We start from the raw sequence: 115,343 nt of genomic DNA on the forward strand, positions 1-115,343 counted from the left end.
AGCGGAAGCTTCGAACTTTCTCCAGATCAGCGCTATACCGTCAGTGTCAGAGCGATTGAAAGCTATGGTCAATCTGTCCATCACAGGGTTCTGCTGGAAGCGGTGCCCGTCGTTAAAAGTGAATCCAAGGGACAATTGGCCTACAAATTTGAAGACATTCTTTATAAGAGTAGTGACATGAAGCGGATTGTGGAGCTCGCCAGGCATTTCTCAGCAACGGATACAACTATTCTCATAGAAGGTCCTTCCGGTGTTGGAAAAGAACTGCTGGCCCATTCCGTTCACGCGGCGTCTGCAAGACGGCAGCGGCCTTTCCACGCGGTCAACTGCGGCGCTTTTTCGGAATCACTACTGGAATCAGAGCTCTTTGGTTATGCCAGCGGCGCATTCACCGGCGCACTTCGAAGCGGGAAAAAAGGTCTTTTGGAAAGTGCGCACGGCGGCACCGTTTTTCTGGATGAAATTGGAGAGGCAAGTTTGAAGCTTCAAGTCAAGCTGCTCCGCTTTCTTCAGGAAAAAGAAGTTCAGCCTATTGGGTCCAGCATCGCGAGAAAAGTGGATGTCAGAGTCATCTGCGCGACAAACCGAAATCTGGAAGAAGCCATGGAGATGGGTGACTTCAGAGAAGACCTCTATTACCGCATCAGTACGGTGACACTGTCTGTACCGCCGCTAAGCGAACGCAGAGAGGATATTGAACCCATCCTGATGGACGCGCTTGGAAAATATACGTATCATTTGAGCGAACCGCTGAGAGCATTTATCAGTCAGTACCCATGGCCGGGCAACGCCAGAGAGCTGAAAGGCTGCGCCGAGTACATGCTGAGCTTTGACACAAGGATGCTTGAAGTCAAACACTTGCCGGATAAATATCAAAAGTGGTTTCTCAAACATTTGGGACCTGAGTCATTTGGATCCGATGATGAAAGACCAATTTCAGAACTTTATATTGAGAAATCAGTTTCAATTGAAAAGACCAAGTCTTCAATGACTTTGGAAGACCTGATGCTCCTGGAAATTGACCATGGTTATTGCGGACGCAGAAAACTTGTGAAGCGGTTGGAGGATCAGGGTTATAGAATGACAGAATACAGAATCAATGACCTTCTGGATACGCTTAAAAAACAGGGGTTCATTCAGGTTGAAAAGGGCAGGGGCGGCACTAGTCTCACAAAAGCGGGAAGAGAAAAACTACTTTCAGATAATCGTGGTGTGAAGTAATCCGTTTTCGAAAGCTCGCGTGGGAACTCACGGGGACATGCCATGAACATGGTGCTGCATACCAAAACAAACCAAAACAAACCAATGCTTCAAACCAAAAGACACAAAAAAGAAATTCATACCATTTTGTTGATCCATGATGATCAAGACGACGCGCCTCAGGCGCGTCTTTTTTATTTGAGAATATAGCATTTTCAACCTCTTTAAAAAAAACAAATCAGTTACTTTAAAATTACAGAATTGGCCCAATATTTGCGTAATTAAATACCAATGACAGAGTTCTTCACAAGTGTCAGAGATAAACAGGGGAGGTCATATCCGTGGAGTTGAGCAGCGCGCAAAAGACTTTAAAACTATCAGACAACATCGAAATGAAAGAAAATGGGAGCTTCAGCATTTCCGGAAATGGAGAAATTAAACTTGATGAAGCGGCACTTAATGCGCTTGGTTTTGTGATCCAGTGGTCAGAAGACGGCACCGTTGGGACGCTGACAAAAGTCAAAGATGGCCATGTCGTCCTGAGTGAGGAAGAAGTGGCTTTCGCCGCAACGTCAGCGGACTTTACTGAGCTGATTTCAGAGGTCGCGCGGAAGATTTACGATCACCCGCAGATGGCCTTCACCGAAACCCACGCGTGTGAGCTGCTTTGCGAGGTGTTGACATTAGAAGGCTTTGAAGTTGAACGCAATTTAAGAGGCGTCAATCCGAACACTAAGGAAACTTGGACCATGGACACTGCGTTTACGGCAACGCTGAAGGGCGCAGCGGAGGGCCCTACGATTGCCATCCTGTTGGAATACGACGCGCTGCCGGATGGCCATGCCTGCGGTCACAATCTGATCGCCTCCGCCGGACTGACTGCGGCGCTGATGCTGGCAAAGCAGATGAAAGTGCTGCCGGGGAAGCTGGTCGTCTATGGAACGCCTGGCGAAGAGGGTCAAGCGGGAAAAGCCCATATGGTTGAAGCAGGACTTTTCAATGACGTGGACGTCGCTTTAACCACTCACCCGGGAGACCGCTGGGCAACCGGGTCTGATTTTCTGGCGACCAAAACTGCGACGATTGTCTATAAAGGTATACCGTCCCATGCGTCTGCCGCGCCTGAAAAAGGCATCAGCGCCCTGGACGCCGCGGTGATCGCCTACAACGCCATAGAGCTTCAGCGGGAGCATCTCAGAAGCGATGCCAGGGTTCACGGATTTATCAGAGACGGCGGAAAAGTCACCAATGTAGTACCTGCCAGGGCAGAGATGGACTGGGGCGTTCGGGCACTGGACAATATTTACATGGAGAAGCTGGCAGACATGGTTGAGCGCTGCGCGAGGGCAGGCGCGCTGGCGACAGGTGCTGACGTGGAGATTTCCTGGAGTGTGACTTACGGCGCGCCGGTCAAAGTCGAAGCTCTCGATACCATGGTGATTCGGCTGGCTGAGGCTCTGAACCCGGGGCTGATCAAACCCTTTGACGTTCTTGGATCTTCAGATGTCGGCAATGTGTCCTTTGAGCTTCCAACCTGTAATCTCTGGTTTGGCATCACCCCAGAAGGCATAATGCCCCATACCAAAGAATTCCTTGCCGCCTCCGGCGCGTCCGAATCCATTCCGTCGGTTCTCACCGCTGGCACCGTCATTGCTCTGACGGCCAGACGGCTGTTCATGGACCAGAATCTGGTCGACGACTATAAGAAAGCTTTTGCATTATCCAAACAGAAGTTGATTGCAAAGGGTTAACCTGCGCAGTGAACCAAATAATTTATGAGGAGGCTATTCAATGAAGTACGGATTTGAAATCGCTTTTGTTCTCGTTCTCGCCATCATTTTTATTTCTGAAACCATCTCTGCAAAACTGAAAGGCAAAGTTCCAGCGCTCTTTCTCATGACCGTCATCACCCTCATTGGTTACTGGACCGTGATCCCGATGGATATCGTCGAAGTCTCGGGACTGTCTGCCGTCAAAAACATCATGATGATGATCATCCTGATCCACATGGGGACCTTGCTCGAGCTCGAGCAGCTCAAGCGGGAATGGAAGACTGTCGCCACAGCACTTGCAGCTGTCGCGGGCATCGCGGCGATTTTCCTGAGCATTGGCGGGATGCTTCTGGGCGATAAACTCCTTTCGCTGACCGCGATCGCGCCGCTGGCCGGCGGCGGCATGGCCGGCATCCTGACCAGTCAAGCCCTGACAAACGGCGGATTTACCGACTTGGCTGTTTGGCCGATCCTCCTCATCACCCTTCAGGGCTTCGTAGGCATGCCAATTGTCGCTTTCCTCGTCCGCGGCGAAATGAGAGATCTCCTTGGCAAAGTGCGCGCTGGCGAATTGAAGCACCCAAAAGAAGTTCAGGCAGCGTCAGACGCTTCACAAAAAACGAAATTGATCGACAAGCTCCCCTCACTTTACAAAACGCCAGTCTTTTATTTCCTCATCCTCGCGATCCTGGGCACTTTAAACCTCGCCCTCTATGTCAACGTGACCTCAAAAATTCCGTACATATCTTTAATGATGGACAAATCCATCATGGCACTCGTCATTGGGGTTGTGCTGGGCAACCTCGGTCTGCTGGATAAAGGCGTCATGAGCAAGACCATGTCCAGCGGCATTCTGGATATCAGTTTTTACGCCTACATCATGACTTTCTTGACCGGCGCAAGCGTGGCGACTATCAAAGCGATGCTGATGCCTTTAGTCCTGACATTTGTAATGGCGACCATCGGCATAGGGGTTTTCAGTTGGATTGTTGGTCGAGGCGTAGGTTATACAAGCAGACTTTCAATGGCGGTGGGCTTTAACTGTTACTTAGGATTTCCGTTCAACTACATGATCACGAAAGAGGCGGCACGGGCAGTCGCTGGGAATGCTGAAGAGGAAGAGATTCTGTTCGACACCATGCTCCCGACTATGCTGATTGCGGGCTTCATCTGCGTTACGATTGTGTCGGTTCTGATGGCAGGTGTGCTGAGTGCGATGATTTAGTCTTGTGGAAGTACATGTCAGAAACCACTCTTGACATAGGTGTTAGCTCTTAACCGCTAACCGCTAAAAAAATTGAACCATCGGCATGATGTCTTAAAGCTTTTAAAGCCTTGAGAGTTCTGCCGATGGTTTTTTGTTTGCTGCATATATTGCAATGGACGCACAATTATAACGCACTATTGCTTTTGACATTCAGACTAAGAAACGATTCTTTGTAAGCCTTTGGTGTCATTCCGGTTGCGTCTTTAAATTGTTTATAGAAATAGTTCATGTTCACAAAGCCCACTTCCTGGCATATTTCTTTAATGGATTTATCCGTTTCATCGAATAACCGGATGGCAAAGTCGATCCGGAGTTTGTTTTTATATTCTGTAAAACTCAGCCCAAGAAACTTTTTATACAGACAAGTGATATGGTTGGGGCTCATGTGGAATTCCACTGCGTCTATGGGCTTCAAAAGAAAATCGAAAATCAAAAAGAACCGTCCCTACTGATTCACGCGACGTGACCAACGGGAACGCGGGGCTTTTCGCGGTAGAGTTCGCTGAAGGCAGCACCACTCAGGATCAGGACTGCGCCAACAATTTGGAGACCGGACAGATGCTCGTGAAGGAAGACCGCTGAGAAGACCAGCGCGGACAAAGGCTCCAGATAGCCTATAATGGACACCGTACCGGCGGAGAGCTGGTCGATGGCAGCGAAGTATAAATAACACCCAAGGGCTGTGTTGACCACGCCAAAGAGGAGAATGGGCACGATGTAGTCTCCGGCAGCGAGGCTGGGCGTCCCCTGTCTGAACAAGGTATAGGCCGCGACGGTCACAAAGCTCATGAGGAGCTGATATAACGCATTTTCAAGCCCGGTCACCTTGGAGGCTTTTTTGTTGAAGACAATCATGACCGCGTACATGACCGCTGAAGCCAGCCCGCAAAACAGTCCCCAGGAGAGCCCGCTCGTCAGGAGGCCCAGACCGTTGACAAAGAGCATGCCCAGCATGACAGAACCAAGTCCGGCGAGCTTGGCAGGGGTCAGTCGCTCGTTGAACAGCAAGGGTGAGACGGCTATGACCAGGACGGGGCCACAGTAATAGGCAAGCGTGGCGACACTGACGCCTATTTCCTTATAGGCCTCAAAGAGAAAAATCCAGCTGATGCCCAGGGCGGCACCGGAAATCAAGGCATAGAAAAAGTGCTTTTTATGGTGGATGGCGGTGAATTTACCACCGCTTATCATAAACAGAATCACCAGGAAGAGGCTGCCGACTAAGGTGCGCCAAAAGACGACTTCAACACTGCTGAGGAGAATGAAACTGGCTAGAATGCCGTTGGAACCGAACAGGAGCAGCGACAGTACATATTTGAAATAAGGATTGTTCATTTGATCCCCCTCCTTGACGACTTTTCGATTATAATGTACCATTTTAAGATAAATTACAATAACGAATAATTATCATCTAAAACATGATGAAATGTCATGTAAAGGACGGGTTGTTGAATGGATATGAATCTGAACTTACAAAAGCTCATGGCCTTCATAAAGACCGTGGAGTGCGGCAGTTTCACAAAGGCCGCGGAAGCCCTGAATTACACTCAGTCCGGGATCAGTCGAATGATTCAGGATCTGGAAAAGGAGTGGAATACATCGCTGCTCGAACGCAGCAGGGCGGGGGTGCGGCTTACCTCAGACGGCGTCCTGCTCCTGCCCTACGCGAAAACGCTCTGTCTGGAATACCAAAAACTTCAGACCCAGGTCGATGAGCTCAGCGGACTCCAGGCGGGACTCATCCGTATTGGCACCATCTCCAGCGTCGCGACCCACTGGCTCCCGAGGATTATCAAAGCCTTTCAAAAGGACTTCCCGGGCATTGACTACGAACTGCTCTTGGGGGATTACACCGAAATTGAAGAGTGGATCATAGAGGGCCGTGTCGATTGTGGCTTTCTGCTGGAGCCTGCCCATCCGAGCCTTGAAACGATCCATCTCGGGGAGGACAAGTTGCTGGCTGTTTTGCCGCTGCATCATCCTCTGCTTTCTGAGGATCGCGTGCCCCTTGAGGCGCTCTGCGAGCAGCCCTTTATGCTTCTGGACCGCGGCGGACGGTCAGAGGTGAAGGAAATTTTTGAGCGTTATGGCATCGCGCCAAAGGTGAAATTTACGACCTGGGATGACTACGCCATCATGTCCATGGTCGAAAGCGGGCTGGGCGTTAGCATTCTGCCACAGCTGATCCTGCAGCGCGTCCCTTACCTCATTGTCACGAAAGAGCTGAACGTGCCGGCTTACAGAGAGATCTGCCTTGCGCTGCGAAGCAAACAGACCGCGTCTCACGCGGTGAAGCGGTTTTTGGAGTATTTGCCGTTTAGGTATAAAGGCGCGAGCGTGTAAAAATGTTGGAGGACAATAAGAAACCATCGGCTAAGCCCTTAAAGCTTTTGCCGATGTTTTTTTGCGCCCCCAACAAGTTTATCTAACGGTATCATGTCACCGACAGCATATTGTAATGCTTGAGCAGCCGAATGTCCTCTTTAGAAACCTTGAGCTGCTTGATCAGTCCTTCATCAATGGGGAGTGGCTTTTTTGAGAAGAGCATTTTGACGGCAATGGGCATCAGCGGTCGTGATGACAATCCGAAAAAAAGGCCCCATTTGATGTCGGAGTCCAGATAGGAGGCAAGTATGCTGGCGGTAACCTGTTCCATGGGTGTATCCTGGTTTTTCATGAAGATATTGGTCAACGCGTCGTAATGCTCTATGATGCCTACGTAGGTATTTTCACAGTTCTGATAGTGGTCGTAATCCTTATAATTCATATACATCATGATTTTATATTTTGAATCGCCGACCTCGGACAAAACGTCAAAGACACACCTTAAAACTTGATTGGAGCGTCCATCGTAAACATAGGCGTAGAACTGTGAAACATCACTGAAAAATGCGGGATTATTCAACCTGATGGCTTTTTCATGCTGTGCAGGCCGGTAATACAACAGCTGGTCAACATGGACGTGCAGGGCTTCCGCGATGTCATAGAGTGTTTCAATATCAATCACAATTTCACCAGTTTCATATTTTGAGACCGTGGCTCTGCTTTTGTGAATCATAGCGGCCAGTGCTTCGATGGTCATTTTTCTTTTTTTTCTGAAATTTCTCACGCGTTTGCCTATTTCGAGACTGACCTCAGACATAAGACCTCCAAAAGTTTCGTTAAAATAGAATAATTGATGGATTTGCAGGTTGATTCTTTGTTCGAAGAGATTTTACCACACACCGAGTGGATTTTCTATTGAGAATAGAATTTTTGAGAATAAATTCTATTTTGGCGAAACAAGTGCAGCTTCGACAGTTCCTGAATTTCTCAGTAGAATGGGTTCATAAACCATGAATTTTCATAAGAAAGGACAGGATGGATAATGTATAACTTCGATGAAGTGATTGACAGAAGAGGCACTAATTCACTCAATACGGATGGTTTCCGCGATTACATTTTTCATGCGGATGAAACGATGGCGTTTCCCTATAAGGATGATGAATTTATCCGTATGTGGGTTGCGGATATGGAGTTTGCCACACCTCAAGTCATTATTGATGCGATGAAGGCGCGACTTGACAGAAAAATATTTGGTTACACGCGAATCTTTTCTGATCACTATTACAAAGCGTTTTCCAGCTGGTGTGAAAGGCGGTATGGATGGCGTTTCAACAGGAAGGACCTTGTCATGTCCAATGGTGTGATCCCGGCGCTCTTTGAATTGACGGGCCACATTTGCGAACCGGATGAGAAAGTGCTCTTTTTGACACCGTCATACGCTTACTTCAAGTATGCGGCGGATTATAACCATCGGCAGATTATCTGTACAGATCTTGTCTCCAAGGACGGCGTTTACGAAGTCGACTTTGAAGATTTAGAGAAGAAAGCGGCGGATGAGAAGACAACGTTGTTTATTTTATGTAATCCCCACAATCCGACGGGACGCGTATGGACTGAAGCGGAGTTGAAGCGTATCGGTGAAATCTGCGTCCGAAACGGATTATGGATTATTTCTGATGAGATCCACTGTGACCTTCTAAGAGCTGGCAAGCAGCATATACCGCTGGCGAAATTGTTCCCAGAGTACAAAAAGATCATCACTTGCATGGCGCCTAGCAAAACTTTCAATTTGGCGGGGCTCATGATCTCGAACATCATCATTCCTGAAGATGGGTTGAGAGAAAAATGGTATTCAAGACATTACAACTTTGATCATCCGTTGAGTGTAGCGGGGGCTCAAGCGGCTTATGAACACGGTGAGCCTTGGCTGAACGCGCTGCAGGCTTACTTGGATGAGAACTTTGAGCTTACCAGGACTTATCTTGCCGAGCGTTTGCCAGAAGCGAAATTTTCGGTTCCGGAAGCGACGTATCTGGCTTGGGTGGATCTGGGAGCGTATTTCTCAAAAGAAGAGGATTTGTCAATGTTTTTCGCCAATAACGCGGGTGTGCTTCTGGAGGGCGGCAACATGTTTGTTCAGAATTCAGACGGGTTCATCCGGTTGAATCTGGCTTGTCCGAAAGCGACGCTTGAGGAGGGGTTAAAACGGATCTGTAGTGCGGTGTCGCACAAAGCGTCGGCTTGAGATTGATTAGAGCGAATTATGCCGATGGTCATGGATGTAGAAATCATGACCATCGACATAGTTTTTTGAATGTCTTTTTTACAGCCCCACCCTCAAAATCCTGCTCGGCCGCCCAGCTTTCCCAATGATCTTGCTGCCCACAACGTCGATATACCCCGCCTGTTCCAAACGCTCAATCATTCGGTTCATACTGCGGAGGGAATTGCCGAACTCCTGGGCAAGCTCCAGGCTGGTGAAAGTGTCGGTTTTATAGAGGTCCATAATGGATTTCAGCTTATAAATATTGTTGATGCTGACGCCGCTCTTTTCGGAGATCTCCTTGAACGGAAGTTCGAGGCCGCCCGCAGGCTCGCTTTCCACCACTTTATCCAGCGCTGTGATGCGTTCCAGCCGCTTGCGGTCATAGACTACAAAGCACTGGTTGCCGCCCATTTTAAAGGCTTTGTTCTTTCCAATAACTGCGTTGGACTTGGCCTCCCTGGCGGTGATTCCAAAGCCTATGCCCACGCTGAGGGTGTGGGCGGTCTTCTGGTTGATCGACCTGAGGATGGGCAGCTCCCTGAGGTTGTTGGTTTCAAACTCCAGGATCTGCTTTGTAGTAAACAGCATGTAGTTTTTCTCAGTTTCGACAACCGCCGCCTGGATGCGCTGGGCGAATTTGTAGACTTCCTCCGTGATGCGGGTTTTCTCCAGCATCACGCTGTATTCGTTCTCCGAGGTCAGGTCGTATTCGTTGTCAAGGTCAATTTCCATGGACATGACTACAATTTGGCTGACCGACATGTCCTTGAATTTGATCTTTCGAAGCAGGTCGTAGAGTTTGTTTTTGATGTAGTTTTCGTTGGAGGTGAGGAGCATGGAGGGGAGACCATCGGCTAAAAGCAGTTTGTGGACCGTGGAAATCCCGGTGATGGCAATGGCACCGGGGTGGGTGACGTGATAGCTTTTGTGAAACGCTGCCAGGTCCTCAATCAGAGTGTCGTGAAAAATGTCAATATTTGACACGGCGGCGTGATACTCGCCGCGCTCGAAGCCAAAACCGCTGTAAATGGCCTGCACCATCTCCTCGGTGTAGGAGTCAATGCTGATACGCCGGATATCCAGACCATCCTTGAGGGTCGCCTCCAGGAAAATCCGCTGCAGCTGGCTCTCATCGTTATCCAGATGGACCCAGGGATTCTGGGAGTGCATCCGGTGATTCATGATATCATAGAGGATTTTGCCGGTAAAAATGATGCCATCGAAGTCGTTGATGTGCTCCTTAAGGTAGTTCACCGTGGTCTCAACCTGGCGCATGTCGTGAATTTCAATGGGCTCGCCCCGCAGGTTCGAGAAGCTGTTGTCGATGACCCGCTGGATCCGCTTGATATTGTCAATATGTCCCACTATGCCGATGGTTTTCACCGCCATACCCCCTGTATATTTCGTGATGATTTAGTTCATTTTACGTCGCAGTGGGATTAAAGTCAAATTAAAGACACTATAAGGCGACCATCGGAAATGGTATGCTTTAATTACTAAATCTCAGGGGGTATTGTAATGGTCAAGTACGTCGCGGAACCATTTAAAATCAAAATGGTGGAACCTCTTAAAATGACAACGAGAGAATACCGGGAAGAAAAGTTGAAAGCAGCCAACTACAACGTTTTCGGATTGGATTCTGATGATGTTTATATCGATTTGTTGACAGACAGCGGTACCGGCGCCATGAGCGACACCCAGTGGGCGGGCATCATGACTGGTGACGAATCTTACGCCGGCGCGCGCAGCTATAGAAGGCTGCAAAGGGCCGTTCAGGACATCTTTAATTACAAATTCGCCCAGCCGGTGCACCAGGGCAGAGCCGCTGAAAAAGTGCTGCTGCCATGCTATTTGACAAAAGGACAGAAGTGTATTTCCAATATGCACTTTGATACGACCCGTGGCCACGTTGGCCTGATTGGCGCGCGTCCGGTGGACATAGTTGTGCCGGAAGCCAAAGATACCCAGACCTACATGCCTTTTAAGGGCAATATGGACGTGCCGCGGCTTGAGGCGTATATCAACGAGGTTGGGGCGGAGAATGTCGGCCTGATTATTATGACGATCACCAACAACTCTGCAGGCGGTCAGCCGGTTTCTATGGCCAACATGAAGGCCACCAAGGCCGTTGCGGACAAGTACGGCATCCCTATGATCATCGACGCGGCTCGCTATGCGGAGAACGCTTACTTCATCAAGCAAAGGGAAGAGGGCTATGCCGATGTTGAGATCATCGACATCGTTCGCGAAATGTTCAGCTATGCGGACGCTTTCACTATGAGCGCGAAGAAGGACGCCATTGTCAATATGGGCGGCTTGATTGGCATTAGGGACTCTGAAGAGCTTTACACAAAAGTCAAAGGCTGGACGATTCCTTACGAGGGCTTCGTCACTTACGGCGGCTTGGCGGGCAGAGATCTTGAAGCTTTATCGATTGGTCTCTACGAAGGTCTCGATAAGGATTATCTGCGTTACAGAATAGGCCAGGTCGAATATATTGGCGGGCGACTCATGGAAGAGGGCATCGCGTTCCAGTATCCGGTGGGCGGTCACGCGGTTTTCCTGGATGCTAAAGCGCTCCTGCCGAACATCCCGTATTATCAGTTCCCGGGCCATGCTCTGGCTTGCGAGCTCTATCTGGAGGCAGGCATCCGCTCTTGCGATATTGGCTCATACCTGTTGGATCTGGATCCAGAAACCGGAAAGCAGCAGCAGGCGGAGATGGAATTTACACGTCTCGCCATTCCAAGACGCGTTTATACTCAAGCGCATTTTGATGTCGTTGTTGAGGCACTCATCAACATCAAGAAGCGTGCCCATGAGATCCCGGGCTACGAAATTCTGTGGCAGCCGCCGGTGCTGCGCCACTTTACGGCGAAGCTGCAGCCTATTAAGAAGTAAGTTGGGTTGGGTAGGAATTGGATTCATTGATTAAAAAGGAAAGCTCTGTGAGACGCGGCCGAGGCCTTGTCTTACAGAGCTTTTTTGTCGTGAAGTCAATGGTCTTCACACATTTGTTTCAGTATTTCCAGTGCTTTTAGCCAAGATGTCGTCATCATGTCCTCGTATTCCAGCGGCACGTCCACGGTGACTCGAAGCTCAGTGCTGCCATCTGCAGCTTTGAAATAGTAATTTTCATAGGAGGGTGCCCATGTTTTTGCTTGCTCACTTTCCGTATCCTCTATGCCTTGATCGACGAATCCGAGGATTTGGATGGAAACGACCTCATGCAATTTGATTTGAGCCACTTTTCCCAACATGCCGGAGCCGGTGGGATTCAGAAAATAGATCTTCGAGCCCTCTTCCCAGGCGCCTTCATAACGTGAGCCTTCCTGAAAAGCGGCAGTCCACTGCTTATAAGTTTCAGGTCCGAGCATAACTTTCCAAACCACGCTGACAGGTGCAATGATTGTTGTCTTGAATTCGAGGTGTTTCATAGTTTTTAGGCCTCCTCGGGCTTGGTTTCCTCCGGCTGAACATCCTCCATATAAACGACTTCCCACAAGTGTTGATCCGGATCCTGGAAGCTGCGGCTGTACATGAAGTCGTAGATTTGAGGTTCATTGTAGAAGCTGGCGCCTGCCGCGAAGGCTTTGTCTACGAGGAGGTCCACTTCTTCACGACTATCGGCGGAGAGGGCCATGATGACCTCAGAATAGGCATTGGTATCCGGAATTTCCTTATGGGTAAAGGATTTGTAGAATGCTTCTGTCAGAAGCATGATATAAATGGTATCCGAGATCACCAGGCAGGCCGCGTCATCGTTTGTGTAGACCGGGTTGATGGTCCAGCCCAGAGCCTGAAAGAAAGACTTGGAGACATTTAAATCCTTGACCGGTAAATTGACAAAGATCATTCTGTTCATGGGAAACTTCCTCCTCATATCATAGTGGAATTCTTAGTGATTCAAACAATTCAAATAGTCTATGGGTGAGAATTTGAGATTCTTCTATGTAAAATATGAGGTTTAATTCACAGGATTTATACCCCGTGGTGGGTGATCTAGTCGTGATTAAATGAAAATAATTATCAGTGGCAAGTGGTCTTTGTGAAATGTTACAGAAATGTTGCGGTGCCTGACCCCAAGTTGAACCCAGTACCTGACCCCAAGTTGAACTCAGTGCCTGTCCCCGAATGCCCCTAGTCAGTATCTTCATTGATCTGCTGGTCTTTCAGCATCATCATGCGATACTCATGGTTGATGCTGAAGCCATTCACCATGATGATCAGGATATACAATAAGTTCAGAAAATGAGGAAACAGGACTGGAATCTCACCCAGATAAATCCGCGACCTGAAAATCCCAACAAGCATGACCATTAATACGGTGATGCCTGCTACAATTTGAAGAAAGTTTTTTTCGAAAATGACATCAAGTTTTTTCATGAAAATTTTACTTAATACAAAAGTCAAGAACACAAAGACCAAGCCAGACAGTAATAGGTCTTTCACCAAGCCCGTGTCGGTTTCATCAATATACAACCTTGGGATTGTAGTCGTAATGAACATAACCGTAATCAGAGCTGTTTCGTAATAAATTATTTTACCAAGACTGATGACCAGCTTTGACAACAGGTAGAGAATAAAAATAAACACGAGACTTACAAACATTTGTATAACCGCGATGCAAAAAATGATGCTTGCAATGACAACACTAAATGACAGCTCTTTCATCAAGTCCGGATTTCCCGGATCATAGGCAATTCTGCTGATATTTGAAAACAAAAACGCCGCCAAAATCAGTCCGAAAAATCCAGCGAAAAGAATACCAACGACTTCAGATGAATCCCTCTTTTCGTACTCAATCAATAAGTATATACCGCTGAAAGAAAAGCCTGCGAGAATGCCTGCGAGGTTTGCGTAATTGCTGCTCATGGTCGTGATGTCGTACATGGTTGAGCACCTCTCTTTAACTCAATAGGTTAAGTCACAGAATCAGAAAAAAGAATCAGGGATAATAAAAATACTTCTTCAATAATTATTATTCTCACTTGTCGCCGGCTAAAACATTTTTGCGAAAAATAAAAGCGCTTCTTCGGGATTATTCAGTGACCATTTTTAAAAATAATCAGGTTGAACATAATACTAATTAGTGATAAAATCATTTTAAACAAATGCTGATTAACAGCATAAAAGATCAAAATCGAATCTGATCATTAAATTGACTTTTTTTAAACGCATACTACTAACTAGTAATATTGAAAGGAGCATTTCAAATGAATAATAAACTTGTCAAAATTCTTTACTTCACCGATCCCTACTGTTCCTGGTGCTGGGCTACAGAACCTGTGCTTTTCGCGCTGAAGGAATTTTATCAAAACCAAATCGAGATTCAAACCGTCATGGGCGGGCTGGTCAGAGACATGAACAATTTTGCGGACAAACACAATGGCATCAGTTCTGCCCGTGCGGTCATGCCGCATTGGAAGGAAGTCTCAGAGCGCACCGGACAACCAGTAGATGAAAATCTGTGGCTGGACATTGAGGCCGAACCCCACTTTTCAACCTGGCCAGCGAATATTGCGGTTAAAGCCGCGGCGCTTCAGGGCTCGGATGTGGGGGAGAAGTTCCTTAGAAGGATCAGGCGGGCAGCACTCACAGAAAGACAAAATGTGTCTGATAGGGCAGTGCTGACGCAGCTCGCAGGAGACATTCCTAATCTTGATGCTGGAAAATTCAGCGCGGACTTGGATAATCCGGAGGCCGAGCGGGCATTCAAAGAAGATCTCGCGCTTGGCCAAACCTATGGCGCGACAGGCTTTCCCACCATGCTGTTCTATGTGGAAAGCGACGACCCTTCAAACAAACCGCAGGCTTACATGCTTAACGGTTACAGACCACTTGGCGCGTATGAGAAAGTACTCAGACAACTCGCGCCTCATCTCGAGAAAAAGAAGCCACGCCCGGTAGAAAATCTGCTTCACGACTACGGTCCGCTGACCACCCGAGAACTCAGCGAGATCTATGGACTCAGTATGGAAGAAATGGAGAACAGACTCCAGTCATTAAGCGACACCACTCCTTTGATCGCCGAATCCCTTCGTGGCGGCACAGTTTGGCGGATGAAATAGCCCGCCTTTAAGAAGCGGTTTCCCAATAATGGTTCTACAATCCAATTTCGGGTAAAAAGCAAAAGAACGCGACTTCTGCGACTCTATCAGAGAAGGGAGTATTTCAAATGTCTTTTACCAGACCCATCGAATTAATCTTCACCGGTCCTCGCCCGCACTGGGTCGGAAACGGATTCTACGTCAACAATTACTTCCCATCAGGGCAAAACCTGCTTGAGCGGTTTACGCCATTCATATTGCTGGATTACAACGCGCCTCGGGAAATTAAGCCAAGTCTCACACCCAAAGGCGTTGGCCAGCACCCTCACAGGGGCTTCGAAACCGTCACCTTTGCCTTTGAAGGCGCCGTGGAGCATCATGACAACCAAGGCAATCACGGCATCATCTACCCGGGCGATGTCCAGTGGATGACCGCCGGCGCCGGGATCATGCACAAGGAATACCATGAAAAGGAATTCAGTAAAAAAGGTGGCGTCTTCCACATGATCCAGCTGTGGGTGAATCTGCCAAAGAAAGATAAGTTTGCGCCGCCGGCTTATCAAGCCATCACCAAGGAACAGATGGGGAAGGTCATCCTGCCGGATGAACAGGGCAGTATCACTGTTGTGGCGGGTGCGTTTGATGAGGCAACAGGCCCGGCAAAAACCTTCACACCTATGAACATCTACATCCTGGATTTGAAGCAGGGCGGGAATGTCGTAATAAACGAGCCTGCCAACTTTAACTTTGGTATGCTGATCCTCAGCGGCGAAGTCAAAGTCAACGGCGAGGTTGGCAAGGAAAAAGATTTCGTGCTCTTCAAAAACGAAGAGGGCAAGGTTGCGATCGAAGCCGCCAGCGATAACGTAAAGATCTTCGTTCTCAGCGGTGAGCCTATAGACGAGCCCATTGCCGCCGGTGGGCCGTTTGTCATGAACACTCGGGAAGAACTCAGACAGGCGAATGAGGATTTCAATAACGGGAAGTTTGGGACGTTTGATTTTTAATTTAATGCGGATCAATGATTAGGTTCAATGTACGAAAGGTGACCATCGGCAAAGCCTTAAAGCCTTAAAAGCTTTAAACAATTTGCTGATGGTTTTTTCTCGTCATCTATTAAGAATCATTTTCGCATGCTCTGGCACCGAATTGAGTACGGGGTCAGTCCCCAAACTTAAATGAGGGTCAGTCCCCAAGTCAAACCTGTCCGCGTCCCCAAGTTAGAATGTGTGTCAGGCACCGACTTAAATCTGTCCTCATCAACAATTTGAATATTATAATAAAAGGCGCTCGACGACTTTAGTCATCAAGCGCCATTTCAGTTTTATTTGCCTGAGAGTTCTTTTTCCTTCAAAATGTACCCCATAAAACCCAGCATGATCATTGCTGCGACGCGTGGTGTTACGCCAGCTGGATCATACTGAGGCGCGACCTCCACCATATCGAAGCAGACAATGTTGCCGCGCATTGCCAGTAACTCAAGAATCGGCATGAGTTCGTGGTAGAGCATACCACCTGGAGATGGGGAACCGACACCAGGCGCTTGAGAAATATCAAGGCCATCAATATCGATCGAGACATAGTAATGTTTTCCTTCCGGAATTTTGGCAACAATTTCTTCCGGTGTACTTTTTCGGACTTCGCTTGCAGGGATTATGACACTTCCATAAGCTTTAGCTGTGTCAAAGTCGACTTTTCTACTGCTTCCAAGTCCGCGAAGACCAATCTGAGCCATTTTGCCAATATGATCCATTTCGGCCATTCGACGCATTGGACTGCCATTAGTGAACCTTTGTCCACCGGGAGCGTCTGACCAGTCGAGGTGGGCATCGAACTGGACGACAGTAACCTCTTCATACATATCAAGAGCTCTGCCTATCGGAATCGAAATGGAGTGGTCCCCTCCTATGACAGCTGGGATCGCGCCTTTCTCAATTATACTTCTCACTGCCCATTCGATGTTGTCGAAGGAGGCTTGGATGTCACCAGTGACAACATCGGCATCACCACAGTCGACAATTCGCCATGGCGCACCGAGGTAAACGGTATCCTTTTCAGGATCGTAAAAACCGGCATCGCCTCTGGCATAGTGTGTTGAAACTTCGCGAATTCTACGAGGCCCAAACTTAGCGCCACTTAAAAACCCTACGCCAGTGTCATAAGGAACACCCAATACGGCAATGTCTGCTTCCAAATGTTCAACTTCATTACATATTGGATATTTCGCAAATGAACAAATTCCAGTTATAGGTAAATTGATTTTATTATTCATAGGTCACCTCAACTTCGTGATATTATATCAATGTGCAAACAGGTTAGTGAAAAGAACTATTGTTGGAACGCCAACAATATCAATCAACATGGAGCCTGCTACAGGTACGATGAGAAACGCTTTTTTCGAAAAAACACCATATTTTGTTGCAACGGCATCCATAACAGCTAATCCATTTGCTGTGGCTCCCAGACCATGTCCAATGAAACCCGCTGCAAGAAGCGCCGCGTCGTAGTTTGAACCTAATACTTTAAACATAATGAATGCCGCGATCAAGACAACAACGATCGTTTGAATCACGAGCATAATAATCAGCGGAAGCGCCAGATCATAAAGTTCCCAAATTTTGAGTCCCATCATTGCCATGGTCAGGAAGAGTATGAGTGAAACATGTGAAATGGCATCTATGGTTCGGTAATTAAGTGTAACAATTGACTTTTTATCATTCAGATATCTAATCATCAAACCGACAAAGAGACTGAATACATGACCAGGAACAGTAAAACCAGTTGTATCGGTGATCCATTTCGCAATATTCGTACCAAATAATAGAATAACAAAGATGACAGCCATCATCATTATGAGGCTCTGTCCAGAAATTTGATCCATACTGCCATTGTCAATGTCTTTAACCTCAAGTTTCTCCCAGTCACCCTGATCCGTTTCAATTTTTACTTTATTTTTCTTAATCAACCAGTTGCCTACAGGACCACCAAGGAGGCTGCCCGAGATAAGGCCATATGTAGCGGCTGCCAAACCAACAGTTAAAGCACCGGTACCGCCTGCGGCTTCTATTGCGGGGGTCATGGCCGCAGCCATACCGTGTCCGCCCTCGAGTGCAGGGGCACCTGCAGCGATGCCAAGCAACGGATCGATTCCGAGGAGAAGAGCAAGGCCAGCTCCGAGACCATTCTGAACAAAGGCAAGGCCCCAGCAGACAATCAAATATAAGAATAAAGTGCGGCCGCCCTTTTTCAACAGACCAAGGCTTGTGCCGAGACCAATTGTCACAAAGAACGAATACATGAACAAGTTTTGAAGTGTCATATCCAATTTAAAACTCAATAAACCACTTTGCTTAAGAAAGAGTGCCAGCAAAGCAAACGCGAAGCCACCAATGACTGGATCAGGGATACAATAAGTTCTAAAAAACTTTACATTTTTGCGAACAAAGCTGCCAAAAAGCAGCATAATCATAACGAGTGCCATAGTAGAGAAGATATCAACGTTTAGCGTATTAATACCGTCAATCAGTTCGAATTTCATGGAAAACCTCCTTAAGTAATTTGATTTTTAGCGCCTGTTAATCTGGCCAAGACAACTGACGCCAATGACTGCATTTACTTCTGTTAGTGCATTGCCCGGACAACCTTTTACCTTTAATGCGTGTTTGAAAGCGCAGTTAAATGCGAATTTTTTCGAATATTAAGTTAAATTAATTGTAGCGAGTCGCATGATTAACGTATATGATGAATTTAAAAAGTTAATAGAGCATTACTTTAAAATTTAAAGTAATTGGCATCAAAATAATTAAATTTATTTTCAGCCCAAGAGAAGGTGAGAATATGGATCAAACAGACAGAAAAATATTGCATTTTATGCAGCAAAATTCTCGAATAACCATTACAGAGCTGGGTCGTTTGGTCTCACTAACACCACCGGCGGTTACTGAGCGATTACGCCGCCTAGAAGAATCAGGTGTCATTGAAGGATATCATGCCATACTAAATCCAGAAAAAATGGGTAAGAACTTAACTGCTTTTGTTCATGTTCAAATTATGCCAGAGAAGTTCAATGCCTTTATGACTTTTGCTGACAATAATCCATTTATTTTCGAGTGTCACCATATTGTTGGACGAAATTGTATACTTATTAAAGTAATGATGAGCAACACAACCGAACTTGGCGAGTTATTAGATCAGATTAAAAAATTTGGCACTACGGAAACCTCTGTTGTGCTGTCCACTAGATTTAGGAATAAACCATTTTTTTAGTATCAGGATTGAGTATAGTTAAATAAACCAACATAAAAAATCAATGGATGTGATCCCATGGCCATCGCGGATTTGATGATCCAGTACGGTGATGACGACAGAATCTTAAATATCGAGTACTGTGGCGATGATCCCGAGTGGTTCAAAGCGCTGGGCAGTGACCGCTACCTGAATGAAAGGGTCTCAAGCGCCTTCGGAGACATAAAAAATAACGACATCCTCGAGCTGGGCACCAAACTCTTCAAAGCCCAGTTTTCCCATCTCGGCGTTCGAAAAATTCTCCTCCTGAGCCAGGACAGCCTGTTGCTCAGCCTTTTTAAGGAGACTCTGGACAAGGTGTCCGAAGGCATCCAAATCTTTGACCGAAGCGGCTACTTAATTCACGGCAACCCCGCCAGTGAAGCCCTGGAAGGCTACGACATCAACGAATTCAAAGGCCGGCACCTGCTTGACCTCTACGAGCTCACTGAGGAAATGAGCACAACCCTCAGCGTTCTCAGGACCAAGAAGCCCGTCGTCAACCGGTGTGACAGATTCCAGGCAAAGAACAATAAAGAGCTGGTGACCATAAACTCCGGCTACCCCTTGATGATCCGGGACGAACTCTACGGCGCCTGTGTCTTCGAGAGCGATCTCTCCGTCATCAACAAAATCAAAAACCAGTCCTTCGACCTGGAAGCCTTCATCCGAAACGAGCAGCCCCTTTTAAACCCCAACATGTACACCTTTAAGAAAATCATCCATCAATCTGAAAAAATGGCGGAGTGCATCCGCTTCGCCAAAAAGATCGCGCTGACCCACGTCAACGTCATGATTACAGGGGAAACCGGAACCGGCAAGGAAATGTTCGCCCAGAGCATCCACAATTTCAGCCCCCGGGCGGACAAGCCCTTCGTGGACGTCAACTGCAGCGCCGTGCCCTCCAACCTGGTAGAAAGTCTGTTCTTTGGCACCGAAAAAGGCGCCTTCACGGGCAGCATGACCAAAAAAGGCTTTTTCGAGCTAGCCGAAGGGGGCACCCTGTTCCTCGACGAGATCAACGCCATGAGCATGGAGATGCAGGCCAAGCTCCTGCGGGTCCTTCAGGAAAAGCGCTATCAGCGGATCGGCGGCAGCCAGTATCAACAGTGCAACGTCCGGGTGATTACGGCGTGCAACGAGGATCCCCAAGCGCTCATCGAGCAGCAGCTCATGCGAAAGGACTTCTATTACCGCATCTCCGCCCTGTCCGTTCACATTCCGCCGCTAAAGGACCGCAAGGAAGACATAGCCCTACTCGCGGCGCATTTCGCCCAGCTGCTGTGCGCGGAGTACGGCAAGCCGCCCCTGACCCTGACCCCGGACATGCTCGACATCCTCAACCATCACGACTGGCCTGGCAACGTCAGGGAGCTGCGCCACGTCATTGAGCATGCCGTCCACCAGGCAAACGTCGAGGAGCAGGTCTTTAATCTGTCCCACTTTCCCGCTTATCTAACCAAGGATCTGTCCGTGATCCACAGTACCTTCAAAACCCCTGCCGATGGTCACCCATCCCACCCCATCCCCCCAAGCACCAAGACCCTCAACGACTTACTGGATGCCTACGAGCAAACCGTTGTGCAAGAAGCCTTGGACCGCGCGAACGGCAACATTTCGAAGGCTGCCAAAGCCCTCGGCCTCAGCCGCCAGAACTTGCAGTACCGAATTCGGAAGTTTGAAGTCTTAAAACGAGACTAAGCGCAAAATTTATTTGCATTCAAGTGCCAAAATATTTGGCACTTTTTTTGTTCGGTAGAAACCGGGTGTCAGACACCGAGTTTCACTTGAAAGCAAAGCCCAAATGACACCGGAGCTCCAATTTCATGCAATTTTAATCTAAACAGTAATGCAAAAATATTTTGCGCCTTGGGTCACCATCGGCAGAAGGTCTTTGAAAGACGCACAGATTCAGACACCTCCGAAAGCCGCCTATTTCAAGCCTTGCGTCAACAATAATTAAAATTTCAGTCAATTACGGGCATTTGGCACGAGGCTTGCAATCTGGAGGGGTACCAAATAAATTTTAGGAGGTTTCAAATGTCTGTTGAATCCGTCATTGAACAAAAGGTTAAGAAGCAGGGGATCCGAAAGGGCGTTTTCTGGCCGTCCATCCTGGTCGTCGGCGGTGCCGCTGTTCTGGGGACCGTAAACAACGCGCTGCTGACTGAAGTCGCACTGAACAACTTCCTGTTTTCCCTCAGAACCTTTGGGTGGCTCTACCAAATTATTTCTATCGTCGCACTCATCCTGGTTTCAATTATTACATTTTCAAAGCTCGGCAAGATCAGATTTGGCGGCGATGACGCCAAGCCAAAGTACTCTTTCATGACCTGGTTCGCCATGGCGCTGACCGGCGGGATCGCCACCGGCGTCGTCACCTATGGCGCCAACGAGCCAATCATTTACTTTGGCAACATTTACGGCGAGCTTGCCCAAACCGGCATTGAGCCGGGCACGGCAACAGCGGCGATTTTCTCCATTGCCCGCAGTTTCTACAACTGGACTTTCATCCCTTACGCCATGTACTCCCTTTGCGGTCTGGTCATAGCCTATGTCTACTTCAACCGCAAACAGGCGTTATCTGTTACTGCGTCCCTGGTGCCGCTGTTTGGCGAAAAAGTCACCAAAGGTATTTGGGCGAATGTCATTGACACATTGTCTTTGCTCGCGATCGCCCTCGGTCTCGCGTCTTCGCTTGGCGCCGGTCTCGCGCTGGTCGGCTCCGGTGTGGAATCCGCCTTTGGCATAGAGCAGGGGCCGATGGTCTGGCTGGTCCTCACCATCATCATCACAGCGACGTTTACCCTATCCTCACTCCTGGGTCTCGACAAAGGCATCAAGCATCTGTCTGACATCAACGCGAAGGTATTTTACATCCTGCTTGGCATACTCATTGTCGTTGGGCCAACCCTCTACATGCTTAAAATGTCGACTGCAGGCCTGTCCATGTGGCTTCAAAACTTCTGGGGCTGGGGACTGGACGCCGGCGAGGTCGGCGGCGAAGCCCTCGTCATGTGGTGGACGCTTTACGACTGGGCCATTTGGATTGCTTACGCACCACTCATGGGAATCTTCCTTGCCATAATTTCATATGGGCGCACCATTCGCGAGTTCATGGTCATCAACTGGATTATGCCATCCGTGTTCAGCGTCATCTGGTTTGGCGTTTGGGGATCGACGGCACTGTTCTGGCAGCAGGAAGGCCAGCTTGACTTGATTGGCACCATCCAGGGAAGCGGCGCGGTTTCAGGACTGTGGGCATTCCTCGCACATATGCCCCTTGGAATGATTTTTATTCCGATTGTCATGATTACTCTGGTCTTATCCTTCTCAACAGCGGCGGATTCTATGACACGCACGATTGCCTCTCTCTGTACGGAGAACATGAAGCACGACGAAGAGCCGCCGACCTGGCAGAAGCTGGTGTGGGGTCTTTCAATTGGCGCGATAGCCTTCTTTATGGTCGCCTATGCCGGTGGTGCTCAGGGCGTCGACGGCGTCAAATATCTGGCTGCAGCTGGCGGGACTTTGGTGTTGTTTGTCTTTGTGCTTCAAGTCATCTCAGCCATCAAGATGTTCTTTTTCGATGAGATCGTCAAATAATAAGGCTTGAGTGCCGGACAGAGTGAAACGTCAGACATTGGAGGAACGACATTGTTAAACTATATGGAAACTGAACTGAAACAAAACGGTAACCTGGCGAAAGATGCTGATGCGCAAAATGAAACTCCAGCTTGTGTCGTGCTTGGAGGCACTGCAACTTTGGAGGATCTGGCAGCGGTCGCAAGAGTTAAGGCTGAGGTGATCTTTTCAGACGATTACTGCCAGAGGGTCAATCGTTCAAGAACTCTCGTTGAAAAATGGATTCGCGAAGGCAGAGTCATGTACGGCATCACCACGGGTTTTGGCGCGCTGTGCGACCGCGTGATCACAGAGGAAGAAACCGCGCAGCTTCAGAAAAATATTATACTCTCCCACTCGACTTCAGTGGGAGAGCCCCTCAGCATTGAGCAGACCCGCGCGGTCATGTTCATGATGCTGCAGAATATGGGCCAGGGATTCAGCGGCGTCAGTCTGGCGCTTCTGGAAAGAATCCGCCTCATGCTCAATCTGGATCTGATTCCGTTTGCCCCACGGGAAGGGTCAGTCGGTTATCTCAGTGTCGAGGCACATATTGGGATGGCCATCATTGGACTTGGAAAGATCTTCGAAAACGGGGTACCCGTGGAGTCCAGGCTGGTCCTGCATAAGCATGGACTGGAGCCCTTTGTACTTGGCGCCAAGGAAGGTCTGGCCCTGATCTCCGGCACTACCAGTCCTACAGCTATGGCTGCGCTGGCGATTTTCGACATGAAGACGTCGACCCTCAGCGCGGACATCATAGGAGCCCTCTCCCTGGAAGCCAACCAAGGCAACATCAAAGCCTTTGATGAACGGCTGATGCAGGCAAGGCCTTATGCAGAGCAGGGCAACACAGCTTCCAATGTCAGGGCGCTGCTTCAGGACAGCGAGATTATCAAAGCCAGTGAAGGCCACCGCCTCCAGGATGCCCTGTCCCTGCGGGCTATGCCGCAGCTCCATGGCGCGGTGAAACGCATAATCCAGGATGCAGTCCGAACTGTCGAGGAAGAGATGAACACCTGCAGCGACAACCCTATCATTTGGCCTGAAGGTGAGGATGGTCACGCCATGTCCGGTTGCCACTGCGATTCCTCCTATGTTGGTCTCGCGATGGATTCCGCCGCAATTGCCGCCACCACTCTGGCCAAGATGTCAGAGCGACGCAATTACAGACTGATCACAGAACATCTCTCCGGCATGCCGTGGTTCCTGATTCAGAATCCGGGTCTCAATTCCGGACTTATGATTCCCCAGTACACACAGGCAGGGCTTCTCAACGACATGAAAATCCTGTCCCACCCAGCCTCTGTGGACAGCATTCCAACCTGCGGCGGCCAGGAAGATTATGTGGCTATGGGTTATAATGCCGCCAAAAAAGCTTTATCCGTCGCGGAGAAACTGGAATACATTCTGGCGATTGAGCTGCTCTCGGTCTATCAAGCCCACCAGTTCCTGGTACCCGGTATTAAGCCATCTTCAGTGACTGCGGCAATACTGAAAGAAATTGGGAAGCACATTCCAGTGTCCTCTCAGGATCAGTTCCTCTATCCGCATATGGAGTACCTGAAGTCCCTGATTCATTCAGGACGTCTGGTTGAGATTGCGGAAAGTTATGTGGGGTCCATGCTTTAAGGCTAAGGAAGGAAGGCTCCGCCTTCCAAAGAGAAAGGAAGCGTGTTTGTTATGGCAGCGACAGCGGAACATAAAGGCAAGAAACACAAGAAAACACCTGAAAAACAAGTGGCAGTGGATGTTCAGAAGATCTTCCTGACCCCGCCTCGGAGGCTCGGAGAACGCGCGATCCTGCTCGGTATGCTGGTGGTGACCTTCATGATTTTCTTCGGTCCCTTGAAGTTCTCCCAGGTGCCGCCCCTTGAAGCCGCGCTGACCGCCATGCTTCCTGCCGCGAGTTTGTCCTGGGGATGGATTGTCTTTTTAAGGTATAAGTTTAGAAAAGCTGAGTACTTAAAAGAGAATTAGAGAGTTTAAAGACAACAGCCGCAGAGGTTTAAAGACCTGACTGCGGCTGTTTTTTGTTTAGTTGAAAATCATTCTCGCATGCTCTGGCACCAAATCAAAACCTGTCCGCGTCCCCAAGTTGAAACTTGTCCGCGTCCACAACCCCAAATTCCTGCCCCTGCTCCATAACTTCACCACAAATGAATGCTACGATTCCTTTAGATAGAAAGGAGGCTTCATTAACTTATGAAGAGAGAGAACGAAAATTCAAAGGGTTCAAAATCAAATCACCAAAGAAAGTCCAGCATATGGCTGATGGCCATGGCAGCAGTACTAGTTGCAGCCATTGTTCTGAGCGGCCCGGTTTTATCCGGTTTCCTGAAGCAGGCAGAAGAAAGCAAACCACAAAACGCGACAGCCACACTGGGCGAAGCCATCCTCGAGGACGGCGATCTGAAGTTCGTCGTCGCGGATGTCACAGAACAAGTAACGCTCTATCCCTACGAAGCAGGCGAGATCTACATGGAGGTCATGGCAGTCAAGGACAGCAGCGGGACAGTAAAAACCGCCCTGAACACTTGCCAGGTCTGCTACAATTCAGGACGAGGTTATTATGAACAAGAGGGCAGCACAGTAGTGTGCCAAAACTGCGGCAATGTGTTCAACATTGATGACATCGAAGTCATTAAGGGCGGCTGTAATCCAATCCCGGTCATGCCGGATGTCAAAACCGAAGATGGCGAGTTCATCACCATTTCAGGCGAATTCTTAACAGCGAACGCAGAGTACTTTAAAGACTGGAAGAGATAATCTCCAAAAGGACCATAGCCAAAAACCACTATTAAACAGCCATATTGGAGGAAACAAAAATGTCAAACATTGAACACGATTCAGAAGGGAAGGGCCCTGAAAGAAAGCATGGCCATCACCGACACGGCCTGATGATGCTGGTCGGCTGCCTCATTCCCATTGCACTGATCCTTTTACTTCCCGCCCTTGGTTTCAACACAGCAAAATACAGCAGCTTAGCCTTTTTACTATGCCCGCTGCTCCACTTAGGTATGATGTTCATGATGAGAAAGTCTGATCACGGGAAATCCTGCTGTAAAGACACTCCCAAGACAGAAGTGGAATAAAGCCGCCCCCAAAAAAATTACTGTGCTAAACATATTTGTTGTTAAACCTAGATAAATCATTTTCGAATTCGAAAAAGTATAATAGAATTGGCAGAGTGATATGATCTAATTCAAGAGTTAAACCTATTTCTGATGTTAAGGAGTGAATCATTTGCCAAGAGATGAGAAAAACGACATTTACAAGGTTGATATTGACGAATGCGTCAGCGATCTCAATCAACTCGAATCTATCGAAGAATCTGAACTCATAAAAGCAATTGCCAACTCAGAGGCACAATTTCAAATAGATTGAAAATTACATGATGCAAGAGAAACACTTTCCACCCTAAGAAAGAAGCACTTCGGGTAACCTGACGAAAAATAATGTTCTTCAAACTCAAACCATCCGCTAAGCCCTCGAAGCCCCAAAAGCTTAAAGTGCCCATGCCAATGGTTTTTTTCATTATTATGTCACTCTATCTCACAAAAATGGTAATATTAACACAATGGAGTGTGTCATTACCATAGCAACACACCCACAACCCAATCTTTGCGTCACTCAAATCCCATCACAAGCCTTCGAAGAAAGGGGCATCACAATGCACAAAATTACTTACAAATCTATACTGTCCACCATGATCCTACTCCTTTCCATCACACTCCTTATCCCTGCGAATACCTTCGCCGCAGCGCCATCCACCTGGGCTGCCCCCTACGTCACGGCAGTGTCTTCAGAACCTGAACTTGAAGTCAACCGACTGTTAACCAACTATCAAAACCGGATCACCCGAGGAGAATTTGCCTATCTGGCAGTTGCGTTATACGACTACTACACCGGTATCACACCGGAAGCCGGTCAGGCACGCTTCACCGACACCTCGGACCCTGTCGTGCTGGCGGCGAAAAATGCCGGCATCGTCAGCGGCTATGAGGATGGAAGTTACCGCCCGAACAATGAGATCCGCAGGGACGAACTGGCCACCCTGTTCGTGAATCTGTTTAAAGCGTCAAATATTAAATACCAACCCGCCGACGCCAGCCGCTTTGCGGATGATGCCATCATCCAGTCCTGGGCTAAATCTTCCGTCTACATAGCCAAAACCAATGGCGTGGTCAGCGGCGTCGGGTCTGGGAACTTCAACCCGGCAGGCACCGCCACAAGGGAAGAAGCCCTGATCATGCTCTACAAAGCTACGCGGCTCAGAGGTGACAACCCCATCCTGGAAGTCCACTTTATAGATGTAGGACAGGGGGACGCCGCGCTGATTAAAAAAGGCGACCGCGCCATGTTGATTGACGGTGGTGATTACCTGAGCGACACGTTCCTCGTCAATTACCTGAAAGCCAAAGGCATCACTAAGCTAGATTACTTAATCGCCACCCATCCGCATATGGATCACATTGGGGGGCTGGACAGCGTTGTCAAAACCTTTGAGGTCGACAAAGTCATCATGCCGGACGCGACCCAGGAGACACCTACTTATATGAGCTTTGCCAGTGCCCTCGCCTTGAGAGAGCTTATGCAGGAGAAACCAACGGCAGGGGAAAGCTTTGGTCTTGGGAATTCGACCTTTACTCTGCTCGCGCCAAACAGCAGTGACTACGACGATCTGAACGACCATTCCATAGTCCTGAAGCTGACGGATGGCGCAAACGACTTCCTATTCGCCGGCGACGCAACGGCACTATCCGAAAGTGAGATGCTCCTGAGATTCAGAGGCCAGCTGGCCGCGGAGGTTCTCAAAATCTCCCATCATGGCAGCGACGACGCCTCCAGCCAAAACTTCCTCAACGCCGTGTCGCCAAAGTACGCCGTCATCAGCGTGGGCGCGGGCAATGATTATGGCCTCCCGTCCCAAGTCGTCCTGAACCGCCTGGCCTCCATGAACGTGAAGCTCTACAGGACCGACCTGCTCGACACCATAGTCGCGAAAAGCGATGGCATCAGCATCACCTTCGACAAAGTCCCGACGGCCGCGGCCTGGCTGCCGGGTACCAGCACGTCTTCCACGCCAGTGCCGGTGCCAGTACCTGTCCCAACACCGGTCCCAGCCCCAGTTCCGGTTCCTATTGTCAGCCCTGTGCCAACCGCTCCAGGAACCATAGTTCCAAATGGTATCATCATAAGCTTACTGGAAAAGGGCGCCGAACTGGTCACCATCAAAAATACGACCACAGCCGACGTCAATCTGCAAGGCTACAGACTGGTCTCTGAGAAAGGGAATCAGATTTATGACTTTCCGAACTATCTCCTGAAAGCCGGCGCCTCCATCAAAGTCGCCAGCGGAGATGCCACAGGCGACCTCAAGTGGACAGCCAAAAATATGTGGAACAACTCTGACCCTGACCCGGCAGCGCTGTATGACAGCAGGGGCGTGCTGGTATCGCGGGTAGTGAAATAGAGAAGGTATTCATTCCAACAAATGCAGCTTTCAACTGACAAGAAAAGACAGTTCTTTTGACGATGGTCGCCCACACCCCCCACAGCGGAAGTCACACCTTAAGGAGCCCACACCCATGAAGCACCTGACTGTCACAGCCGCCATCCTCATTCAAAATGGCGAGATCCTTTGCATGCAGCGTAAAGAGAGTGAGCGCGACTACATCTCACTAAAATACGAATTCCCTGGCGGTAAGGCAGAAGCGGGGGAGACCATGGAAGATGCTTTGTCCCGCGAACTGAAAGAAGAGCTGAATCTGGGTCTCAGAGTACTGCCAAATCACTTTTACATGATGGTAGACCACAACTATCCGGACTTTTCGATCACCATGCATTGTTATAAATGTGAGATCACACATAGAACCATTGAGTGCAATGACCATCACCATTATGTCTGGCTGCCCCCAAATCAACTCGATACCTTGGACTGGGCGCCAGCGGATTTGCCGGTGGTGAAGCGGTTGATGGGGGAAATGCGAATATAGAAGTTTGAACAAGACACGACTAAATTTCATTGTACGAGGATGGTAAAATTGAAGCGATCGGAAGAAAATAAATCTATTAAAGTAAATTGGCGAGGCACTATTAAATCCATTCAGCCCAGAACCCGCGTCTGGAGATACTTAGTAGACAATCGAACCCATTACCATCTTGGATACAACCTTTTTCTAATGGAACATGGTGACGACTGCACAACAGAAGTCTGTGTGGCCATCTCAGAGTCCCAGCAGGAAAAATATCAGTTCAAAAATGGAGATTATATCAGCGGTACCGGTTGGACCCTCAAATATCCGGACCGTGAAATCGCCGATTATTATCGAGCAGGCGCTTTAAAAGTTTGGGAAGAAGCGGGCGGCATCAGGATGATCAAAGGCCCTTGGACTGGTGTGCCCCCGGCACTGTCCGTTTACGAAGCCAGAGGCGCAAGAATGCTCAGCCAGAAGCTATGGCAAGGTAAATGTTTTAGGTGCTACTGGGCAGCCGTTGCCAATGTTGAAATACAATGGGATTTTGAAAGAGACATCAAGAAATACAGGTTTGAGACTTTTTGCTATGGTCCAAAGTCTTGCGAACACTATAAAATGGGTCGGGCAAGGTCTGTCCCATATAAGAATCGTCCATCAGTCCTTGATAATGGATTTTTGGATGAGCTCTGCACAGAGGGAAGAGATCAGGACGAATAGGTAAGATTAATTGCCAGTGGTGGCGAAATTTAAAGCCACTGGCTTTTTTTTCCTACGTATTAAAGTGTAAAATTACACTGATCTCTGGCACCAAACAAAAACCTGTCCGCGTCCCCAATTTCATTTTAGGGTCAGACACTCGGTTAATCCTACATCAAACAAAAGAAAGGTGAGGATTAGCGGCTAAAAGCCACTAATCCCCACCTTTCTTCCATTTTGTGCAAATTCGACAAAATTAGACACTACAATTTCCAATTTTGTTGCAGGATTCCTGGAAATTATCGCGAAAGATGTTAGGATGGTAATAGGTGGAGGTGAGACAAGTCCTTGGAACCTAGAACTGGCTTATATGAAGAAGTGATTTCTGAAGCGCTTAAAGCTCAACTGGACACACTTCAGGGATACGATACAGAAAAGAAAAGTATTGATCCGGAAGAGGCTTATCTTATCCTTTCCAAATATACGGGACAGGTGATTCGCCGCGCCCTTCGTTTAGTTAGAGAAGACAAACGCTTTGACAAAAGCGACAGCGAAGACCACGAAGCCCTGGCGCAGCAAGTGTCCCTCTGCAATCAGGTCATCGAGCTTCTCTCCAAAGTGACCCAACAAGATGATCTTCTAACCTATAAAATCAGTGAGCAGCACGAGATGCTGCTTTCACTCTATCTAAAAATAAACACAATGCGGGCATTTAAGAAACAAAAAGCACCTCAAAGACCGTTTAGCCCAATCTCAGAAAGCTCGTTATTCACGGGAGCCACTATTGAGCCCAACATGGTCAGTGAAATCAAAAAAGAGATCCTAACCTCTGACAGAATAGATATTCTCATGTCCTTCATCAAACTGAGTGGCCTGCTTCTAATCATTGAAGAGCTCAAAGAATTCGTTTCCCAAAGCCCAGACCGCAAAGTCCGCTTCATCACTACGTCCTACATGGGGGCGACAGACTACAAAGCCCTTAAGCTCCTAAGCGAAATACCACAAATAGAAGTCAAAATGTCTTTCAACAGCGACCAGTCCAGACTCCACGCTAAAGCTTATTTATTCGAACGCCAAACCGGTTTCTCTACCGCTTACATAGGCTCCTCAAATCTCTCAAAAGCCGCCATCACCAACGGCCTGGAGTGGAACGTCAAACTGTCAGAACGTGATTCCTTCGACATCATCCGAAAGTTCCAGGCGACCTTCGAAAGTTACTGGAACGACCCGGAGTTTGAAACCATCAATATGGAAGCCCCACTCACAGCTAAGCGCATAAAAACAGCGCTGCAGCAATACCAGCAGACGCCTCAACATAAAGAGCTCCTATTCGACATAACACCCCATCCGTTCCAGCGAGAAATGCTCGACCATCTTCAAGCGGAGCGCGAGGTCCATGGCCGCTACAAAAACCTCCTGATCGCCGCCACTGGCACTGGAAAAACTGTAGTATCTGCTTTCGATTATGCCCGATTCGCAAGACACATCGAAACCGCAGCGTCTAAAACTATCAAGCGTCCGCGCCTCCTGTTCATTGCCCACCGAAAAGAAATTCTGGATCAATGCCTCAGAACTTTTAGAGTCATTCTCAGAGACCAGAATTTCGGCGAGACCTTTTATGGCGGCAGCGAACCGACACAGCTGGACCATCTGTTCATGTCCATCCAGACCTTCAACGCCAAGGCGTTTCACAAGCACACGACCCCGGACTTCTACGACTTCATCATCGTCGACGAGTTTCACCACGCCGCGGCGAATTCCTACCAGAAGCTCCTCACCCACTATACTCCTAAAATCCTGCTGGGCCTCACCGCGACACCGGAGCGCATGGATGGCAAGAATGTCTTCCAATATTTTGACCACTATATCGCCTCCGAGCTGCGCCTGCCTGAAGCTATCGACCGTCAGCTGCTGGCGCCCTTTCTCTACTTCGGCGTCTCGGACAATGTCGATTACTCCCAGATGCATTGGAATGGCCGCTACGACGAGCACGAGCTCACCAAAGTCTACACCGCCAACGACCACCGCGCCAGCCTCGTCTGTCAGAAGGTCGAGCAGTATCTGAACGACCTGAGCGAGGTCAAGGCCATAGGCTTCTGCGCTTCACAGGCCCACGCCCGCCACATGAATGCCTACTTCCAGAAGCGGGGCCTAAAGTCGGAAGTCGTCCTCGCGGATACAGACTCAGCCACTCGTGACAATGCTCAAAAGCGTTTATCCCGTGGCAATCTCAACTTCCTCTTCACCGTAGATCTTTACAACGAGGGTGTTGACATCCCAGATCTCAACACCGTTCTCTTTCTGCGCCCCACTGAAAGCCTGACCGTCTTCCTTCAGCAGCTCGGCCGTGGCCTGCGCCTCAGTCCTGGAAAAGAGCACCTCACCGTCCTGGACTTCATAGGTCAAGCCCACAAGAACTACCAATCCCGCTTCGAGGAAAAATACCGGGCTGTCTTCGAAAAGAGCCGTCACTCCCTGGTCCATCAGATTGAACAGAATGTCTTCAAACTGCCCCGAGGGTGCTACCTTCAGTTTGAGAAAATGGCCAAAGAGTACGTTCTGCGCGGTCTCAAGCAGGTCACCTTCAACGCGCACTTCCTGAGCGAAAAAGTCCGGACCTTCGAGGCCGACACTGGTCAGCCTTTGACGATATCCACTTTTCTGGAGCATCATAAGCTCTCCCTTTATGACTTCTACGGCACTGGCAGCACACCGCGCAGTCTCTATACGCTCCTGAGCCCTGAGGGCTTTGAGGCGACGGACGATTACCTCAGTGTCGTCAAGCGCTTCAAGAACCTCTTTCACCTCAATTCCAGGCGCTTTCTCCGGTTCATCCTGCAGTACCTTGAGGAGACGGGGTGGGAAAGGGAACCATCGGCTAAAGTACTTGAGAAAAGGCTGGAGGGCATGCTGTACTACACTTTCTTCCAGAAACACCCGGGTCAAAATGGGCATTGGGGCTATAAGGACGCCTTAAAAACCATTTTCGCTGCCGATGGTCACCTCACCCAAGAAATCGCCCAAATTTGCGATCACCTGCTCGAAAAAATTGATTTTGTAGACGAGCCCGTAGATCTGGGCTTCGAGTGTCCTTTGGATCTGCACTGCGCCTATACGCGGGACCAGCTCATGGCGGGACTCGGGGCTTTTGACGAAAGGTCAAGCCAGGAATTCAGGGAGGGCGTCAAATACCTGAAGGATCAGAAGCTGGACCTGTTCCTGATCAATCTGAACAAGTCGGAGAAGGACTTCTCGCCGTCGACCATGTATGAGGATTATGCTATAAACAGCACGCTGTTCCACTGGCAGAGCCAGAGCACAACGAGCGAGGAGAGCCCAACGGGACAGCGTTACATTCACCATAGAGAAAACGGACATAAGATCCTGCTCTTCGTGAGGGAATACAAGAAAGAGCATGGATTGACGGCGCCGTTCATATACCTGGGGAAGGCGAACTACATCAAACATGAGGGCTCGAAGCCGATCAGCTTTGTGTGGGAATTGGAACGGGATATGCCGGCAAGTCTCGTGGTTCGGGCGAATAAGAGTGTGATGTAGGGGGAAATGATGAGAAGATTGAGTGTGACGGAAATTTTCAAGGAAGTTTTATTGAAAAATGGGTTGAGTTAATTGGAGTTATCAATGAGCATCACAGAGGATAAGAAAGTCAAAATGCAGTGATTATAGGATTCTTGATTATTTAATATTGTCAGGAGGTAGGCTATGCAACTTAACATTGAACAAAAGAAATTGATACAGATGGAACCTTCCGGGCATATGCTGATTAAAGGTGTAGCTGGAAGTGGAAAAACAACTGTTGCGGTTCATAGAATACCTTTTTTAATGAATCACTATTGTCATGAGCCGGATGACAAGATTTTACTAATTACATTCAATAAAACACTTCTAAATTATATTAAATATCTGTATGACAAAGTTGAGAATACAGATTTTCAAATTGGGATGTCTGAACTAATGTCAGATGAAGTGAATGTCGATATTAAGACCATAGATAGTATCGTTTATTCTTATTTCTATAGAATGCACCCTGGCAGTGATTTACAACTTGCAAGTCAAAGTCAAAAATATAAAGTTATGAACAAAGCAATCTATTCCTTGTCAAAAGAAACCAGCTTACATAAAATCGTGAATCCCCAAAACATCAATTTCCTTATGGATGAAATAGAATGGATTGATGCATGTTTGATTGAAACTGTTGAGGATTATCAACAAGTAGATCGAATTGGAAGAACTTCGAATGTGATGGATAAAACGCCACAAAAGTTACTGAAGAATTCCGATTTGAGAGCCTCAATATATAAATTGAAAGAGGTATATCAGAATCATCTTCTTCATGAAAATCTGATCGACTTTAGAATAATGAATAAAATAGCTTTATCTGCACCAGTCAAAGCAGTCGATACTTATACGCATATTCTTATAGATGAGAGTCAGGATTTAACTAGAGCTCAAATTGAAATGGTGAAGAAAATTTACAAAAATAAAAATTATTCGAGTTTAACATTCATTGCGGATAATGCCCAAAGCATCTATTCACATTCATGGCTTGGGAAGGGAAGGAGTTATACTACAATAGGATATGATATGAGCGGAAAAAGCCGTTCGCTTTCAAAAAACTATCGAACAACGACTCAAATTTCTGAAGCTGCCTTTTCATTACAAGAAAAGGATGAGTACTTGAAGCAGGATTCTGATTTTGTCAAACCATCATTGGTCGACAGAAAAGGCCATTATCCAATATATCGTCACTTTCAAAATTCAACTGAAGAACTAGAGTACTTGAAGGATTCAATTTATAAATTAGAGGATGAATATGATTTCTCTGATATTTGTGTTATATCAAAAGGAAAAAGAATTTCAGAAGGGGCATTCCAATATTTAATTGATCAAGGTCTGCCTTGTGAATTATTAGATAGGGATAACAAGAATTTTGACAGTGATAAGGTTAAAATAAGTACCATGCACTCTACTAAAGGCCTTGAGTTCAAGGTTGTATTTATCATATCAATCAATGATGGCGTAATTCCCTATCAAAATGAATCATCAGACGATGAGGACAAGGCAATTGAATCAGATGAACGAAAATTGCTCTATGTAGGTATGACCCGTGCCAATGAATTACTCTATCTAAGCAGCAGCGTCAAACCTTCTAAGTTCATAAAAGAGATCGATAATTCATTTTTGAGATTTAGAAGGTTTACTAATTTGAAGCCCGTTTACCATGTCAGTACTAATGATTACATCAAAAGAGCTCAAATTTTGGATATTTATTCAAAAGAAGAAGTCATAAGACAGTGGATATTGAAAGAGTTAATTGAATCCTATGGCTATAAAGAAGAAATGTTGCATATCGAGTATCCGATTCAAAATTTTTCGAAAAGAGGATATGCAGATATAGTTATTTGCATATCTCACCAAGGAAAAAATGTACCATTTATATTAGTTGAGACCAAAAAATATAGATCAGGCATTTCTGATGCGATCGATCAAGCGATTTCTTATATGCAAGCATTGGAAACGGTTAGATATTGTATTGTCACAGATGGTCAGAATCTGAAGATCTTTGATAGAGAACAGGATGAAATTGATGATATTCCTAAATTTAATTCGTCAATGCTCCCTGATTCAATAGAAAAATATATTTTCAAAAGTTATAGAAATCAACAAGACATGGTCTATGAAAGAGATGTGAATGAGAAAAGTAACTACTCAATCAAATACCGAGATACTGATTTATGCATTCAGATTGATGACTCAGTACAGGTTCCAGTTTTTGGAGATGTAATAGCAGGAGCTCCGATGGAAGTCTTTTTAGAAAATAAGGATAGTTTTTCTTTGCCTAAATCTTGGTGTGTCCAATCCGATAATACATTCATTTTAGAAGTTGTAGGTGATAGTATGAGGGATGCTGGGATCGATATTGGAGACTATGTTTTAGTAAATCAACAATCTACGGCAGAAAACAATCAAATTGTTATCGCATTAATTGATAATGAGGCTACTTTGAAGAAATACATGCAAATGGGCGGCAGCATTTTGCTTATACCTGAAAACTCAAAGTATGAACCAATACATGTGAAACCTGAGCAAATTTCAATAAGCGGTGTTGTTATTGGTCTGCTGAAAAAAGTGTCTAAATATCAATAGAACCTGAAATGAGTGATTTATCATTGAATGATTACTTTGGACAACTTCATCAATCTGTTCATTTTGACCAATTGCAATATAATGAGGTAGTTCTTTCGCGTGCCCTCCATCTTCATTCAAAAAACTGCATCCTTATCATCGACCAAGATTCCATCTTCTCCACCGCCTTCCCCTACAAACGCTACTGCCAGAAGCAAAACGAATGGATGTGCCAGCACAAAAAAGTTTATCGATTTATCGAGGGAGACGTTGAACTGGAAAGGTTTCTAAATGATTATTTTGTCGAAGAAGAAGCCGAATATCAGCTTGGCAGAACCTTTAATCGAGAAAGTGTCATGGCAGATCCAACACCACTTGAGTACCGATTTGAAGAGTGTTTCGTCGAAGCTTTCGGAGAAGAAGCCTTAAAATACATAAAGCGCGAATATTCCTTTATTACAGAAGAAGGCAAAACCGCTTATGTAGATTATGCCTTATTCAAAAAAGACGGCACATGGATCGCGATTGAAGAGAATGGTGTCAGCTATCATCATCCCAATATCATAGGGAAAGCGAAGTATCGTCAGATCTTGAAGAAGCAAAATTCCGTTATTGCTGCGAATGGCATCGTTTTCAGGTGGGATACGGAAAGTCTCGAGAACCGCGAGAAAATTGTGGATGAACTTAAGGAGTTCATCGGCAGTATTGATGATTATTTGATTCAATATTCTATGGTTTCTCATAGGGGATTTGTTTTACATGAACATCAGACGGATTACTTAAATGACTTGTCTGGGGATAGAGGCGAAGGAAAAAGGTCTGCGCTGGTTGTCCTGCCAACAGGGACAGGGAAAACTACTATAGCATTGGAAGATATGAAGAGAATGGCAGCGGGAAGAGGCAAACTCAACGCCTTGGTACTTGTGCCCTCTTTGGATCTCACCAGGCAATGGGAAAAGGAATCCATTCAATATCAGAAAAAAGTCGGAAGCATCGAGGTCATGACCTATGCCAGTGCAGCGAGACAATACTACAAGGATTCGCCTGGAAAATATCACTATGTGGTCGTAGATGAGGCGCACCATGGTGTCGCGCCCGTCCTTAAAAAAGCTATACAGCATTATCAGCCAGAATTTATGCTCGGGTTAACTGCTACCGATAAGCGGTTGGATGCCCAAAGACTGGAGAACGTCTTTGGAAGCTATGAGGAGAAACTGGATCTGAAGCAGTCGATTGAAAAAGGCCTGCTGTGTCAGATTCGGGCGTTTCGTCTTGAAAGTAATATTGATCTTTCTGAAGTGCGTTTTAATGGAAAAGATTATGTGGCGGCGGATCTTGAGCGTCGCATCCGAGTCAGTTCAAGAAATGAGCTCATTGTAGATGTTCTGCATAAATATTTCTATACAAAATTGCCAGGAAAGTCGGGGCTGATTTTCTGTGTCAGTGTCGCTCACGCGAAAGAAATGGCTAGATTGCTGATGGCAAAAGGGTTTAAGGCGGCTTCGGTGGATGGGAAGGATAACCATCGGCAGAGAAAAATTGAACAGTACATGAATAGGGAAATTCAGTTCCTGTGCACCTGCAGTTTGCTCAACGAAGGCTGGGATGCACCACATACGTCGGTCGTTGTCATGGCGAGGCCAACGCTTTCCAGGGTTTTATATACACAGCAGCTGGGAAGGGGGACGCGTCTGGCGGAGGGCAAAGAAGCGCTCTATGTCATAGATGTCGTTGATCAGTATGGTTCTTTTGGACAGATTAGCAACAGGCCATGGTCCATTCATGGGTTATTTGGGCTGGACTATTACCAGGCCTTTGGGAATCTTTTTGAACGTTCTGGGGATACTTCAGAGGAACTGGTTATATTGGATACGACGCACGAAAGCTTGATCAAGCTGCAGCCGTTTGAGCTATTCACAATGCAAAAAGTTTATGAGGACTATCTTTCGGTAGAAATGTTGGCCAGGGAACTGTTTGTATCAACAGGGACAGTGAACAGCTGGCTGCTCAAAGGTGAGATTCAAGCTGATGTCAGGATTCCAATGGGCAGGAGTACAATAAAATTATTCCGACCGGAGCAGGTTGCTGAGATCCGAAAGCTTAAAGGGCTCAGGGAGCACACTGAGGAAACGCTGGTGGAGGATTTTTGGGCGTTTATGGATGAACGGGCTTATACCTTTAGTTACAAAATGTACTTCATTCTATCGTTGCTCGAAAACGTGGACAGCACAGGCGACGCGGATATTCAAGGGTTAATGGAGCGCTATAGGGCTTATTATCTTGAACGCCATGAAAAAGGTTTGGCTGTGGATAGGGAGAATTGTCCTTATACTTATAGAGACTACATTATGGACAACAAGATATTGACTCAAAGTATTCTATCCAATCCATTTGAAAAATTTGAGCGTAAGCGTTTCATGTACTACGCCAAAGATTTGAAAAAGATTTCGATACATCATAGGATTTGGGACGATTTGACACGTGGGGATGGATTTGAACGCTTAAAAAGCAGAATGTTTGAAGATTTGAAGAATTATTATGAGCCGCTTGGCGGATTGTAGTTTATACAAAGTTTTTGATTTGAAGCGACCGGATGGATTGTGATAAAATCCTGTTATATCAATTGATTGAAGGTGAAAATTTGAAAGTATCTGAATGTGTTTTTTGCGAAATGCCGGTTTCGGCTTATGTCATCGAAAATGACTATTTCTATGGTCTTTTTGACAAATATCCCGTCACTGAAGGTCATCTGCTCATTATTCCAAAGCGACATGCAGAGACCTTGTTTGAGTTGTCTGAGGCTGAAAGAAAGGCATTGTTTGAAATAATGGAGGTCGGCAAAGCACTCATTGAGAAGAAGTTTAATCCAGCAGGATTTAACTTTGGGGTTAATCAGGGCATGGCTGCCGGACAGACAATTCCGCACCTGCACCTTCACATAATCCCGAGGTACGTTGGGGATATGGAAGATCCGGAGGGCGGCGTCAGAGGTGTGATTCCTGAGAAGCAGAAATATCGGCACAAAATGTGATTTCGTTACCCGAAAGGAGACTCTCATGCCCAAACGCATAAACAACCTAAGAACCCTTGAAGTTCGCATCAGCGATATCAACTACGGCAATCATATGGGCAATGACAGGGCGCTCTCTTTTTTCCAAGACGCACGGATCAGTTTCTTGCAGCAACTGGGCTATGAAGAACGCCGCATTGGTGAAAATGTCGGCATCATTATCAGTGAAGCCCAGGTCAAATACCGCAAAGAGGTGTTTCTTCACGATCTGTTGGACGCCTCGGTTTGGGTGGATGAGCTCCGCGACCGTTCGTTTGTGATGCATTACACGTTTATCCGTCAAAGCGACCTGGCGTGTGTGTTTGAAGGCAGCACGAAAATCTATGCCTTTGACTATCAAAGCCGGAAGGCGGTCAAATTGCCAGAAGCTTTTCGGAAGGCTGTCGAAGACGACTTGTCGGAGGTGTGAGGATTTGGACGGGGTGACCATCGGCAAAGAAATGCTCTTTAAAGATTTTGGGCTGCCTCTTGGTCATTTTCCTTTCAATTCGCCCACCTCAAGAACTTTCTAATTCTACCTGGTCGGTGGTCATGGTATAATATGGCGTAGTCACATTTTTCGTTTGACTTAAAATAACGTTTTACGGAGCGCCTATGAAGCCACTAGAGATGAAACAACTGAAGGAACAAATCGTTAAATATATAAGGGTCAAGATCCTGAAAGGGGAGTACCCTGAGGGTTTTGAACTGGTGCAGGAAAACATTGCTTCGGAGCTGGGCGTGTCCAGAATGCCGGTGCGGGAGGCCCTTCAGATTTTGGAGCAGGAAGGGTACATCGAGCGGATGCGCAACAGGCACATGCGCGTGGTGGGGCTGTCCAAGGACAGCATCAAAGCCCATGGTAGGATGCTGAGTGCTATGGCCTCCGAAATTGCGGCCATGATGATCGAAGGTCAATGGGGAATAGAGCAGCTAAAGTACGCGTATCACACACTTAGCAGAGCTATTCAATCCGGCGCTGATCATGAGATTCTTCTGAAGCTGGAGAAGGACGTTCATAAACAGTTCTATTTTGATGGACTTGGAACCTTCGTTGTTCAGCAGTATGAACGGATGCTGACGTCGTTTTGGATGCTCGCAGAGATTCGTGGGAGCTATGATCCTGCGCAAGGGCATGTGCTTTTGGGTGAGATCATGGCGTGCCTTGAGACAGGCAAGGCCCAGGCGCTTTATGATGGGTTCAGGAAGTACTATGACAATGTGATAGAAACATTGATTAAGGATGATTCAAATGAGTAGTCTAAAGCCAATCAAGTTACTGCCGACTCGAGAGCGGGTGGCATCAGCTCTGAGAAAAGCCATACTGACGCGAGAGCTAAGCGAGGGGGAGAATATCACCCTGGATGGGATCGCGACGCAGCTGGGTGTGTCGAATACACCAGTGCGCGAGGCATTTCAGATTCTTGCCGGGGAAGGCTTAATCAAGCTGACACCCAATAAAGGCGCCGTGGTTACGGGTTTGACGGAGAAGATGATCCGGGACCATTATATAACCCGGGCTATTTTGGAACGGGAAGCCATAGGCATGGTCTGTCAGAACCACGCGGACATTTCAGATATTGTGGAAGCCTTTGAAGAAGGGCAGCTGGCTTTGAAAGAAAACAGAGCCTATGAATATTCCAACTTCAATCAGGCGTTCCATATGGCCATTTGGGTGGCAGCGGACAATGACCGGATTCTGTCTATTTTGTCCTCCATGTGGAATGGACTTTCCATGGGGCACAAGGTGACAGAGGACGCTTACGCTCAAATTTCCAACAGTGAGCACAGCAAACTGGTGGAGGCCATCAAGGCATATGACGCGGAAAAAGCGAAGCAATTGATGTATGCACATATTATAAGAAGTATGGAAAATATACTGACACATTTCGTGGCAGATCATGAGTTGTTGTCAGAGATTGATTGAGGTTTAGAGGCGGTGTCGTATGGGACACTGCCTTTTTGTTTTATGGTGTTCTTATAAAAAGAGGCACCGTTGAATGTGTTGGGGTTACAGAATGATTTTTTTGATTATTGACAACATAAAAGATCCCGTATATCATTAAGACATAAATGGATACATTATCAAATGTTAAATATCAAATATCAAATACAGAATGGTGTCTTGTTATTTGGTTCGATTATTGGTAGTTTAACTTTGAGGGTGTCTTCAAATTGAAGGGAGGATACATATTTTGAGTCCAGCAATTATTACCTTACTTCTACTTCTATTTGCAATAGTCATGTTTGTTTGGGAAAAAATCCCGCTCGCTGTCACTTCCATGATCGTTTGTCTTGCTCTGATCTTGTTTAAGGTTTTGGAACCATCGGCAGCCTTTGCGGGTTTTGTTAACAACAATGTCATCCTGTTCGTCGCGATGTTCGTGGTGGGTGGCGCACTGTTTGAGACTGGGATGGCCAACAAAATTGGCGGAGTCGTCACGAAATTCGCTAAGACGGAGCGTCAACTGATCGTCGCGGTCATGGTAATCACAGGCCTGATGTCGGGCGTACTTTCCAATACGGGCACCGCGGCAGTTTTGATTCCAGTGGTCATAGGTATAGCGGCAAAGTCAGGTTTTGCCAGATCCAAGCTGCTTATGCCTCTGGTCTTCGCCGCCGCTATGGGTGGAAACCTCTCGCTGATTGGCGCTCCGGGCAATCTGATTGCTCAATCCGCGCTGCAGGAAATGAATATGTCGTTTGGGTTCTTTGAATATGCTAAGATAGGTCTCCCAATTTTAGTGGTTGGTATAATTTACTTCGCGTTTATTGGCTACAAGTTTCTTCCAAATACGCAAGGTGATCCTGACAGCGTCTTTAATGAAACCATCGATTACAGTCACGTGCCTGCATGGAAACAGACGCTTTCGCTGGTGATTCTGGTCGTTACTATTATCGGGATGATCTTTGAAGAGCAGATCGGGATCAAGCTGCACGTTACAGGCAGTATTGGCGCGCTGCTTCTCGTTCTCACCGGTGTTATGACTGAGAAGGAAGCTTACAAGTCAATTGACTTAAATGTAATTTTCCTCTTTGGTGGGACATTGGCGCTGGCTTCGGCTCTAGATAAAACTGGCGCAGGCGCCTTGATCGCAGAGACGGTTATGGGTGCTCTCGGACAGAACGCTTCACCGTTTGTGTTGTTATTTGCCATCTTTATGATCGCGGCGGTATTGACTAACTTCATGTCCAACACGGCGACCACGGCACTGCTGGTGCCAATCAGTGTCTCCATAGCTTCCAGCATGGGCGCTGATCCGCGGGCGGTTCTGATGGCGACGGTCATAGGCGGTTCACTGGCATACGCGACGCCAATTGGCATGCCTGCCAACACTATGGTTTTGGCGGCTGGCGGTTACCGCTTCATGGACTATGTAAAAGCAGGTTTGCCGCTGATAGTGGTGGCGACTATTGTGAGCATGATTTTATTGCCAATCTTCTTCCCGTTCTTCCCTGCATAGGGGTGTAATTAGGCGGGAGGTGTGGGTCAGTGTGGATTGAAGCAGGCGCGGTTGGATGGGCGTGTCGAGTTGAAACCGGGTGTCTGACACCAAGTTCCGTTTATTTCTTATCCAACAGGTGCGGAATGTAACTCAATTTTATAGGGGGTTTAATGATGAATAAAGAACCGTTGATTCAGTCGGTTAAAGACGAAATGTCGAAATTCATTGGTTTTGTCGGCATCCGACTGCCGGATGATGTGGAAAATAAACTGGCTGAGATGAGAACTATGGAAAATAGTCCTTTGGCAAAGACCATTTACGATTCCATGTTCACAAATCAAAAGCTGGCAAGGGAGCTCTACAGACCGAGCTGCCAGGATACAGGCGTACTGCAGTTTTTCATCAAATGCGGAACTGGATTTCCTTTGATGGGTGAGCTTGAGACCATTCTTACAGAAGCGGTTTACGAAGCGACTATGAAGACGCCGCTTAGACACAACAGCGTTGAGACTTTTGATGAATACAATACAGGTAAAAACATTGGCAAAGGTGTACCGTCCTTCTTCTGGGAAATTGTGCCGGAGTCAGATTCGGTTGAAATTGATGTCTACATGGCTGGTGGCGGTTGTACGCTTCCAGGTAAAGCCATGGTGCTGATGCCGGGTGCAGGCTATGAAGGCGTGGTTCAGTTCGTCATGGACGTCATGACCAGCTATGGCCTCAACGCATGCCCGCCGCTGCTGGTGGGAGTTGGCGTGGCGACTTCCGTAGAGACCGCAGCGGTACTCTCTAAAAAAGCGTTGATGCGTCCTTTGGGATCACACAATCCTAACGAGCGTGCAGCCAAGCTGGAGCAGCTTCTTGAAGATGGCATCAATAAAATTGGTCTTGGACCTCAAGGGATGTCAGGCAATCTTTCTGTTATGGGCGTTCATATTGAAAATGCGGCGCGTCACCCGTCCACCATTGGTGTCGCGGTGAATACAGGATGCTGGGCTCATAGACGTGGCCATATTATCTTTGACAAAGAGATGAACGCCACGATTACGTCACATTCGGAGGTGCAGTATGAATAATAAGAGAGTGCTGACGACGCCTATCAAGGCAGAGGATCTTGAAGGAATCAAGGCTGGAGATATCATTTACTTAAGTGGCTACTTTGTCACTTGCAGAGACGTGGCGCATAGACGTCTGATTGAGCAGGGAAGACCGCTTCCGGTGGATCTGAACGGTATGGCGATCTTCCATGCCGGTCCTATTGTGCGTAAACTTGACGATGACAAATTTGAGATGATCTCCATTGGACCAACTACGAGTATGCGTATGGAGAAGTTTGAAAAAGAATTTATTGAACAAACCGGTGTCAAACTGATCATTGGCAAAGGCGGCATGGGACCGAATACGGAAGCGGGTTGTAAAGAGCACAAGGCGCTCCACGTGGTGTTCCCTGCGGGCTGCGCAGTATTGGCGGCGACACAGGTTGAGGAAATTGAGCGCGCGGAGTGGCGTGATCTTGGCATGCCGGAGACCCTTTGGGTCTGCAGAGTGAAAGAGTTTGGTCCGCTGATTGTGTCTATTGACGCAGAAGGCCGCAATATGTTTGAGGAGAACAAGGTCGTCTTCAACCAGAAGAAGGATGAAGCGATTAAGGAGATCAACACGCAGGTTAGCTTTATTAAGTAAGACTTTAGGGAAATGGGAAGAGCCAAGACCATCGGCAAAAATACTGGTCTTGGCTCTTTAAGTTTTTTGGGAGGGGGGTGGAAGGTGGTGTCAGACACGTATTTCCACCAGTCGTCAACCCTTGTTCGTATAGTAAGTCCCCAGGGCCAGGACGGCGAGCGCTACCCAAAAGTTGAGTCCTGGCAGCTCTCTGAAAACCACAATGGAGGCTGCGGCGCCAATAAACGGCGCAACGGCGTAAAAGGCGCTGGTTTTAGATGCGCCCAGGCTCCTTTGAGCCAGGACATACAGATAGACACTGAAGCCGTAGGCAATGAATCCAAGAACTAAGGCGGCGATCAGGATCTTAGGTTCAGGCAGGGATTTGCCGATGAAAAGCCCAATGCCAAGGGCACCAAGACCGGATCCAAAGCCTTTGATAACGACAATTTGTTTGGGATCCTTGCTTGACAGCATCCGGGTACAATTGTTTTCAAGTCCCCAGCTCAGGCAGGCAAGGAGGACTAAGGCTGAGCCTATAGAGAAGGAAAGGCTGCTTGCGTTTTGAAAACTAAGAATGAGCGTAGACAACGTCACAAGGGCAATTCCAACACCGAGCGTCTTTGAGATTTTTTCGTGAAACACCATGGACGCGATCATGGTCGTCGTGACGATTTCGAAGTTGTTAAGGAGTGAGACGTTTGCCGCGGAGGAGGTGGCAAGGCCTGCCATCAGGAAAATTGGGGCAGCTATGTCCAGCAGGACCATAGCGATGATGTATTTCAGCTCTGACTTTCCAAGAGAAAGCTCGTTGGAGTCAAGGTGGAAAGCTCGATAGATTAGTAGAATGATCAGCATGCCAGTGCCGGCGCCTAAATAAAGAAGTCCTGCGAGGATGGTTCCGTCGAGTGAATTTAGGAGCAGTTTGGAAAACGGTGTGCTGAGGGCATAGAAGGTCGCGGCAATGAAGGCAAAAAGGACGGCAGAATTTTTGCCTTTGTCGAGTTTTCGTTGTTTAGCGGATGAATTTGTGGATGGCATCTTCAAGCTGATCCAGCACGGACGGATCATCATGCGCCACTGCGTCTGCCACACAGTGTCGGATGTGATCGACCAAAATGATTTTACCTGTATTGTTGATGGCGGCATTGACGGCGGAGAGCTGGATCAGGACGTCGGTACAGTCTTTGCCGTCAATGACCATTTTCTTAACTGCCTCAAGATGACCAATGGCACGGGAAAGTCGATTAATGACGTTCTTAGTTTCGGTGTGGCTGTGCTCGTGTGGCATGGGCAGACATCCTTTCTCTTTTTTGGGGAATTAACCCCCCGGGGGGGATAATTAAGTATAACATTTTTTTGAACCGCGCACAGTTTTGAGTTTTCAAAGTGAAAAGGGAAAATAGAAAACACCTAGATCACCGGTAAAAGTGTTCCAGGCGTTTTGGGTTTTGTGAGTTATGTGATAAGTATTGGAATCCTGGTACTGATCTCCCAATGGGGGCTAGGTTCAGGTGGTTCTCGTAGGCGAACGGTCGACGCCTCGGAATTCTACAGCATTTGCTTTGCAGAAGTTAGCGTGATTTCAAGCACTCTGGTTAAGAAAGAAAACTTTTCTTTCATGCTGTCAAATTCAGGACCGTTTTCGATGTATCGGGTCGTGCCTTCTACTACAAATCCCGTGCCCTGATAATCGTTGTAACCCAGGACTTCTCGAGCGCCTAATGCCATCTTGATTTTATTGTTCTGAAGCAGGTTTTTCTCTGTTCTGCGCATAGCGTAAGCAGGGATTAAAATTCTTTCGTCAGGCGTTACGACGAGATAGGAATTCCAGGTATTGACGACATGGGGCTCGTCAGTGCTCCAAGTTACAAGGGTAACAACGCCTTCATTCTCTAGTACCTCGAAAAATTTTTCTGACAACATGATAAATCCTCCTAAAATTTGAGTTTGAAACACGATTTTTGATGTATAAAGATATTACGGATAATTGATATCTACAATTAAGATTATAACTGGACTTAATGGACAAGTCAAGGTAAAATGAATATATTAAGGATAAAGATTATCTGTAATTGAATGGTGGGAACAGGGAATTCTTCTTGAACTGGAGGTTGAGTTTATGCAGTTTTCTGTAGGTGTTGAATATGCCCTGCATTGTTTGTTGTATCTGACGGATCTCCCGGCTGGGAAGACCGTTGGGATTAAGGATTTAGCAGCTTATCAAGGGATCTCGGAAACCTATTTATCAAAGGTCTTCACTAAATTAAAGAAATCCGGGATTGTCAAATCGATACCCGGTGTCAACGGGGGGTATGAACTCTCCAGACAACCTGAAAGCATTACCTTTTGGGATGTGGTTGAAGCGATTGAAGGCTCTGCGCCTATGTTTCAATGCGTTGAGATCAGACAGAAAGAGATCTTGCTGGATATCAACAACCTGCCTGAGGCTTACACAAAAAGCCCGTGTTTGATCAAGGTCGTCATGCATGAAGCTGAGGATCAGATGAAGAAGTACTTGAAGCAAAAGAGTCTGGCGTGGCTGCGGGAGCAAGTGAGCGCAAAGGTTCCGGAGGCGCATGCGCAGGCGACAGCAGAGTGGTTTGCCAAAGGGAAGGGACGCAAGGGATAGGAGTTGTTAGTTAAAATCTGAACGGTGGGTGAAACTGGGTGTCTGACACCGAGTTTTCCGTGGCGCGCTGCAGGAAGTCGAACTTATAAGGAGCAGACTTGACATGGATTATAAATCAGGCATTTTTTCCTGGTACGGCTTTGTGATGCCGTTTGAAGAACGGATCAGACTGATCCAGCAGGCTGGGTTTGGAGCGACATCCCTTTGGTGGGAAGACGAGGATCAGCCCTATCCCGTGAAGCGGGAGGAGATGCCGCGCATGGTTCGAGAGGCGGATCTTTATCTTGAGAACATTCACGTTCCGTTTAACGACTCAGACGCGCTGTGGTCGGAGAATGAAGGGAATCGGCAGGCGGTTCTTGAGAGCCACCTTGAATGGCTTCACGACTGCGCAAGCCATAAAATTCCTTTGATGGTGATGCACCTCTCCGACCGTCAGGCATCGCAGGCGTCGAGACGTCAGGGGCTGAAGAGTCTTGAGGCCTTGACGCGAACAGCGGAGGCACTCGGCGTGGCGATTGCTGTTGAAAATACCCGACACAATGACCGCGTCCGGTTCATCCTTGAGCATATTCCGTCCCCCGCGCTGGGTTTTTGTTTTGACAGCTCTCATCATAGGCTGACAGACCTCGGCTGTTGCAAGCTCCTTGAGGATTTTGGACATCGCTTGGCTGCCACTCACATTTCGGATAACGACGGCCAGGAGGACCGACACTGGCTTCCAGGCCATGGCGTAATTGACTGGCACAGCGTGACCAGGTCCTTTCCGCGAGGCTACAGCGGTTGTCTGACCCTGGAGGTGAGCCCGACCCTTGAGGAACGTCGCGGTACACCGCAGGCGTTTTTGGAGCTTGCCCATCAGAGAATCGTGGAAGTAAGCCGCCTGATTGGCGCGGCCAGGGAAATGCCACCTTTAAATATAAAATAAAAAAATCTGCCGATGGTCGTGTGTAGTCACGTCGCCATCGGCAGAACTATTTCAAGAATAGTGATATAATGTTGAGCAGATAACTTAGTGTTTTACGGTCGACACATTTTGGAAGCATCCTGGAGGAGGACAACCCATGAACGAATTCAAGAACGTGACAGTGGTTAAAGCAGCAAATATCTATTACAATGGCGCGGTGACGAGCCGAACGGTGATTTTCGAGGACGGGGAGAAGATGACCCTGGGGATCATGATGCCGGGGGACTATGAATTTGGGACGGCGGAGAAAGAGATTATGGAAATCCTGTCCGGGAAGCTGAGTGTTCTGCTGCCTGGGAGTGAGAGTTGGATAGAAATTGACGGGGCGTATACCTTTGAGGTTCCGGCGAATTCGAAGTTTAAGCTTAAAATTGAGGAAGTCGTGGATTACTGCTGCGCTTATGTGGCGGGGTAACGTTAATAGTTTCTGAGTGGAGAAATGGGAAGAGCCAAGACCATCGGCAAAAGGAGGTCTTGGCTCTTGATTTTTTTTGTGGGGTTTTACGCCGCGGACTCCGCGACTTCCAGCGCCGACTGGGACTTGGAGGTATCTGCCTGCACCAGGATGACGCCGGATAGGATGACGGCCATGGACAACAGAATGCCTGGTGTGATGGGTTCGTTGAGGATCAGCCAGCCCATGAGGACCGCGACCATGGGGTTGATGTAGGCGTAGGTATTGGCTTTCGCCAGGGGCCAGGATTGGATGATGTGCATATAGGCACTGTAGGCGACAATGGAGCCAAAAACAATCAAGAAGAGGAGTGCCAGCAGGCTTTCGGTTGAGACGTTCAGCGTATGGTTTTCGCCGGTGGCAAAGCTCGCGGCCAGGATGCCGAGGCCCGCGAAGAACATCTGGAGCCCGGACTGAATGATGGCGTGGCTTCTTAGCCTCACTGTGCCGGAATAAATGGTGCCTATGGACCATAGGATCACCGAGATCAGGCAGAGGATGACTCCGCGCAGATCCAGCTTCATGTCGCCGCCGCCTGAAAAGATCAGGATGGCAACGCCGCTGAAGCCAATCAGAAGGCCAAGCCATATGCGGGGGCTCGCGGTTCTGAGCTTAGGGTAGTAGATCATTTGCATGACGGCCACGGCTAGAGGTATCGAGGCGACGATTAAGGAGACGGCGCCTGCGCTGATATAACGGGAGCCCAGCCCTACAAAAGCGGGGCCGCCAAAGAGGATCAGCAGACCAATGATGGCGGACTGGACATATTCTCGTGGCTGATCGGGGAAAGGGATGCCTTTGAATAGGGCGAAAAGGAGCATGAGCGCGCCTGCGATGGAAAATCTGAGGGAAGTAAAAAAGAGTGGCGCTATGTCGGTCACACCAATCTTGATAGCGACGTAGGCGGAGCCCCAGAATAGGCAGACGGCCAGGTAGGCGAGCCAGTTGGTGAGTTCTTTTTTGTTGGGTTTGTGTGTGGGCATGGGGGTGGGCTCCTTAGGCAATGAAAGGGTTGTGGGTGGATAACGATTTGAATTATCAAGTATACGTGTTTAGTGTAACAGGTGCGGGGTGACTAATCAAAATATTTTTATGATAAAAATTCGGAATCTTAGAAATTTTGGAAGAGAGATCGAATTCAAGTCAATTTTTGTTGAGGGATGATTGGCGCATAAATGAATAAATAATGATAGTGATAAAAAGCAGCAATATTATTTTTTGGGACTCGGTGACAGATCATCTTTATCTCATATTAAGGGTTATAAAGATAAAGTAACGTGATTTTTTTGCCGCAAATCATATTTTGCGTTTTGCGCAAAAAAAGCAAAAAAAATTGCATATTTGATTCGCCAGAATTCGTTGAATTGAGAAATCATAAACTTGATAGATTTATGTGTAATTTATGTCTAATTAATGTCTAATGTTGTGGTGGCCTATATTAGTTACAAAATAGTTATAACAGTTAAAACGAGCTTGATAATCAGTTAAAACGACTACTTGTAGCGGGAATATTGGAGCAAGAACGAGTGGCGTAAAATATAATAGTGTGAATATTTTAAAAAGAACGAAAAAGAAAAAGGTTGGCATGAAACATGCTTTATTATGTGTATACCGCTTACATAGGTTTTTAAGGGTTTATTGCAAACCTTTGAAATGGTCAAGTCATCTGGAAACAAATGTAACGCATTTGATTAAGAAGTGCAAAGGAATGTCGAAATTAACTTAGTTGGATCAACTACAATGTAAAGGAGTGTTACCATGGCTTTAAAGTTCAACGATGCGACGTGCTCCGGCTGCAAAGCTTGTCAGCTGGCATGTACACTGTTTAATTTCAAAGAAGTAAACCCTTCAAAAGCTCGTCTCAAAGTATTTGGCAGATTTCCAAGTCCGGGAAAATATCATGTTGATGTTTGCAATCAGTGTGGTGTATGTGCGTCAGTTTGTCCGACAGAAGCAATTCAGTTATTTGGCAGCACCTATCTTATTGATAAGGATAAATGTATTAGCTGCATGGCATGTGTTGAAGCTTGCCCATCCAATGTCATGATGGTGGATCCTGAGGATGATAAGGTAGATAAATGTAACGACTGCAAACAATGTGTAGAAATATGCCCTAGAAATGCATTAACTTTTGAGTAGAGGAGAATAGCTGATGATTTATGGATACGCAGGCACGACCCTACGAATCGATTTAACAGCTGAACAAGTAATTAAGGAACCACTCAAACAGGAATGGGTGGATGATTACATAGGCGGCAGAGGTTTTACGGCAAAGATTTTATACGATGAAAATCCCCCTAATGTTGACCCTTTTGATGGGGAAAATATATTTATAATTGCTACAGGTCCACTGAATGGACACTTTTTACCTGCCAGCGGAAAAACAGAATTTGCCACAAAGTCTCCTGCTACAGGCGGATACGGCGACAGCAATATGGGCGGACACTTTGGGGTTACTATGAAGTATGCCGGTTATGATGTCGCTATTCTAAAAGGAAAAGCCAAACAACCAAGTTACATCTACATTGACAATGACATTGTGGAAATCAGACCTGCAGAGAAATATTGGGGAAAGGGCTCCTATGATGCAGAAGAAGCTATGAAAAAAGAGCTTGGGGAAGATTTTCAAATTCTAACCATTGGACCAGCGGGTGAAAACCTTGTCAAATTTGCGTGCATTTCACATGACTTCGGACGACAAGCTGGCAGAATTGGTATAGGCGCGGTATTGGGATCCAAAAACATTAAAGGTATTGCTGTAAGGGGAACAAAAAGTGTGCCTGTTTTCGATCCTGAAGCACTTTTCCAAAAGGGTAAAGAAACCTATAACGCTGTCAGAGCGAAGCCGGGATTTGAAGCCTGGACACCGGAAGGGACTGCGTGCATTACAGATTGGGTCAATGAAGTGGGTGCTCTTCCGACAAAAAATTTCCAAACCTCTCACGTTGACTATGCTGCAGAGATCAATGGTGCAGCAATTTTAAAAGAATTGAAAATCACAGATAAAGGTTGTTTTGCATGTCCTACCCCTTGTGGCAAGTATGGTTATGCAAAAACAAATTTAGGAAATGCTTATGTTGAAGGTCCGGAATATGAAACTATCGCCTTGCTAGGAAGCAACTGCGGTATCGGAAATATTCACGATATTGCTTATTTGAATTATGTGTGTGATGAACTTGGGATTGACACCTGTTCAGGTGGCGTTGTGGTCAGTTTTGCTCTTGAGTGTTACGAAAAAGGCCTGATTTCAAAAGAAGAGATGGGTATGGATGTGAAATTTGGGGATTTAGCGTCTGTTCTGCATATCCTGAATTTGGTCACGAAGCGTGAAAAGATTGGAAATGTCCTCGCTGAAGGTGTTAGAAATGCCGCAGAGACAATAGGCAGTGACAGCAGTAAATTTGCGATCCAAGTTAAAGGGCTGGAGTGGACCGGTTATGAATGCAGAAATGCACCTGGCATGATGCTGGGTTACATGACAGCAGATATTGGCGCGCATCATGGCAAGTGCTGGGTTTTAGGAAACGATGTAGCGGGTTCTGCTGACATTGGGGCGGTTTCCGATGTCATTTCCGAGCAACATTTTGCGGGTGCTATGCCTAAGGCAAAGCATGATAACGTCGTTCCGATAGTTATTAAGAGTCAGAACATCCGCCCTGTATTTGATATGCTGGGAACCTGCAGATTCCAATACATGGAAATGGGTCTCGAACTTGACTATTATAAAGAGCTGCATTACTGCATTACAGGTAAAAAAATCGAGTGGGATGACTTGATCAAAGTTTCAGAGAAAGTCTGGTGTTTAACGAGACTGTTTAACCACAGAGAAATGAGTGATTTTGGAAGAAAGTACGACTATCCGCCAGCAAGGTTTTATGAAGAACCAACCCCAGATGGACCAAACAAAGGACATTATATCAGCCTCGAGGTTATTAATGAAATGCTTGATGGTTACTATAAAGCTAGAGGCTGGGATGAGAACGGGATCCCACTGGAAGATACGATTAATAAGTTTGGACTGGCTTAATAGGATGGTTAAGGGTGAAAAAATAAAAGTGACCCTTAAATTGACCGAGAGCCTGATGTCAATCTTCAAAGATCTGGGGAAACCTGTAGAAGAGACCATGGAAGTGTACTTGGATGAGCCAGCCTCGCTGCGTTCAATAATTTCCGGAATAGGCATCAACCCTATCTTAGTCCCTTTTGTAAGGTTGGAAAACAGACGTCAATTATCATTAAACTATCTTGTGAGCAATGAAGAAACTATTACGCTTATAGGACCCATTGCTGGCGGATAAGCTATGGACGAATCCCGTAAGTGGGGATAGGATGGTCTTCAATTCACTTCAATGAATTAATGATAGTGTTTATTGTCGAGGCGTCAAGTCAATATTTGGAGTAGGGATTCCTGGAATCCCTGCTCCTTTGCTTATGTGGCCGTTATGGAATTTACATGGTACTTGGTTCTATTGCTTTGGGAAGCGTTATGGTATAACATAACAATAGAATTGCAAAATATTTTGCCTATTTTTTGTTTGAAAAACGCAATTGCATGACGTTGTTTAAAAGAGCATCGCTTTTGAAAGTGAGAGGATCGCATTGAATTTGAAGGTCTCTGAACTAATGACGGTTCTTGCCGATAGTGGGCTGGGTGCCATTCTCGTCGATAAGGAATATATTATTTTGAGTATAAACAGTTTGGGTGATCAACTTCTGCAGAGCGAACAAAACTTAGTTGGGAAGTCGCTTGAATGGATTGCGCCTGTTTTATGTCAGGAGGGCAACGAAGGGACAATTTTTAACGTCAAATCAAATAATTTATTGCTGAAATGCCGCACGATATCACAGGAGCAGTTATCAGATCATTCCAATCTGATAATTTTTTGTGAAGCAGGCAGTAAGTTTCGCCAGGATGGTTTGAAAGATTCGGTCATATATGATGGCGTGGATCAAGTCACTGTTTTTCAACAAGGCAAATCGAACAAAAGCCAAATGGACTTAAGTAAAGATAATTTGCAGCCATTAAAAGCAAAATATAAATTTCAAGATATCATTTACGAGAGCCATACTATGGATCAAATCGTAAAAAAATGCAAAAAAATTGCCGGTTCGGATTCATCCGTGATGATCTATGGTGAAACAGGCACCGGAAAAGAGATGTTTTCTCAAAGCATTCACAACGCAAGTCCCCGTTCAAATGGACCATTTCTTGCAATAAACTGCGCAGCCATCCCGGATACATTATTAGAGTCCTTACTATTTGGTTCTGAAGCCGGAGCGTATACAGGTTCAGAGAGAAGGGCTGGCCTTCTTGAGCAAGCAGATCATGGAACTTTACTGCTTGATGAAATCAATTCTATGAATATTGAACTTCAATCAAAATTGCTTCGAGTTCTACAGGAAGGTAAAGTCAGACGCGTTGGTGGCGTTAACGAGATTCCAGTTGACCTTAGAGTGATCTCAAACATTAATATGCCGCCGCTCCAGGCGATTGAAGAAGGGAAACTCAGACGGGATTTATTTTACAGGCTGGGCGTCGTTAATATAAATATTCCGCCACTATCTGAGAGAAAAGAAGATATTTCAATACTAGCGAAGAAATTCATAGAGACTTGCAATACTAAAATGGATAAAAAAATTGGCAGCGTAGATATTGCAGTTCTAGAGATTTTTATGCTCTATGACTGGCCCGGCAACATCCGTGAATTGCAACATGCTGTTGAACATGCCATGAATATCATGCCGGATCAAGAAAAACAAATCTCACCTGAATATCTGCCTGAGCATATTTTGAAAAAGGTTGGATTATTTGTTGAAAGTGGCAATAAACACGAAGTTTTTTCGGATTTAAACTCAATCAAACAAAATGTTGAGACTAGAGCTATTATAAATGCATTGAGAGATAATTCCGGGAATATGTCTAAGACCGCACGTCTCTTAGGGATCAGCAGGCAGACTTTACAATATCGAATGATGAAAAATGGTATTGATTATAAGGCATTTAAAAAATAAAGTGCTGATCAATGAAAGGCTGACGCAAAATGGAAGTATCATTTTACATCAGCCTTTTGATATTATTGGCAATGCTATTAACTATTTGTCAGCCATATACGGATAGCGGTAGTCTGTGTCAGGGCACAAATTGTCTTTGACAGTTTGAGGACTCATCCAACGCATCATGTTCATTATACTGCCGGCTTTGTCATTGGTACCGGATCCACGAGCGCCGCCAAAAGGCTGTTGACCGCAGAGAGCACCGGAGGGTTTGTCGTTAATGCAGAAATTGCCTGCCGAGTGACGTAAGCGCTCTTCCAATTCTGCTATGACAGTTCGATTCTTAGCAAAGATTGCGCCGGTTAAAGCATAAATGGAGGAGTTCGCACAGTGATCAACCATGGCATCGAACTCATCTTGGTTGTAAACATAAATGGTTAAAACGGGCGCGAAAAGCTCTTTCATCATCGTTACATAGTTAGGATTTTTTGCTTGAATGACCGTTGGATTGATAAACCAGCCAGTACTGTCATCATAGCTGCCGCATAAGACCTCCGCATCTGGAGAGGCTTTGGCTTCATCAATATAGCGAGTGACTTCGTCGAAAGCTCTTTTATCGATGACTGCGCCAAGGAAATTTGTGAAGTCAGAAATATCGCCGGCTTTAATTGTAGCAATTTCAGCGAGAAGCTTTTCTTTAACCTCAGGCCAGATTTTAGCAGGAATATAAGAGCGTGATGTTGCCGAGCACTTCTGTCCGGAATATTCAAATGCGCCGCGAATTAAACCGCATACCAACGCATCAACGTCACAATCTTCATAGGCGAAAATATAGTCTTTCCCGCCTGTTTCACCAACTAAACGCGGATAACTTCTATAATTATGGATATTCTCGCCAATCAATTTCCAAGTCTTCTGGAACACTTCGGTTGAACCGGTAAAATGGAAGCCTGCAAGACGCGAATCTTTCAAGACGTACTCGCTGACATCAGTGCCTTTACTTGGAATGAAATTGATGACGCCGGCAGGAACGCCTGCTTCAATAAAGATCTTCATGATGTAGTAGCTGACAAGTGCTGCAGTCGCAGCTGGCTTCCAAACGACGACGTTGCCCATGATGGCAGGTGCGGCTGGAAGATTGCCACATATTGAAGCAAAGTTGAATGGTGTTATTGCACAGACAAAACCCTCGAGAGGACGGTAAACTAAGCGATTGAAGATCCCTGGTGTGGATTTGGGTTGCTGACTGTAGATCTGATCGGCAAAATGAATGCCATAGCGCAATAAGTCACATAACTCATCAGGCGCATCGCATTCCGCTTCCCATGCTGTTTTGCTTTGTCCCAGCATGATCGCTGCAGTGAGTTGATAGCGGTACTTGCCTTCAATGAGTTGAGCGGCTTTTTCAAAGATCGCAAATCGATGTTCGCGAGGCAGTTTTTCCCATTCTGCTTTTGCTGCCATTGCTGCGTCAACGGATTCTTTCAGTAGCTCACTATTACACATACAGCATTCAGCAAGGACTAATGAATGGTTGTGGGGTGCAGTGACATTAAATCGTATATCGGTAAAAATTTCTTTTCCATTAATGATTGCAGGAATTACAATAGGGGTTTCGCTTTGACGGGCTAATTCGGCTTTGAGTAAATCGCGCTCTTCCATACCCGGAGACAACGGACAAGCGGGAACGTTTTCGGGTCTTACGACTTGAAAATGAGAATTCATTATAACTACCTCCCTGAATGTTTATGTCTCAATGATAGCTTCAAATGATCACTCATGCTTTGCAATCACACACGAAAAATTTGCAGGATCTCAGGTGGTTGTCATAAGGCTCAATGTTTCGAAAATGTGTCAGAGTACTGCAAACACTGTGTTGTAAGAGTAGTTCGACTTATATCCTTGAAAGAATCCTAAAAATATGATGTGGAATGGGATAAGTTTGAAAGGTTGAACAATCGCGACTGACAGCATCTTGTCACAAAAATAAGTGTACTTTACTAACGATGAGAAATGCCAGTTTTAAGCTTGGCGTGAAAGCATACGGCATGTTACAAAACAAACTTAAACGGATGTCGAGAAGCATGGTCGAAATTTTAATGTAATATTTTGTTCAACTTGTGATAAAGTCTTTCTAGCGAGACATTAAATGAACATGTACAGCCTTGAAATGTTATTGCTTCATACAGGGTTAAATCTGATCTTACACCAGTTGGATGGTTGACCTGAATTCAAACTTACATACGATAGGAGGATTTCATGGTATTACATGAAGCGTTTCAACTTTTAACTCAATGTGACCTGGGCGCTGTGTTGATTGATGAAGACTACCGTATTTTGGACATCAACGTAAAAGGAGATAATTTGTTGCACGGAAACGGGATTCTGATTGGAGAATCTCTCAGGTTAGTTGCGCCTCTTTTTTGCGATGAAAAAATGTCAGAAGCTTATCTGAACATAGCCTTTGGCGAATATTTAGCGCGATGCCCGTCGCCAGAAGTCGATGGACTGCCGGATGGCGCAAGAATAATCGTTTTTAGAAATGCCCGAAATGATGCTTGCCATGATATGTTAATGCAAGTTGTAAATCAGATCAGGGATGCTGTGATTCTATGTGATGAGCAGGAGCGCATCTTCATGTTGAATGATGCCGCGGTTAAAATGGACTCGCTATTAATGCAAGATATCAGCGGAAAGAAAATAGGCTCAATCTATTCTTCGGCTGATGGAAACGATTTAATCTTGCCACAGGTTATAAATACTATGAAGCCGCAATTGAATATCAGACAAAGTTATACGACATTCTACGGAAAACGTGTAGAAATTATGTCTAACAATTATCCAGCGCTCTTTAATGGCCAGATTTTGGGCGCATTCAGTATCATGAAAGACTGGACACAAGTTGATCGATTAAATAAAAAAGTTATCGATTTGCAGGAAAGACTTCTCGAACGGACCAAATCTCCCAAGGATATACATAAAAGTAAGCTGAACGCTAAATACCAATTTCGAGATATTATTCACAACAGCTTGGTCATAGAGGATTTGATTAAAAAATGTAAGCAGTGCGCCAAGTCAGATTCTTCGGTTATGATCTATGGTGAAACAGGAACCGGAAAAGAGCTTTTTGCACAAAGCATACATAATGCGAGTCAACGCGCCAATGGTCCTTTTTTAGCTATTAACTGTGCCGCTATTCCTGAAAATCTTTTGGAATCCTTGTTGTTTGGCACTGAAAAGGGTGCTTATACCGGTTCGGAAAGCAGGGCAGGACTTTTAGAGCAAGCCGATGGCGGAACACTATTACTGGATGAGATCAATTCCATGAACTTAGGGATTCAGTCAAAGCTATTACGTGTTTTACAGGATGGTGTCATTCGACGGATCGGTGGAACGCATGAGACTCATGTGAACGTTCGAGTACTGTCTAATACTAACATTCCTCCGTACCAGGCAGTTGAAGAAAAGAAAATACGCCAAGATCTATTTTACAGGTTGGGTGTAGTCAATATCAGCATTCCACCTTTGCGAGATCGAAAAGAGGACATAGCCTTACTCGCGAAACACTTCATTTTAAACTACAATAAAACACTTCTTAAAAATGTGAATAAAATTGATCCTGACGTTCTCGTGATTTTTGAAACCTATGATTGGCCTGGCAATGTCCGTGAACTCCAGCATGTCATTGAACATGCAATGAATATTTTGCCGGATGGCGCTTTAGCTATTACCAGGGATGTACTTCCGGATCATATTCTTAAGAAAATTACAAATGAATCATCGTTAGATATAAATAATGTTGAAAAGTCGGCAAACGAGCTGTTGGGAAGTACGATCCATGAAATTGAACGTGACATGCTTATGGAAGCGTTGATGAAAAACGGTGGGAATATATCGAAAACCGCTCAAAAAATGGGGATTAGCCGTCAGAATCTTCAATACCGCATCAAACGAAATAATATAGATGTTCAGGAATTGACCGAGCGATTCAAGGACAACGAAACTGAATAGAAAGAAATTGATCAACCTGACTTTTAAACACCTTTTGGTGTTTGAAGGTCAGGTTTTAATTTTTGATTGATTAAGCAAAGATGGAAGTTCTTTGCTGCAAATCGGATTTTGCATTTTGCGCAAAAAAGGCAAAATAATTGGCGATTTTCTATATTGGTGATGATGGGTATTTTGGGATCAAGTTAAATGCTGCGAATTGAATTTTTATTATTTATACTTCTTTTATAAGCTATTTTACGGTGGCGGATTTTAGAAAATTCATGATACGCGGATGTATCAAGGTATACACGGATTCAAACTACAATAGGTTCTAAATAGATTTTGATTTAAATTGCTCAAAAGATAGAGAAAATTTTGAATAAATAAAAAAACAAAAGGAGTTGGCACGAAAGATGCATTATAGCTGGTTAGAAATCATACATAACAATTCTAATAATGACCAAATTCAAGTCGAAGAATTCAATTGAACTGCCAAAAAGGGAGGACATCTATTTATGAACGGAAAAGCAAGTATGGAATATCTCAAGGACATGCCAATCGCAGTACTTGGAGGCGGCGCTGTTGGAAAAACCTGTGCTGCAGATATGAAACTGGCTGGACGTGAGGTTCGATTGTTTGACATGATGCCGTTTGCGAAGCAAACCTTAGCAAACTTGGAGAAGACAGGCATTGTTTTAGAAGGCATCCAGCGTAACCTTTACTGTTTCGAACGTTCCGGCAAAGCGTTTTTTGATCTGGTCACCAGTGACATGGGTGAAGCAGTCAAAGGCGCAGGCTTAATTGTGGTTGCTGCCCCTGCTATGGCTCATGAGCCGTTCTTTCGCGCTTTGATTCCTCATCTGGAGGACGGACAGGTCATCCATATCTTTACAGACAACTACGCTTCCCTTATTCTCAGACGCCTCATGCGCGAGATGGGCTGCACCAAAAAAATCATAGTCGGCGGCTGGTCTTCCGCGCCATATGGTACTCGAATAGAAGCCGTCAACGGCTTCATGTTCCCTCGCGTCGGCGTCAAATACCGCGCTATCACATTGCGTGGCGCTTCAATGCCTATGTCAGATATTGATGATTTTATGGAATCTTCCAAATATCTGCCTTGCCTTGATGCTGTCACTCAAGGGAATGGTCCTGAGGCAGGCAACACGGTTCTGGATATTGGTTTCTCTAACATCAATCCGGTCATTCACGTACCGGCGACAATTCTTGGGGTCTCCACAATGGAAAACTGGGGTGTCATCTTTGGCGGATACGACAAGACCACCTACTCCATGTACTCACATGGACTGAGCCCATCCATCTGCGAGATTCAATATCAATTTTACAACGAAGAAATTGCGTTGGCTGAAGCGATTGGCGTCGATGTCCCTAAATATGCCTACGAATCTTTCTTCTCACGCCGCAGCGTCCTGACTCAGGAATACATGGGTCTGGACGAGAATGGTAAAGACAACGTGGTATTCCCGCTTGACCAGCCTTCCACTGAGGGCAACACCGGCCCGAACAGCATTCACCACCGCTACTTGACAGAGGATGTCCCGGTTGGCTGCAAAATCTATCACGATCTAGGCGTTCAGTATGGCGTGCCTACACCTGTCATTGATTCCATGATTACACTTGCGGGTGGCATGCACAAAAAGAATTTCTTCAAAGAGAGCAAATACAACCTTTCTTATCTCGGAATTGAAAGTATGAGTAAAGAAGAACTCTTAGCTTATCTGAACGAAGGCATCTACAACAAATAAGATACGGTTTCACAATTGATCTCACGGCTTCTTCCTACAGCAGCTTATAAACAAATTACTATAGGAAGAAGCTTTTTCACACCATTTACGAAAAAGTTACAAATAAGTTAAAGGAGGCTTAAAGGTGGCTAAGAAATATTTAGACCGTATTGAATTTCTAAAAGAAAAATTCTTGAATACTCGCGTCGAGATGGATGTTGAGAACGCAAAGCTCCTGACAGAGGGATTCAGGGAGTATGAAAGTATGCCGTGGATTCTCAAAAAAGCAAATGGATATAGAAACCAATGCAGAAAAAAGACCATCTACATTCAGGATCAGGAACTTCTTGTAGGCGGATCAGGGTCAAAGCCTCGTGGCGGCATACTATGCGCTGACAGCAGCTGGTCGATTCTTGACAAGGAACTTGATACCATGAGCACACGAAAGTTTGATCCCTTCTATTTGAGTGAAGAGGATAAGCAAACATTCTTGAAGGAAGTCAAACCATACTGGCAAGGGAAATCTATGCTCGAAATGTGGCGTGCTCAGGCACCGGAAGACATGTCCATACTTCGTGATAATGGCATGATCTACATTGACCGAAAAGCTGTACGCGGCTACGGTGAAACGACGCCTGGCTGGGAGCGCTTATTGTCTTTGGGTTTGGGCGGCATTCATAAAGAAATCAAAGACGCTATGGACAAACTGGATATTTCAAGACCAGGAGATCTTGAAAAAATGTACTTTCTACAAGCGGAGGAAATGGTATGTGAGGGTTTAATAACACTTGCAAACCGCCACGCTGATCTTGCAGAAGAGCAGGCAGCAGTTTGCGCTGATCCAGTCAGAAAGGCTGAACTTGAAAAAATCGCTGAAATATGCCGCCGAGTGCCTGAATTTCCAGCTCAAACTTTCTATGAAGCGCTTCAAAGTGTTTTGTTTTATGAATATGCCGTATTTATGGAGCAAAATGCGTCTTCCTATAACCTTGGCCGCATAGACCAATATCTCTATCCGTATTACAAGGCAGATCTTGAAAGTGGCGTCATGGATCAAGACGGTGCACAGGAACTCCTAGACTGTATGTGGATCAAAATCGCGGAACTGAGCTTGTTCCAGGATGAAGTCACAGCGCAGTTCGCCGCCGGTTATTGTACGACAATAAACGTAACGCCAGGTGGCATAGACAGATACGGCAACGATGCTGTAAATGATTTGTCTTATCAGGTCATTCAAGCGACTATGGATGTTCAGTTTGCTGAACCAAACCTGTCAGTTCGATATAATATTTCAAAGAATCCTGATTCATTCCTACGCAAAACAGCTGAAGCCATTCGACTTGGCACTGGAATGCCGGCAGTTCATCATGACGATGCTGGGATTCGCATGATGCTCAATAAAGGTGTACCACTTTCAGAAGCTTGGGATTGGAATCCCTGCGGATGTGTAGAAACAAATCTTAGCGGTCGTTTAAAACAGTATACAGATATGGCGGACATCAATCTAGGTGGCATGGTAGAACTGGCATTAAATGACGGGATCAGCCGAAAAACCGGAAAACGTGTCTCGGTCTCCACAGGTGATCCGGCGAATTTTAAAACCTTTGATGATTTCTGGAACGCTTTAAAGGCGCATATTCAATATACGACTAAGGCGATAGTCAAAGGCAACCAACTTTTGGATTATCTCAGCATGAATTTCCGACCGGCGCCTTGCCTCTCATTGACCTTTAAAGAATGTATTGATTCTGGAATGGATTACAGTCTGGGTGGCGCAAAGTACAACGCTGGCGGCGGTGTAATAACAACCGGGATTGCTGATATTGTAAACTCGGTCGCCACGATCCGGACCATGGTCTATGAAGATCAGAAGATGACTATGAAAGAATTGAAAGAAGCTCTTGATGCAAACTTTGAAGGCTATGAAGAGATCCACAAATTGTGTTTGGAAGCGCCAAAGTACGGCAATGATGACGAGCGCGCGGATCGAATGGTCGGGGAAATCTTTACCTTTATTGCTGACGAATTCGAAAGTTACAATACCAAGTTTGGTCCAATGACCACAGGGATGCTGCCGGTATCAGGAAATACACCTCTTGGCGCTGAAGTAGGCGCATTGCCGTCCGGACGCAAGGCGTGGACACCTTTGACGGATGGTATTGGCGCAACAGGCGGCACTGATGTGAACGGCCCTACCGCATTATTAAAATCTGTGAGCCGAATTCCTCATGCGCGATATACACAAGGAACTCAGCTTAATATGAAACTGGAGCCTGAAATGATGGAAGGTGACGCCGGCATAGCTCAAATGATGAACCTTCTCAAGACACTTTGCACACTGGATGTCTATCATGTTCAGTTCAACGTCGTTGACAAAGATACGCTTCTGAAAGCTCAAGATAATCCTGAAGCGTACAAACACTTGTTGGTTCGTGTTGCCGGGTATACTGCATTTTTCGTTGAACTTGGCAAAGAAGTTCAAGATGAGATTATAGGCCGAACTTCTTTTGGCTGCTGGAGTGGAAACTGTACAAGTTAAGCAAAATAAAGGTGGTGCGCAATTGCTATGATGGATCACAACGGAACGCAGGGTGTTGTACTAAGATTCAAACGGGGTGCAATCCACGATGGGGATGGCATGCGCACTGTCGTATTTCTGAAAGGGTGTCCATTGGCATGCGAATGGTGCTCAACACCTGAAAGTCAGGCATTTCATATCGAAAAAACTGAACAGAATGTTTATGGCCAAGTCATGACAGTTGAAGAGGTTATGTCAGTGGTCAGAAAGGATACAGCGTTTTTCTTTCACTCCGGAGGCGGGGTCACCCTCTCCGGAGGTGAAATTCTTTCCCAGCCGGAATTTACAAAAGCTATCCTTCAAGCATCTAAAAGGGAGTGCATCAATACTGCCATTGAGACCTCCTTCTATGGATCTTGGTCGTCAATTCAAGGGATAGCGCCATATGTGAATACCGCCTATATAGACATTAAGTTCTTCAGTGATGACTTGCATAAACAGTTTTGTGGTGCTGGAAATGAGCTTATCAAAAAGAACTTGGTTCAGACAAATCATCTGGATAATGCAATGCGAATGATTATCCGTGTACCGATCATCCCAGGTATTAACGACTCAGTCTCTGAACTTCAAAAAATCGGCCGCTTTTGCACTGATTTAAAGCATTTGGCCAGAGTGGAACTTTTGCCATATCATCGCTATGGACTGGATACCTACCGAAAGCTTGGTCGTGAGTATTTATTGAAGGAGGTAAAAACGCCAACTGAAGAAGAAATGTTGAAGCATAGGATCCTAATGCGAAAATACGTGGAACATGTTGTTTAGAAGAGTTATGTATACATTGACATATTAACAAAGTCATTGTATCATGACGCATCAATAATGATTGACTGATATTCTGATCTTCTTTGCACTTTGATGCAATGTTATTAATAAGTAGTTAAGGATGTTAAATACTGGTTAATACAAGGAGGAGAATACATATGGATTTTACGACAATGATTAATAATTTAAATGGTACGATCTGGGCGCTGCCTGTAATATTGCTTCTTTTAATCGTCAGTATTTATTATTGCTTTAGAATTGATTTTGGAACATTGAGAAACTGGAAATTGCAGCTAAGTTTGCTCAAATCCGGGGGTGGTTCAGAAGAAGGAATTTCCCCTTTAGAGACATTCTTCTCAGTAGCAGCTTATCGAGTCGCTGTAGGTAATATTGGTGGCGTTGCGGTTGCCATTATGTATGGTGGTCCGGGTGCGACGTTTTGGATGGTTGTCACAGCATTCTTAACCTCTGCGATTGCGTATGCAGAGAACGCGCTAGGTCAAGTTTACAAGGTTCGCCAAGATGGTCAGTATCGTGGTGGCCCATATAACTACATTGAAAGTGGCCTCGGTTGGAAACCGTTAGCAATCCTCTTTGCAATCTTGGTTGTAGTTGCTGTTCCGCTTTTCATAGTTGGCGCTGGTGTCAATAATATCGCAATGGCATTTGAAAATAGTTTAGGGGTCAGTCCGGTGATCTCTGGAGCTGTCGTAGCTTTCTTTCTGTTCTTGGTCATTTCCGGTGGCGTCAGACGAATCGCGAAATTCTCTACTTTCATTGTGCCAATTATGACAGTTCTCTATTTTGGTCTCACAATTATAATTCTGGTTACGAATTTCATGGATATTCCTAGTACTTTTAGAATGATCTTCTCGAGTGCCTTTAGCACAGACGCAATTTTTGGTGGATTATTTGGCAGTGCGGTTTTATTTGGTGTGAAGCGCGCTGTAAATTCAAGCGGCGCCGGTATGGGGGAAACGCCTGCGGCTGCAGCAGCGGCAGAGACGCCACATCCGGCTGAGCAAGGCTTAATAAATGCATTTACAGTCTATATAGATGTTGCAGTTTGCGTGTGCAGTGCACTAATGATGCTGATCACAGATTGTTTTAACGTCCTTGATAAAACTGGTGAATATTTACATATCGGTTCGGGTTCTTCGGTTTTGGCAGACCAAGCAGTCTCAAACATAGTAGGCGCTGTTTGGGTTCAGGAAGCTGCAAACACTGTTTTGCCTAATATAGGTGGCATTATAGTAGCGTTCTCCTTGTTGTTCTTCGCGTTTTCAACTTCCATAGCTTACTACTATGAAGGAGAAGCAGGATTGGCATATTTGCTGAAAAATAAAAGCTCAAATTCAAGAAAAGTTGCTATTTGGGTGCTTCGTATAGCTATGCCAATTATGGTATTTATTTGGGCAAACGTTACAGCTGGTACAGCTTGGGCGATCAGTGAAATCTTTTTGGGTATGATGGTTTGGGTAAATGGGATCGCTCTCATCTTCCTGTCTGAGAAAGCGATCGTGGTTTATAAGGATTATATGAGTCAAATCAAAGCAGGGAAGAAACCATACTTCAATCCTCAGAAGCTGGGTATAAAAAATGCGGACTTGTGGATGGATTTGAATAAGGAACACATTGAGGCTGAAGCATCCGTAACATTGCCGGATATAGAGTTAAAAAAGGTCATAGTATAGAATTCGTCTAAATAAGTTTTATGACAACAGATTCGATATGGCAGCATTAAAAAATGACAGAATTTAAATTACATTATTAAGGGGCTTGAAAATGTTGAAAAATTCTAACCGTAAATTTAAATTAGGCATGCACACCTACACGCTACACCTAAGCGGCTGTGGTGAGAGCTGGGGATTCCAGACTTACGGAGAAAACCATGCTTTTGAAAAGGTTCTGACCCTGGATAAACTAATGGATTTAGCTGTCGAAGTAGGTCTTGATGTATTACACATTACTTTGGTTGATTTAGATAATGACGTGACTCCAGAGCATCTTGCAGCGGTTAAGGCTAATGCAAAAGCTCATGGTCTTGATTTGGAACTCAATGTTTCTCTTAATGCGCCATGTGATCCACGCGTTAATGCAACAATAGAGGACGCTATTGAAATTGGCAGCGCAATTGGGGCCAAGCTGGTAAAGTTCAGCCTGGATGTGGAACGCCCTCGACCAACTTCGCATTCCTGCATGTCACCTGAAGTGATGCTGCAGATCGCGGACATAGCCATTAAGTTTAAAAAAGCTCTTCCGCTAATTGAGAAATACAACATGAAAGTAGCCATTGAAAATCATTGCGATATGTTCGCGGATGAGGTCATCTGGATGGTAGAACAAATATCTCATCCACTTGTTGGCGCATGTTGTGACACGATCAACTCCCTGGTTATGATGGAGGGTATTGAAACCTGTGTGCGTAAAATGGCACCCTATTGTTACTGCGTACACTTCTGTGACAATAAGATTGTAACTGACCCTGATGGGACTCATTCTTATGGTACAGCTATTGGACAAGGGGATGTGGATTGTGTGAAAATCATGCAAATATTGCGTTCTGAAGCTCCGGAAGAGTTGGATACAATTGACCTGGAGATTGAACTTCCTTTAAGCGGCTACAGCATAGAAGAGGGACGCGAACTTGAGCTTCAAGGCCTAAGAGACAGTGTTAAGTATATGAATGAGGTCTTAAAAGTAGGGATACGAGGACAAAAAAGAACAAGTGAAGACGATTTAACTGATGAATCTTATGTTGTTGTTGCTTCCATGGTCAATTAATATTTGAATGATCATAAAAGATCAAATTGTTCAAAGTGAAGAATGTTGAATTTGAAATAACTATATTATTCCTGAGAGGAGGATCGCATATGATGAATTTTCATGTCTACAATGAGTGCCAGGGTGAGCATGTTCATGAACATCCGCAAATTCTGGTACCCCTTCATCAAACCATGAAAATTTGCATTGGAAAGTCTGACTATGAAGTGACACCTCAAGAACTATGCGTGATCCCTCCAGGAATGAATCATCAGTGCCATTTTTTCAGTCAGCTCCTGGCGATTAATCTATATGATGAAATGTCCGAAAAAACAGAGGGTATTTTGATTTCATATCCAATGATTATCTCAATGCGCGGTCAGATCATGGAATTGGTCCATTTAATTCAAGCTGAACTCAAACAGGATCCAAACAGCAAATCCGTCCGTTATCTTTACAGCTACTTGTATAGCAAACTGATGGATAACAGCGTCTCAACTTCCATTAGGTACATGATTGAAAACTATGATCAACCAATAACGGTCAGCCAATTGGCAGAAATAGAAAACTACAATGTGACCTACTACAATGATTGGTTCAAACAGCAGACGGGATTTTCGCCAAGTTTGTATTTGAGATATGTAAGAATCAATAAAGCGAAGGATCTATTGGCGAATACGAAGCACAGTGTGATGGAAATTGCTATGATGGTTGGATATAGCAGTAATTCAACCTTTACGAGAGCGTTTCACTGTATAACAGGATTGTCGCCAAAAGACTATCGGCAGGGATTAACTTGCTAAATGTCATGTTGACCTCAACCGGAGGAAAGTCACGTCCAAATTCATGACTTAACCACAAATTGAGATGCACAAAGTCATCCGGAGTAGTATTAGTATTGAAAATTAGTGTACAAGAGCCAAAACAAACTGAATTGTTTTGGCTCTTGTTTTTTAATTCAACTGAAGCATCTCATTTACTGTCTCAATAATTTGAGTGACCGGTTTATCCATTTCTGATGTCAATACATTCAGGAGCTTTTTTTGATCCAGTTCACTCAGCATAGGCTTCGTGATTCGGATAAATTTTTTGGTGATCCAATCTAAATCAATCTGATCCGTGTGTTCACCCGGTGCAGCGTAGACAGCGGATTTGAGCTTTCGTCCATCCGCCAGCGCAATTTCAACTCTCGCCAGTCGTTTTTGCGGAAACTGCTTGTCAAGCTCCGGATCTACAACAAAATTGAGCTTTTTCATGGTATTCAGAACATCTTTATTTTCCAGGGCTTCTTCAGTGACTTGGAGGTAGCCTACATCGCCAAAGACAAGGGCGGAGGCGACGGGCCAGGCAATGTTGTATTGAGCCTCATCTGCCCGTTTGGGAGCAATTTTGCTAAGTCGAGCAGCTGAATTGAACGTGCTGACGGTAACGTTATCCACATCCTGATGCGTGAATTGATGTTCTTCCATTAAATCTATGATAGCTTTGATTGGCTGATGTGACCATCGGCAGCAGGTATAGGGCTTGAAATAGAGACGCAGGACTTCGTAGTCTTTGCCGATGGTTTCGATAAGGCGCTGATATTCAGGAAGTTCAAGCAGATTTCCATAACCGGTGCTTCCGGCCAAAGTTTCGAGCACCGCCATTGCACCGACCTGGGCACCAAATGGGACACCATCTTTATTCATGGACGGATACTCCACCGAACGCATGACCGGGGTCATTGGGGCATGGAAATCCGCGATCGACAATGCGTTGTTCAGGGATTTTCGATCCAGTCCATAAAGTCTGCCAATACCGGCGGCGGTGCCGTAAGCGCCATAGGCGCCGGTACTGTGGAGAAAACCGTAATGATCTTGCATGGCCAGAGCCCAGCGAATGGTGGTTTCGTAGGCAATGATCAGGGTAGTCAGGTATTCCTTATAGGTTACATTTTTTTCAACCGCTGCTGCTGTTATACCGGCGACGAAGGAAGTGCCTGGATGGCCCTTGATCATATTGTGACCGTCATCAATGTCAAAGGAGTTGGACGCATGGGACATGGAGATCGTAGCGCCCAGAAGATTGTATTTGCCAGGCGCGCCTAGAATGCTGATGGGACCTTTTAAACCGAGAGTATCCGCGAGCTTGACACCGGACTGAAACTGTTTGCCTTTGCTTCCGACAATGAGTGCCGTCAGAAGGTCGATCCCGCATACAACCGCACGCTCTTTTATAGTTTGAGGCAAATCTTCCCAGCTTGTGTTCAGAATATAGTCTTCAATTTGATAAGTTGTTTTGAATTCCATAGTTAAGCCCCCTTGTAAGAAGTGCGGACATCCACCTGGGATGACCGCACTAAATTGTTTTAGCGATTATAAATACCTTCGTTTAGGTAAGCTAAGAGTTCATCTTTACTCATATTGTCAATACCAAGGTATGCGAGATTGTATTTGCTTTCCTTGAAGAAATTCTTTTTATGCATGCCGCCTGCCAAGGTGATCATGGAGTCTATAACAGGGGTAGGTACGCCATACTGGACGCCTAAATCGTGGTAGATCTTGCAGCCAACTGGTACATCCTCTGTCAGATAGCGGTGGTGAATGCTGTTAGGGCCGGTGTTGCCTTCGGTGGAAGGTTGGTCCAGCGGGAAGACCACGTTGTCTTTTCCATTCTCGTCAAGGCCCATATACTCTTGGGTCAGTACACTGCGGCGTGAGAAGAAGGATTCGTAAGCATATTTAGGCACGTCGACGCCAATTGCTTCAGCCAAATCAATCTCTTCATTATAGAATTGATACTGGACTTCACAGATGGAAGGGCACAGGCCATGTGAGTACATGGAGTAAGTCGTTTTGTCATATCCGCCAAAGATGACGCCCCAGTTTTCCATGGTGGAAACCCCAAGAATGGTAGCCGGAACGTGAATGACCGGATTAATGTTGGAGAAGCCAATATCCAGAACCGTGTTGCCGGCATCAGGACCGTTTCCTTGCGTAACAGCGTCGAGGCATGGAAGATATTTTGAAGATTCCATAAAATCATCATTGTCTGACATAGGAAGTGACGCGCCGCGAAGTGTGATGGCGCGATATTTAACACCAACGTGAGGGAACATGAAACCATTGACTGATTCGATTCTAGTGCCATAAGGCGCTGAAGACCAGCCGCCGACGATAATTTTCTTAGTACAGCCCATTTCGCGCATGAGGCGTCTGAGGATGAGGGAAGCATAGTTGTCGGTGAAGATATGGATGACCTGTCCATCTTCGAGATGCGGGATCATTTCACGGAAGAATGGTTCATGAGCCATGGCCGGCGCAGCGACGACTATGAGACCGGCACCCTTGATGGCTGCGCTCATATCACTGGTAACCAGGTCAAAATAAGCTTTGCCGGAACGCTCGAAGCAGTACAAATTGCGCTGAATGCCATCCATTAAGATCCCGGTTTTATCGAGATTGGCCAGAGTCTGTTTTGCGAATGGCATCATGTCAAACAATCGAACTTCGCGTCCTGCCAGCTTCATGTCAGCTGCGCAGGTTTTCCCAACGGCGCCGCCACCGATTACTGCGATTGGCATTTCCTTCAAATATTCCATTTTGGACATGGTATTGACCTCCTCATAGGATTAAGCATTATTTGGTTTAGCTCAAAAGTTGTCTTAATTTCTGGTTTTGAGCCTTGTCTGTATCTTGCCCTTAGTATATACTCAAAATTAGAAATTTGTAAAATGAATGGATTTCATAATGATGATGAAAAATTTCGATAGAAGGTGAATACGTTGGAGTTAAGAAATGTGACCGCTTTTTTGAAAGTTGCTGAATCCGGAAGCTTCACTAAAGCGGCTGAGCAATTAGGCTATGTTCAATCCACAGTGACCGTTCAAATTCACCAGCTTGAAAAAGAAATAGGGTTTCCGCTATTTGATCGAATTGGGAAAAAAGTGTCACTTACGCCCATGGGACACGAATTTATTATCTACGCCAACCAATTGGTCCGAATCGCGGAGGAATCAAAACAAATAGGGAAGAATCCCAAAAACTATACCGGTCAGCTGCGGATAGGCATCCTACAGTCGCTTTTTGTATGGTTGGTGGATGATCTGCTGGTGGATTATCATAATGAGTTTCCTAATGTCTCAATTGAGACCAAAACGGCTTCAGGCAGTGATTTGTTTAACCTATTGAAGCAAAACCAACTGGATATTATATTCTTATTGGATAAAAAGATTACTGAAAAAGATTGCATTCGTTCCTTTGCCTGTCCGGTCAAAATCGTTTTTGTGACTTATCCGGAAAATCCATTAGCCATGAAGAAGCGTGTCACTTTTGAAGATCTGCTTAATCATCCACTGATCCTAACTGAGAAAAACGGGATCTATAGAAAAGCCTTGGAAGATTTTACTTCTGAAAGAAATGTTTTCATGACCCCATTTTGGGAAATTGACAACACTGAGACGATAGTAAAATTGATCAAGAAAGGACTTGGGGTTTCATTTCTTCCGGAATATACGGTCAAAGAGAGCGTTGAAAGGAATGAATTGGTCATCCTTGACGTTGATGATTGTGACATCCAATTTTGGAGTCAGCTGTTCTATAACAAAAATAAATGGATCACACCACCCATGGAGGGCTTCATCAATCTTATTCAGAGTTACTATGGGTTATGACCAATTGATTATGAGATGAAAAATTATATTTGCATATAAAGGGATTCAAAAAATAAAAAACGCTGAAACGACCTTTTATAAGTCGTTTCAGCGTTTTTTTGTCTTAATTTTTAATTGCGGGAAGAAGCCGCAGCTTGGGACAAAAGCAAAGGTTAACACAGTGTTAAGGTTCGTTTATTTGCCAGACTTGTTTACGCTGATTGGGATCTGCATTTTGACTAAAGAGAGGTGACTTTCATAATCAAACACAGTCGTTTCTGCTACAACTTCAGCAATGTAGTCTCCGCAGATGGTATAACCCTTGTCCTGGATATATTGCAGCAAAGTATTGACACCTTTAGCCTCCAGACTGCTTTCGCCGGATTGCCAACGATTATAGACGCATACGTAGGTCCCTGATTGGATGGTGTATTCTTTTAAGCACGCGCAGCTGGGTTTATCATCAGCCAGAATGAAGGCAGCGCCGCATAACAGTTTTCCGCTTATTAAATGCTCCTGTGAAATTATTGCGCCTACATCGCTAAAATAGGTAATGGGCATCCCGCATTTGTGAAGTTTAGTTTTTACGGTATTCAAAGCTTTTTTCCAATGCATAACACTCTCAGAGGCGTCATCTATGTAATCATAAGGCTCAATCTCAAAGTAAAAGGCATGCCTCATGGGCTGATATTCAATATAGACATTATCAAGAGAGGGTGGATTTGAAAAATGTCTGCAGCTGTTCAATTTTTTTCTCAGGACGGTTTGATTCATCACGAGTTCTGAGATCTGAGTTTCAATAGCGTCAATCTGTTCGTGCAGCAAGGCTTCAAAGATTGAGAGGTCATGATTATCCAGGACATCCTTGATTTGTTTTAAGGATAGCCCAACCGATTTCATTTGAAGGATCATATCTAATCGTTTGGATTGGTGACTGGAATAATAACGGTAGGATGAGCTTTCGTCAATGTAAGCAGGCACCAGTAAACCGTTTTCGTGGTACAAACGCAGCGAACGCTCGGTTATATTATTAAGCTTAGCCATTTGTCCAATTGAAAGTTTGTCCTCTTCAAATTTCGTCATTCTTTGAGATGCCTCCTTTTTACATGATTAATACCAAGAAAATATATCACAAAATTAGCACATAAGTGAATGAATTAATGAACAAATTATAAATTTCTGAAAATTCTGTTGACTCTGACCTTGCGTTAGACTTTACAGTGGCATTAACAAATCAATTTCATGCAAGCAGTGACAACCCAAAAAGGAGTTGGGAAGGAAACAGGACTGCAGTTCAATTGAGATTTATTAATGTCAGTCGTAGTCAAGTTGTTGGAAAATATTCATTTTGCTAAGTTTTTATCAAAAAGTCCAATTTCTTTAGGAGGTGCCATTAATGAGAATCGAAAATCATCCAGTGCTTGAATTTGACAGAAGTAAAGTGTTATCTTTCAATTTTGAAGGAACGCAGTACAAGGGTTATGAAGGTGAGACGATCGCTTCAGCGCTTCATGCGAATGGTGTTAAGGTTTTAAGGCATGATCACAGGCCCAGAGGATTTTATTGCGCGATTGGCAACTGCTCTTCATGTTTAATGGAAGTTAACGGTGAACCTAACGTCCGCGTCTGTATTGAACCCCTTGTAGATGGCATGGTTGTTAAGATGCAGCAAGGCAAAGGCGCATTCATAGGAGGCGAGAGATAATGCTGCATACTGAAGTTGCTGTCATAGGCGGAGGTCCTGCTGGTATGAGTGCTGCCATAGCCGCAGCGAAACAAGGTGCCAGAGTTGTCCTTTTTGAACGAGGCTTAAAACTTGGAGGCCAGCTCGTCAAGCAAACGCACAGATTTTTTGGCTCTGAGCATGAGTACGCAGGAACTAGGGGAATCGATATTGCTACTATTTTACAGGAAATGATTGACGCAAACAAGCTAATTCAGGTCAAGACAGATACTACTGTCTTAGGCATTTATAAAGACGGCGTGATTACATATGAAGAACGATTCGAATACGGCAGAATGACTGCTGAGAAAATTATCATCACAACCGGTGCGGCTGAAAAAATGCTGCTCTTTCCTAACAACGATTTACCAGGCGTTTATGGTGCCGGCGCGGTTCAAACCTTCATGAATCAGTTTGGCGTCAAACCTGGCGACAGCGTTCTGATGGTAGGCGCGGGCAATATTGGCCTGATCGTTTCTTATCAGTTGATTCAAGCGGGCGTAAAAGTCGAAGCCATCATTGACGCAGCGTCAAAAGTAGGAGGCTATCTGGTACACGCCGCCAAGCTGCAGCGACTGGGCGTACCAATTTATACACAGACGACGATCAAGGAAGCTCTTGGTGAAGAAGCGATTACCGGTGCCATTATTCATGAAATCGATTCGAAATTCGAACCTGTTGCTGGTACTGAAAGACAACTCAATATTGATACAATCTGCCTTGCGGTTGGCTTAACGCCATTATCTGAGCTGCTTCGCCACATTGGCTGCGAGATGAAGTATGTTCCGATCCTTGGGGGTTATGTACCGACTAAGAGTGAATTTATGGAAACATCGGCAAAAGGCATTTATGTAGCGGGTGATGTCGCGTGCATAGAAGAAGCCAGCGCGGCTATGATTGAAGGCAGTATTGCAGGTCTTTCCGCTGCTATGGCTCTGGGTTACGCAAACGGTGGCGAATCCTCTCGTGAAAAGTATATTGAAGAATTGAACGCGATGCGTTCCGGTCCTGTTGGTGAAAAAATCAGGTTTGGCTTGGAACAACTTTGTGGATAGGAGGGGTTACATTGTTCAATAAACTAGGTATTGTCAGTAAAGAAATGTTCGAAAGTCTTCTCCCATCACCAGAGAGAAGAGCGAAGGGACCTTATGTGGTTATGGAATGTTTTCAAAGTATTCCCTGCAATCCGTGTAATACAAGCTGCAGTTTTGGTGCTGTAAAAAACATGGCTGATATCAATGAGACGCCAACGGTCTATACTGAAAAATGCGGCGGTTGCGGAGTCTGCATAAGTGCTTGTCCGGGACTCGCGTGCTTTGTCATTGATGAAACTTACTCTAAAGATCAAGTGGCGATCAAAATTCCGTATGAGATGAGTCCGCTTCCTGAAAAAGGCGCTGTCGTGGATGCGCTTGACCGGTTTGGCAACGTCGTTGGAATGGCAAACGTGATCAATGTCCAGTCCAATAAGAAGTTTGATAAGACCAATGTTGTAACCATAGCTATACCAAAAGAGCTTATTTACGACGTACGAAGCATTAAAGTGGGGAGGTAGCACCATGGATCAATCAAAAGTCTATCTTTGCAGGTGTGAAAATCTGACTTTGGCAGATTTGCATAAAATGTTGGACGAAGGTACTTATTCAATGGAGGAAGTTAAACGATCCACGCGCTGCACCATGGGTCCTTGCCAAGGCCGTACGTGCAGGGAATTGATCGCAAAGGAAATAGCAAAGTATCATGCGCTTAAAATGGAAGATATCGATATGCCGACCTATAGAGCTCCAGTGAAGCCAATTAAAATGGGGAAGGTTGCCGGAGGTGCTAAAAATGCGTAAAAACGCGGACGTTGTCATCATAGGCGGCGGGTCGATAGGCTGTTCCGTAGCCTACAACCTGGCGCTTAAGGGATTTAAAAATATTGTACTTCTGGAAAAAAGATATATTACCAGCGGTTCAACAGGCAGATGCGGCGCAGGGATCCGTCAGCAATGGGGCACAGAAATCAATATCAACCTGTCGCGATTGGCGTGCAACCTTTTTCTTGAGCTAGGAGAAAAAACGGGCTACGGCGATATTGAATTCAGGCAGTCTGGCTACCTGATGATTACATATGATAAGAAACAGGCCGAAAGACTGGATAAGAACCTCAAACTTCAGCAATCACTGGGGGTTCCGGCAATACGCCTGTCAGGGGCTGAAGCCAAAGATGTTGTGCCTTACCTGAACATTGAGGGCATGGAAGCTGCGTTTTACTGCAAAGAAGACGGTTGCATCAATCCGTTTAAGGCGACCTTTGCTTTTGAAAAGGGCGCCAAGGATTTAGGGGTTGAATTTGAAAAATATACAGAAGTGCTGGGCATTGAAACTGAGGCGGGCAAAATTAAGTCGGTTGTGACGGACATGGGCACAATCAATACTCCGTTAGTGATTAACGCAACTGGCCCTTATGCGAAATTTATTGGCAAAATGATTGGTGTCTCCCACCCTGTCGAGCCCGAAAGGCACCAGATCTTAGTCACGGAACCTCTTGAGCATATGGTGGGACCGCTGGTCATGTCCTTTAACCATGATTCCTATATCAACCAGCAGCATCATGGCGGTTTCGTTATGGGTTATGGGATTCCAAATGAGCCAAAACGCATTAACTATAATCACGACTGGTCCTTTATGGAAGATATGGCTAAGAAGGCAGTCTTTCAAATCCCGGCGCTTAAGGACGTTCGCATAGTCCGCCAATGGGCAGGACATTATGGCATTTCGCCGGATGGTCAACCTATTATTGGTTCCATTCCTGAGGTGGAAGGGTACTACACGGCACTTGGCTGTGGTAAAGGCTTTATGCTCTCTCCTGCCATTGGCTTGCTGCTTGCTGAACATTTGAGTGGCGAAAAAACTACCTTGGATTTGGAGCCTATGAATGTCAGACGATTTGAAAAGGGTGAATTGATTTTCGAAACGGGTGTCGTATAGCCTGCTGCTAAAGTTATCACATTAGATTGGAAGAGCAGCTTCCAATAATAAATGAACCAGGAGGAGTGGTAAAAAGTGCCTCTTCAATATAACAACGAAACTTGCTCGGGCTGCAAAACCTGTCAACTGGTCTGTGCCTTGTCCAAGTTTAACTATTCAAATCCTTCAGCTGCCTTTTTAAATGTAAAAGGGAAGTTCCCGGCACCAGGGAAATACTATGTAGATTACTGTGATCAATGCGGAAAATGCGCGGAAGTATGCCCGGTTGGAGCTATTGAAGCGGCGGATGGTATCTATAATGTGGATCCTGAGTTATGTATAGGCTGCAAATTATGCTTGGATGCCTGTCCTTATGACGTCATGAGATTTATGGACGGTGTAGCGCATAAATGCAATGACTGCGGACAGTGCGCAGAAATTTGCCCGAGAAATGCGCTCAGTCACACCGCGGAAGGAGCGTCCATATGATGTATGGGTATGCAGGACAGGTTTTGAGAATTAATCTATCGACGAATAAAGTCACTAAGACACCATTAAAAGAAGAGTTGGTCGAGGAATACGTTGGTGGTCGAGGCTTTACGGCAAAAATTCTCTATGACGAGAACCCACCTAATGTACATCCATTCAGCCCTGAGAATATTTTCGTAGTCGCCATGGGTCCATTGAGTGGTCATATGCTGCCTTCCAGCGGTAAAACACACTTCGCGACTAAGTCACCAGCAACGGGTGGCTACGGCGACAGCAATATGGGCGGCCACTTTGGCGTCACTATGAAATATGCCGGTTATGATGTCATGATCATAGACGGCAAAGCCGAGAAGCACAGTTTCATTCTGATCAACGATGATGACATCAAAATTGTGGATGCAGAAAAGTATTGGGGGAGAGGCTCTGCTGAAGTTGAAGAAGCCATGAAAAAAGAACTGGGAGAAGAGTATCAGATTCTCACTATAGGTCCAGCGGGAGAAAATCTGGTTAATTTTGCCTGCATCTCCCATGACTTTGGTCGCCAGGCTGGACGGATCGGCATTGGGGCGGTGCTTGGATCCAAAAATATCAAGGCTATCGCGGTCAAAGGCACCAAGGGTATTCCAGTCTTTAATCCTGAGTTGCTGCTTGAAAAAGGCAAAAAAATGTATGGCGATTTGAGGAAAAAGCCTGGATTTACAGGCTGGACGCCACAAGGCACCGCCGGGATTACGGATTGGTGCAACAATGTAGGAGCATTGCCAACGAGAAATTTCCAAAAATCAAATTGTGATTACGCGGAGAAAATCAATGGTGAGGCGGTTCTGAAAGAATTAAAAATTACGGATAAAGGCTGCTTTTCCTGCCCGACACCTTGCGGAAAATACGGTCATGCCAAGACAAAAATTGGCGACGCGTATGTGGAAGGACCGGAGTATGAAACCCTGTCGCTGCTTGGCAGCAACTGCGATATCAGTGATATTCATGACATAGCTTATCTGAATTATATCTGCGATGAGCTGGGTCTCGATACTTGCTCTGCCGGCGTTGTACTAAGTTTTGCCTTTGAATGTTTTGAAAAGGGGCTTATCACAAAAGAAGAAGTTGGCAGGGAGCTATCCTTTGGCGATTTCGAGTCAGCAGTGTATCTATTGCGTCAAATTGCGGAGAGAAAGGGCATTGGAAATGTTTTGGCGGAGGGCGTTAGGGGTGCTGCGGCGACCATCGGCAAAGGCAGTGATCAGTACGCGATCCATGTCAAAGGTCTGGAATGGACGGGGTATGAAAGTCGCAACGCGCCGGGCATGATGCTTGGCTACATGACGGCGGACATAGGCGCGCATCACGGCAGATGCTGGGTGCTGGGCAACGACGTCGCAGGCTCGGCCGTTGTGGGGAATGTCAATGACTTGATTTCAGGTGAGCAAAACACCAATCTCCTGCCAAAAGCCAAGCATGAGCATGTTGTGCCGATTGTTTTAAAAAGCCAGCATATTAGGCCTGCTTTTGATATAATTGGGACCTGCAGACTGCAGTTTATGGAAATTGGCTTGGAGACGTCGTATTATGAAGACGTGTTTTATGCCATTACGGGAAGGAAGTTTACCTGGGTGGAGCTGGAGAAGCTGTCTGAGAAGCTGTGGCATCTGAATCGCATGTACAATGTGCGAGAGATAGAGGATTTCGGTCGGAAATACGATTATCCGCCAAAGCGCTTTTATACGGAGCCGATTCCGGATGGCCCGAACAAAGGTCACTATATAGCTCTGGAAGCTATTGAAGAAATGCTGGATACTTATTATGATGGTCGGGGCTGGGACAGGAATGGGATCCCTACCAGAGAAACTTTAGTTAAATTTGGATTGAATATGTGATATTCTAAGTTTCAATAATGTGATTGGGAGGTGGGCGACAGCAATGCAGATAACATTGAAATTGTCAGAAAGCTTACTCTCAATTTACAAGTCTGCAGGTCATGAGCTAGAAGAGACTATGTTGGTCAGATCCAACACCTCAATATCTATTAAGGAAGTACTTAGAAGGGCTGGCATCAGCCCCATGTTGACACCCATGGTTATAGTCAATAATAGAAGCTGCGGCTCACTCAGTGAGGTGATTGTTGAGGATTCAACGATCACCCTCATTGGGCCATTAGCTGGTGGTTAAAAAATGGAGGTAGTGATTATATGAGTAAAAATAAGGGCTTTGAAATCGAAAAAAGTACATTTTTACCTACCGCGATCATCTTGGGAGCTGTCTTACTGATTGGTATTATCTTCCCAGCGTTTTTTCACTCCTCTGTCAGTTATTTGTTTGATGTCACGACGATTGGTTTTGGGTGGTTTTATCTGATGGTCTCCCTGGCGCTGCTGTTTATCTGCTTTTATATTGCGGCATCGCCATTTGGCAAAAAAATCATAGGCGGGCCAGACGCTAAGCCGGAGCACAATGTATTCTCTTGGTGCGCTATGGCAGTTTGCAGCGGGATCGCTACAGCGATGGTCTTTTACGCCGTTGGAGAACCACTCTCCTATTTTTACAATCCGCCAGCGTTTACATATTTGGAACCACTCACACCTCAGGCGGCGGTCCGCGCTATTCAGATTTCGTCTTTCCACTGGTCATTCTTGTACTATGGCATATTCGCCTTTTGGGGTCTGGCTGTTGGTTATATGTCCATGAATCATAATCTGCCGTATCGTCCAAGCTCAGCGTTATACCCATTGATGAAAGAAAAAGTTTTCGGATGGCAGGGTAAGGTTGTGGATGTCCTCTCGATTTTGGCTTTGGTCGGCGGGATTGTTACTTCGCTTGGATTTGGAACAACACAGTTCGCCTCAGGCATGCAGTTCGTCTTTGGTATTGAGCCAAGCAATATGATCTACGCGCTGACTATTTTGGTAGTTACTTTGTCGTATACGATTTCAAGTTCTCGCGGATTGAATAAAGGTATGAAGATCATCAGTAACGCCAATGCTTATATTTACATTATCATCACAGCGTTTCTCGTTATATTTGGCCCTACGGTTTTTCTCGCGAATCTGTTTACAGAGAGTGTCGCATCCATGTTGGATAATTTTATCTCTACCTCGCTGAATGCGGACGCGTTTAATGTCGGAGAAGGCTGGAGTCGAAACAACACCGTCTTCTTTATGGCATGGATTATGGCATATGCGCCGTTGGTTGGTATGTTTTTAGCTAAGATCTCCAGAGGTCGTTCGGTTCGGGCATACCTAATGGTCAACATTTTTGTTCCAGGGATCTTCGTTTTTATCTGGTTTACGGCGTTTGGTGGCAACGCAATATATCAGGATTTCTTTAATAATGCCGGCATTTATGAAACCATTAAAGAATTTGGCTTCCCTGTAGCGAACTTCGCATTGCTTGAGAATATGCCTTTCTATTCTGTTATGATTCCGCTTTTAGTTGCAGTTCTGTTTTTCTCCTTCATTACACTGGCAGACGCTATGACGGGAACTATATCTGCAGTCACTTTAAAGAACTCATCTGCGGATGAAGCGCCTCGGCCGATCAAATTATTCTGGGGAATCATGATTGGCGCGACGACTCTGATCTGTTTGTTCGCTCTGGGCGAAGTTGGAACAACGGCGCTTCAGACTATGAGTATCGTGTATGCGCTGCCAATCTTTATCTTCACTATTCCGGTCATTGTGAGTGTGTTCCGAATGGTGTCGGGTAAGGTAGATGTAGAAATGGGTTTGATTGAATTGGAGGTTCTGGAAGAAGAAGCGGCTTAGGCGAAAGAGTATCAATGTGAAATGAATTTTGCCAAGACCATCGGCTAAAGGTGGTCTTGGTATTTTTATTTTTTGGGATGAAAGGAACCTCTAATTCAATGAATAAAAATGATTTCAAAAAATGTTTCACAAACCCTTGACTTGGAGTTAACTCCAGGGTTTATGATTGGTTGGAAGAGACGCGCTGAGGATCCTGTCTTGAGATTTCAAGAACTGATCCTATGGCGCAACTCCTTCTCATTTCTGTTGTTAGAATTTTGCATTGGAGGTTATATTGTGAAAAAACTCGGATTTGGTCTAATGCGTCTGCCGCTGATAGATCCTGACCAATCGTCAAGTATAGACCTGGAAGTCATGAAGCAAATGGTGGACACGTTCCTTGAACAAGACTTTACTTATTTTGACACCGCTTACATGTACCATGATTTCAAAAGTGAAATTGCCATTCGTGAGGCCTTGGTCAAACGGCATCCAAGGGACCGGTTCAAACTGGCGTCAAAGCTGCCTGTCATGTTTCTGAAAACCAAAGAGGACCGGGAACGAATTTTCAACGAGCAGCTTGAAAAGTGCGGCGTGGACTATTTTGACTACTATCTGCTGCACAACTTGAATATCTCGCATTACGAGATCGCCAAAGACCTGGAGTGCTTTGAGTTTGTTCTGCAGAAGAAGAGAGAAGGAAAGATTGGGCAAATTGGTTTTTCTTATCACGACCATGCGGGGCTGCTGGAGGAAATATTGAGCGCGCATCCCGAAGTCGACTTTGTTCAGCTTCAGATCAATTATCTGGATTGGGAGCACGAGGGGATTCAGTCGAGAAAATGCTATGAAACGGCGAGGCGTCACAATAAACCCGTGATTGTCATGGAACCGGTGAAAGGCGGCTCGCTGGCTTTGGTTCCGGAAGCGGCGGAAGTGTTGTTTAAAAACCATCAGCCGGAATGGTCTGTGCCTTCCTGGGCGGTGCGGTTCGCCGGGAGCCATGAGGGCGTCTTTATGGTGCTCAGCGGTATGTCGACTGTGGCACAGGTGCTGGATAATACCAGTTATATGAAGACCTTTGAGCCACTGGAGCAAGCGGAGATTGAGGTCATCCAGAAGGCAGTGTCGATCATCAATGCAGCCATAGCTGTCGCTTGTACGGCTTGCCGGTACTGTGTGGACGACTGTCCGAAAAACATTCCGATTCCAAATTATTTGGCACTGTACAACGCAGAAATACAGTCGACGAATAAAAGATTTTCCTTACAAAAGGTCTATTATGAGAATTATGCCAAGGCTTTCGGCAAAGCGTCGGATTGTATTGAGTGCAAAAGGTGCGAAGCGCTTTGTCCGCAGCGTCTCGACATTGTTCAGCATCTCAAGTCGGTGGCTGAGGTTTTTGAGGGGTAGTGTGACGTCTAATTGCGTAGGATTGTGAGAAAAAAATTACTTCACTCAACTTAAATTAACTCTGAGAGGACGATTCAACATGAATAATTTCGTTTACGACATTCCAACCAAAGTGTATTTTGGAGAAAATCAGCTGAGCAATCTGGGTCCTGAGCTGAGTAAATTCGGCAAGAAGGTTCTCTTGACTTACGGCGGCGGATCCATCAAGAAGATTGGCCTCTATGACAAAGTCGTGGCGGAGATCAAGAAAGCGGGTCTCGAGCTTTTCGAACTTTCCGGGATCGATCCAAATCCGCGGGTGTCCTCGGTCAACGCCGGCTCGGACATTTGCAAGAGAGAAGGCATTGATGTGCTGCTGGCGGTTGGAGGCGGGTCGGTCATTGACTGCACGAAGTATATCGGCGCGGCGGCTTACTATGACGGCGACGCGTGGGATATACTCCTTAAGAAGGCGCCTGTAGAACAGTGTCTGCCGATAGTCACGGTCCTCACCCTCGCCGCCACCGGTTCCGAGATGGATTCCGGCGGCGTCATCAGCAACCCGGAGACGAATGACAAGATCGGCCTTCTGTTTCCGGTTATGCAGCCCAAGGTTTCCTTCCTGGATCCAAGCGTCACTTACTCCGTAAATAAATTTCAAACTGCCTGTGGTGCCGCGGACATTATGAGTCATATACTTGAAGTCTATTTCAATATGAATCAGGATTTCTTCATGCTGGATACCGTCATGGAAGGCCTCATGAAGACGGTGATCAAGTATACGCCTGTGGCTTTGGCAGAGCCGGACAATTATGAGGCGAGAGCAAATCTGATGTGGGCGTCCTCCTGGGCAATCAATGGCTTCGTGAACGGCGGGAAACGTCAGGCGTGGAGCTGCCATCCAATGGAGCACGAACTATCAGCGTTTTACGACATCACGCACGGGCTGGGGCTGGCGATACTGACACCCCGCTGGATGGCGTATACGCTGGATGAGACGACCATCGGCAAATTCGTGCAGTTTGGGGTGAACGTGTTCGGGATTGATCCGACACTGCCGAATATGGAGATCGCCCAAGCGGGCATTGAACGGCTTCGTGAGTTTTTCTTCGAGACGTTGGGACTTCAGAGCACCCTGACGGCAATTGGCATTGACGACACGCATTTTGGGCAGATGGCGAAGAAGGCGGCTGAGCTTGGCGCTACTAAATATGCGTTCCGACCTTTGGCTCCGGAGGATATTGAGAAGATTTTCAGGATGTGTTTGTAAAGTCTAATGGGGAAGTGGGAGTGACGATTATGGGGAAAATATTGATTGCGTATTACTCGCGAAAAGGACAAAATTATGTCAGCGGTGCTATTAAAGATTTGAAGGTCGGGAATACGGCCGTGGCGGCAGAAATGCTGGGAGCGCTGACGGGCGGCGATCGGTTTGAGATTGAGACTGTCGCGGCCTATCCGGTGGATTACACGGAAGCGACAGAAGTGGCTCAGAAGGAGCTGCGCACGGGCGCGCGTCCGGCGCTGACGGCTCAGGTGATGGGCATGGAGGATTATGATACGGTCATTCTTGGTTATCCCAACTGGTGGGGCACTATGCCCATGGCTGTGTACACCTTCCTTGAAGCCTATGATTTTTCCGGAAAAAGGATTCTGCCGTTTTGCACCCATGAGGGTAGCGGGCTTGGGCGCAGTGAAAAGGAGATCGCGCAGCTTTGCCCGGATGCTGCGGTTTTGAAGGGCTTGGCGATTCACGGGACCGGTGTGGCTGGCGCTGGGAAGGCTTTGGAGAAATGGATGAAGCAGGCGGGTATTATATAAAAATATTTTTGAGAAAGAGGGATTGAAGGATGAAAGTCTTACTGGTGAACGGAAGCCCCCATGAAAAGGGATGTACCTATACTGCGTTGTCAGAGGTTGCGAAAACGTTGAATGAGGAAGGGGTCGAAACGGATGTCTTCTGGATTGGTACAAACCCAATGGCAGGATGCATTGATTGTGGGACGTGCGGCAGAACCGGAAACTGCGTGTATGGCGACAAGGTGAATGCATTCACTGAAATGACTGGTCACTATGATGGCTTTGTCTTTGGAGCAGCTGTGCACTATGCCTCGGCGAATGGTGCCATGGCTGCCTTCATGGACCGCGTCTTTTATACGGATTCACGCTCTGGCAGGCGTAATTTTTATTTGAAACCTGCGGCGGCGATTGCCTGCGCACGGCGGGCCGGGACAACAGCGACGTTTGATCAGTTGAATAAATATTTTTCGATTTCGCAGATGCCCATAATTTCATCGAATTATTGGAACAACGTGCATGGATTAACGCCAGAAGAGGTCGTTCAGGATTTGGAAGGTATGAAGGTCATGAGGACCCTTGGGCGGAATATGGCTTGGTTTTTGAAGTGCAAGGAAGCGGGCGCTAAAGCCGGCGTGCCTTTGCCGAAAAAGGAAGAAGCCGTCTACACGAATTTCATTCGATGAGTATTTGGGAGGCGTATGGATTTGACCATTTCTGAGGTTAGTGAAAAATACGGACTTTCAGCGGATACGCTGCGCTACTACGAACGGGTGGGGATGATCCCGCCTGTAAACCGAACACCAAATGGTCTTCGTAACTTTACAGAATTGGACTGCAGATGGGTGGAACTGGCAAAATGCATGCGTGGTGCCGGGCTGCCTGTTGAGGTCATGATTGAGTATGTCAGGCTGGTACAAGAGGGGGATCAAACCATCGAGGCACGCAGGGATCTCCTGGTGGAGCAGCGCGTTCACCTGCTGGCCCAGAAGGCGGCCATTGAAACTACGTTGGAGAAGCTGAATTATAAGATCGAGCGGTATGAAGAGGCAGTGGAGACGGGTGTGCTGTCCTGGGATTCGGAAGAAGTGTAAACCGGCACGTGGACAGTAGTAGGGGATTAAATGTGAAGCGCCAAGACCATCGGCAGAATATGATCTTGGCGCTTTGTTATTTTCGGATATAACGCTTTTGATTCGAATCGATTCGAAATTAATAGATTGATTAGATGCGATTCGAAATCAAATTGCAGGGTAAATATTCGCTGAGGTGTTCTTATGCGTGAAGATAAATTGATGGATGAAAAAATGATTGCAGCGGTTTTGAAGGGGAAATTCGAAGCGCTGCGATCGGAGAATCAGGCATTGACGTTTATTCAAGCTGAAGCGATCTTTAAGAATTCTCAGATCGAATTGGATCTCGAGCGACAAAAATCCATGGGTTTGATGAACGCTGAGGGTGAATACACGAATTTAGCGCTGCTTCTTTCAGATCAAAACAGCTTTACGACAACCGTTGTTATGATTCAGGATGGGGATCAATTAATCTGCAAGCTGCGTGAATCGTTTACAGGTTCACTGCTGAAACAGCTTCATGAGGCATTTGCCTATCTCGAAAAGCTGAATAGAACAAGAGCTGAAATTAAGGGCTTATTACGCAGGGACTATCGTGACTACCCGGTAGAAGCAATACGCGAAGCGTTGATAAATGCAGTGGCTCATCGGGATTATCATAGCAGCAGACCGACGATGATTAAATTATTTGAGGACCGCTTGGAGTTTTTTTCAGTGGGTGGTCTGACGGACGGTTATGTGTATGCCGATCTCATGTTAGGCCTTTCTGCACCGCGCAACGAAAAGTTGATGGAAGTCCTTCGAGTTCTTCGATTTGTAGAAAATGTCGGGATTGGTCATCTCAACATCTTCAAGTGCTATGAGGGTGAGCCAGTTCAACCTAAAATTGAAGTGTCAGAGCATCTCTTCAAATTGACCCTACCAAACCAAAATTATAGTCGTGAAAGTCGATCTATTGAAACTTCAGAAAATGTGCGCGAAGCGGAGTCTTTGTATGGAGTGGAGCAGTCAATTGTGGAGCTGATTGGCATTAGATACAGTGTGTCCAGAAAAGAGATTGAAACAGCTTTTGGGCTGTCTCAAAGTCGTGCTGTGAGACTCTTGAACCATCTCATTGAAAAAGGGTGGATCATTTGTCGCGGTAGTGGAAAAAATACAGTTTATGTCTCGAAGACGCCGGCGGCAAAATGAATTTTGGTGTTGCGGAGGATGTCGGAAAGGATGTCGGAAAGGATGTCGGAAAGGATGTCGGAAAGGATGTCGGAAAGGATGTCTTAAAAGATTTCTTAAAGGTTGACAGTTTAAAATGCTGTCTCTGAAATAAAAGCTTCAATGGGAGTGTATTTTAGTGAACAGAAACGAATTGGATGCCATTATTGCAACCGGTGAAAATTATAGGATTGAATTCAAAGAGAATGTAGACAAGTCATTCGTTGAAGAGGCAGTTGCATTTGCCAATGCTTCGGGTGGAAAAATTCTTTTGGGCATTACAGATCGCGGAGAAATTAAAGGTATTGATACTTCTAATTTCTCGAGATCCAGAGTGCAGGATACGCTAATGGGGATAAAACCGACCATCGGCATAAATATTGAAATAGTTGAGAATATAATGGTAATTGAGGTGCCGGAAGGAAGAAACAAGCCGTATGCATGTTCGAAAGGGTTCTATCTGCGTGTTGGAGCTAACTCGCAAAAACTGGATCGGGATGATATTGTGGAGTTTTTTCAAAGTGAAGGCAGGATTAGGTTTGACGAAATTATTAATAAGGAACTTGAGATTGAAAGCGTTTTAAACAAGAGTGAATACGATAATTTCATAAGTCTAGCCGGAATTTCAAATGTACTTGATCCGGTCAATGTTCTCGAAAATCTGAATTGTGGACGAACAGAAGAGGAGAAATTCAGGCTTAATAATGCTGGAATTCTATTCTTCTCAGATAATCCCACACGACACATAAGTCATGCTTCGGTTGTATGCGCGCTATATAAAGGGAACGACAAAGTAATCATTTTGGATAAAAAGGATCTGAATGGATCGATTTTACAGATGATTGAAGAGGGCATCCTGTTTTTGAAAAAACATATCAATTTGAGTTACGAAATTGAAGGTTTAAGGCGAAGGGAGATTATGGAATTACCCGAAGTGGCATTGAGGGAAGCTGTCACAAATGCTGTTTGCCATAGAGATTATTTTGAAAAAGGCGCGCAAGTCATGATCGAAATATTTGATGACAGGGTTGTGATCTCTAATCCTGGGGGATTGCCTAAAGGATTGGAAGTGAAAAACTTCGGTAAAGTTTCAATGTCGAGAAATCCGGTTATTGCTTCGCTGCTTGAGAAGTGTGACTATATTGAAAAGATGGGAACCGGCATTCAGAGGATGCAGATTGCCATGGCTGAAAAACATTTACCTGAGCCGGAATTTGAATTTGAAGGATTTTTTATCGTGACTTTGTATAGAAAAGCCAAGAAAGATAGACAAAGTATTGAGAAGGACAGCGAGCATGAAAGCCAAGCTATAGAGGAACAGATCCTGGAACTGATGATGGCGAATGCCGAGGTTACAATCTCCGGGATGGCTGAAAAACTTAGCAGATCTACCAGGACAGTTGAAAGACACTTAAAGAGATTGCGGGAAGACGGATTTATTATAAGAGAGGGTTCGAAGAGCTCTGGAAAGTGGGTTGTGAAGACGACACTGGATGAAGAGGATGAATAATTGAATGAAAAATGAAGCGCCAAGACCATCGGCAGAAACGCTCTGCTGGATCTTGGCGCTTTTTTGTAAAGATTTTTTTTTGGGGGGGACAAGATGTGAAACAGATGAGAATCTTTCTCGCAAGCTCTGGCACCAGAATGAACTGAGTGACAGGCACTCAATTCATTTCCGTCCGCGTCACCAAGTTAAAACGTTAACGACTTACTTCATCACCCGGTCCATCAGAGAGAGGAAATTTTTATAACTGACCATTTCAATTTCTTCCTGGGTGAAGCCTCTGGCGCTCAAGCGGGATATCATGTTCGGCGCCTGGGTGATGTCCTCGAGGCCTATAGTGCCGGCGTAAGTCTCTGAGGTGAAGCTGTCCGTGGTCGAGCTGGACAGGTATTCGAAAAAGTCGAAGCCCAGGGCAATTTTGTCAATCCCGATCAGCCCCGCGACGTGCACCAGGTGATCGATCAGACGGTCGACGGTTCGCTCCGCCGGCACCTCGTGAATAAACTCGTTGTAGGCGTTAAGTCCAATCAAGCCATTTTTGCTGCCGATGGTTTTGATCTGTTCATCGGTCAAATTCCTGGGAACGTTGCACAAGGCTCTGGCGTTGCTGTGGGACGCAATGATCGGTCTGCTTGAAAGGTCGGCAATGTCCCAGAAAGTTCTGACGTTGGAATGGGAGACGTCCATAATCATGCCAAGGTCGTGGATCAATGTAACGGCCTCTTTACCTTTCTGAGTCAGGCCGCGGCTGGGTTCGCCTTTGACACCCGTCGCCAGCGCGTTCTGCTCGTTCCAGGTCAGGCTTGCGTGTCGGAAGCCCAGTTGGTAAAGGGTATACAGGGCGTCGACATCTTCTCCAATGCCGCTCAGGCCCTCGTGTCCAAGCATAACCGCGAGTTTGTTGGCTGCGATGGCTTTCGCGAAATCTTCAGATTTATACATGACTTGGACAAGGTCTCTGCTGTCGAAGAGTTCCTTGCTCATGGCCTGGATACTCTCCAGCAGCCTTTCTTTTGGGCGGGTATCGTGGGGCGGGTCGGCCCAGATTACGAAGATCCCGCCTGCCATATTGCCCTTGTAAAATCGCTCCAGGTGATAATCCCTTATTATGTTTCTCTTGCCTTGCGCACTTTTGACTGTGACGTCAGTCCAAATATCTCCATGAATGTCGAGCAGCATGCTGCACCTCCAAAAGCCGCAGGGCGCGGGCCAACCGAGCCCTGCGGATAATTTCTTACTCTACATGTACTGAAGCAGATTGCCCATAAAGATGCCCAAGTAGTTGCCTATGATGTAACCAAAGACACCTGCGAGAATGATTGGGCCAACCAGCTTGTTCCAGCCTTTGGCGATCGCCATGGCAGCGACAGTGGTAGGACCGCCGATGTTGGCGTTGGAAGCAAGTAGGATTTCTTCGAGGTCAAATTTGAAGAGCTTGCCAAGTACAAGAGATACCAGCATGTTGATTAATAAAGGTTGAATTCTCGCCACATTGGGTAAAAGCACTTATGAATGCATTGCGGTTATTGAGGTCATATTGGTGGTCAGCTGCCCAAGTCACCAAAGATTCCTAGCCGCGGTGAGGAGGATATTTATGGGTAGTGCAAGTCACAGCGCAGACAGAGACGATTATTTTCGGAGTATTTTTGACCACTCCTTCGACGCCATCCTTCTCACAGTTCCGGATGGACGGATTCTGGCAGCCAATCCGGCAGCGTGCAGGATGTTTGGACGGAGTGAAGAGGAAATTTGCAGTCTGGGAAGGGACGGGATTGTGGATCATTCTTACCCGGGATTGAAGGAAGCGTTGGTCAGCAGAAATGAAAAGGGTGAGTATAGAGGGACCATTCGCTATCTCCGAAGTGACGGCATATTCTTCGTGGGAGAAACGTCTTCAAAAGTCTTTTTAAACGAGAACGGTGATGAAAGAACCTCCATGATTATAAGAGACATAACGGAACAAATAACGGCTGATAATGAGCTCAAACGGCGCGAGGCACTTCTGAGCTTGTTTGTCACCCACGCACCGGCTGCCATAGCCATGTTTGATCGAAACATGAACTATATTGCCGTCAGCGAACGGTTTTTGAAGGATTATGGCATTCCGGAACGCAACATTATTGGAACGTCTCACTATGAGGTATTTCCGGAGCTCCCCGAGGCATGGAAAGAAGTTCACAGGAGATGCCTTAAAGGCGCAGTGGAGAAAGCAGAAACGGAGGCTTTTTTGCGTCAGGATGGATCGGTGGACTGGATCAATTGGGAAATCCACCCTTGGCATGATAATAGCGGTGAAGTTGGCGGCCTGCTGCTGTTTTCGGAGGACTTGACGGAGTTCGTCAACCTTAGAAACGAGCTAAAGTACAGCGAGCAGCGCTGGCGATTTGCCCTTGAAGGTGCAGGAGATGGCGTTTGGGACTGGGACTGTGTAACCAATGAAGTCTTCTATTCGAGTCAGTGGAAGCGTATGCTCGGCTTTGGGGAAGAGGAGGTCGAACCGACTCTGAACTCCTGGCGGAGCGTGATTCAGTCGGAGGAAGATGATTCTTTCAAATCGCTTTATTACGGCATTCTGATGGGCACCGATCTGGAGTTCAGTAAAGAGCATCAGGTTCGAACCAAGCAAGGCTCCCTGAAATGGATCTTAAACCGTGGAATGGCGTTTGGACGGGCGGCGGATGGCGCCCCCCTCAGAGTGATTGGAACCATTACGGACATTACTGAGATGAAGATGGCCCAGGAGACACTGAGACAGAATAACCGGATGCTGACCAATTCAGAGAACAGATACCGGACGTTGTTTGAAACCTCGAGTGAGGGCATTTTTATAGTTGAAATTACGACTGGGAAGATCAAGTTTGTCAATCCGACAATTTGCAGAATGCTTGGCTATGGCGATGAAGAGCTGCTCCACATGACTATGAACGGTATGTTTCATGCGACGGATTGGGATGAGGTTGTGCGCGATATCCGCGACCATTTTGATGGGAGAAAGACTCAGTCCTCAGATCTTAAGTTCCGCAAAAGGGATGGGAGTACACTTCGTATGGATCTGAATTCCGCTAAGACGGTAATTGACGGCACGCAGGTTCTGGTTGTCTTTGCCTCGGATATTATGGAGCGGCTGGTCGCTGAGGAAGAACGCAGCCAATATGCAAACCGAATGTTGAGTGCCATGATCAAGACGGTTGAACTGCTGTCTAAAACGGTGGAACTCAAGGATCCATACACTGCCGGCCATCAACTGAGAGTAGCGTCGCTGGCGGATGCCATTGCCAGAGAGCTTGGCATGTCGGACGATGAGGCGGAGGGCATCCGGATGGCGGCTATTGTGCACGATCTTGGGAAGATGTATGTGCCGTCGGAAATCCTGAGCAAGCCAGGAAGGCTGAATAATCTCGAGTTTGATCTAGTGAAGACACATTCCCAAGCAGGGTATGATATTTTGAAAGAAGTGGATTTTCCATGGCCAATCGCGGACATGGTACTGCAGCATCATGAACGTATGAACGGCACTGGCTATCCCAATGGTGTCGTAGGTGCGGAGATGAATTTGGGCGCTCGGATCATCGCCGTCGCAGATGTGGTAGAGTCCATGGCGTCCTATAGGCCATACCGGCCTTCCCTGGGAATTGAGGCTGCGCTTGCGGAGGTAAGAGCCCATAGCGGCACATTGTTTGATCCCGCTGTGGTAGCGGCCTGTGAGGCGTTGTTCGGGCGAGGGTACGTGCTGGAACGGGTGGATTGAGGTTGTAGGAGAGTTTTAGTGAGGAAAATATGAAGCCGATGGTCGGTTGGGTGACCATCGGCTTAAGTTTTTTGGGAGTATTAGGTGAATGAGGAAAAGACCTCCAAGCCTGCGGAATGTTACAGTTGTGTTACCGTCCGCGTCGGGGGTGCGGACGTTTTCTTGGACGGTTTAGGCTACTAGTCCTTTGCTTCGCCTGAACACCAACGGGCTCATTCCACCCAGCGACATTTTGATTCTTTTTTCGTTATACCAGATTAAGTATTCATCTAATATATTCATAAACTCGTTCAGGCTAACACCGACCCATGAGCGATAATAAAACATTTCAACCTTGAGTCTGCCGAAGAAGCCCTCGCAGGCAGAGTTATCAGGTGAACAGCCTTTCTTTGACATTGATCTCACCAGGCCTGCATTGTCCATTCTGGATAGCCACCCTGGCCAACGGTAGTGGCATCCTCTATCCGAATGGACAATTGGACGCTGATCCTCTTGTAGCTTGTCTATGGCGCGATCAAGCATACTGTTAACCAGAGCTGCGTCGGGTCTTGTTCCAATTGACCAGCTCGTTATATAACCGTCATAGCAGTCTACTATTGGGGATAGGTATATCTTACCGGCGGGGATTGAAAACTCGGTTATATCCGTAAGCCATTTTGTATTTGGTGCGTCCGCATGGAAATCCCGATTAATCAGGTTGTCTGCTGCAGGTGCTATCTCACCTAAATAGGAACTGTACTTTCGCTTCTTTTTCCCGAAAACAACAAGTTTTAATGTTGACATGATACGTCTCACAATCTTCTCCGAAACACGAATGCCTTCCTGCTGAAGGAGTTCGTTAATCCGTCGATATCCAAATCTTCCGTGGTTTTCTTTAAAAAGATCAATAATTCGAAGCTTGATATTCTCGTATTTCTCAGGCATCAATGCAATCTGATGATGATAATGATAACTGCTTTTTGGTATATCAACATATTTCAATAATTCCTTAAGGGTATATTTATTTCTTAGGGCGTCGATCAATGTTGCTCTCACTTTGTTTGTCAATTTCTTCGGATCGACGCCCGGGTTCTTTTTTAGAATTATTGAGAGTTCTCCCATGAGTTCTTTTTCAATTTCCAATTTCCTGATTTGTTTTTTTAGCAATTCGATTTCAACCAAGAGAGCCTCTGTTCCTTCAGGGGGCTTGCCTTCATGGAGTTTATCATCAACTTTCAACATGATTATTGGATACTCCTTAGCGAGCAGAACACCGTTGTGTTTATAATTAGTTCTTCGGCCGACACTGTGCTTATCTCCGAGATCCGTCGCCCTGACACACGGCGTGTCGGGTTCTACGACGGCTTCCTTTTTCTGCGCTTGAGTGCATTGTATACTACTGACGTGCATTTTGCGATCATTTGGATTCAATTCATCACACCAGAGTCTTAATTTGCCCGTGGATGGATAGCCTAAAGCTCTTACTGTTCTTGAAAGATTTCTCCCGTGCGCCAGGTAATGATTAACGGCTACTTCCATTTGCTCTACTGAATACTTGACCTTTCTAGGTTTCCTCCCCCATTCGTCTCCGATTGATTGACCCCTTAGATAGTCTTTGTACCATCTCCGGATGACTCTACACGATGGAAAACCGAGCTCATTTGATACAGCGGCCGCAGACTTGTCGTACTTGATGTATAACTCGATTACTTTTTTCCTAACTTCCAACGAATACATACGGACAACTCCTGACTTTTTCATAGTCCAGGTTTTTGTCCGCACCCCCGTCCCCAAGTTGAAAGCTGTCCGCGTCCCCAAAGTGATAACTGTCCGCGTCACCAAACAAAAATATGCAAAAATTAAAAACGGCTGACCTCCAAAGGAGATCAGCCACGCTGGGCAAGCGTTCAACTTAGTATAGCATAAGCGGCGTGAGATGCAAGGCTTTTATTTATTTACGCATAGTCCGCTGAATTAATAACGATAAATAAAAAGTCACTAGCGTTGCATTAAGTTAATAGAATTGATGTCAAAATGACGAATCGCCCATTAAATACCATATTGCCTGTATACAGGAAATTAATTTCAGTCTCCTGTTGAAATGACGAACACCTTAACAAGGTGACCCCATTGTACAGTGATTTTTTTCCATATTATAACAATCGTTTTACAACTTTAGTGAGGGCTTATTCGCATCATTTGCTCAACAACGTCTCGGAATGGATCAAATAGCGCTGACATTGCCGCGCTTTTAATCTTTCTTAATGAGACTCTAGGGTCAACTTTGGCCGAGATTAAACGAAACAGGCAGTAAGCGATCAAAGCTATGAAAATTTGTACAGTGACAGCCTGCTCTGAAGTCGCATAAAAGTGTTTTATCTTCAGATTTTGCTTGATCCATTTGAAAAATAGCTCTATTTGCCATCGTAATTTGTAGATGTCCCCGATCTCCTCCGGTGTCTTGTCCATCACGTTTGTGATGAAGTGAACTTGGTTTCCGTCATCATCACGAAGTTGGATGTAACGAAAAGCATTCTTGGTTTTTTTTGCTCCACACCCTACGGTCACAAGATCGTGATAAACAACCTTTGACTTTTCATCCACCTCATAACGTTTGATCACCCACGTGGCTGCGTTTTCCCTTAGGCGTGTTACAAATAAAACCCCCACATCAGAAAATTGATCAAAGGCTTGATAATCCACGTATCCGCGGTCAAAAACATTGATGGTGTCTTTACTGACGACGACTAGATCTTTCAGATAGGCAACATCGTGTTCTTTAGCCTTGGAGACAAAGACATTGTTGGGATAGGCTATTTCATCATGGTACATCAAAGACAAATGAAGTTTGATCCCTGCTTTACTTTTCCTGAACTTGGCCCATTCCATGCCTTTTAATGACTTGGTGATTGTACTTGCATCAATGAGATTCAATCCGTGAAGTGACTTTGAAATTTTCTGACGATACTTGCTGCCAAGTCGCTTCACCACTACATTGAAAACTTCTTCAATAGCAGCGATTGGAAAGCTCTGAAGCCTTCTGAAGACTTGAGTATGGCTTATCGAATCAAGTTTCAGATATCGTCTGAGTTTGCGATTGAACTCAAAGCTGGTTTGAACGGTTCGGGTTCCGGTACATTGATTTTGCTGAGCGAGAATAAGCAAAACGATGAGTTGATGCGCTTTAAGCTTCTTTGCATAACGATTGCACTTGTGCTTCTTAAAAATCTTTCGCACTTCACTAGAATTTATCACTTCAAACAATTCAAAAATGGTGGTTTTCGTAGTATAATCTATGATAAGTTCATTCCTTATATTAGATTTGTACGAGGTCACAGACAAGGCGGTGCAACGCCTGTACATTTCTATTATAAGGTTTTTTTACATTCACATAAAGTTATTTATCCCATATTTGGAATTAAATGTTCAAGATTTTAATGCAACGCTAGTGGTTCGAAACCTACGGCCACCTATTTCTGGAAGCGATTCGAGGGTTTGGTGGCGCAGACGAATAGAGATAATAAAAGAGCCGAAGGTCGTGTATACAACAACCTTCGGCTCACGTGTAACTAAAAACGATTTAGATTGTGTACAACCTAATCCACTTTCTGCTTAGTAAGTGTTGAAATTCTTAGTACTTAATGAATTTCGCCCCTGGAACGCCGCAAATGCTGCATTTTTCAGGTACGAACTTTTCAATGTTGCCGCAGATTGGGCAGAGATAGTAGAAGATCTCTTCTGCCTCATCGAGATTTTCGAGGGCTTCCTGATAGAGTCTGGCATGGACTTCTTCCGCCTTCATGGCATACATAAAGGAGAGGAGCGCTGCCTTGTTGCCTTCAGCCTCAGCTTCCTTGATGAAATCAGGATACATATTTTGATACTCATGGGTTTCTCCGGCGACGGCATCCTTCAGGTTGTCGACAGTTGTTCCGATTTTGCCTGCGACCTCAAAATGCTTGAGAGCATGAAGGGTTTCAGCGTCGGAAGCGGCTTTGAAGAGCTTAGCAGCGTTGATTTTGCCGTCTGCTTCCGCTTTCTTTGAGTAGGAAAGGTACTTTCTGTTTGCCTGGGACTCGCCTGCGAAGGCTTCCATGAGGTTTTTGAGTGTTTTGTTTTCTGCCATTTTGAGATTCCTCCATAAGTAAGATTTGCTGTACTGAAATAAACAAATGTGTATTCAATACAATTATAAATCAATTATAGCATAATTCACTTGGTAATCCAAGCAACATTTGAAGTTTTTGCCGATGGTTTTTTACGTGACCATCGGCAGCAATTTGTTTTTGAGATCTTTGCACAAAATTAACACCTGCCCCGGCATCTTAACACTATGTTAATGCCGGGTGATCTATGATGAAGTTAGAAATCATGGAGAAGAAGGTGAGTTTATGCTGGATGTCATCATTACACTAGGGATGCTGGGATTAAGTGTACTTGGATATCGCGTTATGAAACGGCTGGATGTCGCGCTGGAGGACATTGTCGTAGTCGATCACCTGGAAAAAGTCAGGCGGGCGACCGTCCTGATCTATAGTGAAGAGGTCGGACATGAGGAGGCCATCCGAACGATCCTGGAGGAGCTGGACCAGCAGGGGATCGCCCACGTGGAGACCACGGATGGGAATATACAGGATTTGCTGCCGTTCACCCACGTGGTGGCCATTTCTGACAGTGATCTGGACAATTTATTGCTGTGTCATCGTGCCAAGAGATTAAAGCCGAGTGTGGAAACAATCGCCAGCTGCAGCAAATATGTCTACCAAAGCGTTTTTAAAGATCAGGGTGTGGACTGGATTGTGATGGGGGACCGGGATCCGGTGCTGCTGAATATTGTAAACGGGCTTGGACAGACTTAAATTAACCTATATACTAGTGCCATGGGAGTGATCACATGATCGCAGCAAGTCAGCAAAAACCATTAAACTGTGCGCTGAAAACACTCTTGGTGTTTATTGTCGCTACCTTGGTGTCGCTGGGAATGAGCTTTCTTGGCATCAGCAAAGAAAGCATCATCATGGTGTATTTGCTCGGGGTTCTGTTCTCGAGCACTTTGACCAGCAGCTTTATTTGGGGCATCATCAATTCCTTTGCCAGTCTTTTGGCATTTAACTATTTTTTCACGGAACCGCGTTTTACCTTCGTCATGACTCACACCACAGACATTATATTACTTGTATTTTTTCTTATAACGGCTATAGTCTCTGGGACTATGACCACCAGACTTCAAAAGCAGATTTTGATTGCCGAGAAGAATGAAAGAACCTCCATGATCCTGTACCAGATCGCAGCAGGCTTTCTGCTCGTCAGTGGTGAAAAGAACATTGTCATGCGGAGTCTTTCCTTTATAGAGGAGTTTTTGGGGTGTGAGTCCGTCGTAAAATTGGACCGGAATGGAGGCATCTATCCTGAGGCAGCAAATGGATACAGGATCCCCTCACATACCTTTCCCATTCAGAGTGCTGCAGGCAACCTTGGCGTGATCCAAATCTTCAATGCTGAGGAGATTATGGACAAGCAGAACGAATTGATCGCCAGTTCGGTCGCGACTCAGCTGGGGATCGCCCTGGACAGGGAAAATCTCTACAATGAACAGGAAAATATCAAACTGGCCATGGAACGGGAGCAGCTCAGGGCAACACTCCTTAGGTCTGTCGCCCACGATCTGAGGAGTCCTCTGACTGCCCTGCTGGGCGCCGGCAATCTGCTGGCTGACAATTATGAAAAGCTGACGGATGAGGAAAGAAAAAAATTGGCCTTGGATTTAAGTGAGGAAATACTCTGGCTGACCAACCTGGTCGAGAACATTCTCAACATGACCAGAATCAATGAGTCAAAACTCGTCCTGAAGAAAAACGGAGAAATTATAGATGACGTCGTCAGTGAGGCAATTTCCCATGTGGAACGGCACATCAAAGGCCGCAAGTTCAATGTGCACCTGCCTGAGAAGGTCGTCATGGTACCTATGGATGGAAAATTGATTGTCCAGGTGCTGATCAATCTTCTCGAAAACGCGATTCGCCACACGCCCCCTGACAGCGAGATTGCGCTGGAGGTCTTTGAGGGCAGGAAGGTCATCAAAGTGGTGGTATCAGATACAGGCAATGGCATTGACAGCAATATCAAGGATAAATTATTTGATAAGTTTGTGACGCTGGACCAGGGTGTGACGGACGGCAAGCGCGGCATTGGCCTGGGGCTGACCATTTGTAAAGCGATAGTCGAAGCCCACGGCGGCTCTATAAGCGCGGAAGCAAACTGGCCAAAGGGCACGCGGCTGATGTTCACTTTGCCGCTGGAAGAGTAGATATAAAAGGCAATGTCACTGGCTGTACATTATTCCGGGAAAGGTATATCGAAGTGCAGGCTTTGGGGGCGTGATCTGTGGTGGATAGAACTAAAATTCTCGTTATTGAGGACGATCAGTATATTTCCAATTTTATTGCTGTTTCGCTCGTGAAAAGTAATTATGATGTGTTCGTCTCGTCGACGGCGGCGGAGGGGCTGTTTTTGTTTTCCTCTCATCGGCCGGATTTAATTCTTCTGGACCTGGGGCTGCCGGATCAGGACGGCCTTGAGATCATCAAAGCCCTTCGGGAATTCTCCGATATTCCTATTCTGGTCGTCTCCGCCCGGGGACAGGAGTTTGATAAGATCGAAGCCCTGGACCTTGGCGCCAACGACTATATTTCAAAGCCTTTCCATATGGGCGAGCTCATGGCCCGCATCCGCGTCGCGGAGCGGTATTTGTCCGCTGGCTCTGGAGCCTCCCAGGAGACGGAGTTCATCTGTGACTACCTTCATGTGGATTTCGAAAAGCGGCTTGTTTTAATCGATGGTCAGGAAATCCACCTGACCCCGCTCGAGTACAAACTTCTGCTGCTCTTGATCGCGAACCGCGGCAAAGTACTGACCCACAATTATATTGTGAAAAAGATCTGGGGTTATGAAAATGAGAGCGACACCAAGAGCGTGCGCGTGTTTATGGCCAATTTGCGCCGCAAGATTGAGAAGGACTCCGCCAAGCACCGGTTTATCATGACCGAGGTGGGCGTGGGGTACCGGTTTTCAGATGAATAATTTTAGAATTTAGCCGATGGTGTCGGGATTGACCACCATCGGCTAAATTTCTTTTTTTGTGGTATATTATTAGGTGAGCAAGATTCATCCAGTGGAGGGACAACATGAACAAAAAAGACATAGCCGCATTCAAACGACAGCTCAAAGAGGATGGCAAAGTGACCATAACACACCTTGGCCGCGTGTTCGCCATGGGGGAATCCAAGGACATCATCTACCATGAAGCCGGAATGTTTTCCGCTTGTGACGAGGCTGAGCAAGACTTATATTTTTCGAATTTTAAAAAGCTGCTGACGGGGGCTATGGACGTGAAGCTCTTCGATCTGCCCTTCAATCCGGTTCCGGCAGCGGAGTCCCTGGGGCAAAGATTTCTGTATGACATGCTGCTGGACGATACCATGGCAGGTTTTGAGGCCAAGGCGGTTCAGATCATGGAGAAAATAGTGGGAAGCGCAGTTTATGACGGGGACCTGGTGGCCAATTTCATCAAGGCAGAGTATCTGAAGCCCTCCAGGAAGGACACGCCTTTTGGCGAAGAGGACTATAGCGGCGCAGGGGACACGGATTATAAGATGAAGTTCATCCTGTGCAGCATCAATAAGATTGAGAGCAGCGAAAAGTCGGTGCGTTTTGATTACAGAGACAGGCGATTTACGGTGAACCACGACCTGAATGCCGTTCTGAATCTGAATGTGCCCCTCGAGGGTTTCATGTTTCCGTCGATCACGGACGATGCCGTGGACGTCAATAAGGTGATTTACAGCACCTCGAAGGCGGATCAGCTCAATGAAGGCCTGATCGATTTCGTGCTGGACGCGGGCTACACTCGTACTGCGAAAGAGGAAAAAGAGCAGTTCGACACCCTCATCAAGGCCATGGTCGGGGATAAAGCGAAGGCGGAAGTCGTGAAAAACATCTATGAGACAGTGGATATGGCGATTCTGGAGCAGGCAGAGGAAGAGGTGCCTGTGGTCGAGCTCGCTGCCCTGGAAAAGGTCTTGAAAGGCAATGGCATTGACACGTCGCGCTTTAATGTGGTCGCCAGCGAGATCGCCGGTGACGCGACGCATTTCAAGCCCGCCAACGTGGTGCCGGGATACAGGAAAAAGTCCATGAAGATTTCAACTTCCACGGCGGACATTGTCATCAGTCCGGAAAATCTGGATCTGCTTCGGCAGGTGGTGGACAGACAAGGACGCAAGTGCCTGCTGATTCAAGTGGACGAAGACGTTGAAATCAACGGCATCAAGCTGGAAGTGGAAACGCTCTGATATTAATAAACGAGGCTTTGCAGGAGGCGTTGTAAATGAACGGCTGGATTAAAATTGAGGGTGCCCGGGAAGCCAATTTGAAAAATATCAGCCTTGAGATTCCAAAGAATCAGCTGGTGGTGTTTACGGGTCTCTCCGGATCGGGGAAGTCGACGCTGGCTATTGAAACCCTGTATCAGGAATGCCAGAGACAGTATTTAGAGGCCATAGGTTATCAGGGCATTCAGAAGCCCAAGGTCGACACCATTACAAACCTGTCCCCCGCTGTCAGAATCACGCAAAGCGCCTACAACCGCAACCCCCGTTCCACGGTTGGGACGGTGACGGACATCTACACTGACCTCAGAATGGTTTACGAAAAACTGGCCGAAAGAACCTGCCCAAAATGCGGTGCTCTGATCAAAGCGTCAGAATGCAAGGAAGAATTCGTCAAGATCGAGGAAGGATTCAAAATTTACATGTACTGCAGTCAGTGCGGTCATAAGATGGACAAGCTGACCCGTTCTCATTTCTCGGCGAATACCCGTGAGGGGGCTTGTGAAACGTGCCATGGCCTCGGCGAGGTGTTGCGGATTTCTGAGGACCGGGTCATCGACCGTTCGCTTTCCCTGGAAGAGGGGGCGGTGGTTTTTTGGGATCACGCTTTTAAGGAATATCAAATAGCCTCCCTGAACAAGGCCTTCAGTTATTATGGCCTTGAGGCGACGGACGCGAAACCCGTTAGGTCATTCAGCGCCGGGCAACTGGCGCTGTTGCTGTACGGGGCAGAAAGCGACGAGGTCCGGCGCCTGTATCCCGACCGTCCGGTGCCCAAGAAGGTGACGGAGGGCAGATTTGAAGGCGTCCTGACCACCCTTTGGCGGCGGCTCTCCGAAAAGGGCGGTCTCACGGAGGCTCTGGATCCCTATTTCCACTCTGAAACCTGTGAGGCTTGCCACGGCGAGAAGCTCACTTTTCTCAGCAGAAACGCGACCGTCATTGAGACCCGGCTTCCGGTACTATCCACCCTATCCCTGGAAGCGCTGCGGGCATGGCTCTCACGCCTTGGAGAAAGCCTGGGTGAGCGAGAAAAGACCCTGATTGAGCCCTATCTTCTGGATCTTGAAACCAAGATTCGGCGGATTGTCCAGGTGGGCCTGGGCTACCTGTCCCTGGACCGTCAGACTATGACCTTGTCCGGTGGTGAAGGCCAGCGGATCAAACTGGCCGCGGTGCTGGATTCTACCATGTCCGGGCTGATCTATATCATGGACGAGCCGACCATAGGCCTCCACGCCAAGGATACGGAGGGCATTCTCAGAGTGCTGAAATCCCTCAGAGACCTTGGCAATACGGTTTTGGTCATTGAACATGACCCGGAGGTGATCCGGGCGGCGGATTATATTGTGGATCTTGGACCGGGCTCAGGGAAGCTGGGCGGCGAGGTTGTGGGTTTTGGCACGGTGGATGCGCTTCTGGCTCAGCCCAAGTCGGTTACCGGTCGCTATTTGAACCGGGAGAGGCCTGTTCTGACAGTGCCGAAGCGGAAGGCCAAAGGCTATTTTTCGGTTCTGAATGCGACGCGTTTTAATTTAAAGCAGGTGGACGTCCATTTTCCTGTAGGCTGTCTCACGTGTGTCACCGGAGTTTCCGGATCGGGGAAGTCGACGCTGATTTTTGAGGTGCTGGCGGCTGGGGCTTCAGATCGGTTGAAAGACAAGGGCTCTGCCGATGGTTCCGTTGCTCAAATCGCTGCCTCAGCTGAAGGTGGTGACACCATCGGCCAAAATGAAAACCAAGTTGCGGGCACAGAGGTCTTTGATGAGATCATCACTGTAGAACAGACACCAGTGACGCGCATGAAGCGCTCCAATGTCGCGACATACTCCGGGCTCTATTCGGAAGTCAGAAAGATCTTTGGCGCCCTCGAAGCGGCGAAGGCTCAGGGGCTGGATGCCAGACATTTTTCATTCAACACCAAAGGCGGACGGTGTGAGCACTGCGAAGGACTGGGCTTTGTAGAGAGCAACATGTTGTTTTTTGAAAATATTGATGTGGTCTGCCCGGTGTGTGACGGCAATCAATTCAATGAGGAAGTGCTGTCTGTGACCTATCAGGGACACTCGATCAAGGCTGTGCTCAGGATGACGGTCGTCGAGGCTATGGCGTTGTTCCACGACCGCGGCAAGCTGCTCAAGATTCTCACATTGCTGGATGACGTGGGACTTGGCTACCTGGAGCTCGGTCAAACTTTGACGACCCTTTCCGGCGGCGAGGCCCAGAGGCTGAAACTGGCCAAGGAGCTGATTTCCAGTGAGGGGAAGAACAACCTTTATTTGATCGATGAGCCCACAACGGGACTTCATCCCCTGGATGTCGAGAATTTTCTGATGATCCTGAACCGAATGGTGGAGGCCGGGAATACCGTCGTCCTCGTCGAGCACAATCTTCAGGTGGTCGGTGCCTCGGATTGGGTGATTGATCTTGGACCATTGGGTGGCGCACAAGGCGGTCAGGTTGTAGCAGCGGGAACACCGCTGGAGGTTGCCGTGAATCCGGGGTCCGTAACCGGCGCTTATTTGGGCATAGCATTTGCTGTTGAGTAAGGAGTTTGACGACTTATGACCAATAAAGAAGAACCATTAGATCAATTGGAAAGCAATATCAAAGATACCGCGTTGATTTTTGAAGGCGGAGGCATGCGGGCCAGCTATACGGCCGGTTTTCTCGTCAACTTGCTGGAAAATCAGCTTTATTTTGACTATGTTGCAGGGATCTCGGCCGGTGCCAGTCACAGCGTTAATTACCTGTCCAGGGACATTGAGCGTGCGAAGCGCTCCTTTGTGGATCTGGTGCGGGATCCGGAGTTTGGCGGCTGGAAGTCTTTTTTCAAAGGCGAGGGTTACTTCAGGTCGGACTATATCTATGAGCAGACACCCGTTCGGGGCGGCGCGCTGCCTTTTGACTTTGAGACTTTTCAGAGAAACAGCGCGCGACTTCGTATTGGGGCGTTTGATCGAGACAGCGGCGAATTTGTGGTGTTTAAAAATGAGGATATTCATGAGATCCATGACCTGATGAAAATTGTCAGAGCCTCCTCGTCTATACCAATCTTTATGCCTCCGACCCGCTTTGGCGGTCAGGTTTTGGTGGATGGCGGCATAGGCCCCGGAGGGGGAATTGCACTGGATATTGCGAAGCAGGATGGCTTTAAGAAGTTCTTTGTCATTCTGACACGTGAAAAAGGGTACAGCAAAAAACCGCCGAAGTTTGGCGGTCTGATTAAATCCTATTATCGTCGGTATCCGCTGGTGGTCGAGGCCATGTTTGACCGCTGCGCCACTTACAACAGGACCCTTGAAGAACTTAAAGAGCTTGAGTTGGAGGGCAAGGCCTTTTTGGTCTATCCGGATCAGATGCCCATTTCCAACCGTGAAACGGACTATGAAAAACTTGCTGCGAGCTATCTGCTGGGCTATGTTCAGGGCAAGCGGGACGTGGCGAAGTGGGTAGACTGGCTGCGCGAGGGAAGTTATTAATGCCTGATATGGGGAAGCATACAGCCGGCTGGCGGCAGCGGTGACACTTGCTTTGGCGGGTAGTTTGAACTGCGACCATCGGCAAAATGCTCTGAAAACGATTAAAGGCGATCAAAAATGGTATATATATCATGAGATCCACGCTTTCTATGAAGCGCCAGTTACATAAGGAGGCTGTGAACCAAAGTCTTATTTGGACGCTTGATCTTTGGGGAGCCGGCAGCGTAACCGACCTTTGTAGGTCGGTTTTCTGTTGGACTGGAAGGAACAAAAATGAGCAATTATGAGTCTAACAACTAAGTGATAACGATTATTAATGAACGTTGTCACGTGGATCGGTCTTATCCAATTTTGCTTATAGGTTTAAACTTATTGGAGGTGACTATAATGAGTGCTTTTACCCGTTCAATCTCTAAAGTTTTCGAAAGTGCAATCGGAACTTTCAAGACTTTTCCAGCGTCCATTGCCAGCGCCGTGGGCTTCGCCGTGGTCACCATGATCCGGATTCAGCTGGATTGGCCTGAACAGGAAGCGTACAATTTCCTGTTCAACTGTCTGCATCTCGCCTTTGCGGTAGGTGCCATCTTCAGTCTTGCGGCCATAACGGCGGCAAAGGTCAAATTTAACACTGCCAAGGCGTTTCTAATCGCGAACCTGCTGGGTGTGGCTTCAGTCATTGTAACGTTCCTGCTGCTGTATTTCTTTGGCGGCAGTGAGCCGGACCGCTGGGCAAATATGATCGTCAGAGTTTCCGGCTTGGCGGCTGCCCGTGTTTCCGTGGTCATAGCGGTCAGCGTGCTCAGTTTCATTATTCTCGCGGCGAAGCCCAAGGAACAGTCGGACTTCTCCCGTGCGTTTTTAATGACGCATAAGGCGTTTTTCATTGCGCTGATCTATGGCGCGGTCATCATGGCTGGCACCTCCGGTGTGGCCGGGGCCGTCCAGGCACTGCTTTACAGGCAAATGAGCAGCAAGGTCTATCAATATATTGGGACAATAGTAGGGTTCCTGACCTATACCATTTTTGTGGGCTACTTTCCGGACTTCAGGAAGGGTGTAGTCGACGACAGACGCGAAAATCTCCAGAAGCAGCCACGGTTTATTGAAGTCTTGTTTGAATTTATCATGATCCCAATAGCCTTGGCGCTGACCGTGGTTCTGTTGATTTGGACTGGAAAGACGCTCGTAGCCGGCCAGGGGGCATCCTTCATGCGGCTTGCCGGGATTGCTACCAGTTATGCGGTGGGGGGCATTTGGCTTCATATTATGGTGACCCACAATACGTCGAATTTGGCGAAATTCTATCGCAGGTTCTATCCGTTTGCAGCGCTCCTGATCCTCGCCTTTGAGGCTTGGGCACTGATTGTACAGCTGAATCGCTTTGGGATGAAAAGCGTCGAGTATTCTTTCCTCCTCATGTGGATTGTCTCTGTGGCAGCGGTGGTGCTTTTAATTCTCAGGAAGGGTAAAGCCCATGTGCTGATTGCACTTTTGGTCTCAGGGGCCGCTTTGGTGTCTGTATTACCGCTGGTGGGCTATCATTCCCTGCCTGTCAGATCTCAAATCAGCCGTTTGGAAAATTTGCTGGTTTCAGAAAATATTCTGAGGGACGGTGCACTGGTGCCGGCGGTACAAGAGCCTGAACGATCCGTAAGGGAAGCTATTACGGATTCGGTCACCTTCCTTGCCTACGCAGAGAGTGCGAAACTCCCTGCGTGGTTCAGCAAAGAACTTGGCCAACCTAATAGTTTTAAAACACAGTTGGGATTCGAACAGATCTGGCCGGATCCTGAAGACTACTTTGGAGAAGCGCCTCAGGAAGTTATGGGGGTCTCTCTCATGCTGGCGAATGGCGCCTTTGAGATTGAGGACTACCGCTGGGCAGTCAAACTTCAAAATGTTGAAGGAAAGGTACCTGGCAGCGCAGTCACTGTAGTGGAAGGCGACAGGGGAACCTACAAAATCAACTGGATTGTCGACTCTATGAGCGGTATGCCAACCCTTGAAATTATGCTAAATGATCAGGTTATTCTGGAAGAGAGCATGCGTGCTTATTTTGACCGTATCTCAGCAAATTACGAACTGAGTTCTCGATCTTATAATGAAGGAACCCTTGAAGAAATGAGCCATAAGTTAGAGAGCCCTGAAATTGAAGTGCTGCTGGTCTTTAATAATATTGACTTCAATGTCAATGTCAAAGAAGATCAGATGCATTACTGGATCAACCTGGACATGATGTATATGCGTGAGAAATAGATCCATCATTCTTGACATGGAGGGGGTTTGAGGGTGACACCTTCTGACGCCCCTTCATGATTCAGGAAGAGGATCAGTGCCCACCTATTTGAGAATGGTGCCGGTGAAAGTCAGTCATTGACTTCACATTGACACCATTTTTCCTTTAGTGTGAAATTGGCTTGAGAATTGGAGAAGAGAAGGATTGTGATCTAAATATGGTAAACTATAGTAAAAGCGAGATTAAAATAGGTTCCAAAGTGCGGATCGTCCAAAAACAGGATCAGCGCAGCGGTGCTTTGACTGAGGGGGTCGTCCAGCGGATCCTGACGAAATCACCAGCGCATCCCCACGGCATCAAAGTTATGCTTGAGAATGGTCTGGTTGGAAGGGTCAAAGAAATATTATAAGGGTGAAGGAGAGTAAAATTATGGATGGCAAGCGTAGAATGAAAATAGAAATTTGGTCTGATTTTGTATGTCCTTTTTGCTATATGGGTAAGAGAAGGTTTGAAGAAGCCCTGAGGCAATTTGAGCACCGGGAAGCAGTTGACGTCGTGTTTAGAAGCTTTGAACTGGATCCCAACTCAAGGCGGGATGTCAGTATCAATCTTGTAGATCACCTCGTGGTGAAATACAATATTACAAAGGCAGCAGCGAAGGCAAACATTGAAAATGTCACCATGCAGGCCAAAATGATGGGACTCGACTATCATATGGAAGAGGCAATCCAAACCAATACGTTCGATGCCCATAGATTGACGCATTATGCGAAAACAGTCAATCTGATGGATGAAATCACTGAGAGACTGATGAAGGCGCATTTCACAGAAAGCCTCAATATAGGCGACCATGAAGTTCTGATGACCCTTTCAGAGGAAGTAGGGCTGAATGGGGAAGAGGTTCAGAAGGTGCTGAGCACAGGTCAGTTTGGAGAAGAAGTACGCCGTGATCAGCTAAGAGCCCGTGAGCTTGGGATCAGAAGCGTGCCGAACTTCTTAATTGATGACCGGATCTCCGTTTCGGGCGCTCAGCCTATCCGGGTGTTTCTGCAGGCCCTAGAAGAAGCTTGGGGTAAATAACAGTGTGTGGATGAGGGCGTCAGCGGCCTTTGGCCTATTGATCCCGCTTTTCATCTTAAGCGTCAGGCAACATTTAACTGATTCAACAAACAATATTGTCAAGCGGAGGCTTACTATGATTAACCAGGAGCTCTACCAAAATATTTACAAGCGAAAATCTGTACGCAGGTTTGATCTAACCCCATTGCCAGAGTCCGTACTGATGGAGGTCAAAGCTTTCGCCGAGTCGGCGGTGCCATTGATTGATGACATCAAGTACGAATTCACTTACCTGAGTGCCGGTGATGTCAAAAATCTCCTGCCTATCAAAGCCCCACATTATATTTGCCTCTATTCGGAGGCAAAGCCTAATTATCTTATGAATGCGGGCTATCTGCTCCAGCAAATTGACCTGTACTTGTCCCATAAAGCGCTGGGCAGCTGCTGGCTGGGGATGGCGAAACCCAGTAAGCAGGTTGCACTCCAGCAGAATGGGCTTGATTTTGTCATCATGCTCGCTTTTGGCGCGCCCAATGAGCCCGTTCACAGAGAACGGCCTGACGATTTTAAGCGAAAGCTGCCCCACGAAATGTCGAGTGTGACAGGTCATGACGCGCTGGTGGAGGCGGTGAGACTGGCACCATCCGCCTCAAACTCCCAGCCTTGGTTTGTCAGTGGGACTCCTGAGGGCTTGATCCTCAGCCGTGAAAGGCTCAATATGCTCCGCGGGGCTCTCTATGGCAAGATGAATCAGATCGATATTGGGATCGCGCTGCTGCACCTGGATATGGCGGTCAGGCACCACGGCAGACAGGCTATTTACAGCTTTTCACCCCAGGATGTGCCGGGTGAGGTCCCTCAAGGCTATGAATTCATGGTCAGGGTTGAGACGAAGGCGATTGACGAGTGAACTGAAGGCGTGGTAAGATGCTAAAAAACAGAAAAGGTGCGGTTCTGTATGAAAAATTTCTTAAGCCAGCTGGCACTTGGTCTAGAGCCCTACATTCCCGGCGAACAGCCGAAAGATAAAAAGTATGTCAAACTGAATACCAACGAGAATCCTTATCCGCCTTCCGAAAAGGTAGAGGCGGCTATTCGAAGTGTACCCATGGATCAGCTGCGGCTGTATCCGGATCCGGAGTCGACGGATCTGCGCGTTACCATTGCGGACTACTTCAACAGCCTAATGGACTGCGAGTCGGCGATCCTCACCGCGACCAATGTCTTTATGGGCAACGGTTCCGACGAGGTCCTGGCCTTTGTGTTTCCTGCGTATTTCACCGGTCGGTATATTGTGTTCCCGAATATTACCTACAGCTTTTATCCGGTTTACGCGAATCTGTTCCAGACGGAGTACAGGGAAATTCCGCTTCTTGAAGATTTTTCCGTCAGAGTGGATGATTACTTGGATTTGGCTTCCAAAGGCGATTTGGGTGCCGATGGGATCCTCATCCCCAACCCCAACGCCCCAACCGGCCGCGCCTTAACTAAAGCTGAAATTGAACAGATCGTCGCCTCCAATCCAGACATTGTGGTCGTTGTGGATGAAGCCTACATCGATTTTGGCGGTGAATCTGCGGTAGATCTCGTGCCTAAATACGATAATCTGCTGGTGGTTCACACCTTGTCAAAATCCAGATCCCTGGCTGGCTTGCGTGTCGGTTTCGCCATAGGCAGCGATCAGCTGATCGACGGCCTCAACAGGGTCAAAAACTCCTTCAACTCCTACACCATGGACCGGATTGCTATGGCAGGCGCCAAGGCTGCGATCCTGGATCACGATTACTTCAATGAGACTCGAAACCGGATTATCAACACACGGGAGCGCGTTGTCGCCAGACTGAAGACAATGGGTTTTGAGGTGGTGCCATCCAAGGCCAATTTCATCTTTATCAGCCATGAGACCAAGGCGGCAGCAGAACTGTTTTCCGGACTGAGGGAAATGGGAATCCTGGTGCGCTATTTCAAGAAGCCGCTCATCGACGATCATCTGCGGGTTTCCATAGGTACGGACGAAGAGATGGATCAGTTCCTTAAGGCTTTGGAGTCCTTGATTTAAACATTGAAAATAACATTTGACATTGTGGTCTCTGCGTGTTAGTATGAGTTGTTGCTTAAATGAAGAGCAAATGATTTGACAAATGGTTTTAGAATTGGTGTCCGTTCAGTTGGGCCCTCTGATTTTAAAAGTCTATGTTATTTTCATTGCCAAGGTTTAAGACTAAAAAATTAGGAGGTACCTATTATGAATGGTACAGTAAAATGGTTTAACGCAGACAAAGGCTTCGGCTTTATCACAGATGAGAATGGCAAAGACGTCTTTGCTCACTACTCACAAATCAATGCTACTGGTTTCAGAGCATTGGAAGAAGGCCAAAAAGTAACGTTTGACGTTGCTCAAGGTCAAAAAGGTCCACAAGCTGAGAATATCGAAATCGTAAGATAGTCTTTGAGACCAAAGCCCCTGTGCCGTATGGCACAGGGGCTTTTTAATGTTTTCGGATCCTTTTCTGACGAGAAAACCGGGTGTCAATAGGCAAAAGGCCGCTGACACCCGGTTTTCAATTTGAAGAGAGAAACTGGGTGTCAGGGAAACTCGGTGTCTGACACCCGGTTTCTCATTTGAGGTGTTCCCCCGACGATTCCCTCAGAACCAGCTCGGTGGGCATAACAATGCTCTGGATGGGTATGCCGGGATTTGAGATCCGGCTTTGCAGCAGCTCAACTGCTTTGGCGCCCTGAAGCCTTGGGTGGGCGGTCACTGTGGAGAGGGAAGGGCTGAAGGAAAGTCCTTCCGGAATGTCGTCAAAACCTACGACTGCGACATCCTTTCCGGGCATAATCCCTCTGGCTTTGAGCGCCATCATGGCGCCTATGGCTATGGTATCGTTGTAGGAAAATAGGGCGGTTGGCGGATCCTGGAGATTAAAGAGGTGCTCGATCAGGTTGGGCGCTTCATCCCGGTTGCACAGACTTTCCGGAGTAAGTTCAGGGTCGAATTCGATCCCAAATTCATTCAGCGCCTGCTGATACCCTTGAAGGCGGCCATGCCAGGTATAGAGCTGGCGGTTGCCGCCTATGAACGCAATACGCTTGTGTCCTAGGGCCAGCAATTGCCTGGTGGCGTCGTACCCCCCCTGGACATTATCAACTCCAATATAATCACAAGGCAGATCAGGGAATAAGCGATTGATCAACACTACCGGAATCCCAAAACGCTGAATGCGCTGAATCACCTCACTGCTGGTACCCGGCGCAGCGAAGAGCAATAAGCCGCTGATCCTGTACTCGAGCATCATGGAGATCATTCTATCCTGCACCTCGCAGGAGTCAAAGGTGGTTCCAAGCAGTGACGTCTGCTCTGTTTCGTTAAGTTTTTGCTGAATGCCAATCAATAGTTCCGTATAGAAAGGATTCACCAGATCCGTCACTATGATGCCAATTGCGCCCGAACCGGCAGTGCTTGAGCGAAGGCTGGCCGCGCCCCGGTCGTAGACGTAGCCCAGTTCCTCTATTGCTTTATAAACCTTTTGGCAGGTCGCTTCAGGGATGCTCGGGTTTCCGTTAAGGGCCATAGAAGCCGTCGTCAGGGAGACGCCTGCATGGGCCGCAACTTGCTTTAGGGTCACGCGTTTTTGCGTGGATTTTTTCATGGGATCACCTGCTTAATATGAATTGGTAAAGCATATATGCCGATGGCATCGATACTCAGCTCGTCGTCCATCTCACGAAGCGCTTATTCAGCGCGCTTAAAATCATAAGTCTGGAGGTTTACATCATTATACTCGGTTTTGAGAGACTGTGTCAAAGAATTTACTGAAACGATTCAGCGGTTCGTAATTGACAATTTAATAACTTTCTATTTCGTTGTTGAACCCAATTGACAAACGGAACCTGCCCGCTTAAAATACTATTAAAACGATTTACTGAAACGATTCAGTAAATCGTGTATAAACATGGTCAACCGTCATTATGTATTGACATTTTTGGGATGCACGAAAAAGTGAAAGCTCAGGAGGGGTTCAAATGGCGAAAAGGGAAGTGACTATTGCGCTGGTGGGCGGAGGTTACGGCGCGGTCCTGCACCTTAACGGTTATGAAAAAATTCATGGTGTGGATGTCCGAATCAAGACGCTGGTCGACGTCGATGTTGAAAAGGCTTTGGCACTCAAAGAAAAGTACGGCATTGAGCAAGTTATCACAGATTATAAAGAAGCCATCAATGACCCTGAAATTGACATCATTGATATTGTAACCCCGCCGTCGCTTCACCCTGGGATGGTTTACGACGCCATGGGTGCCGGAAAGCACGTCATCTGTGAAAAGCCATTTACAGGTTATTTTGGTGAGACAGGTGATCCGGAGCTGATTGGCAAAAACGTCTCAAAACGCCAAATGTTTGAAGCTGTCTGCAAAGAGCTGGAAAAGGCCAAAGAAATTATCGAGGCCAGCGGCAAGCATTTCATGTATGCTGAGAACTTTGTCTATGCGCCAAACATCAGAAAAGCCGCAGACTTCATTACTGCCAAAGGCAGCCGTATTTTGTTCATGAAAGGAGAGGCCAGCCTCAAAGGATCCAGTTCGGCAGTCGCGGGACTCTGGAGTAAAACCGGCGGAGGGCCGCTCATGCGTAACGCGATCCATCCGCTGACCGGCATGCTTTGGCTGAAGAAGACTGAGGCTGCCTCAAAGGGCGAGGACCTGAAGGTGGTCAGTGTCACGGCGGATGCCGGGTATGTGGTTCCTACGCTTACCGAGGAAGAACGCAGGCACCTCAGCGCCAACCCTGTGGATGTGGAGGACACCATCACCGTCACCTTGACCTTTTCGGACGGGACGAAAGCCCTGGTCATAGGCTCGGATACCTATCTGGGCGGAACGAAGACCTATATTGATGTCTACGCGAACGATGCGACCTTCAATTGCAACGTCGCCCCTACGGATTACTTCCAGACCTATTTCCTGGATGAGGAGAAGATTGAGGACATTTATCTGGCGGAAATGATTCCGAACAAGCTGGGGTGGAACCGCTCCTTTGTGTCGGATGAAGTTCTCAGAGGCTATACTGGCGAGCTTCAGGATTTTGTCGAGTGTGTCGCCTTTGACCGCCGCCCGGTCAGCGACTTTGATCTGGCAGCGGAAAGTGTGAAGCTGGTGTACGCCGCTTACCTCTCGGCGGAGGAAGGCAGACGAATTGACCTTTAGGAGAATTGTGGCGATTTGGGACCATCGGCAGAGCTTTTGTTTTTGCCGATGGTTTTTTTATCGTTCAATATTCCATGGTTTACCTGGATTTTAAATTGGTAAATATGTAAAAGGTGATTTCTATGGACAAGGACAGAATAGAGATGGAAAAAAGAGTCGTGAATAAAATGATCGACATCTACTGCAAAGGGCATCACAATAAGGCATCCGTCTGCACTGAATGCAGCGCATTGACATCTTACGCATTAACCCGGTTAGAGCAATGCAAATTTGGGTCTGAGAAACCGTTTTGCTCTAAGTGCCCAGTGCATTGCTACAGCCCTGAGATGAGGGACCGGATCCGGGATGTCATGCGGTATTCAGGGCCTAGGATGCTGTTTTATGAACCCATAGCGGCGATGCGGCATTTGGTGGGGAAGTAATGTGGCGGAAGAAGGGGTTGATAGGCACCCGCCGCAGACACCTTCTTCCACCTTCAGCGCCTTTGGCCTTTTGACCCTGTCTTCTTCATCTATCCGGGCGGGACCAAGACCAATATTACTGTTATGCATATGACGCGACCTTTATGAGGAAGTGTGGGATGATGGGACCATCGGCAGAAATATTTGCTGATGGTTTTTTATTCTAATGGTGAAACCTTTTGATCGTCTCGAAGGTCTAATGGGTGAATTTTAAAAGGTGGGATCGAATAGGTGTTTGGAAAAAAGAAAAATCAGCTTCAGGATAGGGAAGCAGTCCTGATCCAGTTAATACAAGAAAATAAACTCCAGCTTTACCGTATTGCATACAGCTATGTCAAGAATGAGCATGATGCGTTGGACGTGGTTCAGGAGGCCACATACAAGGCCATTGTCAATCTGGTAAACCTGAAAGAGGATGCTTATATGAAAAGCTGGCTGATCCGGATCCTGATCAATTGTGCAGTGGATGTGCTCAGAAAAAAAGAAAATGTAGCGCAAGTTCCTGAAGTCTGGGAAGTACAATCCGTTCATCAGGGCATTGATACAGAGGCTGTTATGGATTTGAGAGAGGCCATTCAGGGAATGGATGAGACGCAGAAAAAACTGATTCATCTGAAATACTTTGAAGATCTGAAGCTCGAAGAAATTGCAGGAATTATGGAAATGCCGCTGGGTACGGTGAAGAGCCAACTGCACAGAATAGTGAAGCGGCTGAGAATTGAGTTAAAGGAGGTCGAAGTGTTTGAATAAGCGAATTCAAGCATTAAATCATATGAAAATGGATTATCGTGAGTTAAAGGTACCTGAGCAATTGGATGAGGTCATAAATAATGCGATTCTTGAGGGGCAGCGTGACAAGCAGACTGCGACACAAAAAATTAATTCAGGCGACCGGAAGTCTTCGCAGGCGCCTAGGCGTGTCCTTTATGCTGCAGCTGCAGCGCTGTTGATTTTTGTAGGCAGCCTCAATGCTTCACCCATGTTCGCAAGTAAATTGTCAGAGATCCCAATTTTGGGTCAGTTGGTCAAAATACTGACTTTCACAGATGGCAAGGCAAGCGGCGGAATGGTTACAGATGGCACTGACATCAGTGGAATCAGCACTCAAACTCAAAACGGAAAGGCGCAGTTCGTCATCCATTTCGACCAGGACGGCGCGTCACAAGACCTTGCCAGTGCCTATAAGGTCGTCTATGCGCATAAGCCTGAAACTCTGTTGTTTGAAATCAGCGGGGTCAGAATGCTCTCGGCGATAGAGGATTTTGAAAAAATTAAGGAGAGTCCGCTTGTAACGGCGGTCTATCCTGTTGTCACGCTGGATGATTCCACGGTCCGCTTCATGATTGTGTTTGCGGAGTCTATTTCATACGAAATACGCGAAATGGCGTCACCTGCAAGTCTGGTGGTGGAGGTAGAAACGTCTTCTGAGGCAACAACAGTTTTAGAGCGCTACCGAGTTCGAACTGTGGACATGCCGCGTGGCGAAGGGCTTGCGATCTTGGAAGAAACCATCATGAATCAGTATCCACAGCGCAGGATTTTGCCTTCTGTGACGGAAAGTGACCTCTTTTTCATGGAGATTGGGCAGCTGGATTCTGAAGCTCTTGCTGCTGAAATGCTGGATGAGATTAGAGCATTGTATCCAGGGATGGAGGTTTTCGTTGAGAAGACTGAGACTCAACAGGATTAACTAATTGAGTTTAAGGGCAGCCGGGAGGCTGCACTCAGGAAGAAGGATGCTGAATTGGTCTTAGAGGCCTCTGGCCTATTGATTTCCAATTCAGCATTCTTCATCTTGAAAAGAAAAAATATTCCGACTATTTCACTTGAGTATTGCAAAACATTTTCAGATGTGTTAGTATTCATTTCAACAACTTAAACAGCCATATCAAGAGTCAGGGGAGAGAGTCAGCTCGATGATCCTGCGCCAACCTGCCGTAAGGCAAGGTGGTACTGCTGACAGCGATGGGGCAACACGGTCTATAAACCTCTTCGCTGTGATGCGCTTGAGGTTTTTTTATTTGGCAGAGGAGGAAAAAAATGATTAAATTTCAAAATATAACAAAAAAATTTCGACAAGCGAACGGCGCGGACTTTCAGGCACTATCGCAAATTTCTCTGGAGATCGAGAAAGGCGAAATCTTTGGGATCGTGGGAAAAAGCGGCGCCGGAAAGAGTACGCTGATCCGAACCATCAATGGCCTGGAGCAGCCGGACCAAGGGGAAGTGCTTATTGGCGGCGCGGATATTACACGGATGACCCTGCAGGCGCTGAGAAAGCAGCGCAGAAACATAGGCATGATCTTTCAGGGCTTCAATCTTCTCAGTTCAAGAACAGTTCGGGATAATGTAGCCTTTCCACTGGAAATTGATGGTGTTGATAAAATCGAAATTGAGCGTAGGGTAGAGGGGCTCCTCAAGGAAGTCGAGCTTTGGGAAAAACGGGATTCTTATCCGGGGCAGCTCAGCGGCGGACAAAAGCAAAGGGTGGCTATAGCCCGGGCGCTGGCGTCGAATCCGGAGATCCTTCTGAGTGACGAGGCAACCAGCGCCCTGGACCCTGAGACTACCCAGTCCATTCTGAAGCTGCTGCTGAAACTGAGGGATCAGCGGGGTCTGACTATAGTCATGATCTCCCATCAGCACGACATTATGCATCAGGTCTGCGACAGGATTGCTACAATTGAGAATGGGGTAATAACAGGGATTAAGTCAAATGCGAAATTCAGAAAGGAGGCGAGCGCGTGACTCTGATGAAATTGCTTATTCAACCTACGCTCGAAACGATCTACATGGTGGTTTTGTCCAGCCTCTTTGCGCTGGCCATTGGACTCGGTATAGGCATTTTACTTTACCTGACTCCCAAAAATGGACTTTATCCGAAGCCGCTGCTTTACAGCGTTCTGGACGGGGTGGTCAATGTGTTGAGATCTTTCCCTTTCATCATTTTGATGATTCTGCTGTTCCCGCTGTCCAGGGTGGTGGTGGGGACGACCATTGGCACAACGGCGACAATTATCCCGCTGGCAATTGGCGCTGCGCCATTCGTTGGGCGGGTGGTGGAAAACGCCCTCAAAGAAGTGGATGATGGCACAATTGAAGCCGTGGTCGCCATGGGCGCGACCCACTGGCAGCTGGTGACCAAGGCGCTGCTGCCGGAAGCGCTGCCGTCCCTGATCCTGGGGATGTCGCTGACGGTCATCAACATCATAGGCTACTCAGCTATGGCGGGGGCAATAGGCGGCGGCGGTCTGGGGGACCTGGCCATCCGGTTCGGGTTTCACCGCTTTCAAACGGATGTCATGATCGCCGCGGTAGCGGTCATCATCCTGCTGGTGCAAGGCACCCAGTGGATTGGAAACTTCGCGGCGGGGAGAATCCTCGCGAAGCGTTCATCATAATAAACAGAAACCAGGAGGTTAACCACTATGAAAAAACAATCTTTGTTATTGTCACTCATCCTCATCCTTGCCCTTGTCCTGTTCGCGGGATGCGGCGCCAACACTGAGACAACAGCTGCGGAAACACCGGCTGCTGCTGAAACCACCGTTCTGAAGGTCGGCGCAACGCCGGTACCTCACGCAGAGCTGCTTGCTCTTGTGGCGGACGACCTTCTCGCTCAAGGCATTGAGCTCCAGGTCGTCGAGTTTACCGACTACGTCAAGCCCAACCTCGCTCTCAATGACGGCGAGCTCGACGCCAACTTCTTCCAGCACCAGCCTTACCTGGATGACTTCAACGCAGAACATCAGACTGAAGTCGTCTCCGCCGGCAACGTTCATGTTGAGCCTCTTGCCCTCTATTCCGAGAAAGTCGAATCAGCCGACGCGCTGCCGGAAGGCGCCGTCATTGCCATCCCGAGCGACGCGGTCAACGGCGGCCGGGCGCTGATCCTGCTTGAAGCCAACGGCCTCATCACCCTTTCCGAGGACAGCGGTCTCGACGCGACAGAGCTCGACATTGTTGAAAATCCTAAGAACTTAAAGTTTAAGGCCATTGAGGCCGCTCAATTGCCGCGTGTCCTCCAGGATGTCGATGCTGCGGTAATCAACGGCAACTACGCCATTGAAGCAGGTCTAAATCCTGTGGCTGATGGTCTCCTCGTCGAAGGCGCAGAGTCTCCATACGCCAATATTTTGGCGATCAGAGCCGGCGAAGAGAACAACGAAGCCCTCAAAGCACTTCTCGCAGCCCTCCAGAGTGAGGAAGTCAAGGCGTTTATCGAGTCAACCTATGAAGGCAGTGTGGTTGCAGCGTTTTAGCACTGAGCCATTAGAGAAATTTAAATAGGGGTACCTCTTGGTAGCATAAAAGTGGTAAGATGGGAAAAAGAAGGATAAACTCGGTGTCAGCGGCTAGTGCCTATCAAACCCGAGTTCCACCACCCTTTACTCATTGTGACCAGGAGGCTGATCCAATGCCCTTAAAGTTTGTTCGAAATGACATTACCAAAATGAAGGTGGACGCCATTGTCAATGCGGCCAATACAGGACTGCAGATGGGCGGCGGTGTGTGTGGTGCCATCTTTGAGGCGGCAGGACCAAGAGAGCTCCAGGCCGATTGTAACCGTATAGGCAGCTGTGCCGTGGGCGGCGCGGTGATCACCCAAGGCTACCGGCTTCC

At 46.6% G+C, this 115,343-nt stretch carries 104 protein-coding genes and 2 riboswitches (2 of these 106 cut by a window edge); of the genes, 81 read left to right on the forward strand and 23 right to left on the reverse strand.

The window, feature by feature from the left end:
* The 3 genes from AC4PHM_RS00995 to AC4PHM_RS01005 form a co-directional block, all read left to right on the forward strand.
* Positions 1 to 1,221, forward strand: partial view of a sigma-54 interaction domain-containing protein gene (locus AC4PHM_RS00995; protein WP_492019039.1) — the 3' portion only. 837 nt of this gene lie to the left of the window's left edge; only the last 1,221 of its 2,058 coding nucleotides appear in the window; its start codon lies off the left edge, out of view; the stop codon is at positions 1,219 to 1,221.
* Positions 1,222 to 1,541: 320 nt separating this feature from the next.
* Complete coding sequence (locus AC4PHM_RS01000) at positions 1,542 to 2,951, forward strand: M20 family metallopeptidase (protein ID WP_492019040.1); 1,410 nt, start codon at positions 1,542 to 1,544, stop codon at positions 2,949 to 2,951.
* A 40-nt stretch (positions 2,952 to 2,991) separates the two neighbouring features.
* On the forward strand, positions 2,992 to 4,197 hold the full coding sequence (locus tag AC4PHM_RS01005) for a hypothetical protein (RefSeq protein ID WP_492019041.1): 1,206 nt from the start codon (positions 2,992 to 2,994) through the stop codon (positions 4,195 to 4,197).
* Positions 4,198 to 4,363: 166 nt separating this feature from the next.
* Here AC4PHM_RS01005 and AC4PHM_RS01010 read toward each other — a convergent pair whose 3' ends face one another.
* Both AC4PHM_RS01010 and AC4PHM_RS01015 read right to left on the reverse strand, forming a co-directional pair.
* Positions 4,364 to 4,672, reverse strand: coding sequence for a helix-turn-helix domain-containing protein (locus AC4PHM_RS01010; protein WP_492019042.1), 309 nt, complete (start codon positions 4,670 to 4,672; stop codon positions 4,364 to 4,366).
* 20 nt (positions 4,673 to 4,692) lie between these two features.
* Positions 4,693 to 5,574: a DMT family transporter gene (locus tag AC4PHM_RS01015; protein ID WP_492019043.1), complete on the reverse strand. Its 882-nt coding sequence runs from the start codon at positions 5,572 to 5,574 to the stop codon at positions 4,693 to 4,695.
* Between the two features lie 117 nt (positions 5,575 to 5,691).
* Between AC4PHM_RS01015 and AC4PHM_RS01020 the strand changes: the two genes are divergently transcribed.
* Complete coding sequence (locus AC4PHM_RS01020; RefSeq protein ID WP_492019044.1) at positions 5,692 to 6,582, forward strand: LysR family transcriptional regulator; 891 nt, start codon at positions 5,692 to 5,694, stop codon at positions 6,580 to 6,582.
* A 91-nt stretch (positions 6,583 to 6,673) separates the two neighbouring features.
* Here AC4PHM_RS01020 and AC4PHM_RS01025 read toward each other — a convergent pair whose 3' ends face one another.
* The gene (locus AC4PHM_RS01025) at positions 6,674 to 7,381 is read right to left on the reverse strand and encodes a helix-turn-helix domain-containing protein (protein ID WP_492019045.1); all 708 of its coding nucleotides are present in this window, start codon (positions 7,379 to 7,381) and stop codon (positions 6,674 to 6,676) included.
* Positions 7,382 to 7,606: 225 nt separating this feature from the next.
* Here AC4PHM_RS01025 and AC4PHM_RS01030 point away from each other — a divergent pair, with 225 nt between their 5' ends.
* Positions 7,607 to 8,809 (forward strand): MalY/PatB family protein, encoded by a 1,203-nt coding sequence (locus AC4PHM_RS01030; protein WP_492019046.1) that lies wholly within the window; start codon positions 7,607 to 7,609, stop codon positions 8,807 to 8,809.
* A gap of 78 nt (positions 8,810 to 8,887) precedes the next feature.
* Here the strand turns inward: AC4PHM_RS01030 and AC4PHM_RS01035 are convergent, their stop codons facing one another.
* The gene (locus AC4PHM_RS01035) at positions 8,888 to 10,213 is read right to left on the reverse strand and encodes a hypothetical protein (protein WP_492019047.1); all 1,326 of its coding nucleotides are present in this window, start codon (positions 10,211 to 10,213) and stop codon (positions 8,888 to 8,890) included.
* Between the two features lie 135 nt (positions 10,214 to 10,348).
* Between AC4PHM_RS01035 and AC4PHM_RS01040 the strand changes: the two genes are divergently transcribed.
* Positions 10,349 to 11,731 (forward strand): tryptophanase, encoded by a 1,383-nt coding sequence (locus AC4PHM_RS01040; RefSeq protein WP_492019048.1) that lies wholly within the window; start codon positions 10,349 to 10,351, stop codon positions 11,729 to 11,731.
* Positions 11,732 to 11,826: 95 nt separating this feature from the next.
* On the opposite strand, the gene AC4PHM_RS01045 is transcribed toward AC4PHM_RS01040, so the two are convergent.
* The 3 genes from AC4PHM_RS01045 to AC4PHM_RS01055 form a co-directional block, all read right to left on the reverse strand.
* Positions 11,827 to 12,267: an SRPBCC family protein gene (locus tag AC4PHM_RS01045; protein WP_492019049.1), complete on the reverse strand. Its 441-nt coding sequence runs from the start codon at positions 12,265 to 12,267 to the stop codon at positions 11,827 to 11,829.
* Between the two features lie 5 nt (positions 12,268 to 12,272).
* Positions 12,273 to 12,695 carry a VOC family protein gene (locus AC4PHM_RS01050; RefSeq protein WP_492019050.1) on the reverse strand — a complete coding sequence of 141 codons (423 nt, stop codon included), beginning with the start codon at positions 12,693 to 12,695 and terminating at the stop codon, positions 12,273 to 12,275.
* Positions 12,696 to 12,970: 275 nt separating this feature from the next.
* Positions 12,971 to 13,723 (reverse strand): hypothetical protein, encoded by a 753-nt coding sequence (locus tag AC4PHM_RS01055; protein WP_492019051.1) that lies wholly within the window; start codon positions 13,721 to 13,723, stop codon positions 12,971 to 12,973.
* Between the two features lie 323 nt (positions 13,724 to 14,046).
* Between AC4PHM_RS01055 and AC4PHM_RS01060 the strand changes: the two genes are divergently transcribed.
* A complete protein-coding gene (locus tag AC4PHM_RS01060) occupies positions 14,047 to 14,901 on the forward strand; it encodes a DsbA family protein (protein ID WP_492019052.1) in 855 nt (284 codons plus the stop codon).
* A gap of 107 nt (positions 14,902 to 15,008) precedes the next feature.
* Positions 15,009 to 15,887 (forward strand): pirin family protein, encoded by an 879-nt coding sequence (locus AC4PHM_RS01065; RefSeq protein WP_492019053.1) that lies wholly within the window; start codon positions 15,009 to 15,011, stop codon positions 15,885 to 15,887.
* Between the two features lie 317 nt (positions 15,888 to 16,204).
* On the opposite strand, the gene speB is transcribed toward AC4PHM_RS01065, so the two are convergent.
* Positions 16,205 to 17,152 (reverse strand): agmatinase, encoded by a 948-nt coding sequence (gene speB / locus AC4PHM_RS01070; protein ID WP_492019054.1) that lies wholly within the window; start codon positions 17,150 to 17,152, stop codon positions 16,205 to 16,207.
* Between the two features lie 27 nt (positions 17,153 to 17,179).
* Positions 17,180 to 18,418, reverse strand: a complete 1,239-nt coding sequence (locus AC4PHM_RS01075; RefSeq protein ID WP_492019055.1) for a sodium/glutamate symporter — start codon at positions 18,416 to 18,418, stop codon at positions 17,180 to 17,182.
* A gap of 299 nt (positions 18,419 to 18,717) precedes the next feature.
* On the opposite strand from AC4PHM_RS01075, the gene AC4PHM_RS01080 reads away from it, so the two are divergent.
* From AC4PHM_RS01080 to ttdB, 21 genes are all read left to right on the forward strand, one after another.
* Entirely contained in the window at positions 18,718 to 19,146 is a 429-nt protein-coding gene (locus AC4PHM_RS01080) for an Lrp/AsnC family transcriptional regulator (RefSeq protein ID WP_492019056.1), read from the forward strand.
* Between the two features lie 57 nt (positions 19,147 to 19,203).
* Positions 19,204 to 20,865, forward strand: coding sequence for a sigma-54 interaction domain-containing protein (locus AC4PHM_RS01085; protein WP_492019057.1), 1,662 nt, complete (start codon positions 19,204 to 19,206; stop codon positions 20,863 to 20,865).
* Between the two features lie 339 nt (positions 20,866 to 21,204).
* Positions 21,205 to 22,770: a BCCT family transporter gene (locus AC4PHM_RS01090; protein ID WP_492019058.1), complete on the forward strand. Its 1,566-nt coding sequence runs from the start codon at positions 21,205 to 21,207 to the stop codon at positions 22,768 to 22,770.
* A gap of 51 nt (positions 22,771 to 22,821) precedes the next feature.
* The gene (locus tag AC4PHM_RS01095; protein ID WP_492019059.1) at positions 22,822 to 24,420 is read left to right on the forward strand and encodes an HAL/PAL/TAL family ammonia-lyase; all 1,599 of its coding nucleotides are present in this window, start codon (positions 22,822 to 22,824) and stop codon (positions 24,418 to 24,420) included.
* Between the two features lie 51 nt (positions 24,421 to 24,471).
* On the forward strand, positions 24,472 to 24,768 hold the full coding sequence (locus AC4PHM_RS01100) for a hypothetical protein (RefSeq protein WP_492019060.1): 297 nt from the start codon (positions 24,472 to 24,474) through the stop codon (positions 24,766 to 24,768).
* Positions 24,769 to 24,993: 225 nt separating this feature from the next.
* Positions 24,994 to 25,557 carry a DUF2318 domain-containing protein gene (locus AC4PHM_RS01105; RefSeq protein ID WP_492019061.1) on the forward strand — a complete coding sequence of 188 codons (564 nt, stop codon included), beginning with the start codon at positions 24,994 to 24,996 and terminating at the stop codon, positions 25,555 to 25,557.
* A gap of 59 nt (positions 25,558 to 25,616) precedes the next feature.
* Positions 25,617 to 25,883 carry a DUF2933 domain-containing protein gene (locus AC4PHM_RS01110; protein ID WP_492019062.1) on the forward strand — a complete coding sequence of 89 codons (267 nt, stop codon included), beginning with the start codon at positions 25,617 to 25,619 and terminating at the stop codon, positions 25,881 to 25,883.
* A 151-nt stretch (positions 25,884 to 26,034) separates the two neighbouring features.
* Positions 26,035 to 26,175: a hypothetical protein gene (locus AC4PHM_RS01115; RefSeq protein WP_492019063.1), complete on the forward strand. Its 141-nt coding sequence runs from the start codon at positions 26,035 to 26,037 to the stop codon at positions 26,173 to 26,175.
* Positions 26,176 to 26,461: 286 nt separating this feature from the next.
* Positions 26,462 to 28,264 (forward strand): MBL fold metallo-hydrolase, encoded by a 1,803-nt coding sequence (locus tag AC4PHM_RS01120; RefSeq protein WP_492019064.1) that lies wholly within the window; start codon positions 26,462 to 26,464, stop codon positions 28,262 to 28,264.
* A gap of 115 nt (positions 28,265 to 28,379) precedes the next feature.
* Entirely contained in the window at positions 28,380 to 28,787 is a 408-nt protein-coding gene (locus tag AC4PHM_RS01125; RefSeq protein WP_492019065.1) for a (deoxy)nucleoside triphosphate pyrophosphohydrolase, read from the forward strand.
* 48 nt (positions 28,788 to 28,835) lie between these two features.
* A complete protein-coding gene (locus tag AC4PHM_RS01130) occupies positions 28,836 to 29,486 on the forward strand; it encodes a hypothetical protein (RefSeq protein ID WP_492019066.1) in 651 nt (216 codons plus the stop codon).
* Positions 29,487 to 29,813: 327 nt separating this feature from the next.
* Positions 29,814 to 33,023 carry a DUF3427 domain-containing protein gene (locus AC4PHM_RS01135; RefSeq protein ID WP_492019067.1) on the forward strand — a complete coding sequence of 1,070 codons (3,210 nt, stop codon included), beginning with the start codon at positions 29,814 to 29,816 and terminating at the stop codon, positions 33,021 to 33,023.
* Positions 33,024 to 33,188: 165 nt separating this feature from the next.
* Complete coding sequence (locus AC4PHM_RS01140; protein WP_492019068.1) at positions 33,189 to 35,633, forward strand: S24 family peptidase; 2,445 nt, start codon at positions 33,189 to 33,191, stop codon at positions 35,631 to 35,633.
* A 206-nt stretch (positions 35,634 to 35,839) separates the two neighbouring features.
* Positions 35,840 to 38,173, forward strand: a complete 2,334-nt coding sequence (locus AC4PHM_RS01145) for a DEAD/DEAH box helicase (protein ID WP_492019069.1) — start codon at positions 35,840 to 35,842, stop codon at positions 38,171 to 38,173.
* An 80-nt stretch (positions 38,174 to 38,253) separates the two neighbouring features.
* Positions 38,254 to 38,643, forward strand: a complete 390-nt coding sequence (locus tag AC4PHM_RS01150; protein ID WP_492019070.1) for an HIT family protein — start codon at positions 38,254 to 38,256, stop codon at positions 38,641 to 38,643.
* Positions 38,644 to 38,668: 25 nt separating this feature from the next.
* The gene (locus AC4PHM_RS01155; protein ID WP_492019071.1) at positions 38,669 to 39,091 is read left to right on the forward strand and encodes an acyl-CoA thioesterase; all 423 of its coding nucleotides are present in this window, start codon (positions 38,669 to 38,671) and stop codon (positions 39,089 to 39,091) included.
* A gap of 185 nt (positions 39,092 to 39,276) precedes the next feature.
* Positions 39,277 to 39,921, forward strand: a complete 645-nt coding sequence (locus AC4PHM_RS01160; RefSeq protein ID WP_492019072.1) for a GntR family transcriptional regulator — start codon at positions 39,277 to 39,279, stop codon at positions 39,919 to 39,921.
* On the forward strand, positions 39,914 to 40,588 hold the full coding sequence (locus AC4PHM_RS01165) for a GntR family transcriptional regulator (protein ID WP_492019073.1): 675 nt from the start codon (positions 39,914 to 39,916) through the stop codon (positions 40,586 to 40,588). The genes AC4PHM_RS01160 and AC4PHM_RS01165 overlap by 8 nt, the downstream gene beginning before the upstream one ends.
* A 268-nt stretch (positions 40,589 to 40,856) precedes the next feature.
* Positions 40,857 to 42,125 (forward strand): SLC13 family permease, encoded by a 1,269-nt coding sequence (locus AC4PHM_RS01170; protein ID WP_492019074.1) that lies wholly within the window; start codon positions 40,857 to 40,859, stop codon positions 42,123 to 42,125.
* 152 nt (positions 42,126 to 42,277) lie between these two features.
* Complete coding sequence (gene ttdA, locus AC4PHM_RS01175; protein ID WP_492019075.1) at positions 42,278 to 43,183, forward strand: L(+)-tartrate dehydratase subunit alpha; 906 nt, start codon at positions 42,278 to 42,280, stop codon at positions 43,181 to 43,183.
* A complete protein-coding gene (gene ttdB, locus AC4PHM_RS01180) occupies positions 43,176 to 43,790 on the forward strand; it encodes a L(+)-tartrate dehydratase subunit beta (protein WP_492019076.1) in 615 nt (204 codons plus the stop codon). The genes ttdA and ttdB overlap by 8 nt, the downstream gene beginning before the upstream one ends.
* Before the next feature lie 114 nt (positions 43,791 to 43,904).
* Here the strand turns inward: ttdB and AC4PHM_RS01185 are convergent, their stop codons facing one another.
* The 3 genes from AC4PHM_RS01185 to AC4PHM_RS01195 form a co-directional block, all read right to left on the reverse strand.
* Positions 43,905 to 44,810: a DMT family transporter gene (locus AC4PHM_RS01185; RefSeq protein WP_492019077.1), complete on the reverse strand. Its 906-nt coding sequence runs from the start codon at positions 44,808 to 44,810 to the stop codon at positions 43,905 to 43,907.
* A complete protein-coding gene (locus AC4PHM_RS01190) occupies positions 44,785 to 45,060 on the reverse strand; it encodes a metal-sensing transcriptional repressor (RefSeq protein WP_492019078.1) in 276 nt (91 codons plus the stop codon). Before AC4PHM_RS01190 ends, AC4PHM_RS01185 begins: the two co-directional genes overlap by 26 nt.
* Positions 45,061 to 45,320: 260 nt before the next feature.
* Positions 45,321 to 45,695, reverse strand: coding sequence for a pyridoxamine 5'-phosphate oxidase family protein (locus AC4PHM_RS01195; protein ID WP_492019079.1), 375 nt, complete (start codon positions 45,693 to 45,695; stop codon positions 45,321 to 45,323).
* A gap of 196 nt (positions 45,696 to 45,891) precedes the next feature.
* Here AC4PHM_RS01195 and AC4PHM_RS01200 point away from each other — a divergent pair, with 196 nt between their 5' ends.
* The 3 genes from AC4PHM_RS01200 (at position 45,892) to ppnP (ending at position 47,783) form a co-directional block, all read left to right on the forward strand.
* On the forward strand, positions 45,892 to 46,401 hold the full coding sequence (locus tag AC4PHM_RS01200) for an RrF2 family transcriptional regulator (RefSeq protein ID WP_492019080.1): 510 nt from the start codon (positions 45,892 to 45,894) through the stop codon (positions 46,399 to 46,401).
* 103 nt (positions 46,402 to 46,504) lie between these two features.
* On the forward strand, positions 46,505 to 47,329 hold the full coding sequence (locus AC4PHM_RS01205; protein WP_492019081.1) for a sugar phosphate isomerase/epimerase family protein: 825 nt from the start codon (positions 46,505 to 46,507) through the stop codon (positions 47,327 to 47,329).
* A 136-nt stretch (positions 47,330 to 47,465) separates the two neighbouring features.
* Positions 47,466 to 47,783: a pyrimidine/purine nucleoside phosphorylase gene (ppnP, locus tag AC4PHM_RS01210; protein WP_492019082.1), complete on the forward strand. Its 318-nt coding sequence runs from the start codon at positions 47,466 to 47,468 to the stop codon at positions 47,781 to 47,783.
* An 86-nt stretch (positions 47,784 to 47,869) separates the two neighbouring features.
* Here ppnP and AC4PHM_RS01215 read toward each other — a convergent pair whose 3' ends face one another.
* Positions 47,870 to 48,805 (reverse strand): EamA family transporter, encoded by a 936-nt coding sequence (locus tag AC4PHM_RS01215; protein WP_492019083.1) that lies wholly within the window; start codon positions 48,803 to 48,805, stop codon positions 47,870 to 47,872.
* 775 nt (positions 48,806 to 49,580) lie between these two features.
* Between AC4PHM_RS01215 and AC4PHM_RS01220 the strand changes: the two genes are divergently transcribed.
* The 4 genes from AC4PHM_RS01220 (at position 49,581) to AC4PHM_RS01235 (ending at position 53,834) form a co-directional block, all read left to right on the forward strand.
* A complete protein-coding gene (locus AC4PHM_RS01220; RefSeq protein WP_492019084.1) occupies positions 49,581 to 49,961 on the forward strand; it encodes a 4Fe-4S dicluster domain-containing protein in 381 nt (126 codons plus the stop codon).
* A 13-nt stretch (positions 49,962 to 49,974) separates the two neighbouring features.
* Complete coding sequence (locus AC4PHM_RS01225) at positions 49,975 to 51,849, forward strand: aldehyde ferredoxin oxidoreductase family protein (protein WP_492019085.1); 1,875 nt, start codon at positions 49,975 to 49,977, stop codon at positions 51,847 to 51,849.
* A 28-nt stretch (positions 51,850 to 51,877) separates the two neighbouring features.
* Entirely contained in the window at positions 51,878 to 52,120 is a 243-nt protein-coding gene (locus tag AC4PHM_RS01230; RefSeq protein ID WP_492019086.1) for a hypothetical protein, read from the forward strand.
* 301 nt (positions 52,121 to 52,421) lie between these two features.
* On the forward strand, positions 52,422 to 53,834 hold the full coding sequence (locus tag AC4PHM_RS01235) for a sigma-54 interaction domain-containing protein (RefSeq protein ID WP_492019087.1): 1,413 nt from the start codon (positions 52,422 to 52,424) through the stop codon (positions 53,832 to 53,834).
* A gap of 81 nt (positions 53,835 to 53,915) precedes the next feature.
* On the opposite strand, the gene pruA is transcribed toward AC4PHM_RS01235, so the two are convergent.
* Positions 53,916 to 55,541 carry an L-glutamate gamma-semialdehyde dehydrogenase gene (pruA, locus tag AC4PHM_RS01240; RefSeq protein WP_492019088.1) on the reverse strand — a complete coding sequence of 542 codons (1,626 nt, stop codon included), beginning with the start codon at positions 55,539 to 55,541 and terminating at the stop codon, positions 53,916 to 53,918.
* 534 nt (positions 55,542 to 56,075) lie between these two features.
* On the opposite strand from pruA, the gene AC4PHM_RS01245 reads away from it, so the two are divergent.
* The 7 genes from AC4PHM_RS01245 (at position 56,076) to AC4PHM_RS01275 (ending at position 66,457) form a co-directional block, all read left to right on the forward strand.
* The gene (locus AC4PHM_RS01245) at positions 56,076 to 57,827 is read left to right on the forward strand and encodes a sigma-54 interaction domain-containing protein (protein ID WP_492019089.1); all 1,752 of its coding nucleotides are present in this window, start codon (positions 56,076 to 56,078) and stop codon (positions 57,825 to 57,827) included.
* Between the two features lie 494 nt (positions 57,828 to 58,321).
* On the forward strand, positions 58,322 to 59,572 hold the full coding sequence (locus AC4PHM_RS01250; protein WP_492019090.1) for an NAD/NADP octopine/nopaline dehydrogenase family protein: 1,251 nt from the start codon (positions 58,322 to 58,324) through the stop codon (positions 59,570 to 59,572).
* Between the two features lie 124 nt (positions 59,573 to 59,696).
* A complete protein-coding gene (locus AC4PHM_RS01255; RefSeq protein WP_492019091.1) occupies positions 59,697 to 62,090 on the forward strand; it encodes a glycyl radical protein in 2,394 nt (797 codons plus the stop codon).
* Positions 62,091 to 62,117: 27 nt separating this feature from the next.
* Complete coding sequence (locus tag AC4PHM_RS01260; RefSeq protein ID WP_492019092.1) at positions 62,118 to 62,891, forward strand: glycyl-radical enzyme activating protein; 774 nt, start codon at positions 62,118 to 62,120, stop codon at positions 62,889 to 62,891.
* Between the two features lie 158 nt (positions 62,892 to 63,049).
* Positions 63,050 to 64,585, forward strand: coding sequence for an alanine/glycine:cation symporter family protein (locus AC4PHM_RS01265; RefSeq protein ID WP_492019093.1), 1,536 nt, complete (start codon positions 63,050 to 63,052; stop codon positions 64,583 to 64,585).
* A gap of 91 nt (positions 64,586 to 64,676) precedes the next feature.
* Positions 64,677 to 65,675: a sugar phosphate isomerase/epimerase family protein gene (locus AC4PHM_RS01270; protein WP_492019094.1), complete on the forward strand. Its 999-nt coding sequence runs from the start codon at positions 64,677 to 64,679 to the stop codon at positions 65,673 to 65,675.
* 89 nt (positions 65,676 to 65,764) lie between these two features.
* Positions 65,765 to 66,457, forward strand: coding sequence for a helix-turn-helix transcriptional regulator (locus tag AC4PHM_RS01275; protein WP_492019095.1), 693 nt, complete (start codon positions 65,765 to 65,767; stop codon positions 66,455 to 66,457).
* Positions 66,458 to 66,607: 150 nt separating this feature from the next.
* Here the strand turns inward: AC4PHM_RS01275 and AC4PHM_RS01280 are convergent, their stop codons facing one another.
* Together AC4PHM_RS01280 and AC4PHM_RS01285 are read right to left on the reverse strand one after the other, a co-directional pair.
* On the reverse strand, positions 66,608 to 67,942 hold the full coding sequence (locus AC4PHM_RS01280) for an MmgE/PrpD family protein (RefSeq protein ID WP_492019096.1): 1,335 nt from the start codon (positions 67,940 to 67,942) through the stop codon (positions 66,608 to 66,610).
* 59 nt (positions 67,943 to 68,001) lie between these two features.
* Positions 68,002 to 69,243, reverse strand: coding sequence for an NAD/NADP octopine/nopaline dehydrogenase family protein (locus AC4PHM_RS01285; RefSeq protein ID WP_492019097.1), 1,242 nt, complete (start codon positions 69,241 to 69,243; stop codon positions 68,002 to 68,004).
* A 189-nt stretch (positions 69,244 to 69,432) separates the two neighbouring features.
* On the opposite strand from AC4PHM_RS01285, the gene AC4PHM_RS01290 reads away from it, so the two are divergent.
* Positions 69,433 to 70,305: a LysR family transcriptional regulator gene (locus tag AC4PHM_RS01290; RefSeq protein ID WP_492019098.1), complete on the forward strand. Its 873-nt coding sequence runs from the start codon at positions 69,433 to 69,435 to the stop codon at positions 70,303 to 70,305.
* 174 nt (positions 70,306 to 70,479) lie between these two features.
* Here AC4PHM_RS01290 and AC4PHM_RS01295 read toward each other — a convergent pair whose 3' ends face one another.
* The gene (locus tag AC4PHM_RS01295; protein ID WP_492019099.1) at positions 70,480 to 71,367 is read right to left on the reverse strand and encodes a MerR family transcriptional regulator; all 888 of its coding nucleotides are present in this window, start codon (positions 71,365 to 71,367) and stop codon (positions 70,480 to 70,482) included.
* Between the two features lie 313 nt (positions 71,368 to 71,680).
* Here AC4PHM_RS01295 and AC4PHM_RS01300 point away from each other — a divergent pair, with 313 nt between their 5' ends.
* The 16 genes from AC4PHM_RS01300 (at position 71,681) to AC4PHM_RS01375 (ending at position 86,166) form a co-directional block, all read left to right on the forward strand.
* The gene (locus tag AC4PHM_RS01300) at positions 71,681 to 71,989 is read left to right on the forward strand and encodes a (2Fe-2S)-binding protein (RefSeq protein WP_492019100.1); all 309 of its coding nucleotides are present in this window, start codon (positions 71,681 to 71,683) and stop codon (positions 71,987 to 71,989) included.
* Entirely contained in the window at positions 71,989 to 73,062 is a 1,074-nt protein-coding gene (locus AC4PHM_RS01305) for an NAD(P)/FAD-dependent oxidoreductase (protein ID WP_492019101.1), read from the forward strand. The genes AC4PHM_RS01300 and AC4PHM_RS01305 overlap by 1 nt, the downstream gene beginning before the upstream one ends.
* A gap of 11 nt (positions 73,063 to 73,073) precedes the next feature.
* Positions 73,074 to 73,562 (forward strand): 4Fe-4S ferredoxin, encoded by a 489-nt coding sequence (locus tag AC4PHM_RS01310; RefSeq protein WP_492019102.1) that lies wholly within the window; start codon positions 73,074 to 73,076, stop codon positions 73,560 to 73,562.
* 4 nt (positions 73,563 to 73,566) lie between these two features.
* Positions 73,567 to 73,845 (forward strand): (2Fe-2S)-binding protein, encoded by a 279-nt coding sequence (locus AC4PHM_RS01315; RefSeq protein ID WP_492019103.1) that lies wholly within the window; start codon positions 73,567 to 73,569, stop codon positions 73,843 to 73,845.
* Positions 73,838 to 74,980, forward strand: a complete 1,143-nt coding sequence (locus tag AC4PHM_RS01320) for an NAD(P)/FAD-dependent oxidoreductase (protein WP_492019104.1) — start codon at positions 73,838 to 73,840, stop codon at positions 74,978 to 74,980. Before AC4PHM_RS01315 ends, AC4PHM_RS01320 begins: the two co-directional genes overlap by 8 nt.
* A 75-nt stretch (positions 74,981 to 75,055) precedes the next feature.
* Positions 75,056 to 75,448, forward strand: coding sequence for a 4Fe-4S binding protein (locus tag AC4PHM_RS01325; RefSeq protein WP_492019105.1), 393 nt, complete (start codon positions 75,056 to 75,058; stop codon positions 75,446 to 75,448).
* Positions 75,445 to 77,322, forward strand: coding sequence for an aldehyde ferredoxin oxidoreductase family protein (locus AC4PHM_RS01330; protein ID WP_492019106.1), 1,878 nt, complete (start codon positions 75,445 to 75,447; stop codon positions 77,320 to 77,322). Before AC4PHM_RS01325 ends, AC4PHM_RS01330 begins: the two co-directional genes overlap by 4 nt.
* Before the next feature lie 43 nt (positions 77,323 to 77,365).
* Positions 77,366 to 77,614 (forward strand): hypothetical protein, encoded by a 249-nt coding sequence (locus AC4PHM_RS01335; RefSeq protein ID WP_492019107.1) that lies wholly within the window; start codon positions 77,366 to 77,368, stop codon positions 77,612 to 77,614.
* 20 nt (positions 77,615 to 77,634) lie between these two features.
* The gene (locus AC4PHM_RS01340) at positions 77,635 to 79,206 is read left to right on the forward strand and encodes a BCCT family transporter (RefSeq protein ID WP_492019108.1); all 1,572 of its coding nucleotides are present in this window, start codon (positions 77,635 to 77,637) and stop codon (positions 79,204 to 79,206) included.
* 276 nt (positions 79,207 to 79,482) lie between these two features.
* Entirely contained in the window at positions 79,483 to 80,598 is a 1,116-nt protein-coding gene (locus tag AC4PHM_RS01345; protein ID WP_492019109.1) for an aldo/keto reductase, read from the forward strand.
* Positions 80,599 to 80,677: 79 nt separating this feature from the next.
* Entirely contained in the window at positions 80,678 to 81,847 is a 1,170-nt protein-coding gene (locus AC4PHM_RS01350; RefSeq protein WP_492019110.1) for an iron-containing alcohol dehydrogenase, read from the forward strand.
* 29 nt (positions 81,848 to 81,876) lie between these two features.
* The gene (locus AC4PHM_RS01355) at positions 81,877 to 82,398 is read left to right on the forward strand and encodes a flavodoxin (RefSeq protein ID WP_492019111.1); all 522 of its coding nucleotides are present in this window, start codon (positions 81,877 to 81,879) and stop codon (positions 82,396 to 82,398) included.
* Positions 82,399 to 82,427: 29 nt separating this feature from the next.
* Positions 82,428 to 83,060 carry a flavodoxin family protein gene (locus AC4PHM_RS01360; protein WP_492019112.1) on the forward strand — a complete coding sequence of 211 codons (633 nt, stop codon included), beginning with the start codon at positions 82,428 to 82,430 and terminating at the stop codon, positions 83,058 to 83,060.
* 21 nt (positions 83,061 to 83,081) lie between these two features.
* Positions 83,082 to 83,468 carry a MerR family transcriptional regulator gene (locus AC4PHM_RS01365; RefSeq protein ID WP_492019113.1) on the forward strand — a complete coding sequence of 129 codons (387 nt, stop codon included), beginning with the start codon at positions 83,082 to 83,084 and terminating at the stop codon, positions 83,466 to 83,468.
* Between the two features lie 183 nt (positions 83,469 to 83,651).
* The gene (locus AC4PHM_RS01370) at positions 83,652 to 84,638 is read left to right on the forward strand and encodes an ATP-binding protein (RefSeq protein WP_492019114.1); all 987 of its coding nucleotides are present in this window, start codon (positions 83,652 to 83,654) and stop codon (positions 84,636 to 84,638) included.
* A 157-nt stretch (positions 84,639 to 84,795) separates the two neighbouring features.
* Positions 84,796 to 86,166, forward strand: a complete 1,371-nt coding sequence (locus AC4PHM_RS01375; RefSeq protein ID WP_492019115.1) for an ATP-binding protein — start codon at positions 84,796 to 84,798, stop codon at positions 86,164 to 86,166.
* A gap of 201 nt (positions 86,167 to 86,367) precedes the next feature.
* Here AC4PHM_RS01375 and AC4PHM_RS01380 read toward each other — a convergent pair whose 3' ends face one another.
* Complete coding sequence (locus AC4PHM_RS01380; RefSeq protein WP_492019116.1) at positions 86,368 to 87,342, reverse strand: dipeptidase; 975 nt, start codon at positions 87,340 to 87,342, stop codon at positions 86,368 to 86,370.
* A gap of 60 nt (positions 87,343 to 87,402) precedes the next feature.
* Entirely contained in the window at positions 87,403 to 87,654 is a 252-nt protein-coding gene (locus AC4PHM_RS01385; RefSeq protein ID WP_492019117.1) for a DUF819 family protein, read from the reverse strand.
* Between the two features lie 103 nt (positions 87,655 to 87,757).
* Here AC4PHM_RS01385 and AC4PHM_RS01390 point away from each other — a divergent pair, with 103 nt between their 5' ends.
* Positions 87,758 to 89,911 carry a PAS domain S-box protein gene (locus tag AC4PHM_RS01390; protein WP_492019118.1) on the forward strand — a complete coding sequence of 718 codons (2,154 nt, stop codon included), beginning with the start codon at positions 87,758 to 87,760 and terminating at the stop codon, positions 89,909 to 89,911.
* Positions 89,912 to 90,082: 171 nt separating this feature from the next.
* Here AC4PHM_RS01390 and AC4PHM_RS01395 read toward each other — a convergent pair whose 3' ends face one another.
* The 3 genes from AC4PHM_RS01395 to AC4PHM_RS01405 form a co-directional block, all read right to left on the reverse strand.
* Entirely contained in the window at positions 90,083 to 91,627 is a 1,545-nt protein-coding gene (locus tag AC4PHM_RS01395; RefSeq protein ID WP_492017433.1) for an IS3 family transposase, read from the reverse strand.
* 438 nt (positions 91,628 to 92,065) lie between these two features.
* Positions 92,066 to 93,145, reverse strand: coding sequence for an IS4 family transposase (locus AC4PHM_RS01400; protein WP_492018482.1), 1,080 nt, complete (start codon positions 93,143 to 93,145; stop codon positions 92,066 to 92,068).
* 376 nt (positions 93,146 to 93,521) lie between these two features.
* Positions 93,522 to 94,016: a rubrerythrin family protein gene (locus AC4PHM_RS01405; RefSeq protein ID WP_492019119.1), complete on the reverse strand. Its 495-nt coding sequence runs from the start codon at positions 94,014 to 94,016 to the stop codon at positions 93,522 to 93,524.
* 265 nt (positions 94,017 to 94,281) lie between these two features.
* On the opposite strand from AC4PHM_RS01405, the gene AC4PHM_RS01410 reads away from it, so the two are divergent.
* From AC4PHM_RS01410 to AC4PHM_RS01465, 12 genes are all read left to right on the forward strand, one after another.
* Positions 94,282 to 94,749, forward strand: coding sequence for an NAD-binding protein (locus AC4PHM_RS01410; RefSeq protein WP_492019120.1), 468 nt, complete (start codon positions 94,282 to 94,284; stop codon positions 94,747 to 94,749).
* Positions 94,750 to 94,784: 35 nt separating this feature from the next.
* Positions 94,785 to 96,197 carry a sensor histidine kinase gene (locus tag AC4PHM_RS01415; protein WP_492019121.1) on the forward strand — a complete coding sequence of 471 codons (1,413 nt, stop codon included), beginning with the start codon at positions 94,785 to 94,787 and terminating at the stop codon, positions 96,195 to 96,197.
* An 80-nt stretch (positions 96,198 to 96,277) separates the two neighbouring features.
* Positions 96,278 to 96,970, forward strand: coding sequence for a response regulator (locus AC4PHM_RS01420; protein WP_492019122.1), 693 nt, complete (start codon positions 96,278 to 96,280; stop codon positions 96,968 to 96,970).
* Between the two features lie 104 nt (positions 96,971 to 97,074).
* Positions 97,075 to 98,241, forward strand: coding sequence for a DUF4317 family protein (locus tag AC4PHM_RS01425; RefSeq protein ID WP_492019123.1), 1,167 nt, complete (start codon positions 97,075 to 97,077; stop codon positions 98,239 to 98,241).
* A 35-nt stretch (positions 98,242 to 98,276) separates the two neighbouring features.
* A complete protein-coding gene (locus AC4PHM_RS01430; RefSeq protein WP_492019124.1) occupies positions 98,277 to 100,826 on the forward strand; it encodes an ATP-binding cassette domain-containing protein in 2,550 nt (849 codons plus the stop codon).
* A 15-nt stretch (positions 100,827 to 100,841) separates the two neighbouring features.
* The gene (locus AC4PHM_RS01435) at positions 100,842 to 101,759 is read left to right on the forward strand and encodes a patatin-like phospholipase family protein (RefSeq protein WP_492019125.1); all 918 of its coding nucleotides are present in this window, start codon (positions 100,842 to 100,844) and stop codon (positions 101,757 to 101,759) included.
* Positions 101,760 to 101,919: 160 nt separating this feature from the next.
* A riboswitch (cyclic di-GMP riboswitch) is annotated at positions 101,920 to 102,001 on the forward strand.
* 145 nt (positions 102,002 to 102,146) lie between these two features.
* Entirely contained in the window at positions 102,147 to 104,015 is a 1,869-nt protein-coding gene (locus AC4PHM_RS01440) for a hypothetical protein (RefSeq protein WP_492019126.1), read from the forward strand.
* Between the two features lie 197 nt (positions 104,016 to 104,212).
* Positions 104,213 to 104,404, forward strand: a complete 192-nt coding sequence (locus AC4PHM_RS01445) for a YwbE family protein (RefSeq protein ID WP_492019127.1) — start codon at positions 104,213 to 104,215, stop codon at positions 104,402 to 104,404.
* 20 nt (positions 104,405 to 104,424) lie between these two features.
* Complete coding sequence (locus AC4PHM_RS01450; protein WP_492019128.1) at positions 104,425 to 105,075, forward strand: DsbA family oxidoreductase; 651 nt, start codon at positions 104,425 to 104,427, stop codon at positions 105,073 to 105,075.
* Positions 105,076 to 105,190: 115 nt separating this feature from the next.
* Positions 105,191 to 105,964: a nitroreductase family protein gene (locus AC4PHM_RS01455; RefSeq protein WP_492019129.1), complete on the forward strand. Its 774-nt coding sequence runs from the start codon at positions 105,191 to 105,193 to the stop codon at positions 105,962 to 105,964.
* Positions 105,965 to 106,012: 48 nt separating this feature from the next.
* Entirely contained in the window at positions 106,013 to 107,113 is a 1,101-nt protein-coding gene (gene hisC, locus AC4PHM_RS01460) for a histidinol-phosphate transaminase (RefSeq protein WP_492019130.1), read from the forward strand.
* 183 nt (positions 107,114 to 107,296) lie between these two features.
* Positions 107,297 to 107,500, forward strand: coding sequence for a cold-shock protein (locus AC4PHM_RS01465; RefSeq protein ID WP_330583746.1), 204 nt, complete (start codon positions 107,297 to 107,299; stop codon positions 107,498 to 107,500).
* A 172-nt stretch (positions 107,501 to 107,672) separates the two neighbouring features.
* Here AC4PHM_RS01465 and AC4PHM_RS01470 read toward each other — a convergent pair whose 3' ends face one another.
* Entirely contained in the window at positions 107,673 to 108,707 is a 1,035-nt protein-coding gene (locus AC4PHM_RS01470) for a LacI family DNA-binding transcriptional regulator (RefSeq protein ID WP_492019131.1), read from the reverse strand.
* Between the two features lie 373 nt (positions 108,708 to 109,080).
* Here AC4PHM_RS01470 and AC4PHM_RS01475 point away from each other — a divergent pair, with 373 nt between their 5' ends.
* From AC4PHM_RS01475 to AC4PHM_RS01510, 8 genes are all read left to right on the forward strand, one after another.
* Positions 109,081 to 110,259: a Gfo/Idh/MocA family protein gene (locus AC4PHM_RS01475; protein ID WP_492019132.1), complete on the forward strand. Its 1,179-nt coding sequence runs from the start codon at positions 109,081 to 109,083 to the stop codon at positions 110,257 to 110,259.
* 122 nt (positions 110,260 to 110,381) lie between these two features.
* Positions 110,382 to 110,681 (forward strand): nitrous oxide-stimulated promoter family protein, encoded by a 300-nt coding sequence (locus AC4PHM_RS01480; RefSeq protein ID WP_492019133.1) that lies wholly within the window; start codon positions 110,382 to 110,384, stop codon positions 110,679 to 110,681.
* Between the two features lie 270 nt (positions 110,682 to 110,951).
* Positions 110,952 to 111,470, forward strand: a complete 519-nt coding sequence (locus AC4PHM_RS01485) for a sigma-70 family RNA polymerase sigma factor (RefSeq protein WP_492019134.1) — start codon at positions 110,952 to 110,954, stop codon at positions 111,468 to 111,470.
* On the forward strand, positions 111,463 to 112,410 hold the full coding sequence (locus AC4PHM_RS01490) for a hypothetical protein (protein WP_492019135.1): 948 nt from the start codon (positions 111,463 to 111,465) through the stop codon (positions 112,408 to 112,410). The genes AC4PHM_RS01485 and AC4PHM_RS01490 overlap by 8 nt, the downstream gene beginning before the upstream one ends.
* A 192-nt stretch (positions 112,411 to 112,602) precedes the next feature.
* A riboswitch (SAM riboswitch) is annotated at positions 112,603 to 112,692 on the forward strand.
* Between the two features lie 68 nt (positions 112,693 to 112,760).
* Positions 112,761 to 113,468, forward strand: a complete 708-nt coding sequence (locus tag AC4PHM_RS01495; protein ID WP_492019136.1) for a methionine ABC transporter ATP-binding protein — start codon at positions 112,761 to 112,763, stop codon at positions 113,466 to 113,468.
* A 5-nt stretch (positions 113,469 to 113,473) separates the two neighbouring features.
* Entirely contained in the window at positions 113,474 to 114,121 is a 648-nt protein-coding gene (locus AC4PHM_RS01500) for a methionine ABC transporter permease (RefSeq protein WP_492020438.1), read from the forward strand.
* Positions 114,122 to 114,148: 27 nt separating this feature from the next.
* Complete coding sequence (locus AC4PHM_RS01505) at positions 114,149 to 114,982, forward strand: MetQ/NlpA family ABC transporter substrate-binding protein (RefSeq protein ID WP_492019137.1); 834 nt, start codon at positions 114,149 to 114,151, stop codon at positions 114,980 to 114,982.
* Between the two features lie 155 nt (positions 114,983 to 115,137).
* Positions 115,138 to 115,343: the beginning of a macro domain-containing protein gene (locus AC4PHM_RS01510; RefSeq protein WP_492019138.1), read on the forward strand. The gene runs 790 nt beyond the window's last position; 206 of the gene's 996 nt are visible here — the first part of the coding sequence; its start codon is at positions 115,138 to 115,140; the stop codon falls past the right edge of the window.

The sequence above is a fragment of the Acidaminobacter sp. QWL-03 genome (assembly GCF_058683855.1).

Bases quoted from the DNA above. Each gene is read 5' to 3' on its own strand.
- AC4PHM_RS01495 (WP_492019136.1), top strand. From the start codon at position 112,761: ATGATTAAATTTCAAAATATAACAAAAAAATTTCGACAAGCGAACGGC.
- AC4PHM_RS01315 (WP_492019103.1), top strand. From the start codon at position 73,567: ATGGATCAATCAAAAGTCTATCTTTGCAGGTGTGAAAATCTGACTTTG.
- AC4PHM_RS01090 (WP_492019058.1), top strand. From the start codon at position 21,205: ATGTCTGTTGAATCCGTCATTGAACAAAAGGTTAAGAAGCAGGGGATC.
- AC4PHM_RS01335 (WP_492019107.1), top strand. From the start codon at position 77,366: ATGCAGATAACATTGAAATTGTCAGAAAGCTTACTCTCAATTTACAAG.
- AC4PHM_RS01160 (WP_492019072.1), top strand. From the start codon at position 39,277: ATGAAGCCACTAGAGATGAAACAACTGAAGGAACAAATCGTTAAATAT.
- AC4PHM_RS01120 (WP_492019064.1), top strand. From the start codon at position 26,462: ATGCACAAAATTACTTACAAATCTATACTGTCCACCATGATCCTACTC.
- AC4PHM_RS01165 (WP_492019073.1), top strand. From the start codon at position 39,914: ATGAGTAGTCTAAAGCCAATCAAGTTACTGCCGACTCGAGAGCGGGTG.
- AC4PHM_RS01380 (WP_492019116.1), bottom strand. From the start codon at position 87,342: ATGCTGCTCGACATTCATGGAGATATTTGGACTGACGTCACAGTCAAA.
- AC4PHM_RS01040 (WP_492019048.1), top strand. From the start codon at position 10,349: ATGGTCAAGTACGTCGCGGAACCATTTAAAATCAAAATGGTGGAACCT.
- AC4PHM_RS01475 (WP_492019132.1), top strand. From the start codon at position 109,081: ATGGCGAAAAGGGAAGTGACTATTGCGCTGGTGGGCGGAGGTTACGGC.
- AC4PHM_RS01330 (WP_492019106.1), top strand. From the start codon at position 75,445: ATGATGTATGGGTATGCAGGACAGGTTTTGAGAATTAATCTATCGACG.
- AC4PHM_RS01500 (WP_492020438.1), top strand. From the start codon at position 113,474: ATGAAATTGCTTATTCAACCTACGCTCGAAACGATCTACATGGTGGTT.
- AC4PHM_RS01435 (WP_492019125.1), top strand. From the start codon at position 100,842: ATGACCAATAAAGAAGAACCATTAGATCAATTGGAAAGCAATATCAAA.
- AC4PHM_RS01190 (WP_492019078.1), bottom strand. From the start codon at position 45,060: ATGCCACACGAGCACAGCCACACCGAAACTAAGAACGTCATTAATCGA.
- AC4PHM_RS01245 (WP_492019089.1), top strand. From the start codon at position 56,076: ATGGTATTACATGAAGCGTTTCAACTTTTAACTCAATGTGACCTGGGC.
- AC4PHM_RS01305 (WP_492019101.1), top strand. From the start codon at position 71,989: ATGCTGCATACTGAAGTTGCTGTCATAGGCGGAGGTCCTGCTGGTATG.
- AC4PHM_RS01355 (WP_492019111.1), top strand. From the start codon at position 81,877: ATGGGGAAAATATTGATTGCGTATTACTCGCGAAAAGGACAAAATTAT.
- AC4PHM_RS01340 (WP_492019108.1), top strand. From the start codon at position 77,635: ATGAGTAAAAATAAGGGCTTTGAAATCGAAAAAAGTACATTTTTACCT.
- AC4PHM_RS01450 (WP_492019128.1), top strand. From the start codon at position 104,425: ATGGATGGCAAGCGTAGAATGAAAATAGAAATTTGGTCTGATTTTGTA.
- AC4PHM_RS01250 (WP_492019090.1), top strand. From the start codon at position 58,322: ATGAACGGAAAAGCAAGTATGGAATATCTCAAGGACATGCCAATCGCA.
- AC4PHM_RS01030 (WP_492019046.1), top strand. From the start codon at position 7,607: ATGTATAACTTCGATGAAGTGATTGACAGAAGAGGCACTAATTCACTC.
- AC4PHM_RS01480 (WP_492019133.1), top strand. From the start codon at position 110,382: ATGGACAAGGACAGAATAGAGATGGAAAAAAGAGTCGTGAATAAAATG.
- AC4PHM_RS01275 (WP_492019095.1), top strand. From the start codon at position 65,765: ATGATGAATTTTCATGTCTACAATGAGTGCCAGGGTGAGCATGTTCAT.
- ppnP (WP_492019082.1), top strand. From the start codon at position 47,466: ATGAACGAATTCAAGAACGTGACAGTGGTTAAAGCAGCAAATATCTAT.
- ttdB (WP_492019076.1), top strand. From the start codon at position 43,176: ATGAATAATAAGAGAGTGCTGACGACGCCTATCAAGGCAGAGGATCTT.
- AC4PHM_RS01440 (WP_492019126.1), top strand. From the start codon at position 102,147: ATGAGTGCTTTTACCCGTTCAATCTCTAAAGTTTTCGAAAGTGCAATC.
- AC4PHM_RS01270 (WP_492019094.1), top strand. From the start codon at position 64,677: ATGTTGAAAAATTCTAACCGTAAATTTAAATTAGGCATGCACACCTAC.
- AC4PHM_RS01395 (WP_492017433.1), bottom strand. From the start codon at position 91,627: ATGTATTCGTTGGAAGTTAGGAAAAAAGTAATCGAGTTATACATCAAG.
- AC4PHM_RS01430 (WP_492019124.1), top strand. From the start codon at position 98,277: ATGAACGGCTGGATTAAAATTGAGGGTGCCCGGGAAGCCAATTTGAAA.
- AC4PHM_RS01405 (WP_492019119.1), bottom strand. From the start codon at position 94,016: ATGGCAGAAAACAAAACACTCAAAAACCTCATGGAAGCCTTCGCAGGC.
- AC4PHM_RS01455 (WP_492019129.1), top strand. From the start codon at position 105,191: ATGATTAACCAGGAGCTCTACCAAAATATTTACAAGCGAAAATCTGTA.
- pruA (WP_492019088.1), bottom strand. From the start codon at position 55,541: ATGAATTCTCATTTTCAAGTCGTAAGACCCGAAAACGTTCCCGCTTGT.
- AC4PHM_RS01370 (WP_492019114.1), top strand. From the start codon at position 83,652: ATGCGTGAAGATAAATTGATGGATGAAAAAATGATTGCAGCGGTTTTG.
- AC4PHM_RS01320 (WP_492019104.1), top strand. From the start codon at position 73,838: ATGCGTAAAAACGCGGACGTTGTCATCATAGGCGGCGGGTCGATAGGC.
- AC4PHM_RS01065 (WP_492019053.1), top strand. From the start codon at position 15,009: ATGTCTTTTACCAGACCCATCGAATTAATCTTCACCGGTCCTCGCCCG.
- AC4PHM_RS01505 (WP_492019137.1), top strand. From the start codon at position 114,149: ATGAAAAAACAATCTTTGTTATTGTCACTCATCCTCATCCTTGCCCTT.
- AC4PHM_RS01015 (WP_492019043.1), bottom strand. From the start codon at position 5,574: ATGAACAATCCTTATTTCAAATATGTACTGTCGCTGCTCCTGTTCGGT.
- AC4PHM_RS01220 (WP_492019084.1), top strand. From the start codon at position 49,581: ATGGCTTTAAAGTTCAACGATGCGACGTGCTCCGGCTGCAAAGCTTGT.
- AC4PHM_RS01200 (WP_492019080.1), top strand. From the start codon at position 45,892: ATGCAGTTTTCTGTAGGTGTTGAATATGCCCTGCATTGTTTGTTGTAT.
- AC4PHM_RS01295 (WP_492019099.1), bottom strand. From the start codon at position 71,367: ATGACGAAATTTGAAGAGGACAAACTTTCAATTGGACAAATGGCTAAG.
- AC4PHM_RS01080 (WP_492019056.1), top strand. From the start codon at position 18,718: ATGGATCAAACAGACAGAAAAATATTGCATTTTATGCAGCAAAATTCT.
- AC4PHM_RS01215 (WP_492019083.1), bottom strand. From the start codon at position 48,805: ATGCCCACACACAAACCCAACAAAAAAGAACTCACCAACTGGCTCGCC.
- AC4PHM_RS01045 (WP_492019049.1), bottom strand. From the start codon at position 12,267: ATGAAACACCTCGAATTCAAGACAACAATCATTGCACCTGTCAGCGTG.
- AC4PHM_RS01390 (WP_492019118.1), top strand. From the start codon at position 87,758: ATGGGTAGTGCAAGTCACAGCGCAGACAGAGACGATTATTTTCGGAGT.
- AC4PHM_RS01470 (WP_492019131.1), bottom strand. From the start codon at position 108,707: ATGAAAAAATCCACGCAAAAACGCGTGACCCTAAAGCAAGTTGCGGCC.
- AC4PHM_RS01195 (WP_492019079.1), bottom strand. From the start codon at position 45,695: ATGTTGTCAGAAAAATTTTTCGAGGTACTAGAGAATGAAGGCGTTGTT.
- AC4PHM_RS01285 (WP_492019097.1), bottom strand. From the start codon at position 69,243: ATGTCCAAAATGGAATATTTGAAGGAAATGCCAATCGCAGTAATCGGT.
- AC4PHM_RS01145 (WP_492019069.1), top strand. From the start codon at position 35,840: ATGTGCCAGCACAAAAAAGTTTATCGATTTATCGAGGGAGACGTTGAA.
- AC4PHM_RS01300 (WP_492019100.1), top strand. From the start codon at position 71,681: ATGAGAATCGAAAATCATCCAGTGCTTGAATTTGACAGAAGTAAAGTG.
- AC4PHM_RS01205 (WP_492019081.1), top strand. From the start codon at position 46,505: ATGGATTATAAATCAGGCATTTTTTCCTGGTACGGCTTTGTGATGCCG.
- AC4PHM_RS01085 (WP_492019057.1), top strand. From the start codon at position 19,204: ATGGCCATCGCGGATTTGATGATCCAGTACGGTGATGACGACAGAATC.
- AC4PHM_RS01005 (WP_492019041.1), top strand. From the start codon at position 2,992: ATGAAGTACGGATTTGAAATCGCTTTTGTTCTCGTTCTCGCCATCATT.
- AC4PHM_RS01225 (WP_492019085.1), top strand. From the start codon at position 49,975: ATGATTTATGGATACGCAGGCACGACCCTACGAATCGATTTAACAGCT.
- ttdA (WP_492019075.1), top strand. From the start codon at position 42,278: ATGATGAATAAAGAACCGTTGATTCAGTCGGTTAAAGACGAAATGTCG.
- AC4PHM_RS01075 (WP_492019055.1), bottom strand. From the start codon at position 18,418: ATGAAATTCGAACTGATTGACGGTATTAATACGCTAAACGTTGATATC.
- AC4PHM_RS01060 (WP_492019052.1), top strand. From the start codon at position 14,047: ATGAATAATAAACTTGTCAAAATTCTTTACTTCACCGATCCCTACTGT.
- AC4PHM_RS01055 (WP_492019051.1), bottom strand. From the start codon at position 13,723: ATGTACGACATCACGACCATGAGCAGCAATTACGCAAACCTCGCAGGC.
- AC4PHM_RS01265 (WP_492019093.1), top strand. From the start codon at position 63,050: ATGGATTTTACGACAATGATTAATAATTTAAATGGTACGATCTGGGCG.
- AC4PHM_RS01410 (WP_492019120.1), top strand. From the start codon at position 94,282: ATGCTGGATGTCATCATTACACTAGGGATGCTGGGATTAAGTGTACTT.
- AC4PHM_RS01050 (WP_492019050.1), bottom strand. From the start codon at position 12,695: ATGAACAGAATGATCTTTGTCAATTTACCGGTCAAGGATTTAAATGTC.
- AC4PHM_RS01415 (WP_492019121.1), top strand. From the start codon at position 94,785: ATGATCGCAGCAAGTCAGCAAAAACCATTAAACTGTGCGCTGAAAACA.
- AC4PHM_RS01425 (WP_492019123.1), top strand. From the start codon at position 97,075: ATGAACAAAAAAGACATAGCCGCATTCAAACGACAGCTCAAAGAGGAT.
- AC4PHM_RS01125 (WP_492019065.1), top strand. From the start codon at position 28,380: ATGAAGCACCTGACTGTCACAGCCGCCATCCTCATTCAAAATGGCGAG.
- AC4PHM_RS01280 (WP_492019096.1), bottom strand. From the start codon at position 67,942: ATGGAATTCAAAACAACTTATCAAATTGAAGACTATATTCTGAACACA.
- AC4PHM_RS01140 (WP_492019068.1), top strand. From the start codon at position 33,189: ATGCAACTTAACATTGAACAAAAGAAATTGATACAGATGGAACCTTCC.
- AC4PHM_RS01020 (WP_492019044.1), top strand. From the start codon at position 5,692: ATGGATATGAATCTGAACTTACAAAAGCTCATGGCCTTCATAAAGACC.
- AC4PHM_RS01110 (WP_492019062.1), top strand. From the start codon at position 25,617: ATGTCAAACATTGAACACGATTCAGAAGGGAAGGGCCCTGAAAGAAAG.
- speB (WP_492019054.1), bottom strand. From the start codon at position 17,152: ATGAATAATAAAATCAATTTACCTATAACTGGAATTTGTTCATTTGCG.
- hisC (WP_492019130.1), top strand. From the start codon at position 106,013: ATGAAAAATTTCTTAAGCCAGCTGGCACTTGGTCTAGAGCCCTACATT.
- AC4PHM_RS01445 (WP_492019127.1), top strand. From the start codon at position 104,213: ATGGTAAACTATAGTAAAAGCGAGATTAAAATAGGTTCCAAAGTGCGG.
- AC4PHM_RS01155 (WP_492019071.1), top strand. From the start codon at position 38,669: ATGCCCAAACGCATAAACAACCTAAGAACCCTTGAAGTTCGCATCAGC.
- AC4PHM_RS01260 (WP_492019092.1), top strand. From the start codon at position 62,118: ATGATGGATCACAACGGAACGCAGGGTGTTGTACTAAGATTCAAACGG.
- AC4PHM_RS01360 (WP_492019112.1), top strand. From the start codon at position 82,428: ATGAAAGTCTTACTGGTGAACGGAAGCCCCCATGAAAAGGGATGTACC.
- AC4PHM_RS01105 (WP_492019061.1), top strand. From the start codon at position 24,994: ATGAAGAGAGAGAACGAAAATTCAAAGGGTTCAAAATCAAATCACCAA.
- AC4PHM_RS01350 (WP_492019110.1), top strand. From the start codon at position 80,678: ATGAATAATTTCGTTTACGACATTCCAACCAAAGTGTATTTTGGAGAA.
- AC4PHM_RS01025 (WP_492019045.1), bottom strand. From the start codon at position 7,381: ATGTCTGAGGTCAGTCTCGAAATAGGCAAACGCGTGAGAAATTTCAGA.
- AC4PHM_RS01100 (WP_492019060.1), top strand. From the start codon at position 24,472: ATGGCAGCGACAGCGGAACATAAAGGCAAGAAACACAAGAAAACACCT.
- AC4PHM_RS01185 (WP_492019077.1), bottom strand. From the start codon at position 44,810: ATGCCATCCACAAATTCATCCGCTAAACAACGAAAACTCGACAAAGGC.